This is a genomic window from Paraburkholderia sp. EG304, assembly GCF_046543485.1.
GTDB classification, from domain to species: domain Bacteria; phylum Pseudomonadota; class Gammaproteobacteria; order Burkholderiales; family Burkholderiaceae; genus Paraburkholderia; species Paraburkholderia youngii.
The window spans coordinates 55594-169139 of the sequence record NZ_JBKGUA010000016.1; the positions used below are offsets into that span (position 1 = coordinate 55594).

Here is a 113546-nt window from a genome sequence, read left to right on the forward strand (position 1 = left end):
TCGATCGGCGGAATTTACGAGACCGATGACCGCGACGACGTCGAACGGGTGCCCATTCTTGGCAAAATACCGGTTCTGGGCGCGTTGTTCCGCCATCGGACTCATCGCGACGCGCGCAGCGAACTGGCGGTTTTCATCACGCCGCGCGTGGTGCGGGAAAATTAGGGCATATAGGGCACGCTTGCGCCGCCGTCCGTCGGCGGCGCGCAGGCTCGACAAGGCAGCCGCTTTGCCATTAAGCTGCGGCACGAACTACACCGGATTAGCCAGAGGACACCGTTGCAAGCGCGGGACGCACACGCCAATGTTTTTTTCGTAGGGCTCATGGGGGCAGGAAAGACCACTGTGGGTCGGGCGGTTGCGCGCCGTCTCGAGCGCCCGTTCTTCGATTCCGACCATGAAATCGAGGCGCGCACGGGCGCGCGCATTCCCGTGATCTTCGAGCTAGAGGGCGAAGCGGGCTTTCGCGATCGCGAAGCGAGCGTGATCTCGGAGCTGACCGCGCGCGACAATATCGTGCTCGCGACCGGGGGCGGCGCGGTGCTGCGGCCGGAAAACCGCGAAGCGCTGAAAAGCCGCGGCCTCGTGATCTATCTGCGCGCCAATCCGCATGACCTGTGGCTGCGCACGCGCCGCGACAAGAATCGTCCGCTGCTGCAAACGGAAGACCCCAAGGCGCGCCTCGAAGCGCTCTATGCAGTGCGCGACCCGCTGTACCGCGAATGCGCGCACTTCGTGATTGAAACCGGCCGGCCCTCGGTCAACGGGCTCGTCAACATGGTTCTGATGCAGCTCGAGATGGCCGGCGTCGCCAAACATCCTGCGTCATAATGGACCGTATGATTACCGTCAACGTCGAACTGGGCGAGCGCGCCTATCCCATTCATATCGGTGCCGACCTGATCGGCCGGACCGATCTGTTCAAGCCGCATATCGCGGGCAACTCAGTCACGATCGTCACCAACAGCACCGTCGATCCGCTCTACGGCGACAAGCTGCGCGCCGCGCTCGCGCCGCTGAACAAGCAGGTGTCCACGGTGGTTCTGCCGGACGGCGAAGCGCACAAGAACCTGCAGACGCTGAACCTGATCTTCGACGCGCTGCTCGGCTCGCGCGCAGACCGCAAGACCACGCTGATCGCGCTCGGCGGCGGTGTGATCGGCGACATGACCGGGTTTGCCGCCGCCTGCTACATGCGCGGCGTGCCGTTCATCCAGGTGCCGACCACGTTGCTGTCGCAGGTGGATTCGTCGGTCGGCGGCAAGACCGGCATCAACCATCCGCTCGGCAAGAACATGATCGGCGCGTTCTACCAGCCGCAGGCGGTGATCGCCGACATCGGCGTATTGCGGTCGCTGCCCACGCGCGAACTCGCGGCGGGCATTGCGGAAGTCATCAAGACCGGCGCGATCGCCGATGCCGGTTTCTTCACCTGGATCGAGGCCAATGTCGAGGCATTGAACCGCTGCGAGCCGGCGGCGTTGACCGAGGCGGTCAAACGTTCGTGCGAGATCAAGGCGTCGGTAGTGGCGCAGGACGAGCGCGAAGGTGGTCTGCGCGCGATCCTGAACTTCGGCCATACGTTCGGCCACGCGATCGAAGCCGGACTCGGCTATGGCGAGTGGCTGCACGGCGAGGCGGTCGGCTGCGGGATGGTGATGGCGGCGGATCTGTCCGTGCGCCTCGGCCATCTGGACGAAGCGTCGCGCAAGCGACTCGTCGACCTGGTGCTTGCCGCGCATCTGCCCGCGCGTGCTCCCGCGCTCGGCACGGATCGCTACGTCGAGCTGATGCAGATCGACAAGAAAGCAGAAGGCGGCACGATCAAGTTCATTCTGCTGAAGCGTTTCGGTGAGACACTGATCACCCGCGCGCCCGACGCCGAAGTGCATGCGACGCTGGCCGCCGCCGTCTAGATTCAACACGGCCCTGCAGCCACGCTTCACGCACCCGCGTCACGAGGCGCCGCCCATGTTTCGGAGAACCCGGTGACTGACAGGCGCAGCGACGATATCCAGCATGACGCGGCAAGCGCGCGCGCGGGCGCCGGGAACGGCGCCATCGGCGCCACGGCCATCGCCGCGGATGCCGCTGCCGCGGTGGCCGCACCCGCCGTCCCCGCGCCGACCCAGCAGGCGCTCGAAGCGCATCTCGCGCCGTACGCGGCGCATTCGAGCCAGTCGCGTGGACGTCGCTATGCGGAAACCGCGCCGAGCGCGCGCACCGAGTTTCAGCGCGACCGCGACCGCATCGTTCACTCCACCGCGTTCCGGCGGCTCGAATACAAGACTCAGGTATTCGTCAATCACGAGGGCGACCTGTTTCGCACGCGTCTTACCCATAGCCTCGAAGTTGCGCAGATCGCGCGCTCGGTCGCGCGTAACCTCCGCGTCAATGAAGATCTCGTCGAAGCGATTTCGCTCGCGCACGATCTCGGCCATACGCCGTTCGGTCACGCCGGCCAGGACGCGTTGAACGAATGCATGCGCGAGCATGGCGGCTTCGAGCACAATCTGCAGAGCCTCGCGGTCGTCGATGAACTTGAAGAGCACTACGGAGCATTCAACGGCCTGAACCTGTGTTTCGAGACGCGCGAGGGCATTCTCAAACATTGCTCGCGCGACAACGCGCGCCGGCTCGGCGAGTTGGGCGAGCGTTTTCTCGAAGGACGTCAACCGTCCCTCGAAGCGCAGATCGCCAACGTCGCTGACGAAATCGCGTACAACAATCACGATGTGGACGACGGTTTGCGCTCCGGTCTGCTGTCGCTCGAGCAACTCGCCGAAGTGGAGCTCTGGCAGACGCATTGTGAGGCGGCGCGCGGCGACTACCCGCAGATCGAAGGGCGTCGGCTGATTCACGAGACGGTGCGGCGCGTGATCAATACGCTGATTGTCGATCTGATCGAGACGACGCGGGCCAATCTCGCGCGCTACGCACCGGCGTCACTCGACGACGTGCGCGCGGCGCCCCCGCTCGTTGCGCACAGTGATGCGATCGCCGCGCAGGCCGCGGCGCTCAAGCGCTTTCTGTTCAGAAACATGTACCGCCACTATCGCGTGATGCGCATGGCCAACAAGGCACGCCGCGTCGTGGTCGGGCTGTTCGACGCGTTCACCGACGATCCGCGGCTGCTGCCGCCGGACTATCAATCGAGCGATGCGGCGCGCCAGCCACGTCTGATCGCGCATTACATCGCGGGGATGACCGATCGCTACGCGTTGAAGGAGTATCGGCGGCTGTTCGTGATCGACGATAACTAGTCGCTAGCGGCTAGCTGCGGCAAGGGGGGCAACGTTCGACCTTGCCGCATCGAAGCGGCCGTCGCGCCTCCTTGCCAGCACCCTCAAACCGCGCAAGCCAGCGTCATCGCGAACGCGACGCGAACAGCGCCCCCGCCACCAGCGCAAGCCCGGCGACGATCGCAATCGTCTGCCACGGATTCTCATGCACATAGTGATCGGCGTCCGAGATCGCGACGCCCGCGCGGTCGCGCATTGCATCGCGCGTGTCGTTCAGCCGCTCGCGCGCGGCGTCCAACTGTTTGCGCAGCCTGCCGCGCAAGGCCACGGCGTCGGCCTGCGTGCCGTCGGCCAAGGTCGATTCGAGTTCCGACAGCAGGGTGCGCAACTCGACCGCGATATCTTCGGCCGCATGGCGGCTATGGCGAGCGATGCGCCGCGCACGGCGACTCGCGCTGGTCCAGGATTCGCCGAGGGCGTCTCGCGTATTTGGAAGTGCTGTCATGGTCGCTCCGTCGATGAGTTGAAAGGCCCCGCGCATCGTCGCGCGGACACGCTATGCGCAGACGCAGTATCACGTCGCAGCGTAGGAAACGCCATCTAACGCAACTTCGATGCCAAGCGTCGCATCGCCCGTAACGTGGCAGCGCGCGCCTCGCGACACGCTTCGCGTGGTCATAACGTTGCCAGATATTGCACGCAGGCGCGCCGCATTCGCGTCAAATTTACAAACGCCGATGCCGGATGACACTGCCATGCCGATGCCACCGCGACGCCAAAACAAGAACGCCGTCATCTGCTCGATGACGGCGTACCCCACGGCGCGAAAATTCGACTACCCTAATTCAAGCCACCTGCTGTCGCGATGCGTTAGAAACGGTAACCGATGTTGACGTAGGTGACGATCGGGTTCAGTTTGATCTTGGTTTGCGATTGCACGTTCAGCGTGCCGACGGGCGTGGTCGCTGCCGAATTGAGCTTCGCGGTCGTGCTGAGCGGCAGGTATGAGATCGACACGCCGGCGAACCAGTGTTGATTGAAGGAGTAATGGAAGCCCGCATTAAACACGGGTTCCCACGAACTATCCGTCGAGACACTGGTCGGACCATGCAGAACGTTGGCTTGGAATGAGCTGTTGGTGATGTGCTCGTCGGTGAACCAGATGCGGCTCACACCCACACCGAGATACGGCCGGAACGCAGCGGTCGGCGCGTTGAAGTAGTACTTGAACAGCAGAGTCGGGCTCCACTGTTTGGCCTGCCCGATCTTACCGAACTGCGCGAGGCTGCCCGTGCCTGACAGGTCGAAAGTAGGCGGCACGCCAATGACGAATTCGGTGGCGATGTGGTCGGTGACGAAGTATCCGGCGGTGAAGCCGATGGTGTCGGCCGAACCCAGCGAAGCGCCGGTGTTGGCTTCGGTGATGTTGGTTGGGCTGCCGCCAATGCTGGTCACGGTCAGCGGGTCGCTGCTCGATTGGGGCGCCAGGTGGAACCAGCCCGTCGTGACGTAAAAGCTGCCGGCCGATTGTGCGTGCGCTGCCGTGCTCATGCAGGCAAGCACTGCCATCCCCGTTACGGCCTGTTTTAATTTCATATGTGCTCCTCCAAAAAAGGCCCGCTCATTATGACTACAACGTTTGAAACAAACCATACGCGGCGGTTAGAGTTTTCTCCCTAAGCGCCGCGTGGTTTCTGGCTTGGCCGCATGGCGCCGAACCTTGCGCGCATGCGGATCTTCGGACCTTCGGGTATATACCAACGCGACTATTGGACACTCCAGCATGGCACGGCTTGCACGTCTTTATGTCCCCGACCAGCCGCAGCACGTCATCCTCCGCGGGCTCGATCAGCAGCCCGCCTTCGTCGACGACCAGGACTACGAGCTTTTCATCGACTGTCTGAAGGCGGCTTCCCGGGACCATCACCTTTCCATCCACGCTTACGCCTTGATGCCGGGCGCCGTGCAACTGCTCGTGACGCCCACCGAGGAGTCGAGCCTGCCCAAGGCGATGCAGGCTGTCGGGCGGCGCTACGTCGCGCACTTCAACCGGCGCTATGCGCGTCGCGGCACCTTGTGGGAGGGCCGTTACCGGGCCACGGTGATCGAAGGTGAGCGCTACTTCCTGCTGGCGAGCCGGGTGGTCGAAATGTGTCCGGTGCGCTTGCAACTGGTCAACGCGGCCGAGGACTATCGTTGGTCGAGCTATCGTCATCACATCGGCCTTACCCTCGACAGCCTGATCACGGATCACCCTCTCTACTGGTCGCTCGGCAATACGCCGTTCGAGCGACAGCGTGCTTATCGCGAACTGTGCGAGCAACCGCTCGACGAGCGCGAAGCCAGTCAGCTCCAGCAAGCCACATTGAAGGGTTGGGTACTCGGCAGCGACACTTACCGCGAGTGGGCGGCGCGCGCCGCGAACCGACGTGTGTCGCCGCTTCCGCGTGGCCGGCCACGCAAGGTGCGCGAGACGCCGCATACGCAGTGACGCGGCGACGCTTGCTACCCAGCGCCGCCGATAGAGCCGCTTTAAATCGGAATAAAGCGTTTTGCATCAAAGGACTGCATGAAGACGGCATTTCGTATGCCGTTTTCTTTTGCTTCAAATCGATGTGGCACCAATAAAAAATAGCCGCAATGCACCAATTTGATAATCGGGGGCGGATCACTACGTTTTATTTGCTATTTCCTTGATTCGTCGCGTATATTCCGATTTCCGACGCTTTTCGTCCCGCGCAGTCTTGCTACCAGAAGAGCGCCGTCGTGGTCGCGAAGCGCACTGCGGCAAAAAAACAATGGTTTAACGGCCTGTCCGGCCTCCTCACAGACGGTGTCCCCATGAACGACCACCAGCAACCGATTCACCCGGTTCCCGCCGCCCAAGGTCTGTACGACCCGCAAAACGAGCATGACGCTTGCGGCGTCGGCTTCGTCGCCCATATCAAGGGCCACAAGAGTCACGAAATCATCCAGCAGGGCTTGAAGATTCTCGAGAACCTCGACCACCGGGGCGCCGTCGGCGCCGATCCGCTGATGGGCGACGGCGCGGGCATCCTGATCCAGATTCCGGACGGCTTCTATCGCGAAGAGATGGCCCGCCAGGGCGTGACGCTGCCGCCCGCTGGCGAATACGGCGTCGGCATGATCTTCCTGCCGAAGGAGCACGCGTCGCGCATCGCCTGCGAACAGGAGCTCGAGCGCACGGTGAAGGCCGAAGGTCAGGTCGTGCTCGGCTGGCGCGACGTGCCGGTCGACCACGCGATGCCGATCTCGCCGACCGTGAAGGCGAGCGAGCCGCTGATCCGCCAGATCTTCATCGGCCGCGGCAAGGACATCATGGTGACCGACGCGCTCGAGCGGAAGCTGTACATCATCCGCAAGACCGCGAGCCACCGCATCCAGGCGCTGAAGCTCAAGCACGGCAAGGAATACTTCGTGCCGTCGTGTTCTGCACGCACGGTCGTCTACAAGGGTCTGCTGCTCGCGGGCCAGGTCGGCGTGTACTACCGCGACCTGCAGGACGAGCGCGTCGTGTCGGCGCTCGCCCTTGTGCACCAGCGCTTCTCGACCAACACGTTCCCGGCGTGGGAACTGGCACACCCGTACCGCATGATCGCCCACAACGGCGAAATCAACACGGTGAAAGGCAACGTCAACTGGCTGAACGCGCGTACCGGCGCGATCGCCTCGCACGTGCTCGGCGACGATCTGCCGAAGCTGTGGCCGCTGATCTATCCGGGCCAATCGGATACGGCATCGTTCGACAACTGTCTCGAACTGCTGGTGATGGCCGGCTATCCGCTCGTTCACGCGATGATGATGATGATCCCGGAAGCCTGGGAACAGCACACGCTGATGGACGAGAACCGCAAAGCGTTCTACGAATACCACGCCGCGATGATGGAACCGTGGGACGGCCCCGCCGCGATCGCGTTCACCGACGGCCGCCAGATCGGCGCGACGCTCGACCGTAACGGTCTGCGTCCGGCGCGCTACATCGTCACCGACGACGACCTCGTCATCATGGCGTCGGAAGCCGGTACGCTGCCTATTCCCGAATCGAAGATCGTCAAGAAGTGGCGTCTGCAGCCGGGCAAGATGTTCCTGATCGACATGGAGCACGGCCGCATCATCGACGACAAGGAACTGAAGGACAACCTCGCCAACGCCAAGCCGTACAAGAGCTGGATCGACGCCGTGCGCATCAAGCTCGACGAGATCGAGCCGAAGGCCGAAGACGTCGTCACGGAGCGCCGCGAAGCTGCTGCGCTGCTGGATCGCCAGCAGGCGTTCGGCTACACCCAGGAAGACCTGAAGTTCCTGATGGCGCCGATGGCGCAAGCGGGTGAGGAAGCCGTCGGCTCGATGGGCAACGACTCGCCGCTCGCGGTCATGTCCAACAAGAACAAGACGCTGTACCACTACTTCAAGCAGCTGTTCGCGCAGGTCACGAACCCGCCGATCGACCCGATCCGTGAAAACATGGTGATGTCGCTCGTGTCGTTCATCGGCCCGAAGCCGAACCTGCTCGACACGAACAACATCAACCCGCCGATGCGTCTCGAAGTGTCGCAGCCGGTGCTCGACTTCAAGGACATCGCGAAGATCCGCGCGATCGATCAGTACACCGGCGGCAAGTTCAGCTCGTACGAACTGAACATCTGCTATCCGGTCGCCTGGGGCAAGGAAGGCATCGAAGCGCGTCTCGCGTCGCTGTGCGCCGAAGCCGTCGATGCGGTCAAGTCCGGCTACAACATGCTGATCGTGTCGGACCGCAAGACCGACCGCGACAACGTCGCGATTCCGGCGTTGCTCGCAACCGCCGCGATCCACACACACCTCGTGCAGCAAGGTCTGCGCACGAGCACGGGTCTGGTCGTCGAAACCGGTTCGGCGCGTGAAACGCACCACTTCGCGTTGCTCGCGGGCTATGGCGCGGAAGCCGTGCACCCGTACCTCGCGATGGAAACGCTGAGCCAGCTCGCGGCCGGCCTGAAGGGCGACCTGTCGGCTGAAAAGGCGGTCTACAACTTCACGAAGGCAGTCGGCAAGGGCCTGCAGAAGGTCATGTCGAAGATGGGCATTTCGACCTACATGTCGTACACCGGCGCGCAAATTTTCGAGGCGGTCGGTCTTGCTTCGGATCTGGTGGCGAAGTACTTCCACGGCACGTCGTCGAAGGTCGGCGGCATTGGTCTGTTCGACGTCGCGGAAGAAGCGATCCGTCTGCATCGCGAGGCGTTCGGCGACAACCCGGTTCTCGCCAACATGCTCGACGCGGGCGGCGAGTACGCATACCGCGTGCGCGGCGAAGAACACATGTGGACGCCGGATGCGATCGCCAAGCTGCAGCACTCGGCGCGCAGCAACTCGTACCAGACGTACAAGGAATACGCGCATCTGATCAACGATCAGACCAAGCGTCACATGACCTTCCGCGGCCTGTTCGAGTTCAAGTTCGATCCGACCAAGGCGATCCCGCTCGACGAAGTCGAGCCGGCGAAGGAAATCGTCAAGCGTTTCGCGACCGGCGCAATGTCGATGGGCTCGATCAGCACCGAAGCGCACGCTACGCTCGCCGTCGCGATGAACCGCATCGGTGGCAAGTCGAACACCGGTGAAGGCGGTGAAGACGCGAACCGTTATCGCAACGAACTGCGCGGCATTCCGATCAGGAACGGCGACACGATGAAGTCCGTGATCGGCGACGAAGTGGTCGTCGACATTCCGCTCAAGGAAGGCGATTCGCTGCGCTCGCGCATCAAGCAGGTCGCGTCGGGCCGCTTTGGCGTGACGGCGGAATACCTCGCATCGGCCGACCAGATCCAGATCAAGATGGCGCAGGGCGCGAAACCGGGCGAAGGCGGTCAGCTGCCGGGCCACAAGGTGTCGGACTACATCGGCAAGCTGCGTTACTCGGTGCCGGGCGTCGGCCTGATCTCGCCGCCGCCGCACCATGACATCTACTCGATCGAAGACCTGGCACAGCTCATTCACGATCTGAAGAACGTGAACGCATCGTCGAGCATCTCGGTGAAGCTTGTGTCTGAGTCGGGCGTCGGTACGGTTGCCGCCGGTGTCGCGAAGGCGAAGGCGGATCACGTCGTGATCGCCGGTCATGACGGCGGTACGGGAGCGTCGCCGCTGTCGTCGATCAAGCATGCGGGCACGCCGTGGGAACTGGGTCTCGCCGAAACGCAGCAGACGCTGGTGCTGAACCAGTTGCGCGGCCGTATCCGCGTGCAGGCCGACGGTCAGATGAAGACCGGCCGCGACGTCGTGATCGGCGCGCTGCTCGGCGCTGACGAATTCGGCTTCGCGACGGCGCCGCTCGTCGTCGAAGGCTGCATCATGATGCGCAAGTGCCATCTGAACACGTGCCCGGTGGGCGTCGCGACGCAAGATCCGGTGCTGCGTGCGAAGTTCCAGGGCCAGCCGGAACACGTCGTGAACTTCTTCTTCTTCGTTGCGGAAGAAGCGCGCGAAATCATGGCGCAACTCGGTATCCGCAAGTTCGACGACCTGATCGGCCGCGCGGAACTGCTCGACACGAAGAAGGGCATCGAGCACTGGAAGGCGAAGGGTCTCGATTTCTCGCGCGTGTTCTATCAGCCGCAAGTGCCGGCCGAAGTCGCACGCAAGCACGTCGACGTGCAGGATCACGGCCTCGACCGCGCACTCGACCACACGCTGATCGAGAAGGCGAAGGCCGCGATCGAGAAGGGCGAGCACGTGTCGTTCATCCAGCCGGTGCGCAACGTGAACCGCACGGTCGGCGCGATGCTGTCGGGCACGATCGCGAAGAAATACGGCCACGAAGGTCTCGCGGACGACGCGATCCACATCCAGCTGAAAGGCACCGCGGGTCAGAGCTTCGGCGCGTTCCTCGCAAAGGGCATCACGCTGGATCTGGTCGGCGACGGCAACGACTACGTCGGCAAGGGTCTGTCGGGTGGCCGCATCATCATCCGTCCGACCAACGATTTCCGCGGCAAGTCGGAAGAGAACATCATCTGCGGTAACACGGTGATGTACGGCGCGATCGAAGGTGAAGCCTTCTTCCGCGGCGTCGCGGGCGAGCGTTTCTGCGTGCGTAACTCGGGCGCGACGGCGGTCGTCGAAGGCACGGGCGATCACGGTTGCGAATACATGACGGGCGGCACGGTGGTCGTGCTCGGCGAGACGGGCCGCAACTTCGCGGCCGGCATGTCGGGCGGTATCGCGTACGTGTTCGATCCGGACGGCACCTTCGCGAGCAAGTGCAACAAGTCGATGGTTTCGCTCGACCCGGTGCTGCAACAGGCCGAACAGGAGCGCACGGTCGACAAGGGCGTGTGGCATCGCGACACGACCGACGAAGCGCTGCTCAAGGGGCTCATCGAGCGTCACTTCCAGTTCACGGGCTCCCCGCGCGCGAAGGCGCTGCTCGAAAACTGGGACGCGGCACGCCGTCAGTTCGTGAAGGTGTTCCCGACCGAATACAAGCGCGCTCTCGGCGAACTCGCCGCGAAGAAGGCGAACAGCGAAGTGCTCGCCGCCTGAACTGCCGTCGCAAGTCACATTTAGACGTACCCGCCGCGTGCCGATCGATCGACGCGCGGCGGGTCCAGATTACCCCTAGATACAGATAGAGAAGAGAACCACATGGGCAAGGCAACCGGTTTTCTCGAGTTCGAACGTCGCCACGAGACGTACGAGGCTCCGCTCACGCGTGTGAAGCACTACAAGGAATTCGTCGCGGCACTGACCGACGACGAAGCGAAGATTCAAGGCGCGCGTTGCATGGACTGCGGCATTCCGTTCTGCAACAACGGCTGTCCGGTCAACAACATCATCCCGGACTTCAACGACCTGGTGTTCCGTCAGGATTGGAAGAACGCGATCGAAGTGCTGCACTCGACCAACAACTTCCCCGAGTTCACGGGCCGCATCTGCCCGGCGCCGTGCGAAGCGGCGTGCACGCTCGGCATCAACGACGACCCGGTCGGCATCAAGTCGATCGAGCACGCGATCATCGACAAGGCCTGGGCCGAAGGCTGGGTCGCGCCGCAAACGCCGAAGCACAAGACCGGCAAGAAGGTCGCCGTGGTCGGCTCGGGCCCCGCGGGTCTCGCGGCTGCCCAGCAGCTCGCGCGCGCCGGTCATGACGTGACCGTGTTCGAGAAGAACGACCGGATCGGCGGTCTGCTGCGTTATGGCATCCCCGACTTCAAGCTCGAGAAGTGGCAGATCGACCGCCGCATGCGCCAGATGGAAGCCGAAGGCGTGACGTTCCGCACCAACGTGTTCATCGGCAAGCCGGACTCGCTGCCGGCGCACATCGGAAACACCGCGAAGGAAACCATCACGCCGGCCGAACTGAACGAACAGTTCGACGCGGTCGTGATCGCCGGTGGTTCGGAAACGCCGCGCGATCTGCCGGTGCCGGGCCGCGAGCTCGAAGGCGTGTACTACGCGATGGAGTTCCTGCCGCAGCAGAACAAGGTCAACGCCGGCGACAAGGTGCCGAACCAGCTGATCGCGAAGGGCAAGCACGTCGTCGTGATCGGCGGTGGCGATACCGGTTCGGACTGCGTGGGTACGTCGAACCGTCATGGCGCAAAGAGCGTCACGCAGTTCGAACTGCTGCCGCAGCCGCCGGAAGAAGAGAACAAGCCGCTCGTGTGGCCGTACTGGCCGATCAAGCTGCGCACGTCGTCGTCGCACGAGGAAGGCTGCGAGCGCGATTGGGCGGTTGCGACCAAGCGCCTCGAAGGCAAGAACGGCAAGGTCGAGAAGCTGATCGCCGCGCGCGTCGAATGGAAGGACGGCAAGATGGTCGAAGTGCCGAACTCCGAATTCGAAATGAAGGCCGACCTCGTGCTGCTCGCGATGGGCTTCACGCAGCCGGTCTCGCCGGTGCTCGAAGCATTCGGCGTCGACAAGGATGCGCGCGGCAACGTGCGCGCTACGACCGAGGGCGACAAGGCGTACTACACGTCGGTGGACAAGGTGTTCACGGCGGGCGACATGCGTCGCGGCCAGTCGCTCGTGGTATGGGCGATCCGCGAAGGCCGTCAGTGCGCACGTTCGGTCGATGCGTTCCTGATGGGTCATTCCGAACTGCCACGTTAAGCGTCTTCAATTTGCAGGAAGACGTGGAGACGACAAGGTGCCCCAAGAAGGGCGCCTGTAGCGGTAAAGCGATGCAGTAAAAAAGAAACCGGGCTCGCCTGAAAGGGGGAGCCCGGTTTTCTTTTTGGCTCGCCGCAGTGCGTTCTGTCCGCCTCATTTGCGATAGCGTGCGAGCGTCACGCGGCATGTGTTGTCGCGCACCCGGCCCTCTTTTTTCTTACTAAACCCTACGATGTAACGCAAAACTTATTGGTCGACGTTAAACTGCGTTTGCAGCCCGGCTGCCCACTCGATCCTCCTATAACCCGTCGCCCCCGATGCCCGTCACCGCGAAAAACCGTTCGCCTTTCCGCGCCCTTACGAGCACGACCGTGCCCGTGGAGCGAGGCGTGCTGGGCGAAACCTCTGCGGCGCGGCGACGCTTTCTGAGGGGCTCGGCCGGTGCGATGCTGGCCGCGGGCTTCGGCAGCACGCTGCTGTCCGCGTGCGGCGGCAGTCTCGAAGCCGAGCAGCCGGCTACGCCGCGACTCGTGTCGGTCAGCAATTTCCGCGATGTCGGCGGCGCGGCGGCCGGCTATCTGACCGTCGACGGCAAGCAGATGCGGCGCGGCGTGTTCTTTCGCGCGAATGCGCTGACGCTGAGCGGCACGGACGCGGCGACACTCGGCAGGCTCGGCATCGTGTCGGTTTTCGACCTGCGCACGCCCGCCGAAATCGCGCGCACCGCCGACGTGCTGCCGGGCGGCGCGACATCCGCCACGCTGAATGTGCTCGGCACGAACGACTTCGTTACGCCCCCGGTCGACTCGCCCGTCGACGCCGTCGCATTCATGCAGGCGCAGGCGCGCGCGTATGTGACGGGCGCGCCGCAGCGGGCCGCCTATGGCGCGTTGCTCAGCGCGCTGGCCAACGGCACGGGCGCGCAGCTATTCCATTCGAGTGCGGGCAAGGACCGCGCGGGCTGGGTCGCCGCGCTGCTGCTCAGCATCGCCAACGTTCCGCTCGACGTGATCATGCAGGACTACCTGCTCAGCAACGTCTATCTCGCGCCATCGATAGCTGCCCAAACCACCACGTTGCGCGCGCAGGAAGGCGCGGCCATCGCCGCGGCGAGAGCGCCGTTGTTCGACGTCGACGAGAATTATCTGCAGGCGGGCTTCGACCAGGTCCAGGCGAGCTACGGCACGATGGCGAGCTACCTGACGCAAGGCCTCGGCCTTTCCACGGCAACGGTCGACGCGCTGCGCAATCGGCTCGTGCATTAACGCGCTTGGGCCGTCCGATGGCGAAAAAAAGTCCGCCCCAGAGGAGCGGGCGGACGGAGAAGGGCGGCATCGAGGTTGCCGGGGGCAGCTATAAGGCCGCAACCCGCGCGACAGCCGATGCGGTAAGGACAGGTAAGTGCCCTTAGCGCGCCCCCTTACCTACGCGCATCCTCACGTCAGCGCCGGGTCCACCGGCAATTCGATCCGTACGTCGAGCCCGCCCCGCGCATGATTGCGCACGAGGCAGCGTCCGCCGCGATGGTGCGCGAGCCGCGCGACGATCGCGAGACCGAGGCCGCAATGGCCTTCGCCGCCGCGCGCGGCGTCGAGCCGCACGAACGGCTTCATCGCCGCGGCGATGCGCTCGTCGGGAATGCCGGGGCCGTGGTCGCGCACGCTGATGATCCAATGACCGTCGTTGCACGCGGTTGAGATTTCCACCGGCGGCATGCCGTGTTCGAGCGCGTTGTCGACGAGATTCGTCACCAGCCGGTCGAGCAGCGTGCGCGGCAGCGTGAACGACGGGCCGGCGCGCAAGTCGAGTGCGAAGAGCGGGGTTTCGGCGGGGTCCGCGGCTTCGGCGGGGTCAGCGGCCTCCGGGTACTCGCTCGAGGAAAACTGCTCGCGCAAGAACTCGTCGACTTCGACCGGCGGGCCGGCGTCCGCCGATTGGCCCGCGAATTCGAGGAACTGCTGGACGATGTTGGTCAGCGCATCGACGTCGCGGATCAGGCCCGCGCGCTCGTTTTCATCGACCAGCACGCTTGCGCGCAGCTTCAGGCGCGTAAGCGGCGCCTTCAGATCGTGCGCGACGCCGGCGAGCATCACCGCCTGGTCGTCGCCGGCTTCGTTCAGGCGCCGCATCATGTCGTTGAACGAGCCGATCAGATCGCGCAGTTCGCGCGGGCCCTGCACCGGCACGGGTTCGGGCCGGCCGCCCGAGCCGAATGCGCGCGACGCATCGGCGACGCGCAGCAACGGCCGTTGCATCTGCCAAACCGCGAACAGCGACAGGATCAGTCCGGCGGCCAGCATCGAGACGGATTCGATCAGAAAGCGCGGCGGCGGCGGAACGTCGACCGGAACGACGACCCAGTTCGACTTGCCCGGAGACAATACCCACAGTTGCGGCGGACGCAGATCGTCGACGGCGATCTGCGTGCCGGCCGGCAGGTTCTCGCGCAGATGCCGGCTCAACTCGATCAGCATATGCTCGTGCGGCTCGCGCAGATGCACGCTGGTCGGCATGTTCCAGGTGGGTACCAGATGCACGCGCATCGCCGGCGCGAGCGCGGCGCCCTTGATCGGCTCGCCGTTGATCGCCTGCAGCACGAGCAGAATGCCGCGCGCGAAGCCGTCGATTTCATGGCGCGGCGGCTGCATCGTCACCAGCACGAACCAACTCGCCTGAATCGCGAACAGCACCGCCGCCGACAGCAACGCCATTCTGCCGAACAGCGTGTTCAGCGGATTTCTCATGCGCTCGGGGTGGCCCCGTCCTCGAAGGGGGTGCCGTTGGCGTCGGGCACGAAGACGTAGCCCTTGCCGCGCACCGTTTGCACGTAGCACGGGTTCGACGGATCGTCCTCGATCACGCGGCGCAGGCGCCAGATCGGCACGTCGAGGCTGCGGTCGCGGAAGGCGAGATCGTCGCGATGCACGAGATCGTGAATCAGCACGCGCGAGAGCACCTTGTACGGATTGTTGACGAAGATCTTCAGCAGCGCGAATTCGCTGTCGCGTAGCGGCAGCTTGGCGTCGTCGCGGCTCAGCGAGCGCGTCGCGAAGTCCAGTTCGAACGGACCGAAGCGATAGCGCTTGCGGGCTTCGGGCGCGCTCGTGGTGGACGGCCCGCGCCGGCGCAGCACGGTCTGGATGCGCACCAGCAGTTCGCGCGGATCGAATGGCTTGGTCAGATAGTCGTCCGCGCCGAGCGACAGACCGACGATGCGATCGGCCACCGTGCCGCGCGCGGTCACGAAGATCACCGGGATGTCGTCGCCGGCGGCGCGCAACGCGGTGAGCGCGCGCAGGCCGTCGGTGTTCGGCATCATGATGTCGAGCACGACGACCGACGGCCGCTCACGCTCGAGACGACGCTGCAAATGAGTGCCGTCATGCAGCACGGACGCATCGAAACCGTTGGACTGCAGAAACTTGCAAAGCAGATCGCGTACGACCGGATCGTCGTCGACGATAAGGACCTGTGGATTCATGGCGAAATTCTAGACTGGCGCGCCCGACGCGCGACCGCGCATTTCCTTACCAACGCTTACTGTGCGCCGCGGGGCGCTGGCGGGCTCGCGCCGTGGCGAATCAGCGAAGGTTCCGCGCCTACTGTAGCACTGCCTGCCCCTGCTCTCCGCAACGACCGCCACGCGATGGCCACGCCTGGCAAGCACTGGAAAGTCCTCGCAAGCCCACGGAACGGATCGTAACAACCGCGCGAAAGCGCGCTTTGCTTGGCCCATCGTCGGCACTTGCGCGGCGCGATGATTCGTTCCGCAGCAAGTCGCGCCGCAAGCCGAACGAGGTCCGCTGCCTCGGACGACGGCGTGCGTCGTTCAACCGACACCAGCGCGCAATGCGCACCTTCGCGAGGTCCATCATGACGATCCACAACACGCTCAGTTCCACGCCTTTCTCCACGCTGGCGAAGACGCCAGCCACGGAAAAGTCCTCAAGTTCGGGTTCCACCAGCGCAGCGGCGAAATCGCAGCAAAGCAGTGCGCTCCAGCAGCCTGCACTGCCTGTGCCGGGGACGGGGCTCATCGGTCATCTGGTCAACACGACGGCGTGAACTGGCGAGGTCCGCGTGCTGTTATCCAGAACTACTGAGCGTCGGAGTCGCGCCCTGGCGTGGCTCCTTGCCGGCTCGCTGCTGTTGCCGCTGGGCGGCTGCGGCGCCGCGGCGCTGCCGTGCCGGGTCACGGCGGCGACCCTGAAAGTGCTGCCGGTCGTCGGCCATGCGGCGGCGACGCCTTTCGACATGTGCGCTTCCGCGATCGATTGAATCATGATGCTCGCCAGGATGGTTGGTGCATTGATGCTGCTCGGCGGTGTGCTGGCGTGCGCCGCGCATGCGCAGCCTGACGCGCGCAGTCAGAAGGCGGCCAGCGCGGCATCGAGTAGCGTCGTCACCGACACGCGGCGGCGCTCGCCGGACGCGCCGTTTTCGTTTCGCGGCGTCGCGCTCGGCATCACGATCGACGAATTCCGCGCGGGCTCGGCCGTGCACGCGACGCCGATCGGCAGCGTGCCGATCTGCGAGACCGACGTGCAGGCAGGTGCGCTCGGCATGCGGCTGAAATCGCACGATAGCCTGAGCGTCGCGTGCCGCTGGGCGCATCGCGATGATGAGCGCTGGGCGGTGTCGCAGGCGGTGGTCGATGGCGCGCCGGCACTCGAACATGTGATGCGCTTTACGCGTATCGACGGGCAAGGCGCATTGCGTCTCTACGAGATGTCGTTCGTGATCGACGAACTGACCGCGGAGGATCTGCGCGACGCGCTCGAAGATCGTTTTGGGCCGCCGCGTCTCGCGACGCGCAACGCGGCGGCACCGGGCGCGATGCCGATGTACGTATGGGAGAACGCGGTCAGTTCGATCACGCTCTGCTTTCTGCCGCGCAGCCGCAACGGCACGCTCACGTATCTGCTGAAGGGCTCGGATGCGTGGATGAAAGCGGTCGTGCGGAAGTGGCAGGCGAGCGGCGCCGACGCGGGCTGATGATTGCCTGGCAAGCCTGACTATCGGCACGAGCCCAACGCCGAAAGCGGGGGGCGACCCACTAGCGCCGCCACGCTTCAACTCCATTTCATCTTTCTCGCCACGGAGCCAGCATGACCGCATTACGTCTCATCCTTGTGTTCGGCGCCGCGAGCTGTCTCGCGGCCTGTTCGAGCGCGCAGACGAGGTCGATCGTCGAAACGCCGATGGCGCCGCCGCTCGCATCCGCGCCTTTGAACGTCAACACGCAAGGCGCGATCTATCAGGCCGGCGCACCGCTGCTGCTGTATGAGACGCCGCGCGCGCAGCATATCGGCGACGTGCTGACGATCCGGCTGTCCGAATCGTATAGCGGCAACAACAGCGCGAGCGCATCGGCGAACCGCGCGAGCAGCATCACCGCGGCCGCGGCGGACCAATCGACGAACGCCGCCGCGCGGCTCGCGAAACTGTTCAACATCGGCTCGGCCAGCACCGACTACAAAGGGCAGGGCCGTCTGAGCGACATCAGCGACATGACGGGCACGCTCGCCGTGACCGTGATCGGCACGGTATCGGGCGGCAATCTCGTCGTGTCGGGCGAGAAGGTGATCGCGATGAGCGGTACCCGTGACCGTCTTCGGTTGTCGGGCATCGTCAATCCCAAGGATATCGAAGCGGGCAATTACGTTGCGTCGAGCAAGGTCGCGAACGCGCGCATCGAGCAGGCGGGCCTCGGCATGGTCAACGATGCGACGACGATGGGCTGGCTGCAGCGGATGTTTCTGAGTGTGCTGACGTTTTGACTGTCGGCCGCGTCAGCGCGGTGCCCGTTACGCGCGGCGCGCAGATCGCGTCAACTGGCTTCGATCAGTTCGACTCGCACCGCTAGCCGAGCGGCGGCGTGAGCCCGCGCTCGGCCGCGCCGATCTCGCCGTCCGGCACGAACACATAGCCGCGTCCCCACACCGTCTGTACGTAGCGCGGTTCCGACGGGTCCACTTCGATCAGGCGACGCAAGCGCCAGATCGACACGTCGAGACTCCGATTGCGGTGCGCGTCGCTATTGCCGTGCAGTTCTTCGAGCAACTGCGCGCGCGTGAGCACGGTCATCGCATGCGTGACGAACACCTTCAGCATCGCGAATTCGCTCGAACGCAGCGTGATGCGTTCGCCGCCGCGGCGCAGTTCGCGCGCGGGGAAGTTCACTTCGAAGCGGCCGAAATGATAGGGCGCGCGTTGCTCGGGCGCGCCCGGCGCGATCGAGCCGCGACGACGCAGCACGGTGCGAATCCGCGCGACGAGCTCGCTCGGTTCGAACGGCTTGCCGAGATAGTCGTCGGCGCCGAGCTCGAGGCCGATCACGCGATCGATCGGATCGGAGCGCGCGGTCAGCAGAATCACGGGAATGTCGTCGCCAGCGACGCGCAATGCGCGCAGCGCGCTGATGCCATCGAGCTCCGGCATCATGATGTCGAGCACGACGAGAGCGGGGCGCTCCTGCTGCAATCTGCGCTGCAACGCCGAGCCATTTTCGAGCGTGGCGACGTTAAAGCCGCGCCCGTGCAGATACTCGCTGACGAGCTCGCGTACGACGGGATCGTCATCGACGATCAGGATGGTCTGGTTCATTCAGGTGATCTTAGTGATGCCCACGGGCCGCGCAAAGCGCATACCGCTTTCCAATCCTTTCCCGTGTAAGACGCTGCAAGCGAACCCCAAGCTGCGGGTATTCAGTGGGTCGGCGCGAAGGCCTGCGAGGTCTGCAAGGTCTGCTGTTGCTGCTCCTGGCGCGCGAAATCGGTTCGATCGACGACCATCCGCTCGATCAAGCCGCCAAGCTTCACCGAGGCCGACGAGAAGCGGTCGGTGTTCAGGCCGCCCGTCTGATAGCGCGCCGTGACCAGAATGCGACCGCTCTGGATCAGCGTCAGATCGATGATCGACAGGTACTGGATCGATTCGTCGCTGAACGAGCGACGCCCATAGTCGATCGCGGCGTTGTAGACGAGCCGCGCTTCGCAGCCGGCGGGTGAAGTGCCCGGATTGTAGACGTCCGAACGAATGCCGCGCCGCTCGAGCGCGAGCTGCAGCGCCGGCACGAAATCGCCGACCGACACCGTCGGGTTCACTTCGATGCACACGTGCTGCACATCCGCGGGCCGGCCATTGACGAAGGTCGGCGACGAATAGTTAGACGCGATCGCGTAGCCGGCCTGGATCACGGAACCGGTGGCGTCGGCGGCCTGGATCAGCGTCCATGCGCAGCCGTCGAGCGTGAGTGTCAGCGTCGCGGCGAAGGCGGCGAGGGCGCAGCGACGCCGCGATATCAGCGAGGCGACCCGACCCAGACGCGAAGGCCTGGTTGCGGCTGGCGCGCGCACGGTTGGCGGCGAGGTCATAATGCGGCGCCCGATCCCGGTCACGAGATTCGCTGGGTCATCGAAAGCAGCGACGGCCGCGCGCTCAGCGCGTCACGCGCAGTCGCAGTTCGTTCTGACCTTGCACGCTTGCGGTGACGTTCACGCGGCGCGCGTCGGTGGTCACGACGAAATGCTGGCGCACAGGTGTGTTGACGTCGTGCACGACGCGCGGAAAACAGGCGGCGATGTCGGCGCCGAGTTCTTCGAGCGGATCGTTGATGACGCCGTCGGCTTGCCAGTGCGCGCGCCAGTGGCAGTCGTACGCGTGCGCGGTGGCGCGGCAATCGTCGGAATGGGAGACGCCCGGCAGTTGCGCTGCGGTCTCGCTCGGCAGTTGCCGGAAATCGCTCGCATCGACGATGTGCGTCAGCGCCGCGCAGATATCGGCGGGCTGATTCGGCTCGGCCGTTTGCGCGGCATCGACGGTGTTCGTGACGAGCAGCGCCGCGCCGCAGGCGAGCGCGAGGCGCGGGAGCAAAGACGGGAGAAAAGGTGAAACACGGCGAGCGAATGACATGGGCGAGAAGTCCGGAGAGCGGTTGCGATCAAAGACGTGACTGATGTCAACGAAGGCCGACGCATGGCGCGGCCCGTACGACTATGGTCGCTGCTCGCAGGCATTTCCAAAGCGCGGAACAGCTTGTGCGCTTCGCAAATGCTTCCGAACTCTTCTCGTGTCTTTCCGGATGTTTCGCACGACGCGCGGAGCGGCGTCGTGCGCTTTTTTGACCTGAGCGCCGCGCGCGTCGCTTACGCCGCTATCGCTTCGGCCGAACGCTCGACGTCGAGCGTTTCGTCATGGAACGCAGCAAGCGATTCGCGATGCGCGACGCTGACGATCGCCGCCTTCGGCAACCGCTCGGTGAACAGTCGATAGAGCCGCGCCTCGTTTTCCGCGTCGAGCGCGCTGGTCGCTTCGTCGAGGAACAGATAGTCAGGCTTGTGCAGCAGCACGCGCGCGGCGGCGAAGCGCTGCTGCTCACCCGGCGACAACACGCGGGTCCAGTGCCCCGTTTCCTGCAGACGGTCCGCGTATTCCGACAGATGGCAGGTGATGAGCGCGTCGCGGCATTCGTCGTCGCCATAGGTGTCCGCCGCCGATGGATACGCGAGCGCCGCCTTCAGCGTGCCGATCGGCATGTAGCTGACCTGCGGGATGAACATCATGCGGGCATTGACCGGCGCGTCGATCGAACCGTCGCCGAACGGCCACAGGCCCGCGAGCGCGCGCATCAGCGTGCTCTTGCCGGCGCCCGACGGACCGCGCACGAGCCAGCGCGAGCCCGGCCGGATCGCGATATCGCGGATGCGCGACAGCGGGTTGCCATTGGGCAGCGCGAGCGTGAGGCTGTCGGTGGTGAGCGTGTTGCTGTCGACGAAATGCAGGTTGATGCCGCCGTGTTCCGTGGCCGGCGACACCGATTCCTTCAGACGCGGCGCATGCACGACGCGCTTGAATTCGCGCAGCCGGTTCACGGTCGCGCGCCATTCGACGAGGCTCGTATAACTGTTGATGAACCACGAGAACGAATCACTGACGGTGCCGAACGCGCTCGAAATCTGCATCAGCACGCCGAACGTGAACGCGCCCGCGAAGTAGCGCGGCGCGGCGACGACGATCGGGAAAATGATCGCGATCTGGCCATAGAAGCTCAGCACGAAGGTCAGGCGCTTCGTGTACTTCATCACCTGCCACCAGTTGTCGCGGATGCGGCCGAACAGCGTGCGCGCGTTCGTCTTCTCGGTTTCCATGCCGTTGTAGAACGCGATCTGCTCGGCGTTCTCACGCAGCCGGATCAGACCGAAACGGAAATCCGCCTCGACCTTCTGCGCCTGATAGTTGATCGACACGAGCGGATGACCGACCTTCTGCATGACCAGCGAACCGACCACCGCATACAGCGCGGCGGCCCAAACCATATAGCCGGGGATATGCAGCGGCATGCCGCCGAGCGAAATACTCAGCGCGCCCGCGAGCGTCCACAGGATCGTGATGAACGACACCAGCGTGACGACGGTCGACAGCAGATCGAGCGTCAGCGACAGCGTGGTGGTCGCGAACGACTGCAGGTCGTCGCTGATCCGCTGGTCCGGGTTGTCGGCGAGGCGGTCACGCTCGATGCGGTAGAACGCGCTGTCGTTGAGCCACTCGTTCAGGTAGCGGGTGGTCAGCCACTGGCGCCAGCGGAATCCGAGCATCTGGCGCAGATAGCGTCCATACACGGCGAGGATGATGAAGCCGAACGCGAGTCCGGTAAAAATCATCAACAGATGCGGGAAGTCGTGGACGTTCTTCTGTTGCAGCGCGTTGTAGAAGTCTGCGCTCCAGCGGTTCAGGCGCACGTTGATCCAGACGACGATCAGGTTCATCACGATGATCGCGACGAGCAGCGCCCATGCGATGCCTCGTTCCTCGGAAACCCAGTAAGGCTTGATCAGGCTCCAGGCGGAGACCTTTTCGTCGGACGGCAGCGCGGGGCTGGCGGAAGTATGTGGTGTCATGAGCGTCCTGATGAAGTGCTGACCCGAAGTGCATTCCGGCGGCGTACGGGTCCGATCTGGTTACCCATGTCGGGCGATCCCGTTAACAGCCGGCCCTTTGCGAGGCCGTGACTGCGGCGGGTCTGCGGTACCTGGCCGGGCATCGCGCCATCGCGATGAACGCGAGTCCGGACGGGCGCCCGATTCTGGCGTGACGCCCTTAAGCGAAAATTAATTTTTCGGGGCCGGCGTCCGCCGTGATTCCGCCGCCACGCATGCGGCCACGAGTGCCGCGCGCCGCGTTTTTTCGGCACCGGTCACGGCATTGTGCCAGACCGCCGGGCCGCTTCGCATCGACATCTCGGTAGACGGTGCCAGATCAAAATCGCGGCAGCGACGGCGGACCGCTGGTTTGCGGGCGCCGCGCCTTTTATGGTCTAATGACCTGCGACGAAACAGGGGTGCTTCGCCCACAGGCGGCATGATTTTCATGCCGGGGCGGCGAGGCTGAGAGAGACCCTTTGCACCCGATCCGGGTAATACCGGCGCGGGAAGTTTCCGGAAGCAACCGTCTTCCATTCCCCGCCGGGCGGCGAGCGCAGCTCACCTGCACACGCCGTGACCGGCCGGCTTCACCCGCCGGTTTCGTCCTGGGTACGTGCGTTTTTGGCCGTACGGAAAGGACTCGATGACCGCCTATTCTTCAGACATGCATCTTTCTCTTGGTCACGCCGCTTCCGGCGTGCCGTGCCGCTTTGGTTTTGCCCGCCGCAATCAAACGGAGAGCGCGCGATGAACCGTTCCGCTCGACCTGATTTCGCGGTGCTCGGCGGCGGTTTGTGCGGCCGGCTGGTCGCGTGGCGCCTCGCGGGCGACGGCCATCGCATAGCGCTCTATGAGCGCGGCAATGCCGCCGGGTCGCAGGCTGCCGCGTGGGTCGCCGCGGCGATGCTCGCGCCGCTGGCAGAAGCCGCCAGCGCCGAGCTGCTGATCACGCGGCTCGGCGTGAGTTCGCTCGAAAGCTGGCCGCGCGTGCTCGCCGAACTGCCGGAGCCGGTGTTTTTCCAGCGCAACGGCACGCTCGTCGTCTGGCATCACGCGGATCGCACGGAGGCGCCGCTGTTCGAGCGCCGCGTGCGCGCGAACGCGCCGGCCGAGTTGCTCGATGGCGGCTTCGTCGCGCTTTCGGGCGCGCAGCTCGGCGCCGCCGAACCCGCGTTGGCCGGCCGCTTCAATCAGGGCTGGCTGCTGCCGCGCGAGGGGCAACTCGACAATCGCCAGGTGCTGTCCGCGCTCGCCGCGGGGCTTGCCGAGCGCGGCGTCGACACGCACTGGAACACGCCGATCGACGACGCGTCGCTGCCTGACGCCGGCATCACGATCGATTGCCGCGGGCTCGGCGCGAAGCCCGTGCTGCCGACGCTGCGCGGCATCCGCGGTGAAGTTGCGCGCGTGCATGCACCGCACCTGCAGCTGACTCGCCCGGTGCGGCTGCTGCATCCGCGCTACCCGCTGTATATCGCGCCGAAGCAGAACGGCCTCTACGTGATCGGCGCGACCGAGGTGGAGGGCGAGGACATGTCGCCCGTCAGCGTGCGTTCGGCGCTCGAATTGCTGAGTGCGGCGTTCTCGGTACATCCGGGCTTCGGCGAGGCGCGCATCCTCGAGCTGAATTCGCAGTGCCGGCCGACCTTGCCCGATCACCGTCCCGCGCTGCTGTGGGACGGCGCGCGCACGCTGCGCGTGAACGGCCTGTATCGGCACGGCTTTATGATCGCGCCGGAAGTCGCCGACGAAGCTGTACGTTTCGCGAGCGCGCTGCTCGACGGCCGCGTAGGGGACGCCGACGCATTCGCCGGCTGGCGGCGCGACGCACGCTGGAGCGAGCTGTTCCAACAGCATTTCGCGCGCGAGCCGGCCTGAGCGTGGCGGCCAACGTGCCGCGCGCGATGCCGCTTGCGCCATCGATTGAACCGTATTCGAACACCATGGACATTCATATCAATCAGAAGCCGTTGTCGTTGCCCGAAGGCTCGACCGTCGCCGATGCGCTCACCGCGTTTGGCGCGCGTCCGCCGTTCGCGGTCGCGCTCAACGGTGATTTCGTCGCGCGTGCGCAGCATGCGGCGCGCGCGTTGCAAACGGGCGACCGGCTCGACGTCGTGCAGCCGGTCGCGGGCGGCTGAGCGCGCTCGCGCCAGCCTGCCGCTTACCGAACGCAACAACCGTCGCCGAAAACCCATTGCCGTCACGCGGTCGGTTCTAGCCGCGACGGCAAACCAGGATGATGCAAATGACTTCTCACCAGAGCGCCGACGCGCTGACGCTATACGGTCAAACTTTCGTAAGCCGCGTGCTGCTCGGCACGTCGCGCTACCCGTCGCTGCAATCGCTGTCCGATTCGATCGACGCCGCGCGCCCCGGCATGGTGACCGTCGCGCTGCGCCGTCAGATGAACGAGGGCAACGCGGAAGCCGGCTTCTTCGAGCTGCTCAAGCGCCACGGCGTGCCGTTGCTGCCCAATACGGCGGGCTGCCTGACCGTCGGTGAAGCGGTGACCACTGCGCATATGGCGCGCGAAATCTTCGAGACCGAGTGGATCAAGCTCGAACTGATCGGCGACGACTACACGCTGCAGCCCGACCCGGTCGGCCTGATCGAAGCCGCCGCGCGGCTCGTCAAGGATGGCTTCAAGGTGCTGCCGTACTGCACCGAAGATCTGGTGATCGGCCGCCGTCTGCTCGATGCTGGCTGCGAGGCGCTGATGCCGTGGGGCGCGCCGATCGGCACCGGCAAGGGCGTGATCAATCCGTACGGGCTGCGCGTGTTGCGCGAGCGGCTGCCAGACGTGCCGCTGATCGTCGATGCCGGGCTCGGCGTGCCGTCGCACGCGGCCCAGGTGATGGAGTGGGGTTTCGACGGCGTGCTGCTGAACACGGCGGTGTCGCAGGCGACGCATCCGGACGCAATGGCGCGCGCGTTCGCGCTGGGTGTCGAGGCGGGCCGGCAGGCGTATCTCGCGGGCCCGATGGCCGAGCGCGAGAGTGCGCACGCGAGCACGCCGGTGGTCGGCATGCCGTTCTGGCATCAGGATGGAGGTGCGGCATGACGCAGTCATTGACGCTGAAAGACCGCGATCTGTTCTGGCCGACGGCCGACGAACTCATCGAAGCCGCCGAGCGCATCCGCGCGCGGCTCGGCGACTGGCCGCCGACCCACGCGCCGTGGCGCATCTGCCTGACCGCGCCGGACGAACCGAACGGTGGCGACCTGATCGTGATCGCCGACGCGCAGCAGCACGGCGAGCAGATCGCGCGCTGGCTGACGCGGGGCGCGGGCGTGATCGTCGCCGCGGAAAACCGCGCGACGCTGCATCTGGGCGGTGAGAAGTACGGCCTCGAAGGTCATCTGGCGGAAGACTGGATTCCCGCGCTGGCCGCGTTCCTCGACTGCGGTTTCGATCCGCACGACGCACTGGTGCTCGCGCTCGCGTGGCGCGACGGCGACGAGACCCGCGCCGACGACGCTTTCCCGTCCGACCCCGGCCGCTTTCCGCGCCTGACCGGCCTGCCGCCGGCACCCGCCAGGGCGTTCCCGCGCTGCCCGGACAAGCTCGGTCTGTATCCGGTGCTGCCGACCGCGGACTGGGTCGAACGGGTAGTCGGCTACGGCGTGAAGACGGTGCAGTTGCGCCGCAAGTCGGCCGAACCCGCCGACGAACTGAAGCGCGAGATCGCCCGCTGTGTGGCCGCCGGCCGCGCGCACAACGCGCAGGTGTTCATCAACGACCACTGGCAGGCCGCGCTCGAGGCGGGCGCGTACGGCGTTCACCTTGGTCAGGAAGACGTGCATACCGCGAATCTGTCCGCGCTGGCCGACGCGGGCATTCGCCTGGGCCTGTCCACGCACGGCTTCTACGAGATGCTGAAGGCGCTGCATTTTCGTCCGAGCTACATTGCATTGGGCGCCGTATTCCCGACCACGACCAAGGTCATGCCGACCGCGCCGCAGGGCTTGCGGCGCCTCGCGCGCTATGTGCGGCTGCTCGACGGCGTGGTGCCGCTCGTCGCGATCGGCGGGATCGATCTGCAGGTGCTGCCGGAGGTGCTCGCGACTGGCGTCGGCTGCGCGGCGGTGGTGCGCGCGGTCACCGAAGCGGCCGACCCGGCCGCCGCTGTTTCGGCGCTGCAACACACGTTTACGCAATAATCGTCAGGCATAGTCAAGGAACGGGGCACCTCAAGGCAGCTTTTGCATGATGGCCCTATAATTCGGCCTTCCGTGTAAAAGGACTGTCAGTTTGGTGCCTTCCTCCCCCGAGACCATACTCGAGCTGCGCGACGTCGACTTCGGTTACGGCGACCGGCTCGTCCTGTCGAATCTGAATCTGCGCTTTCGTCGCGGTCAGGTCGTCGCGGTCATGGGCGGCTCGGGTTGCGGCAAAACCACTGTGCTGCGGCTGATCGGCGGCCTCGTGCGCGCGCAACGCGGCCAGGTGCTGTTCCATGGCCAGGACATCGGCGGGCAGACGCGCGAAGGCCTTTACGCGCTGCGCCGCAAGATGGGCATGCTGTTCCAGTTCGGCGCGCTGTTCACCGACATGTCGGTGTTCGAAAACGTCGCCTTCTCGCTGCGCGAACACACCGATCTCCCCGAAGACCTGCTGCGCGACCTCGTGCTGATGAAGCTCAACGCGGTCGGCCTGCGCGGCGCTCGCGATTTGCTGCCGTCGGAGATTTCGGGCGGCATGGCGCGGCGCGTGGCGCTCGCGCGCGCGATCGCACTCGACCCCGAACTGATGATGTACGACGAGCCGTTCGCCGGCCTCGACCCGATCTCGCTCGGCATCACCGCGAACCTGATCCGCACGCTGAACCAGGCGCTTGGCGCGACGTCGATTCTCGTCACGCACGACGTGCCGGAATCGTTCGCGATCGCCGATTACGTGTATTTCCTGTCCAACGGCGGCGTGCTCGCCGAAGGCACGCCGGACGAGCTGCGCGCGTCGACCGACCCGACCGTGCGCCAGTTCATCGACGGCGCGCCGGACGGCCCGTTCCGATTCCACTATCCGGCGCAGACGCCGCTCGCGGCGGATTTCGGCATCGGCGGAGGCCAGTCATGATCAGTACGATCGGTCGCTCGGTCATCACCGGGCTCGGCACCGCCGGCTACGCGACGCGCTTCTTCCTGCGCCTCGTGCTCGAAATTTTCCCGCTGCTGCGCCGCCCGCGTCTTGTCACGAAGCAGATCCACTTCGTCGGTAATTATTCGCTCGTGATCATTGCGGTGTCCGGGCTGTTCGTCGGCTTCGTGCTCGGGCTGCAGGGCTATTACACGCTGAACCGTTATGGATCCGAGCAGGCGCTCGGGCTGCTGGTCGCGCTGTCGCTCGTGCGCGAGCTCGGGCCGGTCGTGACCGCGCTGCTGTTCGCCGGGCGCGCGGGCACGTCGCTGACCGCCGAAATCGGCCTGATGAAGGCGGGCGAGCAACTCACCGCGATGGAAATGATGGCCGTCGATCCGGTCAAAGTCGTGATCGCGCCGCGCCTGTGGGCGGGCATCATCTCGATGCCGATCCTCGCGGCGATCTTCAGTGCGGTCGGTGTGCTGGGCGGTTACGTGGTCGGCGTGCTGCTGATTGGCGTCGATGCCGGCGCGTTCTGGTCGCAGATGCAAAGTGGCGTCGACGTGTGGCGCGATGTCGGCGCCGGGGTCGTCAAGAGCGTGGTGTTCGGTCTGGCGGTGACCTTCGTCGCGCTGTTTCAGGGCTACGAGGCGAAGCCGACGCCGGAAGGCGTGTCGCGCGCGACGACCCGCACGGTCGTGTACGCGTCGCTCGCGGTGCTCGGGCTCGACTTCCTGTTGACCGCACTGATGTTCAGCTAAGGCCGCGCAGCGTGCCGGCTGCCGGTGGCGCACGATGCGCCGCGCACGGCGGGAAGTGGCGGCGGCGCGGTGGATTCACTTTGGGATGACGATGAAAAAGAATGTTCTCGACTTCTGGGTCGGCCTGTTCGTGGTGCTGGGTTTCGTGGCGTTGCTGTTTCTTGCGCTGAAGGCCGGCAATATGAGCTCGTTGTCGTTCCAGGCAACCTACCCGGTCAAGCTCAAGTTCGACAACATCGGCGGGCTGAAGCCGCGCGCGCCGGTAAAGAGCGCTGGCGTGACGGTCGGCCGGGTCGCGTCGATCGGCTTCGATAGCAACACCTACCAGGCGCTTGTCACGATCGATATCGACAAGCAATTCGAGTTTCCGAGAGACACTTCGGCGAAGATCCTGACCTCGGGTCTGCTCGGCGAGCAGTACATCGGGCTCGAGCCGGGCGGCGACTCGGAAATGCTGAAGGCGGGCGATACCATCACGATGACGCAATCGGCGATCGTGCTGGAAAACCTGATCGGCCAGTTCCTGTATAGCAAGGCCGCGGATTCCGGCGCAGCGAAGCCCGCTGCATCCGCCCCCACACCGGCGCCGGGAGCGCCGGCCTCCGGCGCTGCCGGCCAGTCAGGCCAATAAGGAGAACAACGATGCAGACGAAACTGCAGACCCCGCGCAGCGGCGCGCGCGTCCTACAGTTCGGCAAGGTCGCCATGGCGGCTGCGCTACTCGCCGGTTGCACGACCGTGCAGACGCCGACCAAGGGCGACCCGTTTGAAGGGCTGAACCGCACGATCTTCACCATCAACGACAAGGTCGACCAGTACGCGATCAAGCCGGTCGCGCAGGGCTATGTGTTTGTCACGCCGCAGCCGGTGCGCGACAGCGTGACGAACTTCTTCTCGAACATCGGCGACATCTATATCGCGGCGAACAATCTGCTGCAGTTGCGCATCGCGGACGGCGTGTCGGACATCATGCGGATCGTGATCAACACGTTGTTCGGCGTCGGCGGCCTGTTCGACGTCGCGACGCTCGCGAAGCTGCCCAAGCACGACAACGACCTCGGTCTGACGCTTGGCCACTACGGCGTGCCGGCGGGCCCTTACCTCGTGCTGCCGCTGTTCGGGCCGAGCACGGTGCGCGACGCATTCGGCTCGCTCGGCAACTACTACGTGAATCCGATCAGCTACATCGATCCGCCGGGCCTGAGCTGGGCCTTGTGGGGCTTGAACATCGTCAATACGCGCGCGAACTTGCTCGGCGCGAGCAACCTGCTGGAAGGCGCGGCGCTCGACAAATACTCGTTCGTGCGCAATGCGTATCTGCAGCGCCGCCAGTATCTGCTCTCGGATAACCGCCGGCGTCCGCAGGACCTGCCGAGCTATGAAGAGGAAGCGCCGCTGCCGAAGTACGACGAAGGCGAGACGGGCGCGGCCGCGGGGGCGGCAGGTGCGCCGGCCGGCGCTGCAACCGGTGCGGCGGGCGCTGCCGCGGGCACGCAGGGTGCTCCGGCAAAGGCGGCTCCCGCATCCGGCGCGGCCGTGGCAACACCGCAGGGCGCATCGGCACCGCAGGGCGCGTCGGCGCCGCAGGGCGCGTCGGCGCCGGAGGCTGCGTCGGGCACCGAAACCCCACCGCTAGACCTGAAAGGCGGCCCTGAAACGCAGATTCCGGCCGGTCAGCTGGTGCCGCCCACGCGCTTCAACTTCCCGTCGTTCAGATTGCATTGAACGTGCAGCCGTAACAGATCGATACGACTCTCGCAGTTTGCGCATGGATTGCCGTCGAACTCGCGTGATAAGGTCCGTTCAAACTGTTGCACTATTTTTGAGGCAAAGCTCGATATGAAAAAATTCTTCCTGATTCCGTTGTTTGCCGTGTTGTTTTCATTCATCAGCGCGGGCGCATCGGCGCAAACCGTCGACACCAACTCCCCCGAGGTGCTGATCAAAACCGTCACCCAACAGGTGATGGACGCGATTCGCGGCGACAAGTCGATCCAGCAGGGCGACATCACCCACATCACGGCGCTCGTCAACGAAAAGATCTTGCCGTACACGGACTTCCGCCGCACCACCCAGCTCGCGATGGGCCGCAACTGGCGCACCGCGACGCCCGAGCAGCAAAACCAGGTGGTCGAGCAGTTCAAGATGCTGCTGATCCGCACGTACTCGGGCGCGCTCGCGCAGGTGCGCGACCAGCAGATCCAGTTCAAGCCGTTCCGCATGAACCCGGACGACACCGACACCGTGGTGCGCTCGGTCGTGATGAACAATGGCCAACCGATCGAACTCGACTACCGTCTGTACAAGACGGCGCAAGGCTGGCGCGTGTATGACCTCAACGTGCTCGGCGCGTGGCTGATCCAGGCGTATCAGCAGCAGTTCAACGAGCAGATCCAGCAGAAGGGCGTGGACGGACTGATCCAGTTCCTCACGCAGCGCAATCAGCAACTCGCCGCGGGCAAGCAGTCGTGAGCGACGTGCTGAACCAGGTCGCGAACCGCTTCGACAGCGGCGCGACGCTGACCCACGAGAGCGCGAAGGCCGCGCTCGCGGCGGGTCTGCAACGCATTGCGGCGGGCGCGCGCGGCGTCGATTGCGCGCCGCTCAAGCAATTCGATTCGTCGGCGCTCGCCGTCCTGCTCGCGTGGGTGCGGGCCGCGGCGGCGCGTGGCGGCAAGTTCGAAATCGTCAATCTGCCGGCTGGTCTCGCCAGTCTCGCGCAGGCCTACGGCGTCGATACGCTTCTCTCTCCTGTCGCCTCCAGCATGGTTGCGTCAGCGCGACATTGACGCTCCTCTAGCGTCGTCTCCCCCCTTCCGGCCAGGCCGGGGGTCTCAGTTTTTGCCCTATAATCAAACGTTTTTTTGGGGCGTTGAACTGGCCCCCTAATCGGCCCCGGTTCCGTTTCTTCCAGCATTTGCACGTCCCCAAGCTCCATCGGGGCTACTTCAGGCGCCGCGACGCGCGCGGCCCATAGTCATGTCAGCCATAGAAATTCGTAACGTCAAGAAGCGCTACAAGGACTTGCAGGCGCTCAAGGGCGTCAGCCTCACGGTCGAAGAAGGCGAGTTCTTCGGACTGCTCGGTCCGAACGGCGCGGGCAAGACGACGCTCATCAGCATACTCGCGGGTCTCGCCCGCGCCGACGAAGGCAGCATCGCGGTGCGCGGTCACGACGTCGTCGACGATTTCCGCAATGCGCGCCGCGCGCTCGGCGTGGTGCCGCAGGAACTCGTGTTCGATCCGTTCTTCACGGTGCGCGAAACCTTGCGCATCCAGTCGGGCTACTACGGTCTGCGCAACAACGACGCATGGATCGACGAGATCATGGCCAATCTCGATCTCACCGAAAAAGCCGATGCGAACATGCGCGCGCTGTCGGGCGGCATGAAGCGCCGCGTGCTGGTCGCGCAGGCGCTCGTGCACCGTCCGCCGGTGATCGTGCTCGACGAGCCGACCGCGGGCGTCGACGTCGAGCTGCGCCAGACGCTGTGGAAATTCATCTCGCGCCTGAATCGTGAAGGCCACACGATCGTGCTGACCACGCACTACCTGGAAGAAGCCGAATCGCTGTGCGACCGCATCGCGATGCTGCGCCGTGGTGAGGTCGTTGCGCTCGATCGCACCAGCACGCTGCTGCAGCGCTTCGCCGGCATGCAGCTGTTCGTGCGCTTCGCGCACGGCGTGCTGCCCGCCGATCTGCGTCCACTCGAGGCGGAAAGCGGCGCGGGCAACGGCAATGGCCGCCAGCACCTGCTGCGCCTGACGAGCTACGACGACGTCGAGCGTATCCTCGCGCAATGCCGCGCGGCCGGTTGTACATTCGAAGAAATCGAGGTCCGCAAAGCCGACCTCGAAGACGTATTCGTTCAGGTGATGAACGGTCCAGAAGTGATCGAGGGGCTCGCATGAGCGGCTACAGTGGATTTAGCACGCTGTTTTACAAAGAACTGCTGCGTTTCTGGAAGGTATCGTTCCAGACCGTTCTCGCGCCGGTCATCACCGCGCTCCTTTATCTGACCATCTTCGGCCACGCGCTGCGCGGCCACGTCGAGGTCTATCCGGGCGTCGAATACACGAGCTTCCTGATTCCTGGTCTCGTGATGATGAGCGTGCTGCAGAACGCGTTCGCGAATAGTTCTTCGTCGCTGATTCAATCGAAGATCACCGGCAACCTCGTGTTCGTGCTGCTGCCGCCGCTGTCGCACTATGAGATGTTCGCGGCCTACGTGCTCGCAGCCGTGGCACGCGGGCTGTGCGTCGGCTTCGGCGTGTTCATCGTGACGATCTGGTTCGTGCCGCTCGCTTTCACCTCGCCGCTCTACATCATCGTGTTCGCGATGTTCGGCGCGGCGATCCTCGGCACGCTGGGTCTGATTGCCGGCATTTGGGCCGAGAAGTTCGACCAGCTCGCCGCGTTCCAGAACTTTCTGATTATGCCGCTCACGTTCCTGTCGGGCGTGTTCTACTCGACGCATACGCTGCCGCCCGGGTGGCGCGAAGTATCGCGGCTCAATCCGTTTTTCTACATGATCGACGGCTTTCGCTATGGCTTTTTCGGCGTGTCGGATATCGACCCGCTGGTGAGCCTCGCGATCGTCGCCGGTTTCTTTGTGGTGCTGGCTGTCGTGGCGATGCGCATGCTCGCCACCGGATACAAGCTGCGCCACTGACGAGGAGCTTCTCTCATGTTGCCGACTCCCGAACAGGTCAAACAGTACATTGCAGCTGGACTCGCGTGCGAGCATCTCGAAGTCGAAGGCGACGGTCAGCATTTCTTTGCGACGATCGTCTCGCCGAGCTTCGAAGGCAAGCGCCTGATCCAGCGTCACCAACTCGTGTATGCGGCGCTCGGCGAGCGCATGCGCGAAGAAATCCACGCGCTCAGCATGAAGACGCTGACGCCCGCCGAATGGCAGAACGCGTAATCTGGAAATTTAGTGCGAGTTACTCACGAAGGGCGCGACGCAGCTAGCGGCGCGCCGAACACAGACAAAGCAGGTCCGGGCGCGAACCGGGCCGATCAGGAACCGACAGGCATGGATAAACTCATCATTGAAGGTGGCTACCCGCTCTCCGGTGAAGTTGTCGTCTCGGGTGCGAAGAACGCGGCATTGCCAATCCTGTGCGCGGGTCTGTTGACCGCCGATCCGGTGCATCTGGAGAACGTGCCCGATCTGCAGGACGTGCGCACGATGCTCAAGCTGCTCGGCCAGATGGGCGTGCGTATCGAGGCAGGCGAAGGGCGCGTCGCGCTCGACGCGTCGAAGGTCGACAACCTCGTCGCGCCGTACGAGATGGTGAAGACGATGCGCGCGTCGATCCTCGTGCTCGGTCCGCTCGTCGCGCGCTTCGGTCATGCGCGCGTGTCGCTGCCCGGCGGCTGCGCGATCGGCGCGCGTCCGGTCGACCAGCACATCAAGGGTCTGCAGGCGATGGGCGCCGAGATCACGATCGAGCACGGCTTCATCGAAGCGCGCGCGAAGCGTCTGAAGGGCGCGCGCATCGTCACCGACATGATCACCGTGACCGGTACCGAGAACCTGCTGATGGCGGCGGTGCTCGCGGAAGGCGAAACGATCATCGAGAACGCCGCGCGCGAACCCGAAGTGGTCGACCTCGCGCACCTGCTCGTCGCGATGGGCGCGAAGATCGAAGGCATCGGTACGGATCGCCTCGTGATCCAGGGCGTCGACAAGCTGCACGGTGCGAAGCACACGGTGATTCCGGACCGCATCGAAGCGGGCACCTTCCTGTGCGCGGTCGCGGCGGCAGGCGGCGACGTCACGCTGCGCAAGATGCGTCCGCTGCTGCTCGAAGCCGTCACCGAAAAGCTGCGCGAAGCGGGCGTGACGGTCGAGGAAGGCGACGACTGGATGCGCGTGCGCATGGACAAGCGCCCGAGCGCGGTCACGTTCCGCACCTCCGAATACCCGGCGTTCCCGACCGACATGCAGGCGCAATTCATGGCGCTCAACACGATCGCCGACGGTACCTCGCAGGTCGTCGAGACGATCTTCGAAAATCGCTTCATGCACGTGCAGGAGCTGAACCGCCTCGGCGCGAGCATCACGATCGACGGCAACACCGCGCTCGTCACCGGCGTCGAGAAACTGTCCGGCGCGAAGGTGATGGCCACCGATCTGCGCGCATCCGCGAGTCTCGTGATCGCCGCGCTGCGCGCCGAGGGTGAAACGCTGATCGACCGCATCTATCACCTCGATCGCGGCTACGACCGCATGGAAGCGAAGCTCAACGCGATCGGTGCGAAGGTGCGCCGCGTTTCCGGGAGTCAGGCATGAGTTCGATGCCGCAAACGTCGTCGTCGCCGGCGGTGAGCGCGCCGCTCACGCTCGCGTTGTCGAAAGGGCGTATCTTCGAGGAAACGCTGCCGCTGCTCGCGGCGGCCGGCATCGAAGTCGCCGAAGATCCGGAGAGTTCGCGCAAGCTGATCCTGCCGACCACAGACCCGAACTTGCGCGTGATCATCGTGCGCGCGACCGACGTGCCGACCTATGTCGAGTACGGCGCGGCCGACTTCGGTGTGGCCGGCAAGGACGTGCTGCTCGAGCATGGCGGCAGCGGTCTGTATCAGCCGGTCGACCTGGACATTGCGCGTTGCCGGATGTCGGTCGCGGTCGCGGCGGGTTTCGATTATGCGAACGCAGTGCGCCAGGGCGCGCGTCTGCGGGTTGCGACCAAGTATGTTGAAACCGCGCGTGAGCATTTTGCCGCCAAGGGCGTGCACGTCGATCTGATCAAACTGTACGGTTCGATGGAACTCGCGCCGCTGGTCGGCCTCGCCGACGCGATCGTCGACCTGGTCAGCTCGGGCAATACGCTGCGCGCGAACAATCTGGTCGAGGTGGAGGAGATCATGCAGATTTCGTCGCGCCTCGTGGTGAACCAGGCAGCGCTGAAGCTGAAACGCGCCGCTTTGCGGCCGATTCTCGACGCGTTTGCCAATGCGTCGTCGAAAACCGGCGCCCCGGCGGCCTGACTGAACGATGGCACTCTGATCACGCTGCGACTCAGCGCCTTACCGAAACGGATACCTGTATGTCTATCAAGATTCGCAAGCTCGATTCCACCGCTCCCGACTTTCACAAGTCGCTGCATGCGGTGCTCGCGTTCGAGGCGAGCGAAGACGAAGCCATCGAGCGCGCGGTCGCGCAGATTCTGAACGACGTGAAGGCGCGAGGCGACGAGGCAGTGCTCGAGTACACGAACCGCTTCGACCGCATCGATGTGAAAAGCGTGGCCGAGCTCGAACTGCCGATGGCGGAGCTCGAAGCGGCGCTCGAAAGTCTCGAGCCGAAGCAGCGTGCGTCGCTGGAAGCGGCGGCGGCGCGCGTGCGCGGCTATCACGAGAAGCAGAAGATCGAGTGCGGCAGCCATAGCTGGCAGTACACCGAAGCTGACGGCACCGTGCTCGGTCAGAAGGTCACGCCGCTCGATCGCGCGGGCATCTATGTGCCGGGTGGCAAGGCGGCGTACCCGTCGTCGGTGCTGATGAACGCGATTCCGGCGCGAGTGGCCGGCGTGCGCGAAATCGTGATGGTCGTGCCGACGCCGGACGGTGTGAAGAATCCGCTCGTGCTCGCGGCGGCATTGCTCGGCGGTGTCGATCGCGTGTTCACGATCGGCGGCGCGCAGGCGGTGGGCGCGCTCGCGTACGGCACGCAAACCGTTCCCGCGGTCGACAAGATCTGCGGCCCCGGCAACGCGTATGTCGCGTCGGCGAAGCGTCGTGTGTTCGGCACGGTCGGCATCGACATGATCGCGGGGCCGTCGGAAATCCTCGTGCTGTGCGACGGCACGACCGATCCGCGCTGGGTCGCGATGGACCTGTTCTCGCAGGCCGAGCACGACGAACTCGCGCAGTCGATCCTGCTGTGCCCGGACGACGCGTTCATCGCGCGTGTGCAGGAAGCGATCGACGAACTGCTGCCCACGATGCCGCGCCACGAGGTGATCCGCACGTCGCTCGAAAACCGCGGCGCGCTGATCAAGGTGCGCGACATGGCCGAGGCCTGCGCGATCGCCAACGACATCGCGCCGGAGCACCTCGAAATTTCGGCGCTGGAGCCGCATCAGTGGGCGCAGCAAATCCGCCACGCGGGTGCGATCTTCCTTGGCCGCTACACGAGCGAGAGCCTCGGCGACTACTGCGCGGGCCCGAACCATGTGCTGCCGACGTCGCGTACCGCACGGTTCTCGTCGCCGCTCGGCGTTTATGATTTCTTCAAGCGTTCGAGCCTGATCGAAGTCAGCGCGGAAGGCGCGCAGACGCTCGGCGAGATCGCCGCCGAACTCGCATATGGCGAAGGTCTGCAAGCGCACGCGCGCAGCGCCGAATTCCGGATGCGGCTGAACAACAACGAACGCGGCTGAGGCGGAAGCGGCGAGGGCGGAGACTGCCGCGCGAGCGATGCATCGAGCCCACCCGCCCCGTTCAATAACGACCACAGAGACTAACCCGAACGCCCTGCACCGACGCCGAGCCGGCGGTCTTCGCACGGCCCGGCCCCGAAGCTATGACGACACCTCAAGACATCATCCGCAGCGACGTGCTCGCAATGACGAGCTATCCGGTTCCGGACGCAACCGGCTTCATCAAGCTCGACGCGATGGAGAACCCGTTTACGCTGCCGTCGGAACTTGCCGCGCATCTCGGCGAGCGTCTGGCGGCCGTCGCGTTGAACCGTTATCCGGCGCCGCGTCCCGAGCAGTTGATCGAGCGCATCCGTCAAGTGATGGGCGTGCCGGCGGGTTGCGACGTGCTGCTCGGCAATGGCTCCGATGAAATCATCAGCATCATGTCGGTCGCGTGCGCGAAGCCGGGCGCGAAGGTGCTCGCACCGGTGCCGGGCTTCGTCATGTATCAGATGTCGGCGAAGCTGGCGCATCTCGAATTCGTCGGCGTGCCGCTGAAAGCCGACTTCACGCTCGATACCGACGCGATGCTCGCGGCGATCGCCGAGCACGCACCGGCGCTTATCTATCTCGCGTATCCGAACAACCCGACCGGCACGCTGTTCGATGAGGCCGGAATTGAGCGCATCATCGCCGCGGCGGGCAAGAGTCTCGTCGTGATCGACGAGGCGTATCAGCCGTTCGCGCAGAAGAGCTGGCTGCCGCGCGCCGACCAGTTCGACAACGTCGTCGTGATGCGCACGGTGTCGAAGCTGGGCCTCGCCGGGATCCGGCTCGGTTACCTGGTCGGCAAGCCCGCGTGGCTGACCGAATTCGACAAGGTGCGCCCGCCGTACAACACCAACGTGCTGACGCAGGCCACCGCCGATTTCCTGCTCGACCACATCGGCGTGCTCGACGCGCAGGCCGCGCAATTGCGCGACGAACGCGAGAAGCTCGCGCAGGCGGTGGCCGCGCTGCCGGGCGCCGAAGTATTCGATAGCGCGGGCAACTTCCTGCTCGTGCGGGTGCCCGATGCGTCGGTATTGTTCGAAACCCTGCTAACGGCACGTATTCTGATCAAAAACGTGAGTAAAATGCACCCATTGCTGGACAACTGTGTGCGTTTGACCGTCGGTTCGCCGAACGAGAACGCCCAGTTGCTCGCCGGCCTGAAACTCGTGTTGCGGTAATCCGCTCCATTGAGCGGCGGCACTGAGCCGCCGCATTGAACGGCTGCATTGAGCGGCCCGCCATTCGTCCACCCCACATTACTAGCGCTTTTAAGCCAGATTCGAGGAATTGCCATGCGCCTTGCGGAAGTCGTTCGCAACACCAGCGAAACGCAGATCCGTGTGAAGATCAACCTGGACGGCACCGGCCAGCAGAAGCTGGCCACCGGTGTGCCGTTCCTGGACCACATGCTCGACCAGATCGCCCGCCACGGGCTGTTCGACCTCGAGATCGAAGCGCATGGCGACCTGCATATCGACGACCACCACACGGTCGAAGACACCGGTATCACGCTCGGCCAGGCCGTCGCGAAGGCGATCGGCGATCGCAAGGGCATCCGCCGCTACGGTCATTCCTACGTTCCGCTCGACGAAGCGCTGTCGCGCGTCGTGATCGATTTTTCCGGCCGTCCGGGCCTCGAATTCCACGTGCCGTTCACGCGCGCGCGCATCGGCACGTTCGACGTTGACCTGTCGATCGAATTCTTCCGCGGCTTCGTGAACCATGCCGGCGTGACGCTGCATGTCGACAATCTGCGCGGCATCAACGCTCACCACCAGCTCGAAACGGTGTTCAAGGCGTTCGGGCGCGCGCTGCGCATGGCCGTCGAGCTCGACGAGCGCGCGGCCGGACAGATTCCGTCGACCAAGGGCAGTCTCTGACGCAACGGCCGTAGCAGGCTTTAACACAGGGTTTCACCGCCCCCAACGTCTCCAGGCCACTCACCTTCACGCGACTCATCGGGCAGGATCGCATTTGCCGGCACGTCGTTCGACGCCGCGCGGCGGCATCGATGGATCGAGGGCAGAGCGGCCAAACTTGAAATGAAAACTTCGATAGCGATTGTGGATTACGGAATGGGCAACCTGCGCTCGGTTGCCCAGGCACTGCGCCAAGCGGCGCCGGAAGCGGACGTGGCGATCGTCGATCGTCCGGAAGCGATCCGTGCGGCCGACCGCGTGGTGCTGCCCGGCCAGGGCGCGATGCCCGACTGCATGCGCAGTCTCGGCGCGTCCGGTCTGCAGGAAGCGGTCGTCGAGGCGTCGCGCAGCAAGCCGCTGATGGGCGTGTGCGTCGGCGAGCAGATGCTGTTCGACTGGAGCGCCGAGGGCGACACGCCGGGGCTGGGTCTGTTGCCCGGCAAGGTGGTGCGCTTCGAGCTCGAAGGCCGCCTGCAGGACGACGGCTCGCGCTTCAAGGTCCCGCAGATGGGCTGGAACCGCGTGCGTCAGGCGCACCCGCATCCGCTGTGGGACGGTGTCGCCGACAACGCATTCTTCTACTTCGTGCACAGCTACTACGTGGTGCCGGACAACCCGGCGCACACGTCGGGCGAGACGGTCTACGGCGCGCCCTTTACCTCGGCTGTCGCGCGGGATAACATTTTCGCCACCCAGTTTCACCCCGAAAAGAGCGCCGAAGCGGGTTTGCGCGTGTATCGCAACTTCGTGCACTGGAACCCGTGAACGCCTTTCTTTATCCCGTTGCCGCGCGTGCGTCGCGCGGTGCCGCGGTCCCGCATCCGACCGGCGCCCCACTGGAGCGCCGAAAGAGTTGTACTAAACTAGCGAGACGGTATTGCGGCGGGCTGATCCGCCAGCCGCTGCCGCCGACCTTCAATCCACTCCCAGATAACACCCGATTGCTATGCTGCTGATTCCCGCCATCGACCTGAAAGATGGTCAGTGTGTACGCCTCAAACAGGGCGATATGGACCAGGCGACGATTTTCTCCGAGGAACCGGCGGCAATGGCCCGACATTGGGTCGACCGCGGCGCGCGTCGTCTGCATCTCGTCGATCTGAATGGCGCGTTCGCCGGCAAGCCGAAGAACGGCGATGCAATCCGGGCGATCATCGATGAAGTGGGCGGTGAAATTCCGGTTCAGCTCGGTGGTGGCATCCGCGACCTGAACACGATCGAGCGCTATCTGGACGACGGTTTGTCGTACGTAATCATCGGCACCGCGGCGGTGAAGAACCCCGGCTTCCTGCAGGACGCGTGCACCGCGTTCGGCGGCCACATCATCGTCGGTCTCGACGCGAAAGACGGCAAGGTCGCCACCGACGGCTGGAGCAAGCTGACCGGTCACGAAGTGGCCGACCTCGCGCGCAAGTTCGAGGACTACGGCTGCGAGTCGATCATCTACACCGACATCGGCCGTGACGGCATGCTGCAAGGCATCAACATCGAAGCGACGGTGCGCCTTGCGCGCGCGGTCAAGATTCCGGTGATCGCGAGCGGTGGTCTGTCGAACCTCGCGGACATCGAATCGCTGTGCGAAGTCGAAGGCGAGGGCATCGAAGGCGTGATCTGCGGCCGCGCGATCTATTCGGGCGACCTCGACTTCGCGGCCGCGCAGACGCTCGCGGACAAGCTGCGCGAAGCGGACGACGCTTAAGCGCGGCGTCGGCCGCGTTTGCCGGGAAGCTTGCGCCGTGTGCGGCGTGGCACTCACCTTCGGCTTGCGGCACTCGCTCGACCGACGGTTTGCCGGGTAGCGCGCTTCACTCGATCACGCAACCGGGACCTCGCCGGCCCGCGGCCAGCACTCCACTCGCGGCGCGACGCAACCGCTCGCGCCGGCACCGTGCCGCTCGCCCGCAAGCGAGCGGCCTCATCAGCGGTATTGGCAGAATTGCACGATCATGGCTCTAGCTAAACGCATCATCCCCTGTCTCGACGTCACCGCGGGCCGCGTGGTCAAGGGCGTCAACTTCGTCGAACTGCGCGACGCCGGCGACCCGGTCGAAATCGCGCGCCGTTACGACGACCAGGGCGCCGACGAACTGACGTTCCTCGACATCACCGCGACCTCGGATCAGCGCGACCTGATCCTGCCGATCATCGAGGCGGTCGCCTCGCAGGTGTTCATTCCGCTGACGGTCGGCGGCGGCGTGCGCGCGGTCGAAGACGTGCGGCGCCTTCTGAACGCGGGCGCGGACAAGATCAGCATGAACTCGTCGGCGGTCGCGAATCCGCAGCTCGTGAAGGACGCGACCGACAAATACGGCTCGCAGTGCATCGTCGTCGCGATCGACGCGAAGCGCGTGTCCGCCGACGGCGAAACGCCGCGCTGGGAAGTGTTCACGCACGGCGGGCGCAAGGCCACTGGTCTCGACGCGGTCGAATGGGCGCGGAAGATGGCCGAACTCGGCGCCGGCGAAATCCTGCTGACCAGCATGGATCGCGACGGCACCAAGAGCGGCTTCGACCTTGCGCTGACGCGCGCGGTGTCGGACGCGGTGCCGGTATCGGTGATCGCCTCGGGCGGCGTCGGCAATCTGCAGCATCTCGCCGACGGCATCAAAAGCGGTCACGCGGATGCGGTGCTGGCCGCGAGCATCTTCCACTACGGCGAACACACGGTCGGCGAGGCCAAGCGCTTCATGGCCGACCAGGGCATTTCGGTGAGGTTGTGACGTGACGAATCCTTCGGCAGTGAACTGGCTCGATAAGGTCAAGTGGGACGCGAACGGCCTCGTGCCGGTGATCGCGCAGGAAGCGTCGACCAACGACGTGCTGATGTTCGCGTGGATGAACCGCGAGGCCCTCGCGAAGACCGTCGAGACCGGCCGCGCTGTGTATTTCTCGCGTTCGCGCCAGCGCCTGTGGTTCAAGGGCGAGGAGTCGGGCCACGTGCAGCATGTGCACGAAGTGCGGCTCGATTGCGACGAAGACGTCGTACTGCTGAAAGTCGAGCAGGTGTCGGGCATCGCATGCCACACCGGCCGCCACTCGTGCTTTTTCCAGAAATTCGAAGGCTCGGTGGACGACGGCGACTGGCAGGCCGTCGATCCCGTGCTGAAAGACCCCGAACACATCTACAAATGACGCAATCCATGCAAAACCCGTCGCCCGCCGAGGCTTCCACGCTCGACACGCTGCTGCGCCTCGCGGCGGTGATCGATGGCCGCAAGGGCGGCGATCCAGACACCTCGTACGTCTCGCGCCTGTTCCACAAGGGCGACGACGCGATTCTGAAGAAGATCGGCGAAGAAGCCACCGAAGTTGTGCTGGCCGCAAAGGACACGCGCCACGGCGGCGCGCCGAAGGCGCTGGTCGGCGAGGTCGCGGACCTGTGGTTCCACTGCCTCGTGATGTTGTCGCATTTCAATCTGAGCCCCGCCGACGTGATCGCCGAACTCGAGCGTCGCGAAGGCCTGTCGGGCATCGAGGAAAAGGCGCTGCGCAAGAGCCGCGAGCGTGAGGAAAACGGCGACTGAGCAGCCGGAGCGGAAATCTGGCGTTTCCGCTTGAACTCGCGCGCGCTGGCACCTATATAGCGGTAACCGCACCTTCGTGAGGACGCAAGCATGGAACAGCCGCAAGGAAGCTATCCGCCGCCGGTCTACCGCCACGCGATGGAGCCTGAGCGGGAGCGCAGCCTGCGCACGCTCACGCACGTGCTGTACGCGCTGTATGCGGTCCATTGGCTGACCGGCGGGCTCACCATCCTGATCGCGATCATCATCAACTACGTGAAACGGCCAGACGTGGCCGGCACGCCGTACGAAGCGCACTTCGAATGGCAGATTCGCACGTTCTGGATGGGCCTCGTCGGCTATGCGATCGGCGCGTTGCTATTGGTCGTCGTGATCGGCATTCCGGTGCTGTGGGCGGTCAGCATATGGATGTTGTACCGTATTATCAAAGGCTGGCTGTATCTGTACGATAACAAGCCATTCGCGAATCCGGCCGGCTGGGTCTGAACGCTAGCCGGTCCGAACGCGCGGACCGGCAGTCGGGTCGAACCTCGTCGCGTGCGGCTTCGCTCGCCTAAGTCATACCGGGAATACGATGAGTCACGATCCGAACTGTCTTTTCTGCAAGATTGCCGCTGGCGAAATCCCCTCGACCAGAGTCCACGAAGACGACGAGTTCGTCGCCTTCCGCGACATCCGTCCGGCGGCCGAAACGCATGTGCTGGTGATCCCTCGCAAGCACATTGCAACGCTGTCGAACTGCACGGAAAGCGACGCGCCTCTGCTTGGTAGAATGCTTGTCCTGGCCGCTCGACTGGCCGAGCAATTGGGGGTCGCGTATAGCGGCGGCGAAACGGGCTTTCGCACGGTAATCAATACCGGTCCGGGCGGTGGTCAGGAGGTGTATCACCTGCACGCGCACATTCTCGCGGGACCGCGCCCCTGGCATCGCATGGGCTGAGCGGGGGCGCATGGGTTGCACGCGCCGCGTAGCGAGAGCACACCGCTGCGAGTTTTGGTCGAGGACAATAGCGCCGCCGTTGTTTTTACCGCTGTGTAATACCGTCGACGTGATCGCCTGACCACAATGACGGCGATTCACACTGCGGCGCACTTTGCGAGCGCGGTGGCGCGACCTGCGGTAACGTAGAGATAGAGGCAGACGAAGCGCACGCGCTTCAGGTTAGGCAAATTTGCCGCATCGAGATGCGGCGTCGGGGTTAAGGAGAGTAGTCATGGGTTCGTTGAGTATTTGGCATTGGTTGATCGTTCTGTTGATCGTCGCGCTCGTGTTCGGCACGAAGAAGCTGCGCAACATCGGCAGCGATCTGGGCGGCGCTGTGAAGGGGTTCAAGGAAGGCATGAAGGAAGCCGAATCGCCGTCGGCCGACGCGCAACAGCAGCGCGAGCTGCCGCGCAACGGCGCGGTGGACGTCGAAGCGAAAGAAAAGACGCAGCAATCGGGCGATTACCGCTAAGCCGCGGCGTTTGCGCCGTTCCCGCGTTTCTGACGGACATTCCACTTCATGCTGGACCTCGGTCTAACCAAGATGGCGCTGATCGGCGTCGTCGCGCTGGTCGTCCTCGGGCCTGAGCGCCTGCCGCGTGTCGCCCGCACGGCTGGCGCGCTGTTCGGCCGCGCACAGCGGTACATCAACGACGTGAAGGCCGAAGTCACGCGCGAAATCGAGCTCGACGAATTGCGGCGCATGAAGACCGAGTTCGAGAAGGCCGCGAGCAACGTCGAAACGACAGTTCAGGATAATCTGCGCAAGCATGAAAATGAACTGAACGAGGCGTGGAAGAGTGGTACGTCGGTGTCGCCGAGCATCGCCGGCGGCGCGCTCGAAGACGCCGGCAGCGGCGTCAGCGGCAGCGCCGGTGCCGACTCGTGGCCCGTCAGTACGCCGGCCGCCGCGCCCAAACGCAAGACCTGGCGCGTCCAGCAGAGCGCCACCCCCACCTGGTACAAGCGAGCGAGCCTGCGCCGCACGCGCGTGCAGTCGGGCGCCGCGCGCGTTGCGCGGCACACACCTGCCAACCTGCGTCGTCCGACGCGGTTTTTCTGATGTTCAGATCGACAATCTCTAACCGAGGGCCGGTGTGAGCGACCCCCAGCAATCCCAGAACGAAGGCGCCGAAGAGACCTTCATTTCCCACCTCGTCGAACTGCGTGACCGCATCATCCGTGCGGGGCTCGCCGTCATCGTCGTGTTTATCGGGCTCGTGTACTGGGCACCGGACATCTTCAAATTGCTCGCGCGTCCGCTGATGATGAATCTGCCGAAGGACGGCAAGATGATCGTCACCGACGTCACCGGCTCGTTCTTCGTGCCGATGAAGGTGACGATGCTGGTCGCTTTCGTGATCGCGCTGCCGGTCGTGCTGTACCAGATCTGGGCGTTCGTCGCGCCGGGACTCTATCAGCACGAGAAGAAGCTGGTCGCACCGCTGGTGGCGAGCAGCTATACGCTGTTCCTGTGCGGCATGGCGTTCGCGTACTTCGTCGTGTTTCCGACCATCTTCCGCGTGATGGCGCACTACAACGCGCCGCTCGGCGCGGAAATGACAACCGATATCGACAATTACCTGAGCTTCGTGCTGACGATGTTCATCGCGTTCGGTGTCACCTTCGAGGTGCCGATCGTCGTCGTCCTGTTGGTGCGGATGAACGTGGTAACGCTGAAGAAGCTGAAGGAGATCCGGCCGTATGTGATCGTCGGCGCGTTCGTGGTGTCGGCCGTCGTAACGCCGCCCGACGTGTTTTCGCAGCTGATTCTCGCGGTTCCGCTGATTCTGCTGTACGAAGCCGGCATCGTCGCGGCGCGCTTGATCGTCGGCAAGCAGCCGGTGGTCGTCGAGGATGCGAGTCCGCCGCCGTCTAGTTGAGGTGCCGCGAGCCGGTGCCGGGCGGGCGTCAAATGAAAAGGGCAGTCCATCGGACTGCCCTTTTTCGTTGCGTTGAGTCGCGGCCTAGACCTCAACCGCCCTCGTCATCCGGCTGATCGCCGCCGTTTTCGTCTTCCGGCTGTTTCGGCGGCGGCGGGCGTTTGCCGATCATCACGTCGAGATCGATCTGATGGCCTTTGCGCACCAGATGGACTTTTGCCGCCGTGCCTGGCTTTATCTGCGCGATCACGTTCAACAGGCGCGTGGTATCGGTGATCACCTGGCCGTTCACGCTAGTCAGGATGTCGCCGGGCTTGATGCCCGCGCGGTCGGCCGGGCCGCTCTTCAGCACGCCCGCGACGATCGCGCCCGACTTCTGATCGAGCCCGAACGACTCCGCGATCTCCGGCGTCACGTCCTGCGGTTCGACGCCGATCCAGCCGCGCGTGACCGTACCGGTCGTGATGATGCTCTCGAGCACGCTGCGCGCGGTCGACACCGGAATCGCGAAGCCGATGCCGAGCGAGCCGCCCGAGCGCGAGTAGATCGCGGTGTTGATACCGAGCAGATTGCCGTTCACGTCGACGAGCGCACCGCCCGAGTTGCCGGGGTTGATCGGCGCGTCGGTCTGGATGAAGTTTTCGAACGTATTGATGCCGAGGTGGTTGCGGCCCAGCGCGCTGACGATGCCCATCGTCACGGTCTGCCCGACGCCGAACGGATTACCGATCGCCAGCACGACGTCGCCGACGCGGATCTGGTCCATCCGGCCGAGCGTGATGGTGGGCAGATTGCTCATGTTGACCTTGAGCACCGCCAGATCGGTTTCCGGGTCGATGCCGATGACCTTCGCGCTGGCGGTGCGGCCGTCGGCGAGCGCGACTTCGATCTGATCGGCGCCGTCGACGACGTGCTGGTTCGTTAGAATGTAACCTTCCGAACTCACTATCACGCCTGAGCCGAGGTTCGAGGCAGGCTGCTCCTGCTGCTTGCGATTGTTCCTGTCGCCGAAGAAGTAGCGGAACAGCGGATCTTTGGCGCGCGGGTCGGGCGGCAGCGAGCCATCCTTGCTGGAGAACACGTTGACGACCGCGGGCATCGCCTTTTGCGCCGCTTCGGCATAGGACGTTTCGGCATGCCCTTTGCTGATGCCCGGCGCCACTTCCCGCAGCGCCACGATCGGTTCGGCGAGTTGTCTGCCGAATTGTGCTTGACGCTGCAGCCACTGCGGTTTGAGGGTCGCAATGATGAACATCAGCGCCAACAGCACCGTCACCGCTTGGGCAAATAACAGCCAAAAGCGTCTAAGCATCTGAAGACAAGAGGTCTATATGGATCGGATTGAACTTGAATTGTACTTGAACACTCTCCTTGAAACCGCGCGCTTCAAGGACTATTGCCCGAACGGACTGCAGGTCGAAGGCCGCCGCCGGATCAACAAACTCGCGACTGGCGTGACCGCGTCGGTGGCCTTCCTCGAGGCCGCGCTCGACTGGGGCGCGGACGCCGTGCTGGTCCATCACGGCTACTTCTGGCGCAACGAGGCGCCGCAGATCACCGGCCGCAAGCATGCTCGACTGAAGCTGCTGCTCGCCAACGACCTGAACCTGTTCGCCTATCACCTGCCGCTCGACGATCACCCCGATTTCGGCAACAACGCGCAGATCGGCGAGAAGATGGGCTGGATCAGCGACGCACGTTTCGGCGACAACGATCTCGGCTGGCTCGCCACGTTGCCGATGCCGATTTCGCTGTCGCACCTGAGCGCGGAAATCGAGCAAACGCTGGGCCGCACGCCGCTCGTGTTCGGCGATCCCGATATGCAGCTGCGCCGCGTCGGCTGGTGCACGGGCGCCGCGCAAGGGATGTTCGACGCGGCGATCAACGCGGGCGTCGACGCCTACGTGACTGGCGAAGTATCGGAGTCGGTGATGCATACGGCGGCGGAAAGCGGCGTCGCGTTTCTCGCGGCCGGCCACCACGCGACAGAACGTTTCGGCGTGCAGGCGGTGGGCAAGCATCTGTCCGAATCGTTCGATATCGAACACCTGTTTATCGACATTCCGAATCCCGTTTGAATTGCGAATTGCATTAACGAAGAAAAAGGCGCGAATACCGTAGAAGGCGCTTAAAAGGAGGTGCAAAAAAGTTTGCGATCGGTACGGACAAACCCTGAGTTATCAAGGGCTTCGCACGGTTTTTGGCAATCGGCCCTTGTAAATGGCGACTCCATTCGAGCAAACTAGCGGCGGTAGAAGCGACGTGAAGGAAAAATCCAACTCAGAAGTGGGGCGTGTGATGCGAGACAAAGAAGAGGAACGCGTCGATGGCAGCCGCCGTAACTGGCTGGTAGCGACGACCGTAGCAGGCGGCATAGGAGGTGTTGCCGTTGTCGTACCCTTTGTTAGTTCGTTTGCACCATCCGAAAAGGCCAAGGCCGCAGGGGCCCCGGTCGAAGTCGATATCAGTGGTCTGAAGCCCGGCGACATGATGACGGTCGCCTGGCGTGGCAAGCCGGTGTGGATCATCAACCGCACCGACCGCATGCTCGCCGATGTTCAAAAAGCCGATAGCCAGGTAGCGGACCCCCACACGGAGAATCCCTTCTCGATGCCGCTGCCGGACTACTGCAACAACGAATTCCGTTCACGCGCCGAGAACAAGCATCTGCTGGTTGCCGTCGCCGTTTGCACGCATCTGGGCTGCACGCCGACGCCGCGCTTCCAGGAAGGCCCGCAGGCCAATCTGCCCGACGACTGGCCCGGCGGCTTTCTGTGCCCGTGCCACGGCTCGACCTACGACATGGCCGGCCGCGTCTTCAAGAACAAACCCGCCCCGCAGAACCTCGACATCCCACGCTTCATGTTCACGTCGGCGACGGCCCTTGTGATCGGGAAGGACGAAAAAGGAGAAGCGTAATGGCGAGCGAACACGAAGTAGAGACGACCGGGCTGGCTGGTTGGATCGACCAGCGCTTCCCGATGACTGCCACGTGGAAGAAGCACGTTTCCGAGTACTACGCGCCGAAGAACTTCAACTTCTGGTACTTCTTCGGTTCGCTTGCATTGCTGGTGCTGGTCAACCAGATCGTCACCGGCATCTGGCTGACGATGAACTACAAGCCCGATGCGACGCTTGCGTTCGCGTCGGTCGAGTACATCATGCGCGAGGTGCCGTGGGGTTGGCTGATCCGCTACATGCACTCGACGGGTGCGTCGATGTTCTTCGTCGTCGTGTATCTGCACATGTTTCGCGGGCTTTTGTATGGCTCCTACCGCAAGCCGCGCGAGCTGGTGTGGATTTTCGGCTGCCTGATCTTCCTGTGTCTGATGGCCGAGGCGTTCTTCGGCTACCTGCTGCCGTGGGGCCAGATGTCGTTCTGGGGCGCGCAGGTGATCGTGAATCTGTTCTCGGCGATTCCGTTCATCGGTCCTGATCTGTCGCTGTGGATTCGCGGCGACTACGTCGTCTCCGACGTCACGCTGAACCGCTTCTTCGCGTTCCACGTGATCGCGATTCCGCTGGTGCTGGTCGGCCTCTTGATCGCGCACCTCGTCGCGCTGCACGAAGTCGGCTCGAACAACCCGGATGGCATCGAGATCAAGGCGAAGAAGGGGCCGGATGGCGTGCCGCTCGACGGTATTCCGTTCCACCCGTACTACTCGGTGCACGACTTCATGGGTGTGGCGATCTTCCTGCTGATCTTCGCGGCGATCATCTTCTTCGGGCCGGAAATGGGCGGGTACTTCCTTGAAGCGAACAACTTCGTTCCCGCGAATCCGCTGCAGACGCCGCCGGAAATTGCGCCAGTCTGGTACTTCACCGCTTTTTATGCGATGCTGCGCGCCACCACCGATCCATTCAAGATCGTGCTGATGATCGTCATCGCGCTACTCGGGTTGCTCGCGCTGGTGCGCGCACGCGGCAAGTGGAAGATCGGGTTGCCGGTTCTCGCGGTGCTGGTGATCGTTGCGATGGTGTTCACCGAATCGAAGTTCTGGGGCGTCGTAGTGATGGGCAGCGCGGTGATTTCGCTCTTCTTCCTGCCGTGGCTGGACCGCTCGCCGGTCAGGTCGATTCGCTACCGGCCGTTCTTCCACAAGGTTTTCTTCGGGATCTTCGTGATCGCGTTCCTTACGCTCGGCTTCCTCGGCACGCGGCCGCCATCGCCCGCCGCGACGCTGATCGCGCAGATCTGCGCGCTGGTCTACTTCGCTTTTTTCCTCGGCATGCCCTTCTGGACGCGGCTTGGCAAGTTCAAGCAGCCACCGGAACGGGTGCGGTTCAAGCCTCACTAATCGCGAGCCAGGAGAACACGAAGATGAAAAAACTGCTTTCGATGTGCGCGCTGGTCGGCGCGACTGTGCTTGCGCTGCTGGCCGCTCCGGTCCACGCGGACGAGAATTTCCCGCTCAATCGCGCGCCGGACAACACGAACAATTTCGCTTCTTTGCAGCGCGGCGCGCAATTGTTTGTAAACTACTGCCTGAATTGCCACAGCGCGAACCTGATGCGCTACAACCGCCTGACCGATCTCGGCATTACGCCGAACGAAGTCCAGGCGAATCTGCTGTTCACCACCGACAAGGTCGGCAACACGATGACCGTGGCGATGCGCCCGGACGACGCGAAAGCGTGGTTCGGGGCGACGCCGCCGGATTTGTCGGTGGAGGCGCGGGCGCGGGGCACGGACTGGCTGTACACGTATCTGCGCAGTTTTTACCGCGACGATACGCGGCCGACCGGCTGGAACAATCTGGTGTACGAGAACGTGAGCATGCCTCACGTGCTGTGGCAGCTTCAGGGGCAGCGAGCGGCAAAATTCGGTGATGAAACCGACGAAAAAACCGGCGAAAAGGTACACAAATTCCTCGGTTTCCAGCAACTCACTCCGGGGACGATGTCGCCGGTAGATTATGATTCTGCTGTGGCCGACCTCGTGTCGTACCTGTCATGGATGTCCGAACCGACGCAGCAAACCCGCAAGCAACTTGGCGTGTGGGTGCTGTTGTTCCTCGGTATCCTGAGCTTTTTCGCCTGGCGACTGAACGCCGCGTACTGGAAACATATCAAATAATCACGCCGCTATACGGCGTGGGGCCGGCGCCAGGAAAGACCTGCTGAACGGTTTTTCCGTGCGCTGGCCCTTCAGCTTTTTGAGGAAACGTAAACATGATGGTTCTGTATTCCGGCACTACCTGCCCGTTCTCCCAGCGTTGCCGGCTGGTGTTGTTCGAAAAGGGCATGGACTTCGAGATCCGCGACGTCGACCTGTTCAACAAGCCGGAAGACATCGCCGTGATGAATCCGTATGGTCAGGTGCCGATTCTCGTCGAACGGGACCTGATTCTGTACGAATCGAACATCATCAACGAGTACATCGACGAGCGTTTCCCGCACCCGCAGCTGATGCCGGCCGATCCGGTGCAGCGCGCGCGGGCACGCCTGTTCCTGCTCAACTTCGAGAAAGAGCTGTTCGTCCACGTCGGCACGCTCGAAAACGAGAAGGGCAAGGCAGCGGAGAAGAATCACGAGAAGGCGCGCCTCGCGATCCGCGATCGCCTGACGCAGCTCGCGCCGATCTTCCTGAAAAACAAGTACATGCTCGGCGAAGAGTTCTCGATGCTCGACGTCGCGATCGCACCGCTGCTGTGGCGCCTCGACCACTACGGTATCGAGCTGTCGAAGAACGCCGCACCGCTGATGAAGTACGCCGAGCGCATTTTTAGCCGCCCGGCTTATATCGAAGCGCTGACGCCGTCGGAAAAGGTGATGCGTCGTTGAGTTTGGCTTTGGTGCGCGGGCGCCGCATCGCTTCGATGCGCACCCGCGTCCGCAAGAGGACTGTTGATGCAAGAGATTTCCACGAAGCCTTATCTGCTGCGCGCGCTTTATGAGTGGTGCACGGATAACGGCTACACACCGCACATCGCGGTCCGCGTCGACAATCAGACGCGCGTGCCGCGTCAGTTCGTGCGAGACAACGAGATCGTGTTGAACATCAGCTTCGAGGCGACCAGCCAGCTGCAGATGGGCAACGAGTGGATCGAGTTTAACGCGCGCTTCTCCGGCAAGTCGCACAAGATCGAAGTGCCGGTCGCCAATATTCTCGCGATCTACGCGCGCGAGAACGGCCAGGGTATGGCGTTCCCGGTGGAATCGGCGGGCGGCGAGGCTCAGGATTCCGGCGCGGATGCCGCGGACGAAGCCGACACGCCGGCGGCGCCGCGCGCCGTCGAAACCGCGCCGGCCGACCCGGCCGCGGCCAGCGACGCCGACGACAAACCGCAACCCGACGATGATGGATCGAAAGGTGGCGGAAGGGCTCGCCTTAAGATCGTGAAATGAAGTAGAATCACGGCCTCATGCCGGCTTAGCTCATCAGGTAGAGCGCTTGACTTGTAATCATGAGGTGGCGGGTTCGAGTCCTGCAGCCGGCACCAGATTGCTTTATCAGCAGTAACTGGAAATCCTTGAAAACCCCGTCGAAGCACACGCTTCGGCGGGGTTTTTCTTTTTCGGCGGTCGAGTCGGCAAGCTAGACGACTTGACCTCGCCGCCGTCCATGCACAGCGTCGATCCGGTCATCCAGCGTGCTGCTGGCGATATGACGAAAGCCATCAGCTCCGCAATTTCCTCCGCTGTGCCATAGCGCGAGATGCCAGCAACGGCAGACAGAGATCGAGATCGACACCGAGCGCTTTCACGCCCGCCTGCTCGGGCTAGGACGTCGTTTCGTCGAGATTCGGTCGATTGCGCGCCGCCGGCACGTTCGAATCAAAATCGCCCGACCCGCGTGCGCGACAGTTGTTTTCACCTGCCGAGGGTGGTTTTTTCGTCTTTCGCCCATGCCGGAAAGACGTGAATGCGGCGTGAGGTGAGCCGCCGGATGGCTCAAAAATCCCGATAATCTCTTTCACCTTGTCGATAGTAGACGTTTTAGTCTGCAATCGGCGCGCCAAAATGCAGCGCGGCCTAAGGTGCGACGTCTGATGGCTCAAAAATCACGATATCTCCTTCACCTTGTCGATCGTGGACGTTTTAGTATCCGTTTGCCAAACTTCGCTCCTATCGCAGCGAAAGGTGAGCCACTGAATGGCAGCAAATTCACGATATCTCTTTCACCTTGTCGATTATGGACTATTTAGTCTGAATATGGCCGCGAAATGCCACCCCGTGCGCTAAGGTGCGCCGCCGAACGGCTCAAAAATCACAATAGCTCTTTCACCTTGTCCATTGTGGACTTGGGTGTCCAAATTCGGCGCGTCTAAACTTACCTGATCATCGTCCCCAATCTATGCCGCGCCGCGAAGCCGCACGGCGGCGGTACGGTACTATTCGGGCGTCGCCCCGGGATGGCGGGCAGCCGCCAGACGTTCCGGTCCGCTGCCGCGGTTAACGTCGCCGGCGACGTCACATCGACTCCATTGCACCATGACCAGCCCCGCAACTCTCACTTGGCCCGAAGCCGACGGCCCGCGCACCGCACGCTGGCGCTCCGAAGCGGCCGTGCCGCCGCCGAAGCGCGTCGTCGTCGCCGACGACCGCACCACTGCCGATTCGGCCTACCGCCTCGCCTGCGAAGGCACCGCGCTGTTGTGGCACGGCGACTTCCAGAACGCGCGCCAACTGTTGCAGGCGGTCGCGCGTCGGCTCGAACGCAAGCCGCGCAAGCAAGGCGCGACACCGCTCGACGCGTTCAACCTGCATCGGCAGGCGCAGTCGCAGCGCGCGCGCACGCTCGGCATGATCCTGATTCCGCTCGATGCCGACTACGGCATTTCCCTGCGCCGCGCGCCCGACGTGCGGCAGGCCTGCATCGAAGCGTACGGACCGGCGACCGGCGAGGCGTCGGTCGTGTCGTTGCGCGAGTTGCTCGGTTTGATCGGCGCGCACGAATGGCGCAAGAAGGGTGTCGATGTCGCGGCGCTCGGCGAGCGCATTCATCCGCATTACGGCGTGTTCTCACCGGTGCGCGGCGAGTACGTCGATCTGGTCGCGCGTACGGCGCTACCGTCGCTGGACCTCGCATTCGATATCGGCACCGGCACCGGCGTGCTGGCCGCGCTGCTGGCTAAACGCGGCGTGCGCAAGATCGTCGCGACGGACCAGGATGCGCGCGCGCTGGCGTGTGCGCGTGAAAATCTCGTCCGTCTTGGGTACGCCGGGCAGGTCGAGATCGTACAGGCCGATCTGTTTCCGGACGGCCGGGCACCGCTCGTCGTCTGCAATCCGCCGTGGGTGCCGGCGCGGCCCGCGTCGCCGCTCGAATACGCGGTCTATGACCCGGACAGCCGGATGCTGCTCGGCTTCCTGAACGGGCTCGCCGATCATCTGACGCCGGGCGGCGAGGGCTGGCTGATCATTTCGGATTTCGCCGAGCACCTCGGGTTGCGCACGCGCGAATGGCTGTTGGCGGCGATCGAGCAGGCGGGGCTCAGTGTAGTGGGACGCGAGGACATTCGTCCACGGCATCCGAAGGCCAGCAATCAGAACGATCCGCTGTATGTTGCGCGAGCCGCCGAGATCACGTCGTTGTGGCGGCTCAAGTTGCGGTGACGGCGAGTGCGCGCGTCACGCCGATGCGCGGCGCGCTTCCAGATACGCGCATGCGCCCCGGCCGGCCACCAGCCCGCTAGCAAAACAGGCCGTCAGCAGATAACCGCCGGTCGGTGCTTCCCAGTCGAGCATTTCGCCCGCGCAGAATGCGCCGGGCATCCGGTCGATCATCAGATGCGCGTCCAGCGCCTCGAAGGGGATGCCACCCGCCGTGCTGATCGCTTCGTCGATCGGTCGCGCGCGCAGCAGTCGCACCGGCAGCGCCTTGATCTCGTGGGCGAGGCCGCGCGCGTCGGCGAATGCTTCTTTCGACAGAATCTCGTGCAACAGCGCCAGCTTGACGCCGCCGATGCCGATCCGCCCATGCAGATGACTCGCGATCGAGCGTGAGCCGCGCGGCCGCGTCACTTCCTCGATGACTCGCTCGAGCGGCAGGCCCGGCAGGAGATCCAGCGAGATGGTGACCTCACCGTCGGCCAGAATCCGCTCGCGGATCGGCGCCGACAGCGCGTAAATCAGGCTCCCTTCGAGGCCGGTTTCGGTCAGAAGTATTTCACCTTGTCGATTGTGGACTTTTCCGTCTACATCGGTGAAGGAGATCGCGATCGTCTTGATCGGCTGACCGGCGAAACGCTCGCGCAGATACGGGCTCCAGTCCGCGTCGAAGCCGCAGTTCGCGGGGCGCAGCGGCGTCACCGGCACTTCGCGCGACGTCATCAGCGGCACCCACGCGGCGTCGGAGCCGAGCCGCGGCCAACTCCCGCCGCCGAGCGCGAACACGACCGCGTCGTAGCGCACCGTCTGTTCACCGTCGGGCGTGGCGAAGCGCAGCGCGTGCGCGGCGTTGTCTTCCGACACTGACGCCCAGCCGTTCCACTTGTGACGCATGTGGAACTGCACGCCCGCTTCGCGCAGCCGATGCAGCCACGCGCGCAGCATCGGTGCGGCCTTCATGTCGGACGGAAACACGCGCCCCGAACTGCCGACGAACGTCTCAACGCCCAACTCGCGCAACCAGGCGCGCAGCGCGTCGGGACCGAATGCGTCGAGCAGCGGCGCGATGCGCCCGCGGCGCTCGCCATAGCGGTCGAGAAACGGCTCGAGCGCTTCCGAATGCGTGATGTTCATGCCGCCTTTGCCCGCCATCAGGAATTTGCGGCCGACCGACGGCATCGCGTCATATACGTGGACTTGCACGCCGCGCCGGGCAAGCATCTCGGCGGCCATCAGGCCGGCGGGGCCGCCGCCGATTACGGCGACGCGGGTGGAATCGAGCGAGGAGGGCATGCGGTTCGGCGAATCTGCGGGGGGAAAGGCGGTGCGCCGCCAGCGACCGAACGGACGGGCGGCGCGAAGGGCGTTATTGTCACACCGCGCGCGGCGCGCGGCAAACGCCGTCGAACGCAGTCGAACTTCGTTCACCGCTTGGCTCGCGCCGCACGCGACCTATACTTTTCACACATCTTCCATCGGACGTCGTTCGCGTCGTTCCCCCGCGTCAATCCCCATCACATCACTTGCGACGCAGCCACTGCGGCGCGCTCACTGCCGCGCGCCGGCAGCCGACGCCCATCGCCTGTCGAATCGATGGAAGAGTCGATCGTCTGGTTCAAGGAGATTGTCATGACCCGCAAATACATCGACTGCCGCGAATTTCCGAGCGAAATGAACTGCACCGTCGCGATGTCCGCCGACAGCGACAGCGAGCTGCTCGAAGCCGCGGTCCAGCATGCCGTCAGCGTTCACAAGCACGCGGATTCGCCGGAGCTGCGCGCGCAGCTGAAGACGCTATTTCATGAGGGAACGCCGCCGGCCGAGGCGCCGCGCGCTTGAGATACCCGTGCAAGGGGAGTGTGGAAGCCCGCGTCGCGAGCGGCATCTAGCCGCCGCGCGCGATCGTGTAGCAGCAGTGTTGTGGTGAACGCGATACCAAGCCATCCTAACCGAGATGCCGACGCGCTAGCCCGGATACGCCTCATCGACCTTCAGTCCGGCGAGCTTGAAGATCACCCGCAACGTCTGCGGCTTGATGTCGCGTCGCGACGCGAGCGTCGTCATCACGAAGTCGAGCACCTTGGCGTACTTGAGCATCGTCAGGCAAGTTTCGAGGTCGACGTTGCCGTCGCGCATGACCTCGGCGAGCCGCAGCATTTCCGTGGAGATGTCGCGAGCCATCTCCAGTTCGAGTTGCTGTTTCTCCGACCATGCCGGCGCCGTGGTCAGCTTCGCCAGCATTTCCTGAAACTTCTGTTCGACATTTCCGTTGGGTACCGTATCCATTGCCGCCTCTTCTGTGATCATCCGAGCGCGCGACCGGTTGCGAAGCCGGCCGCTGCTGGTTACGTAACGTTCGGCCCGCGTTGCGGGACCGCTCTCCCCACATGCATCCGCTTCGCGTGTCCGGTCGCACGGCCGGACAGCCTCCTGTTTTCGGCGACACGGCCTGCGCCCGCGGGCTCAGCCGGCGCGCAAGCTGTTTTCAGCCATTATCGAGACACTTCCGCGCGGCGCCTGTCGCGCAGGAAGTGTTCCCAGCAGAGCACCGATGTCGCGTGGTCCGCGCGGCGTGCTCGCTGGGAATGTCGCAGTTTGGGTAAACTGGCAGTAACTTTTCTCTTTTTCCGTCATCTGTCGCACGTTCGCGCTGCGATTGATGGCGACCCACACGATGTCCGGCAAAACCCACGAAATCCGTCCCAACCAGTCCGTCGAGCTGCTCAAAGAGCTCCACATCCTCACGCGCGACGGCAAGATGAATCAGGACAGCCGTCGCAAGCTGAAGCAGGTCTACCACCTGTTCCAGTTCATCGAGCCGCTGCTCAAGGACCTGAAGGACCAGCAGGGCTCGCTGACGCTCGTCGATCACGGCGCGGGCAAGTCATACCTCGGTTTTATCCTCTACGACCTGTTTTTCAAGGAGTTTCAGGACGCCGCTGGTGGGGCTTCGCACATTTATGGCATCGAAACGCGCGAAGAGCTGGTGACGAAGTCCGAAGAGCTGGCGGCGCGGCTCGGCTTCAAGGGGATGTCGTTTCTGAATCTGTCGGTGGCCGAGTCGATCACGTCGACGCGGCTGCCCGCCGAAATCGACATCGTGACCGCGCTGCACGCGTGCAATACCGCCACCGACGACGCGATCCGTTTCGCGCTCGAAAAGCACGCGAAGTACATCGTCGTCGTGCCGTGCTGCCAGGCCGAGGTGGCCGGCGTGCTGCGGCAGAACAAGGGCAAGGCGCTGAAGAACGCGCTCACGGAAATCTGGCGGCATCCGCTGCACACGCGCGAATTCGGCAGTCAGATCACGAACGTGCTGCGCTGTCTGCAACTCGAGGCGCATGGCTATCAGGTCAGCGTGACCGAGCTGGTCGGCAGGGAACACTCGATGAAAAACGAGCTGATCATCGCGCAGTACAAGGATCTGCCACGGCGCCGGCCGGCTGAGCGGCTCGGCGAAGTGCTGGACACGCTCGGGCTCGATGCGCTGAAGGAGCGGTTTTTCGTGCCGGCCTGAGGCGCAGCCTGGCGCTTCACCTAGCGCTTCATCAACGCATCCCAGCCGGCGAGGCCAATGCGCCGCAGCGTTTCCTGATTGCGCTCGTAAATCTCTTCGGCGTCGGGAAAGGCCTGTACCGCCCGCTCGATGCTGTCTTCACGCAGCAGATGCAGGATCGGATAGGGCGCCCGGTTCGTGTAGTTTTCGATGTCGTCGGGCTCGCTGCCTTCGAACTGGTAGCGCGGATGGAAGCTCGCGATCTGGATCACGCCTTCGAGCCGCAGTTGCTGGATCAGGCGGTCGGCGAAGAACAGGCAGTCGTTGAAGTCGAGAAAGCCGCCGAACGCGCGCGGCAGGATCAGCAGCGTCGTGTCGATGGCGGCGGGGTCGGCGGCGACGAGCGTCTGCAGTTCGGCTTCCAGGTCGGAGAGTACCGCTTCGAGCGTGTCCGCTTCGCTCACCGCATAGCGAATCTGCTCCTTCACATGCACGGCCTTCGCGAACGGGCACAGGTTCAAGCCGATCACGGCTTCCGTCAGCCAGTGACGGGTCGTGGCGATAACGGCATCGTGGGATTCGGCGGGCAACGGCATGGCGGACGGATGCGACGAGGAAACGCGCAATTCTAAAGGACCCACTGACGGACTGACTCAGCGAGCCTGCTTGTCCCCGCGAGCGGCCGCAATCAACTGCGCGGCGACTTTCGGCGCGGCGAGGATCGGCCCGCAGCCCGGCCCGTAAGTCTGGCTCGCCGCGTACACGCCCTCGATCAGCAGACCGAGCCCATCGGCGAGCGCTTGCGGATCGTCGGCGCCGGCCGCCGTCGACAGTTCGACGAGGCGCGCCATCAAGCGCTGCTTGTTGCGGAATACGAACTGCCGCGCCGGATGCGCGGTATCCGAAAACTCCACCGACACGTTCACGAACGGGCAGCCGCGGTAATGATCGACCGAGGCGCGCACTGCGAGGTCGTCGAAGTACTGCTGGAGCTGCTTCGCCGGCTCGCCCGGATGCTTCGCGAAACTCTTCTCGACGTAGCCGAAGAACTGCTCGTCCTTCTGTTCCAGATACGCCATTACCAGATCGTCCTTCGACGAAAACTGCCGGTACAGGCTCATTTTGTTCACACCCGCGCGCTCGACCACCGCATCGACGCCTACCGTGCGCACGCCCTCGCGATAGAACAACTCGCTAGCCGCGCGCAGCAGATGCTGTTGCGCCTGCGGCCCGGCGGTCTGTGCGCCGCGCGCGCGCCGTGAGCGAGTAGCGGCGGGCTTGAGAGTTTCGCTGTCGGACATGGCAAGTCACCCGATTGAATTGACGCCTTGACATGTTACCGACCAGTAACTAACATCGCAACACTATTGTGACTGATCTGTCACAAATCATTTACAGAAGCCGTAACAGTAACAATACGAACGATGCCGCCACCCCGGCCGCGTCGATTGGAGAACCGATGAACTGGGCTGCGCGACTGATAGGCGGACGTTTCCACTATGGCTGGTTGACCGTCGCCGTGGTGTTTCTCGTATTGCTCGCGGCGGCGGGTACGCGCGCGACGCCGAGCGTGATGATGGTGCCGCTCGAGCACCAGTTCGGCTGGAGCCGCGCGACGATTTCGCTCGCGATCTCGGTGAACATCGCGCTGTACGGGTTGATGGGGCCGTTCGCGGCCGCCGCGATGCAGCGCTTCGGTGTACGTCCGACGCTGCTGGCGGCGCTCGGTACGATGGCCGCGGGCGTCGCGCTGTCGTCGCTGATGGCGCATCCGTGGCAGATGGTGTTGATCTGGGGTGTGATGGTCGGCGGATCGACCGGGGTCGCGGCGCTGTCGCTGTCGGCGACCGTCGTGACGCGCTGGTTCACGACGCGCCGCGGTCTCGTGATGGGTATCCTGACCGCCAGCTCGGCGACCGGCCAGCTGGTGTTCCTGCCGCTGCTCGCGGCCATCGCCGAGCACTACGGCTGGCGCCAGGTCGTCTGGGTCGTCGCGCTCGCGGCGGGCATCGTGATTCCGCTCGTCGCGTTCCTGCTGCCCGAGCATCCGGCCGACATGCAGTTGCGCCCATACGGCGAACCGCACGACGCGCCGATTACCACGACCGTCACCAGGCAGAACCCGCTCGCGATCGCGTTCGGCACGCTCGCGTCGGCGAGCAAAACGCGCGATTTCTGGCTGCTGTTCTTCAGCTTCTTCATTTGCGGCGCGAGCACCAATGGCTACGTCGGCACCCATCTGATCGCGATGTGCGGCGACTATGGCATGACCGAAGTGCAGGGCGCGTCGCTGCTCGCGGCGATGGGCGTGTTCGACCTGTTCGGCACGACGCTGTCGGGCTGGCTGTCGGATCGCTTCAATAGCCGCGTGTTGCTGTTCTGGTACTACGGGCTGCGCGGCCTGTCGCTGATGTATCTGCCACACGCGTTCGGCATCGACTTTTTCGGGTTGCCGCTGTTCGCGGTGTTCTACGGTCTCGACTGGATCGCCACGGTGCCGCCGACCGTGCGTCTCGCCACCGACGTCTACGGCAAGGAATCGGCGCCGATCGTGTTCGGCTGGGTGGTCGCCGGCCACCAGCTCGGCGCGGCGTTCGCGGCGCTCGGCGCGGGCATGCTGCGCGCGAGCCTCGGCACTTATACGGTCGCGTCGATGATTTCCGGCGGCTTGTGCCTGATCGCCGCGGTGATCGTGCTGCGCATCAACCGCCCGGCCAAAGTGCCGGCACCGCAGGCAATCTGAATCGCCTTCGCGAACCGCGCAGATTCACTGTTAGCAAAGCAACGGCGCACGGCCCATAACGGGCCGTGCGCGCTTTTTCATCCAGCGCGCATAGCCCCCCGCCGCAAGTTGGAGCGCGCACCGAAAGCCCGTTATGCTATGTGGCCTCGGGCAACCGCCCGACCATCATGAATTTCTACCGAGAGAAGCGCATGGCCAAGAAACCCGCCTCAACCGAAGTTGCCATTCACGAGCTGATTGCAGGCCGCTGGAGCCCGCGCGCGTATTCGAGCGAGCCGGTCAGCCGCGATCAATTGCGCGCCGTGCTCGAAGCGGCGCGCTGGGCGCCGTCCTCGTATAACGCGCAGCCCTGGCGTTTTGTCGTATTCGATCGCAGCGTCGATGAAGTCGCGTTCAAGAAGGCTTTCGCCACGCTCGTGCCGTTCAACCAGGGCTGGAATGCGCCCGCGCCGGTGCTGATCGCGGTCACCGCGCACACCCTGACCAACAAGGGCGACGTCAATCGCTGCGCGCTCATGACGCGGGCGCGGCGGCGATGTCGCTGGTGCTGCAGGCGCACGCGCTCGGCCTCGCCGCGCACCAGATGAGCGGCTTCGACGTGAACGCGTTCCGCACCACCTTCGAATTGCCGAAAGACGTCGAGCCGATCGCGATGATCTCGCTTGGCCATTACGGCGACGTCGACAAACTGGACCCCGTCCTGCGCGAACGCGAGAAGGCGCCGCGTCAGCGCGTGGCGCTCGCGGAAATCGCGTACGGCGGCGGCTGGAAGAAGGCGTTTTGAGCAACGGATTCGCGGCGCTTGCCGCGTGACTTCGCCAGACAGTCATGTACGCGCGGCACGGTCCGCGCGTTTTTCATCGGCGCTGTGTGCGCCGAGCTCTTCATCCGTCACGCTCGACAGCGGTGCCGCCACATGCTCGAGCGGCTTGCGCTCAGCGTCGACACCCCAGATCGCTGCGACGAGCGCCGCCGCGAGCATCAAGCCCGAGCCGACCAGATAGCCCGAAAACACTTCGCTGCGCTGATGCGTGTCGATCAGCCGACCGAAAAACGCCGGCCCGATGATGCCGCCCAGCGCGGTGCCGAACGCATAGAAAACCGCGATCGCGAGCGCGCGGATTTCGAGCGGAAACGATTCGCTGACGGTCAGATACGCGGAACTCGCGGCCGCTGACGCGAAGAAGAAAATCACCATCCAGGCGACCGTCTGCGTGACGACGGTAAGCAGTTGCTGCTCGAACAGATAGCCCGACAGCGTCAGCAGGATCGCCGACATCGCGTACGTCGCGGCGATCATCTTGCGTCGGCCGATCACATCGAATAGCCGCCCGAGCACGAGCGGCCCCAGGAAATTACCGAGCGCGAAAGGCAGCAGATACCAGCCGATGTCGCCGCCCGGCACGTGATAGAAGTCGGTGAGGACGAGCGCGTAGGTGAAAAAGATCGCGTTGTAGAAGAATGCCTGTGCGGTCATCAACGTGAGACCGACCAGCGAGCGGCGCCGGTGCACGTTGAACAGCGTATGGAACACCTCGCGTAACGGTGTATGGTCGCGCGCACGCAGACGTAGCCGCGTGAGGGCGTCGTCGGCGAGCGTGTGGCCGTCCTCGCGAAAACGCGTTTCGATGCCCTCGACGATCGTCCGTGCGTCACGCTCGTCACCATGCGTGAGCAGCCAACGTGGGCTTTCGGGTATCCAGATGCGCATCGGCAGAATCCCGAGCGCGAGCACCGCGCCGATGAAAAAACACGCGCGCCAGCCCCAGTCGGAAGGCAGCAGATGCGGGTCGAGCAGTACCAGCGAGCCCGCGGCGCCGAGCCCCGCGCCAACCCAGAACGTGCCGTTGATGCCGAGGTCGGTCCAGCCGCGCACGCGTGCCGGCGTGAATTCCTGGATCGTCGAGTTGATCGCCGTGTATTCGCCGCCGATACCCGCGCCGGTTAGGAAGCGGAACAGCATGAAGCTCATCAGATTCCACGACAGCGCGGTCGCCGCGGTCGCGGCCAGATAAAGCGTCAGCGTGATGAAAAAGAGCTTGCGGCGGCCGAGCCGATCGGTCAGCCAGCCGAAACCGAGTGCGCCGAGCACCGCGCCGGCAATGTACGCGCTGCCCGCTAGGCCGACGTCGGCATTCGAAAAGCGCAGCGCCGGGCTGGTTTTCAGCGCGCTCGCGACCGCGCCCGCCAGCGTCACTTCGAGCCCGTCGAGCAGCCACGTCACGCCGAGCGCGACTACGATCAGGGTGTGAAAGCGGCCCCACGGCAGGCGGTCCAGCCGCGACGGAAGGTCGGTTTCGATCAGCATTGCGTGGTGGGCATCGACGGCGGCGGTGGGCGGCACGCTCATACGCGAAGTCTCCTCGATGGCGAAATGCGGCGGCGTATCCTGTCCGATCCAGCAAGATCTGTTCCGCGCCACGATTCCGGACGATCTCGCCGCGGTTCCGTCAGCTTCAGTTGATGCTGCCGGAGTTTTCGTGATACAAAGCCGCTCCCCTTTCTGTGCGCGCCAGCCGTGAGCGGCCATTCCTGCCATGAACTATTGCGCGATTGACTTCGGTACTTCCAATTCGGCCGTTGCGATTCCGAGCGGCCCGCAGCTGAAGCTGGCGCCGGTCGAAGGCGCGTACACGACGCTGCCCACGGCGGTCTTCTTCAATACCGACGAAAACACCACCGAATTCGGGCGCGCGGCGCTCGCCGCATACATCGACGGTTTCGACGGCCGGCTGATGCGCTCGATGAAAAGCATTCTCGGCTCGCCGCTCGCCGAAAATACGACCGATCTCGGCGATGGCACTGCGATCAAGTACACCGACGTGATCGCGACGTTCCTGACCCATCTGAAGCGCGCGGCCGAGGCGAGCGCCGGCGGCGCGATCGACCGCGCCGTGCTGGGCCGCCCGGTGTTCTTCGTCGACGACGACCCGCGCGCCGACCAGATGGCGCAGCAACAGCTCGAAGCCGCTGCGCGCAGGGTCGGCTTGCGCGACATCCACTTTCAGTATGAACCGATCGCGGCTGCGTTCGACTACGAATCGCATCTGAGCGCCGAAGGACTCGTGCTTGTGGCGGACATCGGCGGTGGTACGTCGGACTTTTCGCTCGTGCGAGTGGGGCCGGAACGGATGAAGCGCGTCGAACGCAAGGACGACGTGCTCGCGCATCACGGTGTGCACGTCGCGGGTACGGACTTCGACCGGCGCGTAGAACTCGTGACGATCCTGCGCGAACTCGGTTATCAATCGCTAGATCCGCAAGGGCGCGAAATCCCGAACCGGATTTATTTCGATCTCGCGACCTGGCACCTGATCAACACCGTCTACACCCCGAAGCGCGTCAGCGAACTCGGACTGATGCGGCACCTTTTCACCGAAACGAAGCACCACGACCGGCTGATGCGCGTGGTCGAGCAGCGTTTTGGGCACGCGCTCGCGGCGCACGCGGAAGAGGCGAAGATTGGCGTGGCGGCGGGCGGCGAGACCGTGATCGATCTCGAGCAAGTGGAAGAGGATCTGCGCCTCGCCTTCGACGAAGCGCAACTCGTCAAAGCCGGCGAGGACGAAACGCGACGCATCGTGCAGGCCGCGCGCGATACGGTGCAGGCGGCGGGTGTCGCACCTCGCGACGTCGACGCGATTTATTTCACTGGCGGTTCGACCGGCCTTGCGTTTCTGTCGGGCGCGCTGGCGGCGGCGTTCCCGGACGCGAAAGCGGTGTTCGGCGATCGTCTCGCGAGCGTGGCGACTGGCCTCGGTATTCATGCCCGGCGCGTGTTCGGATAATCGCGAATAATCGGAAAATAATCCGCCGCGAATTGCGAATACGGCAATTTAATCATTGATTTCGATTTGCCGCCGATAAAGAAAAAACCCCGCCGAGGCGGGGTTTTTTGCGTCCAGAAGGAAGCTAGAAGCTTACACCGGCTTGATGTTAGCTGCTTGCTTGCCCTTCGGGCCCGTCTTCACTTCAAACGTGACCTTTTGGTTTTCTTGCAGCGTCTTGAAGCCGTCGACGCGAATTTCCGAGAAATGCGCGAACAGATCTTCACCGCCGCCGTCCGGAGTGATGAAGCCAAAGCCCTTAGCGTCGTTGAACCACTTGACGGTACCGGTTTCCATATTACTTTTTCCTAAAAATGGTGAATAAGGCCGAAGCCCGGGGTGCATGAAAATCAAGGAAGGGGGTAATGGGACCAACCGGAGTACCGTTGATGGGCGAACTACGAAAGAACCACTTCACTCGCCACTTGAAATCCTGCTGGAACGTTATACGGCGAATTCGGACGAAGGTCAACAGTCTGCACGAAACTTATCGGACTGGCGCGATGGTTTCTTACAAAATTTACATATCTGGACGATCTTTTGCCAGGGAGAACCCTTAGTCGGTTTCCCTGCAGCAACGCGGTGCAACCGTTAAACTACGCGCCGCGCGTCGGTTGCACCTATTCCGCATCTGGACGCGCTTTCATGCGCGTCACCACGTCCTCACCGCCACGAGCGATGTCACGCGGTGCCGACATGGTTCTGATTTAGGAGAAGACGTGAAAAGTTCTATACAACGGAACATCGGGCCATTCGCGCTGATGCTGACCGGTCTGGGCTCGATCATCGGATCGGGCTGGCTGTTCGGCGCGTGGAAGGCTGCAAAGATTGCCGGTCCCGCTGCAATTTGCGCATGGATCATCGGCGCGGTCGTGATTCTCGCGATTGCGCTGACCTACGCGGAACTCGGCGCGATGTTTCCGGAATCTGGCGGGATGGTGCGCTATGCGCGCTACTCGCACGGCGCGCTAGTCGGTTTCATCAGCGCGTGGGCCAACTGGATCGCGATCGTGTCGGTGATTCCAATCGAGGCCGAAGCATCGATTCAATACATGAGCACGTGGCCCTATCCGTGGGCGCATGCGCTGTTCGTCGACGGTTCATTGACCACCAACGGCCTGTTGTTGTCCGCCGGCCTCGTGATCATCTACTTCCTGCTCAACTACTGGGGCGTCAAGCTGTTCGCGCGCGCGAATTCCGCGATCACGATCTTCAAATTCCTGATCCCGGGCGCAACGATCGTCGGTCTGATGATGACCGGCGTCCACACCGAGAACTTCGGCCAGGCGAGCACATTCGCGCCGTACGGCTGGTCGGCGGTGCTGACCGCGGTCGCGACGAGTGGGATCGTGTTCGCGTTCAATGGTTTCCAGAGTCCGGTCAACCTGGCCGGTGAAGCGCGCAATCCGGCGAGGAGCGTGCCGTTCGCGGTGATCGGCTCGATCCTGCTCGCGCTCGTGATCTATGTGTTGCTGCAGATCGCGTACATCGGTGCCGTGAATCCGGCCGACGTGATGAAGGGCTGGAGCCACTTCAACTTCGCTTCGCCGTTCGCGGAGCTGGCGATCGCGCTGAACCTGAACTGGCTGGCGTTCCTGCTGTACGTCGACGCGTTCGTCAGCCCGAGCGGCACCGGTACGACCTATATGGCGACCACGACGCGGATGATCTACGCGATGGAGCGCAACAACACCATGCCAAAAATTTTCGGCCAGGTGCATCCGTTGTACGGCGTGCCGCGTCAGGCGATGTGGTTCAACCTGTTCGTGTCGTTCATCTTCCTGTTCTTCTTCCGCGGCTGGAGCTCGCTCGCGGCGGTGATTTCGGTTGCGACCGTGATCTCGTACTTGACCGGCCCGATTAGCCTGATGGCGCTGCGTCGCGCGGCAACCGATCTCGAGCGCCCGCTGCATATCGCCGGCATGAAGGTGATTGCGCCGTTCGCGTTCGTCTGCGCGTCGCTGATCCTGTACTGGGCGAAGTGGCCGCTGACCGGCGAAATCATTCTCCTGATGGTCGTCGCGTTGCCGGTGTACTTCTACTTCCAGGCCAAGCAGGGCTTCGAGGGCTGGAACCGCGATCTGAAGGCCGCCTGGTGGCTGGTCGCGTACCTGCCGATCATGGCGATCCTGTCGCTGATCGGCAGCAAGCAGTTCGGCGGCTTCGGCGTCCTGCCGTACGGCTGGGACATGCTCGTCGTGATCGCCTTCTCGTTGGTGTTCTACTTCTGGGGCGTGAACAGCGGCTATCGTTCGGAGTATCTGGACGAGCGGCTCGTGCACGACGAAGTGCTCGAAGGTATCGGCGCGCACTGAGCGTTCGTCCAAGCGAAGGGGCCGCTCGAAGCGGGGCCTTCACGTTAGAAAAAAGCCCGCCTGATCGATGATCAGGCGGGCTTTTTCGTTGGTCGTTACGGCTGGCTGGTTCCGCGGCGGATCAGGCGGTGCCGAACACGTAGTTCGTCATCGCGAGTGAGCGCTGGTAGGTGCCGAGCGACTGGATCGCAAGCGAATAGTCGTCGTCGGCGGCGCCGAGGGCGGCGAACACCGGCAACAGATGCTCGTCGGTCGGATGCATCAGCACCGCGTGCGGCGCCTGGCGGCGATAGTCGAGCAGCGCGTCGATATCGCGCGCGACGAGCTTGTCTTCGAACCAGTCGGTGAATTCGGTCACGCGCGGATCGGCGTCTTCCGGGCGAGCGGAGAAATCGGCGGCGCGCAGGTTATGGGTGATCTGACCGGAGCCGACCACCATCACGCCTTCGTCTTTCAGCGCGCGCAGCGCCCGGCCGACGCGGAAATGATGCGCGGCGTCCTTGTGCGGCTGGATCGACAGTTGCGCGATCGGCACGTCCGCTTGCGGGAACATCAGCAGCATCGGCACCCATGCGCCGTGGTCGAGTCCGTGCGGCTGCACGTCCGCGACGATGCCGCTCGCGCCGAGCAGCGCGGCGGCGCTGCGCGCGACGTCGGGTGCGCCCGGTGCCGGGTATTGGATTTCGTAGAGCTGGCGCGGAAAGCCATAAAAATCGTGGATGGTTTCAGGCGCCGTCGCGATGCTGGCGAGTGGCTGCGCGGTGCCCCAGTGCGCCGACAGCATCAGGATTGCCTCGGGACGGGGCAATTGCGTGCCGAGCGCGCCGAACTCGGCGGACGGCATCGACGGATCGATCGGCAACGTGGGCGAGCCGTGGGACAGAAAGAGCGAAGGTAAGCGGTTCATGACAGCAACGCGGCCGTGACAGCACGGCACGGAGAAATTGGGTTACTACCAATATAAGTCCACACGCCAGCTTGATAAATGGGCTCGCGGGGAATTGATTGTGTCGTGATTGTTGTTAATTATTGTTGCCGCAGCTAATCCTGCGCGTCCCGCAGTCCTTGCCATGCCGGCGACAACGCCGGTCCCAGCGCAAACAGATCGAGCACGCGTGCGATCGTGTGGTCGACCATCTCGTCGATCGAAGCAGGCTGGTTATAGAACGCGGGCAGAGGCGGGAAGATCACGCCGCCCATTTCGGTGACGGCCGTCATATTGCGCAGATGCGCGAGGTTGAACGGCGTTTCGCGCACCAGCAGCACGAGGCGGCGACGCTCCTTCAGGGTGACGTCGGCGGCGCGGGTGATCAGGTTGTCGGCGAAACCGTGCGCGATGCTCGCGAGCGTCTTCATCGAGCAGGGCGCGACGACCATGCCGTCGGTCGCGAACGAGCCGGACGCGATGCTTGCGCCGACGTCGCGCACCGAATGGACGACATCCGCGAGCGGATGCACGTCTTCTTTGCCCAACTGGAGTTCATGCTGGATGTTGAGCCAACCCGCGCTCGAAATCAGCAGGTGGCTCTCGACGCCGCCGAGCCGCCGCAACGTCTCGAGCAGCCGGATGCCGTAGATGGCGCCGGTGGCGCCGGTGATCGCGACGATCAGCCGGCGGGGCGCCGCGGTGCGTGCTTGCTGCATGGCTTGCGGCGCCTGATAAAGCGAACGAAGCGTTGAACGCTCAGGCCGCGGCGAACAGCTGCTGCAGTTCGCCCGATTCGTACATCTCCATCATGATGTCCGAGCCGCCGATGAACTCGCCCTTCACATACAGCTGTGGAATGGTCGGCCAGTTCGAGAACACCTTGATCCCCTGACGGATTTCGTCGTCTTCGAGCACATTGACGGTCTTGATTTCACCGACGCCGCACGCTTTCAGGATCTGGATGGCGCGGCCGGAAAAACCGCACATCGGGAACTGGGCCGTGCCCTTCATGAAGAGAACGACGTTGTTGCCGTCGACGATTTGCTTGATGCGTTGTTGCGTATCCATGACTGACCTTGCGGTTCCGATAAAGGATGGGAATAGGCTGAAATGATAGCGGATTTCGCTACGGGCGGCCGCAGCCGCGTCGCGCCTGGGGTTTTAGCCTCGGCGGCCGCGCTTAGGCCGCGGCGGCGCGCAACACGCCCCCGCTGATTCGCTCGATGCCGGCGAGATCGCGCTCCGAGCGGACCTCGGCAAAACCGCCCGTGCTCAGCAACGCGCGCACGGCTTCGGCCTGGTCGTAGCCGTGTTCGATCCACAGCGCGCCGTCGGCGACGAGACGCTCGGGCGCACCGGCGACGATCGCGCGGATCGCGCTGAGGCCGTCGGCCTCGTCGGTGAGCGCGCCGCGCGGCTCGAAGCGCAGATCGCCTTCGGCCAGATGCGGGTCGCCGCTCGCGATATACGGTGGATTGCTGACGATCGCGTCAAAGCGCAGCGCGGCGTCGAGCGAGCCGTACCAGTCGCTGTGCAGGAACGTTACGGCGCCGCCGGGACGCTTCGCGTCGAGCAGGCGCGCGCCGTTGCGCGCAGCGACGGCGAGCGCGTCGGCCGAGCGGTCGAGTGCCCAGAGCTTGGCGTCGGGCCGCATCGACGCGATCGCCACCGCGATTGCGCCGGTTCCGGTACCGAGATCGAGCACACGCGGACGCGGCCGGGCTTCAATCGCCGCGAGCGCGGTCTCTACCAGCAGTTCGGTTTCGGGACGCGGAATCAGCACCTGTGGTGTTACTTCGAATTCGAGCCCGAAGAACTCGCGCGCGCCGACGAGTTGCGCGACCGGCTCGCCGGCTATGCGCCGCGCCTCCAGCGCGCGATAACGATCGGCGCTCGCGCGTTCGAGCGGCTCTTCGCCGCGCGTGATCAGCTGCGTGCGCCGCCAGCCGAGCACATGCGTGAGCAGAATCCGCGCTTCGAGCGGCGGCAATGGCGATGCACGCAATAGCACGTCGGCCGTCGCGGGGGCCGCGGCGGGCTCGAGCGGGACCGGGGAGGCGTCGGTCATTGTCGGGGCGTCAGTCCGCGTCGCCGAGCGAGGCCAGCAGCTCGGCCTGATGCTCGCTGACGAGCGCCGCGATCAGTTCTTCGAGATCGCCGTCCATGATCGCGTCGAGGCGATATAGCGTCAGGTTGATCCGGTGATCGGTGAGGCGTCCCTGCGGGAAGTTGTAGGTGCGGATGCGCTCCGAGCGGTCGCCCGAGCCGATCAGGTTCTTGCGCGTCGCCGCTTCCTTCGTCTGCTGCTCGTGCGTCTGCTTGTCCTTGATGCGCGCTGCGAGCACCTTCAGCGCGCGGTCCTTGTTCTTGTGCTGCGAGCGGTCGTCCTGACATTCGACGACGATCCCCGTCGGCAAGTGCGTGACACGCACCGCGGAATCGGTCTTGTTGATGTGCTGGCCGCCCGCGCCCGACGCGCGGAACGTATCGATGCGCAGATCGGCCGGATTGATCTCGACTTCGCCGATCTCGTCCGCTTCCGGCATCACCGCGACCGTGCAGGCCGACGTGTGAATGCGGCCCTGCGTTTCTGTGGCCGGCACGCGCTGCACGCGATGCCCGCCGGACTCGAACTTCAGCTTCGAATATGCGGCATCGCCGGCAATTCGCACGATGACTTCGCGATAGCCGCCGAGATCCGATTCGCTCGCCGACATCATCTCGACCTGCCAGCGGTTGCGTTCGGCATAGCGCAGATACATGCGCAGCAGATCGCCAGCGAACAGCGCGGATTCGTCGCCGCCGGTGCCCGCGCGGATTTCGAGGAAGATGTTGCGCTCGTCGTTCGGGTCTTTCGGCAGCAGCATTTTCTGCAGTTCGACGCCGAGCGTCTCCATTCGATCGCGCGCCGCGCGGATTTCCTCTTCGGCGAAATCGCGCATCGACGCGTCGGCGAGCAGTTCCTGCGCGGTGGCTGCGTCGTTCTGCGCCTGTCGCCACAGCCCGTAATGCTCGACGACCGGGCCGAGCTCCGCGTGTTCGCGCGTGAGCTTGCGGTATTGGTCGAGGTTGGCGGTGATGTCCTCGCGGCTCAACAGGTCGTTCAGTTCGGCCAGCCGGGTGGTCAGCTGGTCGAGCTTGCGTTGCATGCTCGTTTTCATCGGGCGGGTAGCGGAGCGGACTCCGGAAAGGATGCGGCCAGGGGAAAAGGGCGAATGCCCGGGGCGGAAGCACTTCGCGAGCCACGGCGGTGGCGCGCGGGGTGCGGCGAGCACTGCGCCGCTAACGCTCGGAAGAGCCGGAGTGTTTGTAGAAGCCGCTCATCAGCTCGATCAGCTTGTCACGGTTGTCGCTGCTCGCGCGGTTCAACGCGTGAGTAGGACCATGGATCAGCTTGTTGGTGAGCGACTGCGACAGTGCTTCGAGCACTGCGGCCGGATCGTCGCCGCGCGCGAGCATTTTCTGCGCGCGTTCGACTTCCGCGCGGCGCAGCGTGTCGGCCTGCGTGTGCATGTGGCGGATCACCGGCACGATGCTGCGCGCGTCGAGCCATTGCATGAAGTTCTGCACGCGCGTTTCGATGATCGCTTCGGCCTGCGCGACTGCGGCCTGGCGCGACGCATTGCCTTCGCGGACGATCGCGCCGAGGTCGTCGACGGTGTACAGGAACACGTCTTCGAGCTGGCCGGCTTCGGGTTCGATATCGCGCGGCACCGCGAGGTCGACCATGAAAATCGGCCGGTGACGGCGCGCCTTGACCGCGCGCTCGACCGCGCCGAGACCGATGATCGGCAGCGTGGACGCCGTGCACGACACGATGATGTCGAATTCGTGCATCCGGGAGGGCAGCTCGGAGAGTGGAATGGCGCGGCCGTTGAAGCGCTCGGCGAGCCGCATACCGCGCTCGGCGGTGCGGTTCGCGACGACGAGTTCACGCGGATGTTGCGCGGCGAAATGCGTCGCGCAGAGCTCGATCATTTCGCCAGCACCGATGAACAGCACGCGCTGGTTCGCGATCTTGTCGAAAATGCGTTGGGCGAGGCGTACCGCGGCGGCGGCCATCGACACCGACTGCGCGCCGATTTCGGTGGTGCTGCGCACTTCCTTTGCGACGGCGAAGGTGCGCTGGAACAGCTGGTTAAGGTAGGTTCCGAGAGCGCCGGCTTCGGAGGCGGTGCGAACCGCGTCCTTCATTTGTCCGACGATCTGCGTCTCGCCGAGCACCATTGAATCGAGCCCCGATGCGACGCGGAACGCGTGACGCACGGCTTCGGACTGCGGCAGCGCGTAGACGTGCGGCGCGAGTTCATCGATGGGGAGGTTGTGGTACTTCGACAGCCACTGGACCGAGGCTTCGCGCGCGGCGAGATCGTCGGTCGCGCAGTACAGTTCGGTGCGGTTGCAGGTGGACAGAATTGCCGCTTCCGGCGCATTGGGGGCCATGCGGCCCACCCAGATGCCTTTGAACGTATCCAGAGCGGGCTTGATCTGTTCGAGCGGAAACGCCACGCGTTCGCGCAAGGCGACAGGCGCAGTGTGATGGTTAATTCCGATCGTTAGAAGCTGCATTTGGGGGAGCTATCGTTCAGCCCTATATTATAGCGTTTTCACGATTCTCACATCCTGCGCGCGGTATACCCCGCATGTGTCAGCTCTCGCCTGTCTGGGGCTCCGGCGGAATCGCGTCGAGCTGGTAACCGTAACCATAGACCGGCGTCAGCGCGTAGCCAAGCTCCGGGCGTAGCTGCAGCTTGCCGCGCACGCGCGACGCGTGAGTGTCGATGGTGCGCGACTTTACGTCGCGGCGGCGCGACCACACGGTTTCGAGAATATGCGCGCGCGACACCGGTCGGGCCAGATTGTTGAACAGCAGTAGCGCGAGGCGGAATTCCTTTGGCGTGAGGATGACGGTCATCTCACGGAAGGTCACGGCGCAATTCGCCGCGTCGAAGGTATAGCCGCCGATCACGTCGCGCCGGCGTTTGGGCGGCCGCCGCAGGCCCGCGCGGCGTTGCAGCGCCTCGACGCGCGCGAGCATTTCGGGGCCGCGCACTGGTTTGCTGAGGCAGTCGTCGGCGCCGGCGTGCAGCGCGGCTACGATCTGGCACTCGCGCGGTGCCGAAATCAGCATCATGATGGGCAGACCTGGCAGAATGGAGCGCGCGCGCGGGATAACGTCTTCGGCGCAATGGTCGCCGGCCCAGCTTTCGGTGATCAGCAGGTCGAAAAATTCATCGGTGGCGTGCTGCAGGAAGGTGGCGCTGGTGGTGAAGTGAAGGCACACATGGCCGCCGGCGAAAATGAGCCGGTCGACCAGTTTGGCGTGTTGCAGGTCGGGTTCGATAAGGGCGATGCGCATGGCACGGCGTCAGCCGGGCAACGAGCGGAGCGGGAGGTGTTTTCGTCAGGCTTGCAACTTGCCTAAGCACACCCCGACCCCTAAACTCAACCGCTATGCGGAAAGCGCCGTGCTGAACTTCTATAGTTAAAGAGCCCAAAATGCTAGCCCTGGCGGCTGCGTCGGCCTATGAGACGAATCCGAAATTGAACTTGTCCTGTTTCGGCACCCAATCCGGAGCCCACGCCTGATGGGTTGGCCGGGCATTCTCGTTCTCGGCGTCGTGATCGGCCTCACGGGCTGGTGGTTGCACCCGCTGCCCAGGGTGAGCCGCGCGCGCTGGTGGGTCGCGCTCTTGGCCGGCGTGCTCGGCACGAGCATCGCGCGCATGGCCGGCAACGTGACAGGTCTTTTCCATGACGGCGACATGCACGAGTGGCCGGTATGCACCGCCGTCGCGCTTATCGCCGTCGCCGTAACGGTCGGCCTCTTTTCGCGCCGGTCAATCCGTCGATGAATCCTTGCAGGTAACTCCATGAACGCCCGACTCCCCGAAACCTCCTCCATTCCCGAGCGCCTCGCGAGCCTGCGCGCCGCGATGGCGCGCGAAGGCATCGCCGCTTATCTCGTGCCGTCGGCCGATCCGCATCTGTCCGAGTATCTGCCAGGTCGCTGGCAAGGCCGCCAGTGGCTGTCGGGCTTCACCGGCTCGGCCGGCACGCTGATCGTCACCTCCGATTTCGCCGGCGTCTGGACCGATAGCCGCTACTGGGAGCAAGCGAGCGCGCAACTCGCCGGCACCAGTGTCGCGCTGATGAAGATGACTGGCGGCCAGCTCACGACGCCGCATTTCGAATGGCTCGCACAGAACGTCGCGAGCGGCGGCACGGTCGGGGTGGATGGCGCGGTGCTCGGCGTCGCGGCCGCGCGTGCGCTGAGCGCAGCGCTGAACGCACGCGGCGTGCAACTGCGCACCGACGTCGACCTGTTCGACGCGATCTGGGCGCAGCGCCCGGCGCTGCCCGCCGACGCCGTCTTCGAGCACGCCGCGCCGCAAGCGGGCGTCGCGCGCGCGGACAAGCTCGCGCAGGTGCGTCGCGCGATGGCCGACAAAGGCGCGCAGTGGCACTTCATCTCGACGCTCGACGACCTCGCCTGGCTGCTGAACCTGCGTGGCGCCGACGTCAGCTACAACCCGGTGTTCGTCGCCCACGCGCTGATCGGCGCGGATCGCGTGTCGCTTTTTATCGCTGACGGCAAAGTGTCGCCGGCGCTCGCCGACGTGCTCGCGCGTGACGGTATCAGCGTCGAGCCGTACGCCAAAGCCGCCGACGCGCTCGCCGCGCTCCCAGCCGGCAGCACGCTGCTGGTCGACCCGCGCCGCATCACGTACGGCTCGCTGCAGGCGGTGCCGTCGGGGGTCAAGGTGGTCGAAGCGGTCAATCCGTCCACGTTCCTCAAGTCGTGCAAGACCGCCGCCGATGCCGCGCACGTGCGCGACACGATGGAGCAGGACGGCGCGGCCCTCGCCGAATTCTTCGCCTGGTTCGAAAGCGCGCTGGGCCGCGAACGCATCACCGAGCTGACGATCGACGAGCGTCTGACGGCCGCCCGCGCGCGCCGTCCCGGGTTCGTGTCGCTGAGCTTCGCGACGATCGCGGGCTTCAACGCGAACGGTGCGATGCCGCACTATCGCGCGACCGAAGAGTCGCATGCGGTGATCGAAGGCAACGGCCTGCTGCTGATCGATTCGGGCGGCCAGTACCTGAGCGGCACGACCGACATCACGCGCGTCGTGCCGATCGGCACGCCGAGCAATGAACAGCGCCGCGATTTCACGGTCGTGCTGAAGGGCATGATCGCGCTGTCACGCGCGCAGTTCCCGCGTGGCATCCGCTCGCCGATGCTCGACGCGATCGCGCGCGCGCCGATCTGGCAGGCCGGCGCCGACTATGGTCACGGCACCGGTCACGGGGTCGGCTACTTCCTGAACGTGCACGAAGGCCCGCAGGTGATCTCGCACTACGCGCCGGCCGAACCGTGGACCGCGATGGAAGAGGGCATGATCACCTCGAACGAGCCGGGTCTGTATCGGCCGGGCAAATGGGGCGTGCGCATCGAAAACCTCGTGCTGAACGTGGCCGCCGAAAAAACCGAATTCGGCGACTTCCTGAAGTTCGAAACCCTGACGCTGTGCCCGATCGACACGCGCTGCATCGAGCTGTCGCTGCTGCGCGACGACGAGCGCGCGTGGCTCAACGGGTATCACGAGACGGTGCGCGCGCGCCTCTCGCCGCATGTGTCGGGTGACGCAAAGGTGTGGCTCGAACTGCGCACACAACCGATCTGAGCGTAGCGGCGATCTTCCAAACGGAGCGTGGTGCATGGCGATCAAGGCAGTGGTGTTCGATTTCGGCGGCGTGCTGATCGACTGGAGTCCCGAGTACCTGTACCGCGAGCTGATTCCCGACGAATCGGAGCGCCGCTGGTTCCTCACGCACGTCTGCTCGATGGACTGGGTGATCCGCCAGGACGGGGGGCAGCCGATCGTCGAAGCCACCGACGAGCTGATCGCGCAGTTTCCCGATCACGAATCGTTGATTCGCGCGTTCTATGAGCGCTGGCATCAAATGGTGGCGGGGGTGCTCGACGACGGCATCGCGCTGATGGAAAAGCTCGAAGCGGCCGATGTACCGCTCTTCGGGCTCACCAACTGGTCGGCCGAGACCTTCCCGTATGCGTGGGAGCATTATCCGGTGCTGCGGCGCTTTCGCGACATCGTCGTGTCGGGGCGCGTGAAGCTCGTGAAGCCCGATCCGGCGATCTTCGCCGAGATGCGCCGGCGCATCGAGCTGCAGATGCCCGGCGTCGAGCCGGCCGAGCTCGTCTTCATCGACGACAACGCGAAAAACGCCGAAGCCGCGACGGAGCTCGGCTGGCACGGCGTGCATCACACGAGCGCCGCGCAAACGGAGGCGAAGCTGCGCGAGTTGGGCTTGCCGGTTTGAGCTGAGCGCTGCCGTTACTGTCCCAGCAGATTTTTCAACGCATTGCCGAGGCCTTTGACGGTCTCGCCCGCGCCCTTCGCGACCCCTTCGACGCTGACCCCGAGCGCCTTCGCAAACCCCTCGCCGATGCGCTTGAGGATCCCTTCGCGCACCGAGAACTTCGGATCGCGCAGATCGCCGTCGAGCACGAAATGCAGTGTGATGTTGCCGTCATGCGTCTTCAGCGCGGCGACCGCGGCGCGGGTCGGAATCGACATGAACGTCTCGAGCGGATTGTCGGTTTCGGCGAGCTGCAGATTGTGGACCGTCACCGTGCCGGGCGCGTGCAGGTGATAGTTGCGCACCGTCGATTCGATCGACAGATCGACGGTACCGCCCGTCACCTGCGCGCCCGTGCCGGCCTTCTTCAGCAGATACGGATCGAGCATCGCGACATCGACACCATGCAGCGTGGTCGTGGTCTGCGAATCGCGGCTGGCGATCCTGATCCAGCCGTCGAACGTCACGGTGCCGGTATGCGCCGGACCCCTCAGCGAGCCGCGAACGCTGACATTGGTCGGCTCAGCAAGCGACGGCAGATGCAGATTGTCGACGCTCGCGTTCGCGTTGCTGACCGTGACCTTGAACGGCGGCGGCCCGACGCTCATGTCGTAGAAGTGGAAGTTGCCGTGTTCGAAGCGGATACGGTCGACCTGCTTTTCCCGTGGGATCGACGGCGCTGTGTTAGCGCCGCCCGGACGATCGCCGCGGTTCAGCGATTCGCGCAGATTCGGCAGCAGATTGAGCGAGCCGTCCTTGGTGCGTAGCACGGACATGTCGAAGCCGCGCACGACGACCTCGCGGATATGCATGCGCCGCGCGATCAGATCGCGCACGTCGGGGGTGATCGTGATTTCGTCGGCGCGTAGCGGTTCGCCCGCCGGCCAGCCTGGCGGCGCCTTCAGCACGACGTGGGTCAGGTGTACCGAGGTGAGGCCGACGTCGATACTGTCGGCGCTGCCGAGCGGCCCGAGCGCCGCGCTGACGCGGTTCTTGACTTCCTGTTGCGCGAATTGCATCGCGCCGACCGCGATCAGAATCAACGCCAATAGCGTTCCGCCCGCGACGACGATCCAGCGCCTGCCCTTCGACATCGCCATGCTGTGTCTCCTCGTCACGGCGCCGCGCGTCGCGCAGCGCGGTGTTGACCGTCTGTCGTGTGCGCGGGACTTTCACGCGCGCCTGCATCAAGTGACGAATAGCAACGCGCATGCCCCGTGGCCCGTCCGGCATTGCGCCAGAGGGGCCGGTGTGCCCCGCTTATTAGCGCGAGATCGGCTTGTAGCGCAGACGCTTCGGCCGCGCGCCTTCCTCGCCGAGACGAGCGCGCTTGTCCGCTTCGTATTCCTGGTAGTTGCCGTCGAAGAACGTGACTTGCGAGTCGCCCTCGAACGCGAGGATATGCGTCGCGATACGATCGAGGAACCAGCGATCGTGCGAGATCACCAGCACCGAACCCGCGAATTCGAGCAGCGCGTCTTCGAGCGCGCGCAGCGTTTCGACGTCGAGGTCGTTCGACGGTTCGTCTAGCAGCAGCACGTTGCCGCCCGCGATCAGCGTCTTCGCCAGATGCAGACGACCGCGCTCGCCGCCGGACAGATTGCCGACGATCTTCTGCTGGTCGCCGCCCTTGAAGTTGAAGCGGCCGATATACGCGCGCGACGGCGTTTCGTACTTCCCGACCGTCAGCACGTCCGCGCCGCCCGAGATTTCCTCGAACACCGTCTTGTTGGCTGCGAGCGCTTCGCGGCTCTGGTCCACGTAAGCGAGCTTGACGGTCGGGCCCTGCACGATTTCGCCCGAATCCGGTTGTTCGCGGCCGGTCAGCATACGGAACAGCGTCGACTTGCCGGCGCCGTTCGGACCGATGATGCCGACAATCGCGCCGGCCGGAATCTTGAAGCTGACGTTATCGAGCAGCAGCCGATCGCCGTACGACTTGCTGACGTTCTTGAACTCGATCACTTCATTGCCGAGGCGGTCGCCGACCGGAATGAAGATTTCCTGCGTTTCGTTGCGCTTCTGGTAGTCCTGGCTGTTCAGTTCCTCGAAGCGCGCGATACGCGCCTTCGATTTTGCCTGGCGGCCCTTCGGATTCTGGCGCACCCACTCGAGCTCCTTCTTGATCGCCTTCTGGCGCGCCGACTCCGACGCTTCTTCCTGCTTCAGGCGCTCTTCCTTCTGATCGAGCCAGCTGCTGTAGTTGCCCTTCCACGGAATGCCGTGGCCGCGGTCGAGTTCGAGAATCCACTCGGCGGCGTTGTCGAGGAAGTAGCGATCGTGCGTGACGGCGACCACGGTGCCCGGGAAGCGCGTCAGGAACTGCTCGAGCCATTCGACCGATTCTGCGTCGAGGTGGTTGGTCGGCTCGTCGAGCAGCAGCATGTCGGGCTTTTGCAGCAGCAGCTTGCACAGCGCCACGCGGCGCTTTTCGCCGCCCGACAGATGCTCGATCTTCGCGTCCCACGCCGGCAGGCGCAGTGCGTCGGCGGCGATTTCGATCTGCTGCTCGGCGCTGCCGTCGGTGGTCGCGAGGATCGCTTCGTACTTCGCCTGCTCGGCGGCGAGCGCGTCGAAGTCGGCGTCCGGCTCCGCGTAGGCCGCGTAGATTTCGTCGAGCTTCTTCTGGGCATTGAACACGTCGCCGAGACCTTCTTCGACCGCTTCACGCACGGTCTTCTGCGGATCGAGTTGCGGCTCCTGCGGCAGATAGCCGATGTTCAGGTTCGGCATCGGCGTGGCTTCGCCTTCGATCTCCGTGTCCACACCCGCCATGATGCGGATCAGAGTCGACTTGCCCGAGCCGTTCAGACCGAGCAGGCCGATCTTCGCGCCGGGGAAGAACGATAGCGAAATGTCTTTGAGGATCTGGCGCTTGGGCGGCACGATTTTGCCGACCCGGTTCATGGTGAAAACGTATTGGGCCATTTGCTTGCAGTAAACGTTGACGATGCCGGCCGCGTGCGGGCGGGCAGTCGGGGTTGAATGGGTAATCGGTGTGAGGGCCGGGCGGAACACCCGGCGCCGCCCGGCGCGGCGTCGGATTCGACGACGCTGCCGCGCGCGGCGTGTGGTTCAGGTGGCATTGTACTTCGCGGCGGGGGGCAGGCGGCAGGGGCCGGACCGCTGGCGGGCCGCTTCACGGACCGGGTGGTGCGCTGTTTGCGCGCGCTGTGTCGCCGATCTTCGGAGCCATTGCGCGACGCCGCCGTGCGGTGAGCAGGCGGCGGCGTCCAGCCGCAGTGTCAGTTCGCGCGCTGTCCCGTCACCGGATCGAAGAAGTGCAGATGTCGTGCGGGCAGCGCGAGCTGCAGCGCCTCGCCTGCCGCCGGACGATGAGCGTGCGGCAGTCGCGCGGTCACGTCGTGCTTGCCCCAGCGGCCGTGGGCGAGATTGTCCGCGCCGAGAATCTCGCAGGAGTCGACGGTGAGCGTGGCATCGGCCGTGCCAGGGCTCAGATGCTCGGGGCGAATGCCGAGCGTCCATTCGCGGCCCGTCGCGACCTCGCGGCCGATCGACGGCACACCCGCGAGCGGCAGCTTCGGGCCGTTGCCGGCGACGTCGAAGGTCGAACCGTCGTCCGAAACGCGGCCTTCGAGCAGGTTCATCCCCGGCGAGCCGATGAAGCTCGCGACGAACACCGTGGCCGGCCGCTCGTAGACTTCGGTCGGCGCGCCGATCTGCTCGGCGTGGCCCTTGTTCATCACGATCACGCGTTGCGCCAGCGTCATCGCTTCGATCTGATCGTGCGTGACGTACAGGCTCGTGGTCTTCAGGCGCGCATGCAGGCGCTGGATTTCGAGGCGCATCTGCACGCGCAGACGGGCGTCGAGATTCGACAGCGGTTCGTCGAACAGAAACACCGCCGGCTCGCGCACGATCGCGCGTCCCATCGCGACGCGTTGCCGCTGCCCGCCCGACAGTTCGCGCGGCTTGCGTTGCAGCAGCGTGCCGAGTTCGAGAATCTGCGCGGCGGCTTCGACGCGTTTCGCGATCTGCGCGCGATCGACGCCCGCGATCTTCAGCGCGTAACCCATGTTCTCGGCCACGCTCATATGCGGATATAGCGCGTAGTTCTGGAACACCATCGCGATGTTGCGGTCCTTCGGCTCCAGATCGTTGACGACCTTGCCAGCGATCGAAATGCTGCCGTCGGAGATGCGCTCGAGCCCGGCGACCATCCGCAGCAGCGTCGATTTGCCGCAGCCGGACGGGCCGACCATCACGACGAATTCGCCGTCGGCGACGTCGACGTCGATGCCGTGCAACACGAACTGTTTGCCGTCGTAGGTTTTCTTAACGCTTTGCAGAGTCAGTGCAGCCATGCCGTTCTAGCCTTAATTTTTGAGTGCTTGTCGCGGTCCGCGATACCGCGTCATTTTTCCGAATCCACGAGGCCGCGCACGAACCAACGCTGCATCGTCAGCACGACGACGAGCGGCGGCAGCATCGCGAGCAGCGTGGCCGTCATCACCAGATGCCATTCGGTCGCGGTATCGCCGGAGGCGATCATGCCCCTGATGCCGATCACCGCGGTGATCAGCGACTGCTGGCTGGTGATCAGGATCGGCCACAGATACTGGTTCCAGCCGTAGATGAAGGTGATCACGAAGAGGGCGGCCATCGTGGTCCGCGACAGCGGCAGCACGACGTCCCAGAAGAAGCGCAGCGCGCCTGCGCCGTCGATGCGCGCGGCTTCCATCAGCTCGTCGGGCAGCGTCTTGAAGAACTGGCGGAACAGGAACGTCGCGGTCGCCGACGCGATCAGCGGCAGCGTCAAACCGGTGTACGTATTGCTCAGATGCATCGACGACACCACCTGCACGGTCGGAAAAATGCGCACTTCGACCGGCAGCATCAGCGTGATGAAAATCAGCCAGAACGCGGCGGTGCGAAACGGAAAGCGGAAGTAGACGATCGCATATGCGGAGATCATCGACACGGCGATCTTGCCGATCGCGATTACGAGCGCCATCACGAGGCTGTTGAGCAGCATGCGGTTGAACGGCGCCGCCGCGTTGCCGGTGCCTTGTGTCCAGATGGTGACGATGTTCTCGAACAGGTGCGTGCTGGGCACGAGCGACAGCGGCACCGTGAACACCTCGTGTTCGCTCATCGTCGCGGCGCAGAACGCGACGTACACCGGAAACACCACCAGCGCGACGCCGATGATCAGCACCGCGTGACAGAACAGGTCGAAACCGCGTCGGTTCTCGATCATGAGTATTGAACCCTGCGTTCGATGAAGCGGAATTGCACGACGGTCAGCGCGACGACGATGATCATCAGCACGACCGACTGCGCGCCCGAGCTGCCGATATCGAGCCCCTGGAAGCCTTCGGCGAAGATCTTGTAGATCAATGTGCGGGTCGCCTGGCCTGGTCCGCCGCCGGTCGCCGCGTCGATCACCGGGAAGGTATCGAAGAACGCGTAGGTGATGTTGATCACCAGCAGAAAGAACGTGGTCGGCGACAGCAGCGGCAGCGCGATGCCGAAGAAGCGGCGCACCGGACCGGCGCCGTCGATCGCGGCCGCTTCGATCAGCGAGCGCGGAATCGCCTGCAGTCCCGCGTAGAAGAACAGGAAGTTGTAGCTGATCTGCTGCCAGACCGATGCAAGCACGACGAGGAACATCGCCTGTCCGGGGTTCAGCGCGTGATTCCACACGACGCCGTATTTCGCGAGCGCATACGTGACGAGACCGATGCTCGGGTTGAACAGGAACGACCACAGCACCGCGGCGATCGCGGGCGCGACCGCGTACGGCCAGATAAGCAGCGTTTGATAGGCCTTCGCGCCGCGCGTCACGCGATCCGCGCAGACCGCGAGCAACAGGGAGATCACGAGGCCCGACACGGTGACGAGCGTACAGAACACGATCGTCGTGTTGAACGACGCGAGATATAAAGGATCGGCGAACAGCTGCTTGAAGTTCGCGAGTCCGACGAACTCGCTCGACGTGCCGAACGCGTCCTGAGTTTGCGTCGATTGCCAGAGCGCGACGCCGGCCGGCCACAGGAAGAACACCAGCGTGATGATCAGCTGCGGCGCGACGAGCAGGTAGGGCAGCGCGCTGGTGCCGAAGTAAGAGCGCTTATCCATCGGGATGTCCAGAGTGTGGTGCAACAACGGGTTCCGGCGCGGTGGCGCCGGAACCCTGCCAGCAGGCGATGCTTAGCTACCGGCCTTTTCGAAGCGGCGCAGCAGTTCGTCGCCGCGCGAGACGGACGAATCGAGCGCCTGTTGGGGCGTCTTCTTCTCCGCCCACACCTGCTCGAGTTCTTCGTCGATCACGGTGCGGATCTGCGGCATGTTGCCCAGACGCAGGCCCTTCGTGAACGGCAGAGGCGGCTTGTTCAGCATCTGGCGGATCGCGGTGTCGCTGCCCGGGTTCTTGTCGTAGAAGCCCTGCTGGCGCGTCAGATCGTACGCGGCGGTGGTGATCGGCAGATAGCCGGTGTCCTGGTGCCACTTCGCGGCGACCGGCGCCGTGGCCAGATACGCGAGGAACTTCGCGACACCCTTGTAGACGGCCGGGTCCTTGCCCGACAGCACCCACAGGCTCGCCCCGCCGATGATCGCGTTCTGCGGCGCGCCCTTCACGCTGTCGTCGTACGGCATCATGCCGGTGCCGAAGTTGAATTTCGCGTATTTCTTGATCGTCGCGAGCGAGCCCGACGAGTTCGTGATGATGCCGCAGTCGCCGCTATAGAACTTCGACACCGGTTCGTCCTTGCGGCCGACATAGGTGAACGTGCCGTCCTTCGCCATGCTTTGCAGGAACTGGATGTGCGCGACCTGCAGCGGCTTGTTGAATTCGAGCTGCGCGTCCATGCCGTCGAAGCCGTTGTTACGCGACGCGAACGGCGCCGCGTGCCACGCGCTGTAGTTCTCGAGCTGAATCCAGCTCTGCCAGCCCGACGAGTAGCCGCACGACATGCCCGACGCCTTCAGCTTCTGCGCATCGGCGTGCAACTCGGCCCAGGTCTTTGGCGGCTGGTTCGGATCGAGGCCGGCCTTCTTGAACGCATCCTTGTTGTAGTACAGCACCGGCGTCGAGCTGTTGAACGGCATCGAAATCAGCTCACCGGTCTTCGAGTCGCTGTAATAGCTGGCGATGGTCGGCACGAAGGCCTTCTGATCGAGCGGCACGCCCGCGTCCTTGAAGACTTGTGTGACCGGGACGATGGCTTTCTTCGCCTGCATCATCGTTGCGGTGCCGACTTCGTAGACCTGCAGGATCGCCGGTGCGTTGCCGCTGCGATAGGCGGCGATGCCGGCGGCGAGGGTCTGGTCGTAGGTGCCCTTGAACACGGGCACGATCTTGTAGTCGCTCTGCGATTTGTTGAAGTCGTTCGCAATGTCGTTCAGACGTTCGCCCAGCGCGGCTTCCATCGCATGCCAGAACTGGATTTCGGTCGCGGCGTGAGCTGCCTGGCTGACGCCGATGCTCAATACCGCGGCGACGGAAAGTGAGCGGAACAGCGGCTTGTAATTCATCGATTTATCTCCTGTTCGTAAGGGCGCGGACGCGAATCGCGCGATTCTAGTTGTGTTCGATGACATTCCGGCGTCGGATGCCGTGCGGCGCGGTCCAAGGGTGACGGCGCGCCGGAAGCCGAAATTTAGCATTGGCTGTCACGGAAAGGAAATAAATGGGCGGTGGTTCGGGAAGATCGCGGGCCATGCAGAGCATGGCGAGGTGCCGGATAGTGTGTTGCGCGACCATTACCATGTTTGAGATTTGACGCGTTGCGCAAGTCGTAGCGCGCAAACAAAAAAGCCCGCAACCCCTGAGGGTTCGCGGGCCTTACTCGCGCAGCGCAGTGTGCGCCGCTTCGCGCTTACACGTTAAACGGTAAGATCTCCTAGGAGAGCCTTGTAGCTGCTAGAAGGAGGGGGTAGCGATGCTGCACAATGCCCCCTGATATGCCCCCACTCCGAGCGAATGGTAGCGAACATTGGCGAACATTGCAGGAGAACCGAACTGACGTATTTTAGCCAGGGGGACCATCTTCTGCGGCGATCCTGTGTCGAAAAATCGTCCGTTCGACACGCTCGAAGTCGAGGTAGCGGTGATGGAACGCAGAGGCAGTGTCTCCTTCGCCAATTGCGCGCAATGTTTCGACGCAGTCCTCCAAGGTCACAGGCAGAAACTTGATGGTCTCTGGACCTTGAGATAGTAACTGCCTTTGGTAGGCATTCACCGCGCCTGTGCAATGGACGTTCTGCCTCGGATGCATGAGGACATACCGGCCCGAGCTGTAGGCGCCATTGTCGATCATGCTGTGGCAGAGCAAATGCTCCCTCCACAATTGCTGCAACGGACTTGCCCGGAGTGCTAGCGCTTCCGGATCCCTATAAATCCCTGAGGTTCTGGAAAGCTGGGCGTAGCGTTTGCGCAGCGTCAGCAGAGGCTCCGCCATCGTTTCGCTGTACTTCACCTCGATTGCGACAAACCCATTGCCTCCATGAATGGTTGTGCAAGGGACAAAGACATCGAATGCGGTGTAGTCGTTCGTATAGGCGGGCTTGCCTCGACCCGGTGAGTGCTCGAAGTAGATCCCATCGATGGACTCGACATAGTCTGCGAAAAGGCTACGAAAGAAGCGATTACCCTTTTCGATATCCAGCTTCATCCCTCCGAACAGGTTGAAGCAAAGCGGTTGGCTGGATAACAGATTCTTCCAAAGGCGCTCCTGTTCGATGATTGCGCCGATCTCGCAATATACGGATTCGCGTAAAGCGAGCTGTGCGATGTCGGGAGACAGAAAGTTTCCACCGGCTTCGGCGCTTTTGGTATCGAGGCGACTGCCCAATCTGTAGCGTTTGCCTTTGGCGTTGCGGTGGGTGCCGATGGATAGTCCCTTTTCCTCGCGCCAGAGCGCTTGCAATAGACGGGCCGCAGCCATGAATCGGCTGTCACTCGGTTCATAAACCTTGTGGGCCTTCAGGATGCTGATAGGAACGAGAGGAGGGCGGTTGTGTTGCATGGGATCTCCTTGGGAAAGCGGGGCCACGAACGGGCCTCGCAAGGAGATTTAGGCGGATACCGCCGCGATCACGTTTTGCGTGACAGACTCCGCGCTTTGCTACTTCTGGAGACCTTGCGTTGTTGCTGGCGAAGGTAGTCGCATAGAGTCTTGACCTGAGCGACTACAAAGTCACTGTTTTCCGACGATAGGCTTTCCAGCCACGCCGAAATTCGCATAGCCGGGGCGGACGGGCCAGCAGAGGCATCTGCCAACAGCACGGAAGCGCTCGTGTTCAGAATGCCTGCGAGCTTATCGAGCGTCAGCAGGGCGGGTATGGCTACGCCTCGCTCAAACCGGGAGATGGTCTCAGCGTCAACGCTGAGTTGTTCCGCCAACTGATCTTGTGTCCAGCCGAGCGCTTTTCTTTGGTCTGCAATTCGCTGCCCGAGCCGTTTCCCGAACTCATGTCGAGCATCTGCCTTCTCAACCATATGTGTTGCCTCAATAAACAACGTGTATGGTTGACTTGCCTCCTTGGATCGGGAAGGATGTAATTTGTTGGATTGACGGTCAACAAATTACATCTACTTGCGAGCTGCACTTGAACCCAGCTAACCGTTGGCAACTCTTTGCGAAACTTCTATGCGTTGGCCTGGCTGCCGCTGCTAGCTTGACGGCATGCGGGAAGGGCACCCCTTCGCCGACACTGGACGCCTCTACGTTTGAGCAACGTTACTTCCGCGCGAATCCACCGGATTGGGCGCAAGTGGTCGTAACGGAACGTCACTTCTTGCTGTCGTCGCAGCAGATGTATCGCTCGAATTTGGCATCGGTCTATTTTCACTCGTTCGAGGAGTGTCAGGCGAACCTGCGGAATTACTCGGCATGGCAGGCGCAGGAAGATGTCCGTAGGAGTGGACAAACCTTCATCCACGCGCTGGCGACCGACCAATACACGGACAACTCGCCGGCACTTGGGCCGGAATTGGTTACGTTGCAATGTGTGGACACGCGCATGCAACCCAAGACTCCTGTTCCAACTCCTGACTTTGCCAGTGCCATCAAGCTCGCGGAAACGCCGGTCGGTCAGGGCGATCTCCCTTTGGTCCAAGGTGGCGATACGAGGGCTGCCGCTTCGGGGGATCGAGTGATGTCCAAACCCAAACCTCTCACTTACCTTGATTCGCAGGAGTCAGGGGCTGCGAAGGATTTCGACGCCCAATACAATTCCGCGAACCAGCAAACCGTGTATCCGATTGTTCTTGGCGTGAGCATCTACGACATCGAAACGCGGAAAGTCGTTAGAGCCGGACCTACGCCATATCACTTCAACGAATTCTCGGATTGCTGGGGAAATGTCCTCAACTACCTGTCGTTGATGACGCCGTACTCGAAGAATGTTCCTCACCGTCCGGAACGCCTGGCGGGCTATGGGCAACCTGCGCCCGATTTGCAATATGTTGGCCGTGATCCGCAATCGCAAAGGATGGTACTTGTCATCCCTCAGTGTGTGGAGAAGACCGCTGATCGCAAATATGTCGAGGACCCGAAGCGACCGTGGGCACCCCCAGCGTTTGATCTTGCCCAGAAATTTGTTGCTTCGGGTTTTGTGAAGTGACGCCGCCGATCGGGTAACGAATTGAAGGGTATTTGAAATAAATCGACTGTTCGAGGCTGCCGGAAGATACTTTTTCGGTAGCCTTTTGTACGTTTGGGGCCTCTCAACCTTATATGTGTATGTAGGCGCGCCGGTTTCACCTCGGGCATCTACGCGGCGGACAATCGAGCGGCCTGCAAGCGGGCCTTTAGGTTGACCGCCGCTTTGAAGGTGATAGCTTCGGCCCAGCGGGTTCGCGCGCCTCACGTGCGTGGATTCATTGGGCCGACCAACCAGAGAGGCACCCAATTGAATTCAATTGACAATAGACATGCTCCGGAGTGCGGCGATGAAAAGCTCGCCTCCATTTCGTGGGAGCGGAACGATCGCGCTCGGCATCTACGAGAATCGGGATACCAGGGAGGCTGGAGGGATGTCTTTGCGGCGGGAGCGGGAGGAGGCGGAGACTCCCGAATCTTGCAAAGCATCTTTGGCGCAAACAAAGCGGAAGTAGATCGCATCGCTGAGCGGGAGCACCCGAGGCGGGAGCCGAGTCCCCAATTCTTCAAGAAGCCCCATGATCCTGAATTCGATGGACCGGGGGGGTATCTCTCGGCGTCCCAGGTACGTGAACTCTACAGTGCCGTTGCGTTCGCGAATTCAACTGGGCAGGTGATGAATGTGCACATCAGCATCACGTGGGGGCTGCTTGGGATTAGTGACCATGAGGCAGCGGCAAAGGCTTTGTGTCATCAGTTTATGAAACATCTCCGGGACTGGTATCAGCACAAAGTGCCGAAAGATCGCCCGTTCGTCTGGCTATACGTCCATGAGGTAGGGCAAAGGCACGGATTCCACACACACATTTTGACGGACATCCCCGTTGAGTTGCGCCCGGCATTTCGGGAATGGGTGCGTGCTCGCTTAGCCGGGGCAGCGCGTCTTGGTGTCCCACCGCATAAAGACGCTTCCAAAGTCGTTGCGCCCCCTAGCGATCCTATTGGGCGACAGTGGTGGTATTTGCAATATTTAGCAAAGGGAGTGAGCGCGAAGGCGGAGGTGCGGTCAGTTGTCGGCGTCGATCCGTATGTACGCGTCGCGAAACTGATAAAGCATCCGCTCAAGAGTCCTGGCGATGTCGGATGCCGGAAGACGTGCGGTGTATCCAACAATATCGGAAAGGAAAGCCGTAAGAAGGCCGGATTCCGATCCCTGCTGGAGCGGGGGATAGCCGATGTGCGCCGCCTGTACGCGGGCATGGAATACCTCGAATATTTACGTCAACAGGAGGCGGACATGACCGACACTGTTGCTCGCCGATTGATCGGCGTCGAGCGGCAGGTCGATGAACTCGCTCAGTGGGAGCGGGACAACGCACGTCAGAACGCGAAGGCTCGTAAGGCGCAGAGGACGGCCCGTCGTGCCGAGAAGGCCGAACAGAAACGGATGGATGAATGGATCAAAGACTTCCGGAGCGAGCAGGCGGAGATAAGTCAACGATTGATGAAGCTTTTTACTCTCTAGACTCGAACTCGGATAAAAGGTGCAAAGTACAGATGGCAGACCTTTGGTTGAGTTTTTTCTTATATAGATCAAAGGCTTGGCGAGGGTGTGGTCGATGGGCGTTGCCTAAGCGCGCATTTTTGCCCGCGTACAGGCGGCGCACATCGGCTATCCCCCGCTCCAGCAGGGATCGGAATCCGGCTTTCCTCGGAGCCTCATGGCGATCCTTCATCGATCATGGACCTGTCAAGATGAGGTCGTTTCCTCCGGGGCTGCCGGTAGTAGTCGGCCCGGGCGGAGGGGCAATCGTGCGGACGGTACACGGGGACAACAAGATGGTAGGAGGCGTTGGCGGATGCGGTGGTCGCGGTGAAAGCAATTGTCCCGAGCTTTTATAAAGCGTTTGCCGTTCGATCAAACAGCCATTCGTAGTCCAAAGAACGTGAATGCCTTTTACATCGTGGTGTTTGCTAGTCTTTGGTTCGCAGAAACTCAACAAGAATTAGATTCGATTGCCATCTCAACCTGTAACTGCCTACCGTAGATCGCGTCGTGCAGCGACGTCTGCATCGCAAGCGACGTGCTGGGCGTCGCGGCCTGACAGTTAAGCAGTGCCGCAGGAGCATAGTGCCATTCTCTGTCAACGGATGCGATTTCACTACCACTGCAGACAGCGGTTGATGCTTTTTAAATAGCCCCTAAGTGCCTGCGGGTGCAGGGGCGATCAATCAACGGGGCCCGGTCCTTCGCGCGACGCAATGGAGCTGCCCAGTATCATACGCAGCATTGATACAATCCTGAACGCGCTCGTCGGAATTGGCTTATTCGGTGGCGTAAGACCACCCGAGGGAAACAATGGCAGTCGATCTTCAAGACCTTTCTCGGCGCCTGTTCGCCACGGCGAACCAGCTCTGGACCAATACCGAGCTGAGGCCGGATCAGTATGCGCAGCCGGTATTGGCACTGATTGCTCTGCGGCAGATGGAGGCGCGGTTCGATGTCGTCGATGCCGAGCTTCCGCGCGGCGGGCGGCTCGGCAATCCCACGCCGCCGGATTACCATGCGAAGGGCGCGATCTTCCTGCCGGCGCATGCACGCTTTTCCTACCTGCTTGGCCTGCCGGAGACAGAGAATCTGGCCGAGGCGTTGAACGAGGCGATGAAGGCCATCGCCGAGCACAATCCCGATCTCTCCGGTGTGCTGCCGCAGGGCTACGGCTCTCTGCCCAATTCGGTGTTGCGCGAGCTGCTGCGGCTGCTGCAGCCGCTCGCGATCGCAGGCGACGCCTACGGTCTGATCTTCGAATATTTCATGGGCGAGTTCGCCTCCGCCTTCATGCAGAAGGGTGGCGAGTATTTCACGCCCTCTAGCATAGTGAAGCTGATCGTCGAGGTGATCGAGCCTTTTCATGGCCGCATCCTCGATCCCGCCTGCGGCTCCGGCGGCATGTTCGTCCATTCCGCCGAATTCGTGAAGCGGCACAATGAAAACCCCGCGCGTGCCATTAGCGTCTATGGCGTGGAGAAGATGGCCGATACGCAGAAGCTATGTCGGCTCAATCTCGCGGTCCACGGCCTTTCCGGCGATATCCGCGTTGCCAGTAGCTATTACGAAGATCCGCACCAGATGGTGGGCAAGTTCGATTTCGTGATGGCCAATCCGCCCTTCAACCAGAAAGAGGTCGATACCGCCCGCTTGGTGAACGAGGCAGGGCATGTGGATGCGCGCTTTTCGCTGGGCGTGCCCAGCGTCAACAACGCCAACTACCTGTGGATCGGTCTGTTCAATGCCGCTCTCAACGATCACGGCCGCGCCGGCTTCGTGATGGCCAATTCCGCTTCAGACGCAGGCGGTTCCGAGCGGGAGATGCGGCGCAAGCTGATTGAGAGCGGTGCGGTCGATGTGATCGTCTCGACCTCGCCCAATATGTTCTTCACCGTCACTCTGCCGGTGACGCTGTGGTTCCTCGACAAGGGGAAGAGGGGAGGCGCACGCGAGGATCAGGTGCTGTTTATTGATGCGCGCCATATCTTCCGGCAAGTGACGCGTGCCCATCGCGACCTTACACCTGACCAGATCGAGTTCCTGGGCAATATTGTGCGCCTGTGGCGTGGCGAGGAGGCGGAATTGGCAGCGGGCAGCGGCACGGGGATGGCCACGCATTTCGAGGACGAAGGCTACAAGGACATTCCCGGCCTCTGCAAAGTCGCCACCCGCGCGGAGATCGCCGCGCGCGACTGGAGCCTGAATCCCGGCCGCTACGTGGGCGTCGCCCCGGGTGAGCAGCCCGACGACGAGGATTTTCGGGAACGGCTAGAAGCCTTGCAGGAGGAGTTGGAAGGGTTGAACGCCGAGGCTACGCGCTTGCAGGCGGTGATTGCGGAGAATGTCGCCGAGGTGCTCGCGAGATGAACGCTACTTTGATACCACTAGAAGACGTTTGCATCTCGATCAACAGCGGCGGAACGCCTTCCCGACAGCAGGCATCGTATTGGGACGGCGGGACAATACCTTGGATTAAGACCGGCGAATTGAACGACTGGAAAGTACAGTCGATCGGCGAGAAAATCACCGAGAAAGGCCTGAATAACTCTTCAGCGAAGATCTACGCGCCCGGCACGGTCTTAATCGCGATGTACGGCGATGGGAAAACCATCACCACCATGGGAATTGTGGACAAGCCCAGCGCGACTAACCAGGCATGCTGTGCGCTCGTCGCCGATCCACGGATTTGTGATCCTCTCTACCTGTTTTATGCGCTGAAGGATCGTCGCAGTGGGCTGCTGAATTTAGTCGTCGCTGGCGCTCAGCGAAACCTCAGCGTTGGGACCATCAAGAAGTTTCCGATCCTGCTGCAGCCCCTCGAAACCCAGCGGCGGATCGCGAGGATTTTGGGGGCTTATGACGATTTGATCGAGGTCAACCGGCGGCGGATCGCGGTACTGGAGGAGATGGCGCGCGGGTTGTTTACCGAATGGTTCACCCGCCTGCGTTTTCCCGGCCATGAGAACGTGGCCATCGAAGATACCCCCGATGGTCCCCTGCCGGCGGGTTGGAGCTGGGGAACGCTTGGGGATTTCCTTACGCTCCAACGTGGCTTTGATCTTCCTTCGGCTCAGCGCGTTGACGGGACTTTCCCTATCGTTTCCGCCAGTGGTGTTACTGGCAGTCATGTTGAGAGTCGCGTGTCGGGTCCGGGCGTCGCAACGGGTCGCTCGGGCACTATCGGTCAAGTCCATCTTGTGATGGGTGATTTCTGGCCGCTCAATACTGCCTTGTATGTGAAAGAGTTCAAAAGGGCAGGCCCCGCATATGCGACCCTCCTTTTGCGTCACTTGGACCTGTCCAAGCACAGCGCGGGGGCGGCGGTCCCGACGTTGAACCGTAACCACGTTCACGGTATCAAGCTTGCAATCGCGCCATCACCGCTATTGAATCGCTTCGAGCAGATCGCGATGGCCAATTACAAAGCAGCCGACGTTGTTCGTCGCGAGTCCCATACACTCGCCGCCGCCCGTGACCTGCTCCTCCCCCGCCTGATCTCCGGCCAGCTTTCCGTCACCCAGGCCGAGCGGGAATTGGAGGTCGCCTGAGATGGTGCCGCCTTCACTCTCCAGCGAGTTTTCCGAAGACGCTGCCGTGGAGCAGCCGGCACTGGAGTTGTTGCAGCAACTGGGCTGGAAACACGTCAACCTCAGGGACGAAACGCTGGGGCCGGATAATCCCACCGGGCGCACTAACTTCCGCCAGGCATGGCTCCCCGCCCGCCTGCGCGCGGCGCTCACCAAACTCAACCCCGGTCTGCCGGAGGAAGCGCTGAAGCTGGCCGAGGAGGCACTGGCGCAGGATCGCTCTGCCCTTTCTCCCATCGCTGCCAATCGCGAGTTCAACCACTTGCTACGAGAAGGCGTCCGTGTGGAGGTGAAGCGCGCGGATGACGGCAAAAGCGAAACCGTCACCGTCCGCGTAATCGACTGGCGCGATGTGGCGGACAATGATTTTCTCGTCGCCAGCCAGGTCTGGATCGAGGGGCTGCTGCACAAACGTCGTCCAGACACCATCGGCTTCGTCAACGGCTTGCCGTTGCTCCATGCCGAATGGAAGGCGCTCACCAAGCCGGTGTTCAACGCCTACGATGAAAATCTGCGCGATTATCGTGACACCATCCCACAGCTATTTCCCTTCAACGGCTTCGTGATCCTTTCCAACGGCCATGAATCGCTGATGGGCGGCTCGCATACCGATTTTGATTTCTTCGCGCCGTGGAAACGGCTCGATGAGGATGGACCCGAAGACCCGAGCCTTGAGACGATGCTGCGAGCCACTTGCGAGCCAGCACGCTTCCTCGACCTGATCGAAAATTTCCTTCTGTTCGATGAAGCCAAGGGCGGTCTGCGCAAGGTGGTGGGCAAATATCATCAGGTGCTGGGCGTGAATCGCGCGATGGCGGCGGTGGAGCATGTCAGCCAGAATAATGGTCGCCTCGGCGTCTTCTGGCATACGCAGGGATCGGGCAAGTCCCTCTCCATGGTGATGTTTGCCGAAAAGGTGCTGCGGCGCTTGGGTGGCAACTATACCTTTGTGATCGTGACCGACCGGACCGAGCTGGACGACCAGATCGCCGGGCAATTCGCCAGCGTTGGCGCTCTCACCAAGGATACGCAACAGGTGCAGGCGGATAGCCGGGTGCATCTGCGGGAATTGCTGGCGGGAAACGAACGTTACGTCTTCACTCTGATACAGAAATTCTCGACCGCCGATCGGGAGCCGATGCCGGTGCTCTCCGAGCGTTCCGACATCATTGTGATTACGGACGAGGCGCACCGTAGCCAGTATGACCAGCTTGCCGCTAACATGCGTGCGGCGCTACCCAACGCCGCTTTTATCGGCTTCACCGGCACGCCGCTAATTCAGGGCGAGGAAAGCCGCACTCGTGAGGTGTTCGGCGACTACGTTTCGGTCTACGACTTCGCCCAGTCCGTCCGCGATGGCGCGACGGTGCCGCTCTACTATGAATCGCGCAAACCCGAGCTTCAGCTCAACGCTGACGAGCTGAAGGAGGAACTGGACGAGTTGCTCGATGAGGTGGAGCTGAGCGAGGAGCAGGAGAAAAAGCTCCAACGCGAATTCGGCCGACAATATACGCTCATTACCAATCCCGACCGGCTCGACAAGGTGGCCGATGATGTAGCGCTGCACTTCGCCATGCGTGGCTATCGCGGCAAGGCAATGTTCGTTGCCATCGACAAGGCAACTGCAGTTTCCATGCATGATCGCGTCAAGGCGGCGGTTGCCCGGCTGATCGCGGCTGATGAGAAGGCGCTCAAGACTGCGCATGAGGCGGAAGGAGTGGCTATTGCCGAGCGACTATTGTGGTTGCGTGAGCTCGATATGGCCGTGGTTGTCAGTCAGAGTCAGAACGAGATCGGCGACCTCAAGAAAAAGGGCCTCGATATCCTCCCTCACCGCGAGCGGATGCAGAAGGAAGACCTGGAGGAGAAGTTCAAGGACAAGAACGACCCGCTGCGACTCGTCTTCGTCTGCGCAATGTGGATCACTGGTTTTGACGTACCCAGCATCGGCACTGTCTATCTCGACAAGCCGATGAAGAATCACACTCTGATGCAGACCATCGCGCGCGCCAACCGCAACGCGCCGGGCAAGACCAGCGGCGTGATCGTCGATTACGTGGGTGTGTTCAACAATCTGCAAAAGGCACTGGCGATCTACGCCGGCAGCGCGGGCGGCGCGGACAAGGACGAAACGCCGATCAAGGACAAGGAAGCTTTGGTCAAGGCGTTGGAAGTGGCGCTGGAATGGGGACGGAGCTTCACGCAGCCGCTGGGCGTAGATACCGATGCGATCATGGCGGCAGATGCCCTTTCCCGTCTCAGCCTGATCGCCAAGGCGGTGGAGGTCTTGGTCGCGCCTGACGAACGGCGAAGGGAGTTTGGCTACCTTGCCGGTGCGGTGACAAAGGCCTATAAGGCGTTGCTGCCCGATGAGCGGGCTGCGCCGTATCTCAAGCCGGTTGCTGTGTTCCACATGCTGGCGGACGCTGTGAAGGCTAAGCTCGGCCCGACGGATATTTCCGCCATTCAGGCGAAGATCGCCGAACTGCTGGACGAGAAACTGGAAGGCGTCGCTATCCTGACGCCTATCGTTGAAGGCGCAGGCGCCGAGGGGCGCGTCGATCTCTCCGGCATTGATTTCGGCAAGCTCGCCAAGTTGTTCGAGAAGAGCCCCAAGGTCGCCGCCGAACGCGCGCGGGAGAAGGCCGAGGACAAGGTCAAGAAGATGGTCGAGGTCAACCCAACACGCGTCGATCTGGTCGATAAGCTGGAAAAGCTGGTCGACGAATACAACGCGGGCTCCATTGACGCGGAGAAGTTCTTCGAGGCACTGAAAGAATTTGTCGCTGGCCTCTCCGAGGAAGAGCAGCGTGCCGCCCGCGAAGGGCTGACTGAGGAGGAGCTGGCGATCTTCGACCTACTTACCACCCCGGAGCCGAAGCTGACCGGAGCTGAGGAGACGGAGGTAAAACGCGTGGCGAAGGTCCTGCTAGCCAAGCTCCACGAGCTGGTGGACGGTGTGGACTGGTTGCGCGGCCAGGAAACGCGCGGCGCGGTGTGGTCCGAAATCCGGCATCGACTGAACGAATTGCCGCAGGAACCCTATCCGGATGCCCTGTGGAACGCGAAGGTCAGCAAAGTATGGGATTTCGTGACGCGGCGCTATGCCGGCGAGGGCTGGGGTATTCAGTGACGCTTCTCGCCGACCATCTGTTTGATGGCAATCGGCCGCGCACGCCCCTTCCCTGATGTTCGCCCAGTGACGTGGAGGTCAAGGTTCGTCATGGAGTCTGTGCGGACAATCTTGCCTCATAACGCAAGCGCTCGCCAGAGTTGGAGGGCCGCTCGTCGCCGGTGATGAAGCGGGAAAGCCGGCGCAAGGAATGGATAGATGGCAATCGGCGCGAGCGGCAACGAACTCAGCAACTGACTGTCGAACTGCGATAAATTGGGGCAAAGTACAGATGGTGCGGGTTCGAACGCGATTTTTTGTTTTTAGATCAATAGCTTAATGTTCGAGTGGCGGAGGGCCGTTGCCTACGCGCACTTTTCGCCGCGCACATCGACTACTGGCGCGCTTCAGCAGAGACCGGAATCCTCGTCGGATCGGTAAGGCTGGGCAATTTTGTGAGGCCAAGAGGCCGACGGATACCTCGCCACTCGCTTTTTTCTTGGAACCGTGAACGTCTCGGGGGCATGCTCGGTGGGGCGGGCAACATGGTTGGCGGTAGTCCAGGGGTTCGCTGCGCGGTCGACCCCGAGGTCGGGGGCGCGGGGAACTTGTCGAACGCAGCGGCTGACGGCGCGATGCGCGTGTTGTTCGAAGCAAAGCGGGTACATTTATGTAGCCCCGAGTGTGGCGATTCATACAGCGATCACCATCGATTTTTGTGCCAATTTTTTGCATACCGCGCGTGGGGGCGATTAGCGCCTCGGAAGCCGTGTCTTGCATGTGCCTGCACAGCGCTGTAGCTATACAATCAGGTTGTACTGCGGGAGTCGAGCATTCGGTCTCTTAGGCTTCGAGTTAGCTATTGGGTGCGGCAGATGAAGAACTGGACGGCGTCCTTGATCGCGTTTGCGGCGGTTATCTTCTTGGGCTGGTACAGCGGCGTGGAGTATTTGGTCCGTGGCCATGACCAAGCCTTCTGGGTTGCGGGAGCGCTTAGCGCTTCGATCTGGTTTTACCTTCGTCGCAAGTTGACGACCGGCGAGTTACTTTCTCAGCTCTCGCTTCGACTCAATCGGATACGATGGACGGCGGCGGTTTTTGTTTTCGTATTGGCGGATGGTTGGTATGCGGGCGTTGACCTCGGTGCCCGAGGGGCTGGGGGAGCGGGGGTGTTGATGCTCGCGACCGCGTTTGCTGGGCTAACATGGTTTTGCCCGGTCTGGATTCCGGTTGAGCCAGGGAGGCTCCGCCCGAGCGAAGGTCGACTGCGCAAGATGTAGCGGTGCGTCCGCTACGTCTTGCAGGTAGGGGTGGTGGCTAGTGCGATGGCGGCTATCAGTTGCGCTGCATAGGAAGTGACGCCAGCCAACGCTCGGCCTCGACCTGCGGAATGATGGTGCGCCGGCCGAATTTTCTGGCTGATAACCGACCTGCCTTCATCTCTGCATAAACTGCCGTACGGCCGATGCCGGCCCACTGGCAAAAATCGTTGACCGAAAATACACCGTTAGCTGTTTGCCTTGCTTCCTGCTGCTCCATGTCGCTTCTCTCGCAAGTTGATCGTGCATGGATATAGCGGAATTCGTGGGTGTTCACAATTGCGGATGAGGCGATGGGCGTCGTTAACGCAACCGGGCCTGGGGTGCGTCGCATCTTGACGCGATCTGTAAGACATGCGGGCAACGCAAGCAACGAAAAGGGAAGCCGTCCTTCGCGCAATAGCGAACTAACACTGCAGCTTAGGAGCGGCCCAAGGGTACCAGGCGCCGATAGTGGACCGCCCATTGCGAGGTCAACGCTGAAACGAACGCGATTACCCGAAACGAAAGCCGAAAAGGCCACCGTCTTCGGTTTTGTCGGAAAGGCGTGTACCTAGGACGGCAGTGCGAAGGTCAACCGACTTCTCGATGGGCAGTCGGTCGAAGATGTCCGAATTCATGGTGACGATGTACTGTTGCTGTAGGCTTTCGCTGATTTTCATTCCAAGACGCAGAGCCCCGGCAACTTGCCGTTCATCGACACCATCGAAAAGGTGGCTGTCATGGATCAGGAATCCGGGGCCACCGTAGCGCGTCGTCACGATCTGGAGCAGCGCTAGGTCAAAGCAGAAGATCTCCATGTTGGCAATCCCGCCACCCCGGTCACCTTCGATAGAGATGCGGAACTCGGGCCCATTCTCGGTTGCATCGACCACGAACCGGCCTGCGCGGTCGTCATACAGCTCGGCGATCGCTTCGGCGATGATTAGGATGGCTTCGTCGAGGGCCTTTTCCCGCACATGATGATCCTCCTGCAGCTTCCGCTTCAGGTTCGCGCGATCAATATCGAGCTTCGTGGATTCCCCTTCAAGCGCCTCTGCGGCTTTGAAGCGTTCGCGTAGCGACGCAGCGCTCGCTTCGACGTCAGCCAGTTCACGTTGCATCGCCAGGAAGTCATCAAGCGCCCCCCTCCCCTCCAGCATTCTCAGAATGTCGCTACGCTCCTTGTCGAGGCGCGTAAGATCGCCTTCCACATCTGCAATACGGGAGCGTGCATCGCTGATCTCGCGTTCGAGATGAATTCGACGGTTGGACACCACAGACTCGTAGAAGACGCTTACGTCTTCAAAGCGACGCAAGGCAATGCCAGGGAGCTCGATACCAGCCGCCGCATAGAGCTGCTGTATGTCCGAGCGCTGCGGCGGCCGCTCGGATTTCAGCGCCTCCTCCAGATGTTCCAACGTCTCGTTAAGAGTGATCGTTTCCCTGGTCAGGGCCTGCATCTCTGCCTTGATCTGACCGGCTCGTTTTGAGAGCGACTTGTAGCTATCGAGCACTTCGAACAGCTTCAGGCTCTCTCGCAGCTTATTCGCTTTCGCTTCAGCAATCGTTACCTGCGGACGCAATTCTGCGACGGTGCCGATTACCGAGCCAAGAGCGCCGATCTTTACGGCCTTTTTTAGCTCATCCAGAGTCTTTTCGCGTGCGCGAATTTTGTTAAATTCGAACGGTATTTGCCAGTCAAGGCCGAAGAGGTATGAAAGGTTGACTTGCCAATCCCACCGCTGCTGCTTCTCGGCCTGACGCTCAGGGCTAATGAACCCGCCCGAATTCCTGCGTCGCACAAAGTACGAGAACATTGACCGGAAGGTTGGGGTATAGGCTTCCTCAAACAACGTGCCGCGCTCGTCAGCGGGCAGCGCGAACATCGCGTGCCCGAGGAACACCCGCCAGTTCACATTCGACACGTAGAACCGTTCGCTTGCCTTATCGAGCCTGCGCGGAATGTCCGTGCGTTCTTCGCCTCCGCTGATCAGGAAAATCTTGGAAGGGTCGGCGCCAGTGCGAGCCACCGTCAGCAGTTCGCCCCCGATCCGAAACGTTCCCTTGAAGGTGTGCTCGACAAGCTCATTCAATCGGAAAAGTGAGTCCTTCTCGCAGTCCGCGCCGAGCAAGAAATGGATGATTTCAATGAGACTCGTTTTGCCGGCGCTGTTGCGGGTCTGCTTGTCAGTCGAGTTGGCAGTCCGGTCGGACAGCACAACGTTAAGGCCCGCGTGAAAAGTTACAGGCTTGAATGTTTTCAGCGAGCTTTCGATTGAGATGATCATGTTGTGCGCTCGCCGTAGATGATGCCGTCCCGGTAGTCGATAGCTGAAATGGCGTACAACAAGTTAAGTGCGAGAACAAACCAGTCGAAGGAGATCAAAGTTTCTGTAGCCTTGTAGGCCCGTGCCTCACGCATACAATCCCACAGCGCGGAGACCGAGCGCGGTTCCTCAAGGTGCTTAAGGATCTCGCCGCCGACGGTGACGAGGGCTCGGTCATGCGAGAGGTACTTGGTCGGCAGAATCATTGCGTTACCGGGGCCGCTGGTTCGCGCTCAAATATGTCGCAGTTCTCAAAGAGGAAGGCCAGCAAAGATTGCGCCGCGACCTGCTTCTGAGGCGGTACATTGCCAATCCCTGTCACGAGCTCGTACAGCGATACCATGATGTCACCCGGGCTGAGATGCTGCGCCTTTAGGTAGTCGTATCGATCTTTGAAGCGCTTTGCAATACGTTCGCCAGTCAGTGGGTCAGGGTGGCGGTCAAAGTATTGGCCGACAAGGTGCGCGTTCTTCCACCCTCCCGCGATCAGCTGCTTCCAATGATTTGGCAGGTTGTTATAGTTCAGTTTATTAACCGGCACAGGACGCAGGTCCTGTGGTTCGAAGTCGATAGCATCGGTTTCGATTAGCAGGTGCTGTACAAGGTCCCGCAGCGCCGCGTTGTCGAAGTTCGTCGCATCGGTGTCAGATGCTGCAGGACCGAGGAGGGATTCGATTTGGAACGGTTGCAGATGAAAGACGCGATCCGAAAAGCCCTCGATCCCGATGAACCCAAATGTGAGCGTGGGGTTGGCGCCCTTGAGCGTATTCATCGTTGTCACCGCCTCGACGGGCAGTCCATCGGCGATGTTGTGCACCATATGCCATTCTTTCATAATGGCTGACAGATTCTTCAACGCCTTTGCGAAGTCGTCCGTCATCTTGTTCGTTAACGGGGCTACTTGTTTCAACTCGCCTGCCAGTGCCCCGTAGCACTGAAACAGTTGCCCGTTCGATTGCAGATAGCCATCGCATCCTTTGTCGCCGAGCACGCCATACGGGCGCACGCGCACAAAGTCGTCGCCATGGAGAAGGCCCATGACTGTGGAGAAAAAGTCCTGGAAGGCATCGCTATTGGACTTTCGCAGTCTTAGCTCAAGTGCGATCCGCCAGTAGTAGCGTTGGCTGGGGGTGAACGGATCGACCGCCGTCACTTGCTGTCCGGGCGGCATCGAAGTCATGAGCGCATCCTACGTTCCCAGCACGCCGAAGTCGCTATCCCCTTCATCGTTGCGTTCTCTTTCGTATCTTGTATGCCGCATTTTTGCAGACTCTTGGCTCCCTGACCATACGCGCACGCACCGGCATCAGCACGATCTCATCGAGCAATCGATTCAAGCCGCGCTTTCGTGTTTGATCGGAACGACATTGTCCGCGCCGAGCTTCCACTGATCGAGAAGGTCGGCCCACTGCTGCATCATCTTGGCTCGGTCTTTCATGTAGTCGGCGTGGTTGTACGTGCGACGAACGGAGTTGGGCTCGGCGTGGGCGAGTTGGCGTTCAATCCAGTCCGATGAGAAGCCGAGTTCGTTGAGTCGCGTGCTGCCGGTGGTTCTGGCCGCGTGTGGGCTGAACTTTCCTGACCAGCCGAGGACATGCAACATCTGCCGGAATGCGGCAGTTACCATCGGCTTAGCTTTATCGTCGCGGTGCGGGAAAACGTGTTTCCGGTTGCCGGTCAGCGTCTTCATGCCGTTCAGTAACTCGACGGCCTGCGTCGGCAAGGGGATCGCATGCTCCCGGCGCTTTTTCATCCGTTCCGCAGGGATGCGCCACGTGGCTTCGGTCAGGTCGAATTCCGTCCATTCCGCCTCAATGACTTCGGAAGGGCGTGCCAGTGTCAACCACATGAGCTGGAATGCGCATTGCGTCTGAAAGTTGCCGCCGTGCCCGTCCAAATCTCTCAGCAATTGGCCGATTTCAGTGATGTCCAGCGCTCGTTTGTGCTGGGTCTTGTTCTTGGGCAGCGCTTCACGCCATTGATGCACGGGGTTGGCCTCAACTCGGAAGGTTTCCGCAGCAAGCTCGAAAATCCCGAACATCGTCCGCTTGGCTTCAGCCATGACGGACGGGCCGTTGTTGCTTTGCGCCTTTTTCAGAATGTCGAGGATTATGCTCGGCGTAATCGCCCGGACGGGAAGGTCGCCGATTGAGGGAAACACGACCCGCGTCAGCATGTCGAGTCTGCGCGCTTTGGTCACTTCTTCCCAGTCCTTGAGGGCCAACCATTCGTTAGCCAGGGCTTTGAAGGTGCTGGCGTGCCCATGGATGGTTTTTAGGCGCTCGATCTTTCGCTGTTGAGCCGGATGTTGGCCTTGCTTGACCAGCTTCCGGGCGGCGTCCACCTGTTCCCGTGCCTCTTTCATGGAGGTTTGCGGGTAGCTGCCAATCGCGTAGCGGTTTTCCTTGCCGCCTAGGCGATATTTCCAGCGCCAGAGCTTGGAGCCCTGCGGAGACACTTCCAGATAAAGCCCATCGCCCACCGAGAATTTGTATGGCTTGTCGGCGGGTTTTAGCGCACGCAGCGCGGCATCACTAACTCGCGGCTTCGTAGTGCGACGGAGTGGAGTGGTGCTGAGGGCTTGGGCTTCCCCTGTACTGTCAGGGGAATCTGATCGATGTGGGGGCATGATTCCTTGGTGGCATCGGGCACGGTCCTGCATGCCCCATATGATGCCCCCACAGCGCCAGAATATCAACGAACAGTCACGAACACTGGTGAACTGAAACCCCTTGTGCTTAAAGGGGTTGGCTGAGTCTGCGAATGTCGGCGAACACCCAAGAACAACAGTTCATGCTTAGACGTTGAACAGGAAGTTCATCACGTCGCCATCGTGCACGACGTACTCCTTGCCTTCCGCGCGCATCTTGCCGGCTTCCTTCGCGCCTTGTTCACCCTTGTAGGTGATGTAGTCGGCGAAGCTGATCGTCTGCGCGCGGATGAAGCCGCGCTCGAAGTCGGTGTGGATCGCGCCGGCCGCCTTCGGCGCCGTATCGCCGATGTGGATCGTCCACGCGCGCACTTCCTTCACGCCGGCCGTGAAGTAGGTGTGCAGGCCGAGCAGCTTGTAGCCTGCGCGGATCACGCGGTTCAGGCCCGGCTCTTCCATGCCCATGTCGGCGAGGAAGACTTCCATGTCGGCTTCGTCGAGGTCGGCGATGTCCGCTTCGACCGCCGCGCACACGGCCACGACCGGCGAGCCTTCCGCGGCCGCGAACTTCGTGACCGCGTCGAGGTGCGGATTGTTCTCGAAGCCGTTTTCCTTCACGTTTGCGACGTACATTGTCGGCTTCGCGGTGATCAGGCAGAAAGGCTTGAGCGTGGCCTTTTCTTCATCGCTCAGATCGAGCGCGCGGACTGGCTTCGCTTCGTTGAGTTGCGCGCGGACCTTCTCCAGCACCGCCACGTTCTTCACGGCTTCCTTGTCGTTGCCAGACTTGGCCGCCTTGGAATAGCGCGCGAGCGCCTTTTCGACGGTGCCGAGGTCGGCAAGCGCGAGTTCGGTGTTGATCACCTCGATGTCCGACAGCGGATCGACCTTGTTCGCGACGTGAATCACGTTGTCGTCTTCGAAGCAGCGCACGACGTGCGTGATCGCATCGGTTTCGCGGATGTTCGCGAGGAACTGGTTGCCGAGGCCTTCGCCCTTGCTCGCGCCGGCCACCAGACCCGCGATATCGACGAACTCGACTACCGCCGGCAGGATGCGCTCCGGCTTGACGATTTCGGCAAGCGCCTTCAGACGGGTGTCCGGCACTTCTACGATGCCGACGTTCGGCTCGATCGTGCAGAACGGATAGTTCTCGGCGGAGATGCCCGCCTTCGTGAGTGCGTTAAACAGGGTGGACTTGCCGACGTTAGGCAGGCCGACGATGCCGCATTGGAGGCTCATGGAAATCCTTCAGTGAATCAGTAAGTTGCGTGACGGGCTCGACGCTGCGCGCGAATTCGGAAAGCCTTCGCGTAGGGTGGGGCGCGGCAGGCTCAGCGGAGCGGACAAGTCACCGAATCGGGGCGTTGGCTCGACGATTGGGTGCGAGTTTTCACGGAAAACGCAATTGTAACCCGTTCGCCCGCGCGTACCGGGCGGCGCATTTGCGCATAGCCACTGTAGAATCGTCAGTTCAAAGCCGGTTGAGCTCCATTTCCGGGGGACCAGCGTGCGAATGATGAGATGGGTCGGAATTGGCGTCGCCGCAGCGATCGTAGTTGGCCTGGTCGCGGTATGGGTCGCGCCGGATTTCGACGAAGCCCAGGCCCCCACGGACCGTCAGACGATCGACTGTTTGTCGACCCACCTGTCGCACGAAGATCGCGCTGACATCGCGCGGTTCGCTGACAAGAACGACTACGACTCGCTGTGGAGCGTGTTCGACCGCGTGTTCCCCGACTGCGCGGTGCGCAGCGATCAGCGCGATCGCAAGGCCGAACTCGAGGCGGCCGCATGGCGCAACCTCTCGTCCGATCGCGATTTCATGCGCATGCGCGAGGCGAACGCGGCGCTCGCGGCGAGCGCCTCGACCCGTTAGCACGACCCATCAGGGGCCCGCGCACCGAGCCCGAATGCCGCGCCCGTCGATCCGTCCCCCGCACCCCCCGCGGCTATAATGCGCGCATGAACGCACACCACCAGACCTTTGATGCCGCCGTGATCGGCGGCGGGCTCGTCGGCAAGACCGCGGCGCTCGCGCTCACGCAAGCCGGACTGCGCGTCGCACTGCTCGCGCAGCCTTGCGCGGCGCTGCCCGCCGGTGCTGCCTTCGACTCGCGCGTCTATGCGTTGTCGTCGAGTTCGCAGGCCTTGCTCGAACGGCTGCGGGTCTGGCAGGCGCTCGATCACTCACGGCTCGGTCCCGTCTACGACATGCGCGTCTACGGCGACGCGCATGCCGAACTGCATTTCTCCGCGTTTCAGGCATCGGTGCCGCAGCTTGCGTGGATCGTCGAGTCGTCGGTGATCGAGCGCGCGCTCGATGCCGCGCTGCGCTTCCAGCCGAACCTCACGTGGATCGACACGCGCGCGCAGGCGCTCGATTTCTCCGTCGACAGCGCGAGCGTCGGCCTTGCGAATGGCAACGTACTCGAAGCGGACCTGGTAGTCGGCGCGGACGGCGCGCACTCGTGGGTGCGCGCGCAGATCGGCTCTAAGATGGTGCGCCGCGACTACCGGCAGATCGGCGTGGTCGCCAATTTCAAGGCAGAGAAGCCGCACGGCGAAACCGCGTACCAGTGGTTTCGCGACGGCGAGATCATCGCGTTGCTGCCGATGCCCGACGGCCACGTGTCGCTGGTCTGGTCGGCCCGCACCGAACACGCCGAGCAGTTGCTCGCGCTCGATCCCGAACGGCTCGCCGCCGAAGTCGAGCAGGTGAGCGGTGAACAGTTCGGCGCGCTCGAGTGCGTGACGCCCGCGCAGGGCTTCCCGCTCGCGCTGCAAACCGTCGACCGGCTGGTCGCGCCGCGTGTCGCGCTGGTCGGCGATGCCGCGCATCTGATCCACCCGCTGGCGGGGCAGGGCATGAACCTCGGCTTGCGCGACGTCGCCGCGCTCGCGAGCACGATCGGCGGCAAGGAGTCGTTTCGCGATCTCGGCGACATGGTGCTGCTGCGTCGCTACGAACGCGCGCGCCGCGAAGACATCCGCGCGCTGATGATCGCCACCGACGGCCTGCAGAAACTGTTTTCGGTGTCCGGTCCGCTCGCGCGCGCCGTGCGCAATACTGGCATGGCGTTCGTCGGCGCGCAGCCATTCATCAAGCGCTGGCTCGTGTCGGCCGCGCTGGGGTAAACCGCAACGAGGCGTCGTGCGGATAGCCGATGGCCGGTCACGGGCGCCCGGGACAGGTATCATGACCGGATCGACGCGCTGCGATCCGCCCCCTATCCGGCCCTTATCCGCCCCCGATCGAACCTGATCGAGCCTGATCGGACCTGATCGGACCGATAGGCGGCCAAAGCGCGCGGCCGGAACGTAACGAACGCGCAGATGCGCGAATGACCCCCAGGACTCCAGCATGAAAAAGACTTTCCGCATCGCCGCCGCCGCGCTCGCGATCGCTGCCGTCACGCTCGGCTGCTCGGCGCAGGCCGACCAGACCACCGACAAGCTCAAAGCCACCCTGCAAAACCGTCTGTCCGACGTGACGATCAAGGGCGTGTCGAAGACGCCGATCGCTGGCCTGTACGAAGTGAACCTCGGCACCCAGATCATTTACAGCGATGCGAGCGGCGACTACCTGATGCTCGGCGACATGGTGGACTCGAAGTCGCGCAAGAATCTGACCGAGGCGCGCCTGTCGGAAACCAACCGCATCGACTTCGCTAGCCTGCCGTTCGGCAACGCGGTGAAAGTCGTGCGTGGCAACGGCGCGCGCAAGATCGCGGTGTTCTCCGATCCGAACTGCCCGTACTGCAAGCAGCTCGAAAAAACACTGCAATCGATCGACAACGTGACGGTCTACACCTTCCTGTACCCGGTGCTGTCGCCGGATTCGACGGCCAAGTCGAAGTCGATCTGGTGCTCGGCCGATCGCGCGAAGGCGTGGGAATCGTGGATGCAGGACCGTCAGGCGCCGACCGCCGCCGCCAGCTGCGACACCGCCGCGATCGACAAGAACGTCGCGCTCGGCCGTTCGATGAACGTCGAGGGCACACCGACGGTGTTTCTCGCCGACGGCCGCCGCCTGCCGGGTGCCGTGCCGGCCGACCGGCTCGACAAGGAACTGTCGGCGGTGCACTGAACATCGCGCTGCACGAAGCGCCATGCACGCCTCGGGCGCGCAACAGATGCAACGTTCAAACGAAAGGAGGCGCATGTAGCGCCTCCTTTCGCATCGAGCCCCGAACTTCTTCGCCTCACTCTCCCGACACTCCCAATCGCCGCCGATGAAGCCGACCCGCTACACCATCGTTCCGAGTAACCCCGCCGCCCATCTGTTCGAAGTCACCGTGACCGTCGCCGATCCCGATCCGGCCGGCCAGCGTTTCATGCTGCCGGTGTGGATTCCGGGCAGCTACATGGTGCGCGAGTTCGCGCGCAACATCGTGACGCTGCGTGCGGTCAACGACGCGGGCCGCAAGGTGCGCGTCGAGAAGATCGGCAAGCACACGTGGCAGGCGGCGCCGGTCAAGGGTGCTTTGACGCTGCGCTACGAGGTGTACGCATGGGACATGTCGGTGCGCGCCGCGCATCTGGACGACACCATCGGCTTTTTCAACGGCACGAGCGTGTTCCTGTCGCCGCTCGGCCATGAAGACGCGCAGTGCGTGGTCGATATCCAGAAGCCGCAGGGCGCCGCGTATCGCGACTGGCGCGTCGCGACCGCGCTGCCGGAAGCGCCCGGCACCAGGCGCTACGGCTTCGGCGAGTACCGCGCGCAGAACTACGACGAGCTGGTCGACCATCCGGTGACGCTGGGCGAGTTCGCGCTCGCGACGTTCAAGGCGCACGGCGTGCCGCACGATGTCGTGATTGCCGGCCGCGTGATCGGGCTCGACATGGAGCGGCTGTGCCGCGACCTGAAGCGCATCTGCGAGGCGCAGATCGCGCTGTTCGAACCGAAGTCGAAGAAGGCGCCGGTCGAGCGCTACGTGTTCATGACGCAGGCTGTCACCGACGGTTACGGCGGGCTCGAGCATCGCGCGTCGACCGCGCTGATCTGCAATCGCACCGATCTGCCGGTGCAGGGCCGCGATGCGATGAGCGAGGGCTACCGGACCTATCTCGGTCTGTGCAGCCACGAGTATTTCCACACATGGAACGTGAAGCGGATCAAGCCGGCTGTGTTCGCGCCGTATGACCTCGGCGTCGAAAACTACACGTCGCTACTGTGGCTGTTCGAGGGCTTCACGTCGTATTACGACGACCTGATCCTCGTACGCAGCGGCGTGATCTCGCAGGACGACTATTTCGGCCTGCTCGGCAAGGTGATCGGCGGTGTGCAGCGCGGCAGCGGGCGCCTTAAGCAGAGCGTCGCCGAAAGCTCGTTCGACGCATGGGTCAAGTACTACCGTCAGGACGAGAACGCGCCGAACGCGATCGTCAGCTATTACACGAAGGGCTCGCTGATCGCGCTCGCGTTCGACCTGACGATCCGCGCGCAGACCGGCAACCAGAAATCGCTCGACGACGTGATGCGTCTGCTGTGGAAGCGCTTTGGCCGTGATTTTTATCGCGGCAAGCCAGTGGGCGTCGACGAAAGCGAGATCGAGACGATTTTTGCGGAAGCAACCGGCGCGCAACTCGCCGAACTGTTCGCCGAGGGCGTGCGCGGCACGCGCGATCTCCCGCTCGACGCGTTGCTCGCGCCGTTCGGGGTGACGCTCACGCCGGACGTCGACAAGAACGGCAAGCCGTCGCTCGGCGTGCGGCTGCGCGGCGGCGCTGACTGCGCGCTCGCGACGGTGCACGAAGGCAGCGCCGCGCAGAAGGCGGGCCTTTCCGCTGGCGACGTGCTGATCGCGCTCGACGGCCTGCGCGTGACCGGCGGCAATATCGATGCTCTGCTGGCGCGCTACCAGCCGGGCGCGAAGGTCGAGGTGCACGCGTTCCGCCGCGACGAGCTGCGGGTCACGCAGGTGAAGCTCGACGGTCCCGAAGTGGCGCGCTACAAGCTCGCGGTCAGCGATCACCGTCCTGCCGCGCGCAAAGCCCTCGAGCGCTGGCTGACAAAGTGATCGGCGTGCTGGTGGGCCGCACCCCGCGGTCCACCGACCGTCGCCTGTCCCGTCATCAATCGGCGGAGGAGGGCGGGGGATTGTCCCACCCATGCAACAATCCGTCGCCGCCGGACGGCTTTTTCGCCGGCCGGTAAAAAAACACAATGACTCCACTCGCGCAACACTGCGCGCCCCCTACTGGAGTCAACCATGACCACGATCCTGCAAATCAACTCGGCAGCCCGTTCGCAAGGCGCGAACTCGACGCTCCTCGTCAACGAACTGACCGAAAAGCTGCAACAGTCGAATCCGGGCGCGCAAGTCGTCGTCCGTAACCTGCAAGCCGAACCGCTGCCGCACCTCGACGACGCCGTGCTCGGCGCTTTCTTCACGCCGGCCGAGCAGCGCACGCCGGAACAGGCCGAGATCGCCGCGCGCAGCGAAGCGCTGATCGCCGAACTGCAAGCCGCGGACGTCATCGTGATCGGCGCGCCGATGTACAACTTCGGCATCTCGTCGCAACTGAAGACGTACTTCGACTTCATCGCGCGTGCGGGCATCACGTTCCGCTACACCGCGAACGGTCCGGAAGGCCTCGTGACGGGCAAGAAAGTCTACGTCGTGTCGGCGCGCGGCGGCAAGTATCTGGGCACGCCGAACGATAGCCAGACGCCGTATCTGAAGAGCTTCCTCGGCTTCCTCGGCATGACCGACGTGAACTTCATCTACGCCGAAGGCCTGAACATGGGCCCGGACGCCGCGACCGCCGCGCTGAGCTCGGCACGCGAAGCGATCGCCGCGGTTTAAGCGGGTTCGTCGTGCCGCATTGCGCCGCTTCGATGCGGCTCAAGCGGTGAAATAAAAAACGCCACGGATGGGTTCACCCTCCGTGGCGTTTTCGCTTGGTATCGCCATCTTCCGACGGCGACGCCGTCACGCAAGCATTTGCGCGTCGTCCGGCAGACGCCAGTCGATCGGCTCGCGGCCGTGCTGCTGCAGATATTCGTTCGCCTTCGCGAAATGGCCGCAACCCAGAAAGCCGCGATGCGCGGACAACGGCGACGGATGCGGCGCCTCCAGCACATAGTGCGACTTGCCGCCGAGCAGCGCGCGCTTGGCCTGCGCATGCGCGCCCCACAGCATGAATACGAGGTTCTGATGCCGCGTAGCCAGTTCGTGGATCAGCGTGTCCGTGCATTTCTCCCAGCCGCGTTTCGCGTGGCTCGCGGCGCTGTCGCGCTCGACGGTCAGCACCGTATTCAGCAGCAGCACGCCCTGTCTGGCCCAGCTGTCGAGGCACCCGTGCTGCGGCGTTGCGTGACCGAGACTCGCGCCGATTTCCTTGAAGATGTTGCGCAACGACGGCGGCGGCCGCACGTGCGGCGCGACCGAAAACGCGAGACCGTGCGCCTGCGGCGTGCCGCGGTCTTCGCCGTGGTACGGGTCCTGGCCGAGGATCACGACTTTCACTTCGTCGGGGCTCGTCAGGCGCAGCGCGCGGAACACGTCGGCCGGATAGATGATTTTGCCGGCGGCACGCTCGCCGTCGACGAAGCGGCACAGCGGCGCGTAGGTGTCGCTGTCGATGAAGGTTTTCAAATGCGCGCGCCAGGCCGCCGGCAGCGCGGCGAATTGGGCTTCGAGCGTGGGCGGGGCGGCGGTGGCGATGGCGGTGTCGGCCGAGGCTGCGGCGGGAGCTGGCGCGGCGTCGTCGAACAACGATGCCTGCGGCGAACTGGAGCGGGTACGGGTAGCGGAGGTCATGGCGGGGAAGTGTCGCAGCAAACGCTGGCTAGCTCAAGTTGCGGCGAGCGAGCGCATGAGGTGCCGCGGGTTTCGGCAACCTGCGCCCATTTCGGGCTTATCCCGCGCGCAACCGATAGCCGCGCTGCGCCTTGCTGATGTCATCCGGCGCGAGGCCGGCAATCCGTTTGCCGAGTTCGGCGGCCAGCGTGTGAAGCGCGGCTTCGTCGCCCGACTTCAGTTCGAGCTCGATCTCCGAGATCGGCGCGCGGCGCGCTTGATCGTCGACTTCGGCGAGCACGTCGCCCTGGTCGATCGCCGCCTCGATCTGAGCGCCGTCGGTGTCGAGCAGCCAGAGTGTGCGGATGAAATTCGTGTGGAACAGCTCGATCAGCGCAGGCGCGGCCTGTTTCAGAGCGTCTGCGGCGGCGGGTTCGTCGCAGGCGCTCAGCAACGAATCGATTTCGAGCTTCGGGCCGGCGACCGGCATTTCCCATTCGTGCCGGCTATGCAAGCCGTTCGTCGCCGTACCGACCGTCTTGAAGGTCTGCAGCCAGCCGTCCGGCGTCTGCCGCAGACGCAGCGCGCTCTTCGAGGACGCCAGCGTCAGCTGCGGCGTGTCGAAGTAAATGTTCACGAGCTTGATCGCGCGTCCCTGCTTGCCGGCGCGCGCGGCGAACCACTGCGTCGCCGCCTGCACCTGCGATGCCGGCAGGGCCAGCTTGATTTCGCGTTCCATGCTCATGGTACGTGTCCTTGCTTATGCGAGCGCCGTGCTCAGAAAAACATCCGCGCAAGCTCCACGCCCGGCTCGTCCGCGCGCATGAACGCCTCGCCGACGAGGAACGTATGCACGTTGCGCGCGCGCATGCGCTCGACGTCGTCGCGCGACAGGATGCCCGATTCGGTCACGACGATGCGGTCGTCGGGAATCGCGTCGAGCATGCCGAGCGTCGTGTCGAGCGAGGTCTCGAAGGTGCGCAGATTGCGGTTGTTGATGCCGATCAGCGGCGTCTTCAGCGTCAGCGCTTCCTTGAGTTCAGCGCTGTCGTGCACTTCGACGAGCACCGCGAGACCGAGCGAATGCGCGAGCGCTTCGAGGTCCTGCATCTCGGCGGTTTCGAGCGCGGCGGCGATCAGCAGGATCGCGTCGGCGCCCATCGCGCGTGCTTCGACGACCTGATACGGATCGACGATGAAGTCCTTGCGTATCACCGGCAACTGGCACGCGGCGCGCGCTTGCTGCAGATAGACGACGCTGCCTTGGAAGAACTGCACGTCGGTCAGCACGGACAGACACGCCGCGCCGTGCCTCTCGTATGAACGCGCGATGTCGGCCGGCACGAAGTGCTCGCGCAGCACGCCTTTCGACGGGCTTGCCTTCTTCACTTCGGAGATCACCGCGGCTAGACCCGTCGCGTGCTTCGCGCGAATTGCGCCGACGAAGTCGCGCAGATCGCGCGAGGAGGCTTCGAGCCGCAATTCTTCGAGCGGTACGCTCTGCTCGGCCGCCCGGATTTCTTCGCGTTTGACCGCGATGATGCGGTCGAGAATGTCGCTCATAAATGTCTCGCTACGTGATTACTGCTTGAATTGCTGGGTGAAGCGCACCAGTTCGTCGACCTTCGCGCGCGCGTTGCCGCTCGCGATCGCTTCGCGCGCGAGCACGATGCCGTCCGCGATCGTGGCCGCGACGTTCGCCGAATAGAGCGCCGTGCCGGCGTTCAGCGTGACGATTTCGCGCGCGACGCCGGGCTTGTTGTCGAGCGCATCGAGCAGCATGACCTTCGACTCGTTCGCGTCGGCCACCTTCAGCGTGCGGTTCGACACCATCTGCATGCCGAAGTCTTCCGGATGGATCTCGTACTCGCGGATCTCGCCGTCGCGCAACTCGCCGACCAGCGTGGCGCCGCCGAGCGAGACTTCGTCCATGCCGTCCATCCCGTACACGACGAGCACGTGCCTCGCACCGAGGCGCTGCATCACGCGTACCTGAATGCCGACGAGGTCGGGGTGGAACACGCCCATCAGCTGATTCGGCGCGCCGGCCGGATTGGTGAGCGGCCCGAGGATGTTGAAGATCGTGCGGATGCCGAGCTCGCGGCGTACCGGCGCGACGTTTTTCATCGCCGGATGATGGTTCGGCGCGAACATGAAGCCCATGCCCGTTTCAGCGATCGATGCCGCGACCTGCTCCGGCTGCAGATCGATGTTGACGCCGAGCGCCTCGAGTACGTCCGCGCTGCCCGACTTGCTCGATACGCCGCGATTGCCGTGCTTCGCGACCTTCGCGCCGGCCGCGGCCGATACGAACATCGTCGCGGTGGAAATGTTGAACGTGTGCGCACCGTCGCCGCCGGTGCCGACGATATCGACGAAGTTCGAGTTGTCCTGCACGTCGACGTGCCGGGCAAATTCACGCATCACCGTGGCGGCCGCGGTGATTTCGCCGATGGTCTCTTTTTTGACGCGCAGGCCGGTGATGATCGCCGCCGACATCACCGGCGACAGCTCGCCGCGCATGATCAGGCGCATCAGGTGCAGCATTTCGTCGTGGAAAATCTCGCGGTGCTCGATGGTCCGCTGCAAGGCTTCCTGGGGCGTAATGGACATGATCTCGTCTCTCTTCTGGTCAGGCATTGCGGGAAGCCGGATGAGCCGCAGCCCTGCCGCCGACGGCCAGCTTCGACTGCTTGACGAAGTTTTCGAGCAGCGCGTGCCCGTGTTCGGACAGGATCGATTCCGGGTGGAACTGCACGCCCTCGACGGCCAGTTCCTTGTGACGCACGCCCATGATTTCGCCGTCTTCGGTCCATGCCGATACTTCGAGGCAGTCGGGCAGCGATTCGCGTTCGATCGCGAGCGAGTGGTAGCGCGTCACCGTGAAGTGCTTCGGCAGGTCCGCGAACACGCCCTTGCAGTCGGTTTCGATCGTGCTGACCTTGCCGTGCATGATGGTTTGCGCGCGCACGACGCGGCCGCCGAACGCTTCGCCGATCGCCTGATGGCCGAGGCACACGCCGAGAATCGGCGTCTTGCCGGAGAATTCGCGCAGCACGTCGAGCGTGATGCCCGCGTGTTGCGGATTGCTCGGACCCGGCGACAGGCAGATGCGCTCAGGGTTCAGCCTGGCGATTTCATCGAGTGTGATTTCGTCGTTGCGGTAGGTGCGTACGTCTTCGCCGAGTTCGCCGAAGTACTGCACCAGGTTGTAGGTGAACGAGTCGTAGTTGTCGATCATGAGCAGCATGGTGTGTCTCCGGTCAGAAGTCGCTATCGAGGCCGTCCTGGACCTGCTCGGCGGCGCGCAGCACAGCGCGCGCCTTGTTTTCGGTCTCTTGCCATTCGGATTCCGGCACCGAATCGGCGACCACGCCCGCGGCCGCCTGCACATACAGATTGCCGTTCGCGATCACGCCGGTGCGGATCGTGATGGCCAGATCCATCTCGCCGGTGAACGACAGATAACCGACCGCCCCGCCGTAGAGGCCGCGCTTGATGGGTTCGAGCTCGTCGATCAGCTCCATCGCGCGGACCTTCGGCGCGCCCGACAGCGTGCCGGCCGGGAAGGTGGCGCGCAGCACGTCGAAATTGGTCATGTCGTTCTTGAGCTTGCCTTCGACCGAGCTGACGATGTGCTGCACGTGCGAGTACTTTTCGATCACCATCTTGTCGGTCACGACGACCGAGCCGATCTGCGCGATGCGGCCAACGTCGTTGCGCGCCAGGTCGATCAGCATCACGTGTTCGGCGATTTCCTTCGGGTCGTTCAGCAGTTCGGTCGCGAGCGCGGCGTCGCGCTCGGGCGTGTTGCCGCGCGGACGCGTGCCGGCGAGCGGGCGGATCGTGACGATACGATCCTCGCCGCGCTTTTCCTGGCGCACCAGAATTTCCGGCGACGCGCCGACCACGTGGAAGTCGCCGAAGTTGTAGTAGTACATATATGGCGACGGATTCAGCGAGCGCAGCGCACGATACAGCGACAGCGGATTGTCGCGGTAAGGTTTGGTCAGGCGCTGGCCGACCTGCACCTGCATCAGTTCGCCGGCGGCGATGTATTCCTTGGCCTTGCGCACGGCGGCCAGGTAATCGTCTTTCGCGAACTCGCGGTAGATCTCGGTGCGCACGCTGGCCGACACGACGGGCGGTTCGACCGTGACGCGCAGCCGCTGGCGCAGTTCGCGCAGACGGTGCTTCGCTTTCGTATAGGCCTCAGCCTGGGTCGGGTCCGCGTAGACCACCAGATAGAGCTTGCCCGCGAGGTTGTCGATGACGGCGACTTCCTCGGTCAGCAGCAGCTGGATGTCGGGCAGGTTCAGATCGTCCTTCGGCGCGCTGTGCGCGAGCTTCTTCTCGATGTAGCGCACCGCGTCATAGCCGAAGTAGCCGGCGAGACCGCCCGTGAAGCGCGGCAGCCCCGGGCGTTGCGCGACCTTGAAGCGCGCCTGGAACTGCTGGATGAAGGCGAGCGGATCGCCGTCGTGCGTTTCCACGACCTTGCCGTCGCGCACCACTTCCGACACGCCGTTGCGCGTGCGCACAAGAGTGCGCGCCGGCAGCCCGATGAACGAATAACGCCCGAAGCGCTCACCGCCGACTACCGACTCCAGCAGGAAAGAGTTCGCGCCGTTGCGCTCGGTCTGCGCGAGCTTCAGGTACAGCGACAGCGGCGTTTCGAGGTCGGCGAGCGCTTCGGCGATCAGCGGGATGCGGTTGAAACCCTCGTTGGCGAGGGACTGGAATTCGAGTTCGGTCATGTTCCGATCCTGTACGGTGGTCCGGCGGCAGCAAGCGTCGGGCAAAGCGGGGCTGAGCGCCTCCGGTCAGAGCATGGGTCGACGTTCTCGACACGATAATACCGACCGGCGCGGGTCTTCCATCGGCGCGTGCGAGCGGTGCCGGTGAGCAACGGTACCTTGCGGGTACGCGCAGGCCCAATCAGCCGATGCAGCAGCGCATATATAAGACGATGGAAGAAGCGCGTAAGCGCAGCGAAGTAAAAAACGGTTGCCGAAGACAAGCTTCAGCGTACCTCAGGCGAGGTTAGCGCGACCAGCGACGCCAGGGCCAGGCTCCCCGGTCGATGCTAATCAGACTCCGTTTTTTATTCAGAAACATGAGGATGAAGGACTGTTAAGTCGTGGATTTGTGCGCTGCGATCGCCTTGGCGGCGTCGAGCAGCGAGGCAACTATACCATCGGATTTTATTGTTTGTATAGCTTGGCCGTGGTTGTAGCCGTAGGGCACGGTCAACGTCGCCATGCCGGCCGCGCGGCCCGCCAGCGCGTCGTTTTCCGAGTCGCCGATCGCGACCGTGGCGCTCGGCTCGACGCCGAGTTGCGCGGCGGCGCTCAGCATCGGCAGCGGGTCGGGTTTCTTTTTAGCGAGACTGTCACCGCCGAGCACGACGCTGAAATACTGCGCGAGTCCATATTGCTGCAGCAATTCGAGCGCGAAGCGGTGCGGCTTGTTGGTCACGCAGGCGAGCTTCAGGCCCGCGTCGCGCAGCGCGCGCAGACCGGCTTCGACGTCTGGATAAAGCCGCGTGTGCACGCCATTGATCTTCGCGTACTCGGCTTGATAG

General features: G+C 63.4%; 109 protein-coding genes, 1 tRNA gene, 1 pseudogene and 1 riboswitch (2 of these 112 only partly in view). Of the genes and pseudogenes, 67 read left to right on the plus strand and 44 right to left on the minus strand.

Translation table 11 applies throughout. The features are described 5' to 3' along the window. From ACLFKU_RS20060 to ACLFKU_RS20075, 4 genes are all read left to right on the plus strand, one after another. On the plus strand, positions 1 to 165 hold the final stretch of the coding sequence (locus tag ACLFKU_RS20060) for a type IV pilus secretin PilQ (protein ID WP_410850217.1). The gene continues 1554 nt to the left of window position 1, outside the view; only the last 165 of its 1719 coding nucleotides appear in the window; its start codon lies beyond the left edge, outside the window; the stop codon is at positions 163 to 165. A 114-nt stretch (positions 166 to 279) separates the two neighbouring features. Beyond that, positions 280 to 831 (plus strand): shikimate kinase, encoded by a 552-nt coding sequence (locus tag ACLFKU_RS20065; protein ID WP_368584376.1) that lies wholly within the window; start codon positions 280 to 282, stop codon positions 829 to 831. Then, complete coding sequence (aroB, locus tag ACLFKU_RS20070; RefSeq protein ID WP_410850218.1) at positions 831 to 1916, plus strand: 3-dehydroquinate synthase; 1086 nt, start codon at positions 831 to 833, stop codon at positions 1914 to 1916. Before ACLFKU_RS20065 ends, aroB begins: the two co-directional genes overlap by 1 nt. Before the next feature lie 159 nt (positions 1917 to 2075). Further along, a complete protein-coding gene (locus tag ACLFKU_RS20075) occupies positions 2076 to 3263 on the plus strand; it encodes a deoxyguanosinetriphosphate triphosphohydrolase (protein WP_368584400.1) in 1188 nt (395 codons plus the stop codon). Positions 3264 to 3366: 103 nt separating this feature from the next. Here the strand turns inward: ACLFKU_RS20075 and ACLFKU_RS20080 are convergent, their stop codons facing one another. Next, positions 3367 to 3747 (minus strand): YqjD family protein, encoded by a 381-nt coding sequence (locus ACLFKU_RS20080; protein WP_410850219.1) that lies wholly within the window; start codon positions 3745 to 3747, stop codon positions 3367 to 3369. Positions 3748 to 4112: 365 nt separating this feature from the next. Then, entirely contained in the window at positions 4113 to 4838 is a 726-nt protein-coding gene (locus ACLFKU_RS20085) for an OmpW/AlkL family protein (RefSeq protein ID WP_368584374.1), read from the minus strand. A 187-nt stretch (positions 4839 to 5025) separates the two neighbouring features. On the opposite strand from ACLFKU_RS20085, the gene ACLFKU_RS20090 reads away from it, so the two are divergent. From ACLFKU_RS20090 to ACLFKU_RS20105, 4 genes are all read left to right on the plus strand, one after another. After that, complete coding sequence (locus ACLFKU_RS20090) at positions 5026 to 5733, plus strand: transposase (protein ID WP_013090727.1); 708 nt, start codon at positions 5026 to 5028, stop codon at positions 5731 to 5733. A gap of 350 nt (positions 5734 to 6083) precedes the next feature. Continuing rightward, positions 6084 to 10787, plus strand: a complete 4704-nt coding sequence (locus ACLFKU_RS20095) for a glutamate synthase-related protein (protein WP_410850220.1) — start codon at positions 6084 to 6086, stop codon at positions 10785 to 10787. A gap of 102 nt (positions 10788 to 10889) precedes the next feature. Then, complete coding sequence (locus ACLFKU_RS20100; protein WP_410850221.1) at positions 10890 to 12359, plus strand: glutamate synthase subunit beta; 1470 nt, start codon at positions 10890 to 10892, stop codon at positions 12357 to 12359. A 317-nt stretch (positions 12360 to 12676) separates the two neighbouring features. After that, positions 12677 to 13624, plus strand: coding sequence for a tyrosine-protein phosphatase (locus tag ACLFKU_RS20105; protein WP_410850222.1), 948 nt, complete (start codon positions 12677 to 12679; stop codon positions 13622 to 13624). A 171-nt stretch (positions 13625 to 13795) separates the two neighbouring features. Here ACLFKU_RS20105 and ACLFKU_RS20110 read toward each other — a convergent pair whose 3' ends face one another. Further along, entirely contained in the window at positions 13796 to 15103 is a 1308-nt protein-coding gene (locus ACLFKU_RS20110) for an ATP-binding protein (protein ID WP_410850223.1), read from the minus strand. Beyond that, a complete protein-coding gene (locus ACLFKU_RS20115; protein WP_368584368.1) occupies positions 15100 to 15840 on the minus strand; it encodes a response regulator in 741 nt (246 codons plus the stop codon). Before ACLFKU_RS20115 ends, ACLFKU_RS20110 begins: the two co-directional genes overlap by 4 nt. A 392-nt stretch (positions 15841 to 16232) precedes the next feature. Here ACLFKU_RS20115 and ACLFKU_RS20120 point away from each other — a divergent pair, with 392 nt between their 5' ends. The 4 genes from ACLFKU_RS20120 to ACLFKU_RS20135 all read left to right on the plus strand — a co-directional run bounded on the left by ACLFKU_RS20120 (position 16233) and on the right by ACLFKU_RS20135 (position 18139). Beyond that, on the plus strand, positions 16233 to 16424 hold the full coding sequence (locus ACLFKU_RS20120) for a hypothetical protein (protein ID WP_410850224.1): 192 nt from the start codon (positions 16233 to 16235) through the stop codon (positions 16422 to 16424). A gap of 15 nt (positions 16425 to 16439) precedes the next feature. Beyond that, positions 16440 to 16637 carry a DUF6726 family protein gene (locus tag ACLFKU_RS20125; RefSeq protein WP_410850225.1) on the plus strand — a complete coding sequence of 66 codons (198 nt, stop codon included), beginning with the start codon at positions 16440 to 16442 and terminating at the stop codon, positions 16635 to 16637. Between the two features lie 3 nt (positions 16638 to 16640). Then, positions 16641 to 17354, plus strand: a complete 714-nt coding sequence (locus ACLFKU_RS20130) for a hypothetical protein (protein WP_410850226.1) — start codon at positions 16641 to 16643, stop codon at positions 17352 to 17354. 113 nt (positions 17355 to 17467) lie between these two features. After that, positions 17468 to 18139 (plus strand): flagellar basal body L-ring protein FlgH, encoded by a 672-nt coding sequence (locus tag ACLFKU_RS20135; protein ID WP_410850227.1) that lies wholly within the window; start codon positions 17468 to 17470, stop codon positions 18137 to 18139. An 82-nt stretch (positions 18140 to 18221) separates the two neighbouring features. Here the strand turns inward: ACLFKU_RS20135 and ACLFKU_RS20140 are convergent, their stop codons facing one another. The 4 genes from ACLFKU_RS20140 to ACLFKU_RS20155 form a co-directional block, all read right to left on the minus strand. Beyond that, on the minus strand, positions 18222 to 18965 hold the full coding sequence (locus tag ACLFKU_RS20140; RefSeq protein WP_410850228.1) for a response regulator: 744 nt from the start codon (positions 18963 to 18965) through the stop codon (positions 18222 to 18224). Between the two features lie 101 nt (positions 18966 to 19066). After that, positions 19067 to 19735 (minus strand): hypothetical protein, encoded by a 669-nt coding sequence (locus ACLFKU_RS20145; RefSeq protein ID WP_410850229.1) that lies wholly within the window; start codon positions 19733 to 19735, stop codon positions 19067 to 19069. A gap of 64 nt (positions 19736 to 19799) precedes the next feature. Beyond that, on the minus strand, positions 19800 to 20273 hold the full coding sequence (locus ACLFKU_RS20150; protein ID WP_410850230.1) for a hypothetical protein: 474 nt from the start codon (positions 20271 to 20273) through the stop codon (positions 19800 to 19802). A gap of 233 nt (positions 20274 to 20506) precedes the next feature. After that, positions 20507 to 22258 carry an ABC transporter ATP-binding protein/permease gene (locus ACLFKU_RS20155; protein WP_368584360.1) on the minus strand — a complete coding sequence of 584 codons (1752 nt, stop codon included), beginning with the start codon at positions 22256 to 22258 and terminating at the stop codon, positions 20507 to 20509. A gap of 426 nt (positions 22259 to 22684) precedes the next feature. Next, positions 22685 to 22808, plus strand: a riboswitch (TPP riboswitch). A gap of 221 nt (positions 22809 to 23029) precedes the next feature. Here ACLFKU_RS20155 and ACLFKU_RS20160 point away from each other — a divergent pair. From ACLFKU_RS20160 to tatC, 28 genes are all read left to right on the plus strand, one after another. Continuing rightward, positions 23030 to 24160 carry an FAD-dependent oxidoreductase gene (locus ACLFKU_RS20160; RefSeq protein WP_410850231.1) on the plus strand — a complete coding sequence of 377 codons (1131 nt, stop codon included), beginning with the start codon at positions 23030 to 23032 and terminating at the stop codon, positions 24158 to 24160. Positions 24161 to 24225: 65 nt separating this feature from the next. Continuing rightward, positions 24226 to 24423 carry a sulfur carrier protein ThiS gene (gene thiS / locus ACLFKU_RS20165; RefSeq protein WP_368584358.1) on the plus strand — a complete coding sequence of 66 codons (198 nt, stop codon included), beginning with the start codon at positions 24226 to 24228 and terminating at the stop codon, positions 24421 to 24423. 107 nt (positions 24424 to 24530) lie between these two features. Beyond that, complete coding sequence (locus ACLFKU_RS20170; RefSeq protein ID WP_410850232.1) at positions 24531 to 25346, plus strand: thiazole synthase; 816 nt, start codon at positions 24531 to 24533, stop codon at positions 25344 to 25346. Beyond that, complete coding sequence (gene thiE, locus ACLFKU_RS20175; protein ID WP_410850233.1) at positions 25343 to 26446, plus strand: thiamine phosphate synthase; 1104 nt, start codon at positions 25343 to 25345, stop codon at positions 26444 to 26446. The genes ACLFKU_RS20170 and thiE overlap by 4 nt, the downstream gene beginning before the upstream one ends. Positions 26447 to 26540: 94 nt before the next feature. Next, positions 26541 to 27362 (plus strand): ABC transporter ATP-binding protein, encoded by an 822-nt coding sequence (locus ACLFKU_RS20180; protein WP_368584355.1) that lies wholly within the window; start codon positions 26541 to 26543, stop codon positions 27360 to 27362. Continuing rightward, positions 27359 to 28126 carry a lipid asymmetry maintenance ABC transporter permease subunit MlaE gene (mlaE, locus tag ACLFKU_RS20185; protein WP_013090708.1) on the plus strand — a complete coding sequence of 256 codons (768 nt, stop codon included), beginning with the start codon at positions 27359 to 27361 and terminating at the stop codon, positions 28124 to 28126. Before ACLFKU_RS20180 ends, mlaE begins: the two co-directional genes overlap by 4 nt. 91 nt (positions 28127 to 28217) lie before the next feature. Then, positions 28218 to 28757 (plus strand): outer membrane lipid asymmetry maintenance protein MlaD, encoded by a 540-nt coding sequence (gene mlaD, locus ACLFKU_RS20190; RefSeq protein WP_368584354.1) that lies wholly within the window; start codon positions 28218 to 28220, stop codon positions 28755 to 28757. An 11-nt stretch (positions 28758 to 28768) separates the two neighbouring features. After that, positions 28769 to 29851, plus strand: a complete 1083-nt coding sequence (locus tag ACLFKU_RS20195; RefSeq protein ID WP_410850234.1) for a VacJ family lipoprotein — start codon at positions 28769 to 28771, stop codon at positions 29849 to 29851. A 114-nt stretch (positions 29852 to 29965) separates the two neighbouring features. Continuing rightward, positions 29966 to 30598 carry a phospholipid-binding protein MlaC gene (locus tag ACLFKU_RS20200; RefSeq protein WP_368584352.1) on the plus strand — a complete coding sequence of 211 codons (633 nt, stop codon included), beginning with the start codon at positions 29966 to 29968 and terminating at the stop codon, positions 30596 to 30598. Beyond that, the gene (locus tag ACLFKU_RS20205) at positions 30595 to 30915 is read left to right on the plus strand and encodes a lipid asymmetry maintenance protein MlaB (RefSeq protein ID WP_368584351.1); all 321 of its coding nucleotides are present in this window, start codon (positions 30595 to 30597) and stop codon (positions 30913 to 30915) included. Before ACLFKU_RS20200 ends, ACLFKU_RS20205 begins: the two co-directional genes overlap by 4 nt. A 190-nt stretch (positions 30916 to 31105) precedes the next feature. Then, positions 31106 to 32038: an ABC transporter ATP-binding protein gene (locus tag ACLFKU_RS20210; RefSeq protein ID WP_013090703.1), complete on the plus strand. Its 933-nt coding sequence runs from the start codon at positions 31106 to 31108 to the stop codon at positions 32036 to 32038. Beyond that, a complete protein-coding gene (locus tag ACLFKU_RS20215) occupies positions 32035 to 32799 on the plus strand; it encodes an ABC transporter permease (RefSeq protein ID WP_368584350.1) in 765 nt (254 codons plus the stop codon). The genes ACLFKU_RS20210 and ACLFKU_RS20215 overlap by 4 nt, the downstream gene beginning before the upstream one ends. 15 nt (positions 32800 to 32814) lie before the next feature. After that, a complete protein-coding gene (locus ACLFKU_RS20220; protein WP_013090701.1) occupies positions 32815 to 33054 on the plus strand; it encodes a BolA family protein in 240 nt (79 codons plus the stop codon). A 111-nt stretch (positions 33055 to 33165) separates the two neighbouring features. Further along, positions 33166 to 34428 carry a UDP-N-acetylglucosamine 1-carboxyvinyltransferase gene (murA, locus tag ACLFKU_RS20225; protein ID WP_176124278.1) on the plus strand — a complete coding sequence of 421 codons (1263 nt, stop codon included), beginning with the start codon at positions 33166 to 33168 and terminating at the stop codon, positions 34426 to 34428. Next, a complete protein-coding gene (hisG, locus tag ACLFKU_RS20230; RefSeq protein WP_176124279.1) occupies positions 34425 to 35126 on the plus strand; it encodes an ATP phosphoribosyltransferase in 702 nt (233 codons plus the stop codon). Before murA ends, hisG begins: the two co-directional genes overlap by 4 nt. A gap of 59 nt (positions 35127 to 35185) precedes the next feature. Further along, positions 35186 to 36520, plus strand: a complete 1335-nt coding sequence (gene hisD, locus ACLFKU_RS20235) for a histidinol dehydrogenase (RefSeq protein WP_410850235.1) — start codon at positions 35186 to 35188, stop codon at positions 36518 to 36520. A gap of 143 nt (positions 36521 to 36663) precedes the next feature. Next, on the plus strand, positions 36664 to 37734 hold the full coding sequence (gene hisC / locus ACLFKU_RS20240; protein WP_410850236.1) for a histidinol-phosphate transaminase: 1071 nt from the start codon (positions 36664 to 36666) through the stop codon (positions 37732 to 37734). A 114-nt stretch (positions 37735 to 37848) separates the two neighbouring features. Then, a complete protein-coding gene (gene hisB / locus ACLFKU_RS20245) occupies positions 37849 to 38436 on the plus strand; it encodes an imidazoleglycerol-phosphate dehydratase HisB (RefSeq protein WP_176110143.1) in 588 nt (195 codons plus the stop codon). Between the two features lie 162 nt (positions 38437 to 38598). Beyond that, on the plus strand, positions 38599 to 39240 hold the full coding sequence (gene hisH, locus ACLFKU_RS20250) for an imidazole glycerol phosphate synthase subunit HisH (RefSeq protein ID WP_410850237.1): 642 nt from the start codon (positions 38599 to 38601) through the stop codon (positions 39238 to 39240). A gap of 181 nt (positions 39241 to 39421) precedes the next feature. Next, positions 39422 to 40174: a 1-(5-phosphoribosyl)-5-[(5-phosphoribosylamino)methylideneamino]imidazole-4-carboxamide isomerase gene (gene hisA, locus ACLFKU_RS20255; protein WP_169500003.1), complete on the plus strand. Its 753-nt coding sequence runs from the start codon at positions 39422 to 39424 to the stop codon at positions 40172 to 40174. A 247-nt stretch (positions 40175 to 40421) separates the two neighbouring features. Continuing rightward, positions 40422 to 41195, plus strand: coding sequence for an imidazole glycerol phosphate synthase subunit HisF (gene hisF / locus ACLFKU_RS20260; RefSeq protein WP_062128440.1), 774 nt, complete (start codon positions 40422 to 40424; stop codon positions 41193 to 41195). 1 nt (position 41196) lies between these two features. Further along, positions 41197 to 41607, plus strand: coding sequence for a phosphoribosyl-AMP cyclohydrolase (gene hisI / locus ACLFKU_RS20265; RefSeq protein ID WP_090802086.1), 411 nt, complete (start codon positions 41197 to 41199; stop codon positions 41605 to 41607). Continuing rightward, positions 41604 to 41999: a phosphoribosyl-ATP diphosphatase gene (locus tag ACLFKU_RS20270; protein ID WP_368584346.1), complete on the plus strand. Its 396-nt coding sequence runs from the start codon at positions 41604 to 41606 to the stop codon at positions 41997 to 41999. Before hisI ends, ACLFKU_RS20270 begins: the two co-directional genes overlap by 4 nt. Before the next feature lie 90 nt (positions 42000 to 42089). Next, the gene (locus ACLFKU_RS20275) at positions 42090 to 42485 is read left to right on the plus strand and encodes a DUF4870 family protein (protein ID WP_013090690.1); all 396 of its coding nucleotides are present in this window, start codon (positions 42090 to 42092) and stop codon (positions 42483 to 42485) included. An 88-nt stretch (positions 42486 to 42573) separates the two neighbouring features. Further along, positions 42574 to 42939 carry a histidine triad nucleotide-binding protein gene (locus tag ACLFKU_RS20280; protein WP_013090689.1) on the plus strand — a complete coding sequence of 122 codons (366 nt, stop codon included), beginning with the start codon at positions 42574 to 42576 and terminating at the stop codon, positions 42937 to 42939. Between the two features lie 274 nt (positions 42940 to 43213). After that, positions 43214 to 43456: a Sec-independent protein translocase subunit TatA gene (tatA, locus tag ACLFKU_RS20285; protein ID WP_013090688.1), complete on the plus strand. Its 243-nt coding sequence runs from the start codon at positions 43214 to 43216 to the stop codon at positions 43454 to 43456. A gap of 48 nt (positions 43457 to 43504) precedes the next feature. Further along, positions 43505 to 44047, plus strand: a complete 543-nt coding sequence (gene tatB / locus ACLFKU_RS20290; RefSeq protein WP_368584345.1) for a Sec-independent protein translocase protein TatB — start codon at positions 43505 to 43507, stop codon at positions 44045 to 44047. 34 nt (positions 44048 to 44081) lie between these two features. After that, positions 44082 to 44867, plus strand: coding sequence for a twin-arginine translocase subunit TatC (gene tatC, locus ACLFKU_RS20295; RefSeq protein WP_410850238.1), 786 nt, complete (start codon positions 44082 to 44084; stop codon positions 44865 to 44867). A 91-nt stretch (positions 44868 to 44958) separates the two neighbouring features. Here tatC and ACLFKU_RS20300 read toward each other — a convergent pair whose 3' ends face one another. Continuing rightward, entirely contained in the window at positions 44959 to 46179 is a 1221-nt protein-coding gene (locus ACLFKU_RS20300) for a Do family serine endopeptidase (protein WP_368584343.1), read from the minus strand. Positions 46180 to 46198: 19 nt separating this feature from the next. Here ACLFKU_RS20300 and ACLFKU_RS20305 point away from each other — a divergent pair, with 19 nt between their 5' ends. The 7 genes from ACLFKU_RS20305 to ACLFKU_RS20335 all read left to right on the plus strand — a co-directional run bounded on the left by ACLFKU_RS20305 (position 46199) and on the right by ACLFKU_RS20335 (position 51310). Continuing rightward, positions 46199 to 46945 carry a Nif3-like dinuclear metal center hexameric protein gene (locus ACLFKU_RS20305; RefSeq protein WP_410850239.1) on the plus strand — a complete coding sequence of 249 codons (747 nt, stop codon included), beginning with the start codon at positions 46199 to 46201 and terminating at the stop codon, positions 46943 to 46945. 220 nt (positions 46946 to 47165) lie between these two features. Next, entirely contained in the window at positions 47166 to 47786 is a 621-nt protein-coding gene (gene petA, locus ACLFKU_RS20310) for a ubiquinol-cytochrome c reductase iron-sulfur subunit (protein ID WP_368584399.1), read from the plus strand. Further along, positions 47786 to 49165, plus strand: a complete 1380-nt coding sequence (locus ACLFKU_RS20315; protein ID WP_410850240.1) for a cytochrome b — start codon at positions 47786 to 47788, stop codon at positions 49163 to 49165. The genes petA and ACLFKU_RS20315 overlap by 1 nt, the downstream gene beginning before the upstream one ends. Positions 49166 to 49188: 23 nt before the next feature. Then, complete coding sequence (locus ACLFKU_RS20320) at positions 49189 to 49944, plus strand: cytochrome c1 (RefSeq protein ID WP_368584340.1); 756 nt, start codon at positions 49189 to 49191, stop codon at positions 49942 to 49944. A gap of 95 nt (positions 49945 to 50039) precedes the next feature. Next, entirely contained in the window at positions 50040 to 50651 is a 612-nt protein-coding gene (locus ACLFKU_RS20325) for a glutathione S-transferase N-terminal domain-containing protein (protein WP_006052302.1), read from the plus strand. 66 nt (positions 50652 to 50717) lie between these two features. Continuing rightward, positions 50718 to 51215 carry a ClpXP protease specificity-enhancing factor gene (locus tag ACLFKU_RS20330; RefSeq protein ID WP_410850241.1) on the plus strand — a complete coding sequence of 166 codons (498 nt, stop codon included), beginning with the start codon at positions 50718 to 50720 and terminating at the stop codon, positions 51213 to 51215. Positions 51216 to 51234: 19 nt separating this feature from the next. Continuing rightward, positions 51235 to 51310: transfer RNA gene (locus ACLFKU_RS20335), tRNA-Thr, on the plus strand. Positions 51311 to 51320: 10 nt separating this feature from the next. Here the strand turns inward: ACLFKU_RS20335 and ACLFKU_RS20340 are convergent. Beyond that, positions 51321 to 51545, minus strand: coding sequence for an SDR family oxidoreductase (locus ACLFKU_RS20340; protein WP_410850281.1), 225 nt, complete (start codon positions 51543 to 51545; stop codon positions 51321 to 51323). Positions 51546 to 52301: 756 nt separating this feature from the next. Between ACLFKU_RS20340 and ACLFKU_RS20345 the strand changes: the two genes are divergently transcribed. Further along, a complete protein-coding gene (locus ACLFKU_RS20345) occupies positions 52302 to 53426 on the plus strand; it encodes a methyltransferase (protein ID WP_410850242.1) in 1125 nt (374 codons plus the stop codon). Positions 53427 to 53441: 15 nt separating this feature from the next. Here ACLFKU_RS20345 and ACLFKU_RS20350 read toward each other — a convergent pair whose 3' ends face one another. Then, positions 53442 to 54713, minus strand: a complete 1272-nt coding sequence (locus ACLFKU_RS20350; RefSeq protein ID WP_410850243.1) for a TIGR03862 family flavoprotein — start codon at positions 54711 to 54713, stop codon at positions 53442 to 53444. Between the two features lie 336 nt (positions 54714 to 55049). Between ACLFKU_RS20350 and ACLFKU_RS20355 the strand changes: the two genes are divergently transcribed. After that, a complete protein-coding gene (locus ACLFKU_RS20355) occupies positions 55050 to 55259 on the plus strand; it encodes a DUF1059 domain-containing protein (RefSeq protein WP_176124292.1) in 210 nt (69 codons plus the stop codon). Positions 55260 to 55385: 126 nt separating this feature from the next. On the opposite strand, the gene ACLFKU_RS20360 is transcribed toward ACLFKU_RS20355, so the two are convergent. Then, positions 55386 to 55706 (minus strand): hypothetical protein, encoded by a 321-nt coding sequence (locus ACLFKU_RS20360; protein WP_013090673.1) that lies wholly within the window; start codon positions 55704 to 55706, stop codon positions 55386 to 55388. A 388-nt stretch (positions 55707 to 56094) separates the two neighbouring features. Between ACLFKU_RS20360 and ACLFKU_RS20365 the strand changes: the two genes are divergently transcribed. Further along, a complete protein-coding gene (locus tag ACLFKU_RS20365; RefSeq protein ID WP_410850244.1) occupies positions 56095 to 56937 on the plus strand; it encodes a class I SAM-dependent methyltransferase in 843 nt (280 codons plus the stop codon). A gap of 20 nt (positions 56938 to 56957) precedes the next feature. On the opposite strand, the gene ACLFKU_RS20370 is transcribed toward ACLFKU_RS20365, so the two are convergent. Then, positions 56958 to 57512: a DUF1415 domain-containing protein gene (locus ACLFKU_RS20370; protein ID WP_410850245.1), complete on the minus strand. Its 555-nt coding sequence runs from the start codon at positions 57510 to 57512 to the stop codon at positions 56958 to 56960. A 57-nt stretch (positions 57513 to 57569) separates the two neighbouring features. Continuing rightward, positions 57570 to 58217 carry a TetR/AcrR family transcriptional regulator gene (locus ACLFKU_RS20375; protein WP_368584335.1) on the minus strand — a complete coding sequence of 216 codons (648 nt, stop codon included), beginning with the start codon at positions 58215 to 58217 and terminating at the stop codon, positions 57570 to 57572. Between the two features lie 158 nt (positions 58218 to 58375). Between ACLFKU_RS20375 and ACLFKU_RS20380 the strand changes: the two genes are divergently transcribed. Together ACLFKU_RS20380 and ACLFKU_RS20385 are read left to right on the plus strand one after the other, a co-directional pair. Further along, on the plus strand, positions 58376 to 59659 hold the full coding sequence (locus ACLFKU_RS20380) for an MFS transporter (protein WP_410850246.1): 1284 nt from the start codon (positions 58376 to 58378) through the stop codon (positions 59657 to 59659). 191 nt (positions 59660 to 59850) lie between these two features. Beyond that, positions 59851 to 60443: pseudogene (locus ACLFKU_RS20385) on the plus strand (nitroreductase family protein). Between the two features lie 42 nt (positions 60444 to 60485). Here the strand turns inward: ACLFKU_RS20385 and ACLFKU_RS20390 are convergent. Further along, entirely contained in the window at positions 60486 to 62009 is a 1524-nt protein-coding gene (locus tag ACLFKU_RS20390; RefSeq protein ID WP_368584334.1) for an MFS transporter, read from the minus strand. A gap of 187 nt (positions 62010 to 62196) precedes the next feature. Between ACLFKU_RS20390 and ACLFKU_RS20395 the strand changes: the two genes are divergently transcribed. Further along, positions 62197 to 63447, plus strand: coding sequence for an Hsp70 family protein (locus tag ACLFKU_RS20395; protein ID WP_410850247.1), 1251 nt, complete (start codon positions 62197 to 62199; stop codon positions 63445 to 63447). A 132-nt stretch (positions 63448 to 63579) separates the two neighbouring features. On the opposite strand, the gene ACLFKU_RS20400 is transcribed toward ACLFKU_RS20395, so the two are convergent. Then, positions 63580 to 63783, minus strand: a complete 204-nt coding sequence (locus tag ACLFKU_RS20400) for a cold-shock protein (protein WP_013090665.1) — start codon at positions 63781 to 63783, stop codon at positions 63580 to 63582. 422 nt (positions 63784 to 64205) lie between these two features. On the opposite strand from ACLFKU_RS20400, the gene ACLFKU_RS20405 reads away from it, so the two are divergent. Continuing rightward, positions 64206 to 65801 carry an APC family permease gene (locus ACLFKU_RS20405; RefSeq protein ID WP_368584332.1) on the plus strand — a complete coding sequence of 532 codons (1596 nt, stop codon included), beginning with the start codon at positions 64206 to 64208 and terminating at the stop codon, positions 65799 to 65801. A gap of 121 nt (positions 65802 to 65922) precedes the next feature. Here ACLFKU_RS20405 and ACLFKU_RS20410 read toward each other — a convergent pair whose 3' ends face one another. From ACLFKU_RS20410 to ACLFKU_RS20440, 7 genes are all read right to left on the minus strand, one after another. After that, complete coding sequence (locus ACLFKU_RS20410) at positions 65923 to 66708, minus strand: DODA-type extradiol aromatic ring-opening family dioxygenase (RefSeq protein ID WP_152853639.1); 786 nt, start codon at positions 66706 to 66708, stop codon at positions 65923 to 65925. A 134-nt stretch (positions 66709 to 66842) separates the two neighbouring features. After that, a complete protein-coding gene (locus ACLFKU_RS20415) occupies positions 66843 to 67445 on the minus strand; it encodes a UbiX family flavin prenyltransferase (RefSeq protein ID WP_410850248.1) in 603 nt (200 codons plus the stop codon). 40 nt (positions 67446 to 67485) lie between these two features. After that, positions 67486 to 67797 carry a Grx4 family monothiol glutaredoxin gene (gene grxD, locus ACLFKU_RS20420; protein ID WP_008918687.1) on the minus strand — a complete coding sequence of 104 codons (312 nt, stop codon included), beginning with the start codon at positions 67795 to 67797 and terminating at the stop codon, positions 67486 to 67488. A 112-nt stretch (positions 67798 to 67909) separates the two neighbouring features. Further along, positions 67910 to 68797: a peptide chain release factor N(5)-glutamine methyltransferase gene (gene prmC, locus ACLFKU_RS20425; protein WP_410850249.1), complete on the minus strand. Its 888-nt coding sequence runs from the start codon at positions 68795 to 68797 to the stop codon at positions 67910 to 67912. A 10-nt stretch (positions 68798 to 68807) separates the two neighbouring features. After that, entirely contained in the window at positions 68808 to 69890 is a 1083-nt protein-coding gene (prfA, locus tag ACLFKU_RS20430) for a peptide chain release factor 1 (RefSeq protein WP_013090660.1), read from the minus strand. Positions 69891 to 70011: 121 nt separating this feature from the next. Then, complete coding sequence (gene hemA, locus ACLFKU_RS20435; protein ID WP_368584328.1) at positions 70012 to 71298, minus strand: glutamyl-tRNA reductase; 1287 nt, start codon at positions 71296 to 71298, stop codon at positions 70012 to 70014. A gap of 79 nt (positions 71299 to 71377) precedes the next feature. Next, on the minus strand, positions 71378 to 72088 hold the full coding sequence (locus ACLFKU_RS20440; protein ID WP_368584327.1) for a response regulator transcription factor: 711 nt from the start codon (positions 72086 to 72088) through the stop codon (positions 71378 to 71380). Between the two features lie 229 nt (positions 72089 to 72317). On the opposite strand from ACLFKU_RS20440, the gene ACLFKU_RS20445 reads away from it, so the two are divergent. From ACLFKU_RS20445 to ACLFKU_RS20455, 3 genes are read left to right on the plus strand one after another with little or no spacing between them, the layout of a single operon-like run. Beyond that, positions 72318 to 72584 carry a hypothetical protein gene (locus tag ACLFKU_RS20445; protein WP_410850250.1) on the plus strand — a complete coding sequence of 89 codons (267 nt, stop codon included), beginning with the start codon at positions 72318 to 72320 and terminating at the stop codon, positions 72582 to 72584. A gap of 18 nt (positions 72585 to 72602) precedes the next feature. Next, a complete protein-coding gene (locus tag ACLFKU_RS20450; RefSeq protein WP_410850251.1) occupies positions 72603 to 74417 on the plus strand; it encodes an aminopeptidase P family protein in 1815 nt (604 codons plus the stop codon). A gap of 34 nt (positions 74418 to 74451) precedes the next feature. Beyond that, the gene (locus tag ACLFKU_RS20455) at positions 74452 to 75075 is read left to right on the plus strand and encodes an HAD family hydrolase (RefSeq protein WP_410850252.1); all 624 of its coding nucleotides are present in this window, start codon (positions 74452 to 74454) and stop codon (positions 75073 to 75075) included. A gap of 14 nt (positions 75076 to 75089) precedes the next feature. Here the strand turns inward: ACLFKU_RS20455 and ACLFKU_RS20460 are convergent, their stop codons facing one another. The 8 genes from ACLFKU_RS20460 to ACLFKU_RS20495 form a co-directional block, all read right to left on the minus strand. After that, on the minus strand, positions 75090 to 76214 hold the full coding sequence (locus ACLFKU_RS20460) for a DUF748 domain-containing protein (protein WP_410850253.1): 1125 nt from the start codon (positions 76212 to 76214) through the stop codon (positions 75090 to 75092). Between the two features lie 163 nt (positions 76215 to 76377). Then, a complete protein-coding gene (gene ettA, locus ACLFKU_RS20465) occupies positions 76378 to 78042 on the minus strand; it encodes an energy-dependent translational throttle protein EttA (protein WP_152853645.1) in 1665 nt (554 codons plus the stop codon). A gap of 317 nt (positions 78043 to 78359) precedes the next feature. Next, a complete protein-coding gene (locus ACLFKU_RS20470) occupies positions 78360 to 79439 on the minus strand; it encodes a sn-glycerol-3-phosphate import ATP-binding protein UgpC (RefSeq protein WP_410850254.1) in 1080 nt (359 codons plus the stop codon). Positions 79440 to 79489: 50 nt separating this feature from the next. Next, positions 79490 to 80335, minus strand: a complete 846-nt coding sequence (ugpE, locus tag ACLFKU_RS20475) for a sn-glycerol-3-phosphate ABC transporter permease UgpE (protein WP_410850255.1) — start codon at positions 80333 to 80335, stop codon at positions 79490 to 79492. Next, on the minus strand, positions 80332 to 81216 hold the full coding sequence (gene ugpA / locus ACLFKU_RS20480; protein WP_018433769.1) for a sn-glycerol-3-phosphate ABC transporter permease UgpA: 885 nt from the start codon (positions 81214 to 81216) through the stop codon (positions 80332 to 80334). Before ugpA ends, ugpE begins: the two co-directional genes overlap by 4 nt. Before the next feature lie 72 nt (positions 81217 to 81288). Continuing rightward, on the minus strand, positions 81289 to 82614 hold the full coding sequence (gene ugpB, locus ACLFKU_RS20485) for a sn-glycerol-3-phosphate ABC transporter substrate-binding protein UgpB (protein WP_368584321.1): 1326 nt from the start codon (positions 82612 to 82614) through the stop codon (positions 81289 to 81291). Positions 82615 to 83111: 497 nt separating this feature from the next. Next, positions 83112 to 84107 carry a PGN_0703 family putative restriction endonuclease gene (locus ACLFKU_RS20490; protein ID WP_410850256.1) on the minus strand — a complete coding sequence of 332 codons (996 nt, stop codon included), beginning with the start codon at positions 84105 to 84107 and terminating at the stop codon, positions 83112 to 83114. A 68-nt stretch (positions 84108 to 84175) separates the two neighbouring features. After that, positions 84176 to 84580, minus strand: coding sequence for a helix-turn-helix domain-containing protein (locus ACLFKU_RS20495; protein WP_410850257.1), 405 nt, complete (start codon positions 84578 to 84580; stop codon positions 84176 to 84178). Between the two features lie 299 nt (positions 84581 to 84879). Between ACLFKU_RS20495 and ACLFKU_RS20500 the strand changes: the two genes are divergently transcribed. The 5 genes from ACLFKU_RS20500 to ACLFKU_RS20520 all read left to right on the plus strand — a co-directional run bounded on the left by ACLFKU_RS20500 (position 84880) and on the right by ACLFKU_RS20520 (position 93954). Then, positions 84880 to 85707: a hypothetical protein gene (locus ACLFKU_RS20500; RefSeq protein WP_410850258.1), complete on the plus strand. Its 828-nt coding sequence runs from the start codon at positions 84880 to 84882 to the stop codon at positions 85705 to 85707. Positions 85708 to 86163: 456 nt separating this feature from the next. Beyond that, positions 86164 to 87210, plus strand: coding sequence for a hypothetical protein (locus tag ACLFKU_RS20505; RefSeq protein WP_410850259.1), 1047 nt, complete (start codon positions 86164 to 86166; stop codon positions 87208 to 87210). Positions 87211 to 88044: 834 nt separating this feature from the next. Next, positions 88045 to 89601 carry an N-6 DNA methylase gene (locus tag ACLFKU_RS20510; protein WP_410850260.1) on the plus strand — a complete coding sequence of 519 codons (1557 nt, stop codon included), beginning with the start codon at positions 88045 to 88047 and terminating at the stop codon, positions 89599 to 89601. Further along, positions 89598 to 90782 (plus strand): restriction endonuclease subunit S, encoded by a 1185-nt coding sequence (locus tag ACLFKU_RS20515; protein ID WP_410850261.1) that lies wholly within the window; start codon positions 89598 to 89600, stop codon positions 90780 to 90782. Before ACLFKU_RS20510 ends, ACLFKU_RS20515 begins: the two co-directional genes overlap by 4 nt. Before the next feature lies 1 nt (position 90783). Continuing rightward, the gene (locus ACLFKU_RS20520) at positions 90784 to 93954 is read left to right on the plus strand and encodes a type I restriction endonuclease subunit R (protein WP_410850262.1); all 3171 of its coding nucleotides are present in this window, start codon (positions 90784 to 90786) and stop codon (positions 93952 to 93954) included. A 1314-nt stretch (positions 93955 to 95268) separates the two neighbouring features. On the opposite strand, the gene ACLFKU_RS20525 is transcribed toward ACLFKU_RS20520, so the two are convergent. From ACLFKU_RS20525 to ychF, 6 genes are all read right to left on the minus strand, one after another. Then, positions 95269 to 95472, minus strand: a complete 204-nt coding sequence (locus tag ACLFKU_RS20525) for a helix-turn-helix domain-containing protein (RefSeq protein ID WP_410850263.1) — start codon at positions 95470 to 95472, stop codon at positions 95269 to 95271. Positions 95473 to 95746: 274 nt separating this feature from the next. Then, on the minus strand, positions 95747 to 97522 hold the full coding sequence (locus tag ACLFKU_RS20530) for an ABC-three component system protein (protein ID WP_410850264.1): 1776 nt from the start codon (positions 97520 to 97522) through the stop codon (positions 95747 to 95749). Further along, the gene (locus tag ACLFKU_RS20535; RefSeq protein ID WP_079483494.1) at positions 97519 to 97767 is read right to left on the minus strand and encodes an ABC-three component system middle component 6; all 249 of its coding nucleotides are present in this window, start codon (positions 97765 to 97767) and stop codon (positions 97519 to 97521) included. The genes ACLFKU_RS20530 and ACLFKU_RS20535 overlap by 4 nt, the downstream gene beginning before the upstream one ends. Continuing rightward, complete coding sequence (locus tag ACLFKU_RS20540; protein ID WP_410850265.1) at positions 97764 to 98741, minus strand: ABC-three component system protein; 978 nt, start codon at positions 98739 to 98741, stop codon at positions 97764 to 97766. Before ACLFKU_RS20540 ends, ACLFKU_RS20535 begins: the two co-directional genes overlap by 4 nt. A 153-nt stretch (positions 98742 to 98894) precedes the next feature. Then, a complete protein-coding gene (locus ACLFKU_RS20545) occupies positions 98895 to 100085 on the minus strand; it encodes a tyrosine-type recombinase/integrase (RefSeq protein ID WP_410850282.1) in 1191 nt (396 codons plus the stop codon). A gap of 273 nt (positions 100086 to 100358) precedes the next feature. Next, the gene (gene ychF, locus ACLFKU_RS20550; protein ID WP_368584320.1) at positions 100359 to 101453 is read right to left on the minus strand and encodes a redox-regulated ATPase YchF; all 1095 of its coding nucleotides are present in this window, start codon (positions 101451 to 101453) and stop codon (positions 100359 to 100361) included. A 274-nt stretch (positions 101454 to 101727) separates the two neighbouring features. Here ychF and ACLFKU_RS20555 point away from each other — a divergent pair, with 274 nt between their 5' ends. The 5 genes from ACLFKU_RS20555 to ACLFKU_RS20575 all read left to right on the plus strand — a co-directional run bounded on the left by ACLFKU_RS20555 (position 101728) and on the right by ACLFKU_RS20575 (position 107026). Then, complete coding sequence (locus ACLFKU_RS20555; RefSeq protein ID WP_410850266.1) at positions 101728 to 102090, plus strand: hypothetical protein; 363 nt, start codon at positions 101728 to 101730, stop codon at positions 102088 to 102090. An 86-nt stretch (positions 102091 to 102176) separates the two neighbouring features. Next, positions 102177 to 103349 (plus strand): UbiH/UbiF family hydroxylase, encoded by a 1173-nt coding sequence (locus ACLFKU_RS20560; RefSeq protein ID WP_410850267.1) that lies wholly within the window; start codon positions 102177 to 102179, stop codon positions 103347 to 103349. 226 nt (positions 103350 to 103575) lie between these two features. Next, positions 103576 to 104301, plus strand: coding sequence for a DsbC family protein (locus ACLFKU_RS20565; RefSeq protein WP_410850268.1), 726 nt, complete (start codon positions 103576 to 103578; stop codon positions 104299 to 104301). A gap of 145 nt (positions 104302 to 104446) precedes the next feature. Continuing rightward, positions 104447 to 106237, plus strand: a complete 1791-nt coding sequence (locus ACLFKU_RS20570; RefSeq protein ID WP_410850269.1) for a M61 family metallopeptidase — start codon at positions 104447 to 104449, stop codon at positions 106235 to 106237. Between the two features lie 192 nt (positions 106238 to 106429). After that, on the plus strand, positions 106430 to 107026 hold the full coding sequence (locus ACLFKU_RS20575; RefSeq protein ID WP_410850270.1) for an FMN-dependent NADH-azoreductase: 597 nt from the start codon (positions 106430 to 106432) through the stop codon (positions 107024 to 107026). A gap of 126 nt (positions 107027 to 107152) precedes the next feature. On the opposite strand, the gene ACLFKU_RS20580 is transcribed toward ACLFKU_RS20575, so the two are convergent. The 7 genes from ACLFKU_RS20580 to ACLFKU_RS20610 form a co-directional block, all read right to left on the minus strand. Continuing rightward, a complete protein-coding gene (locus ACLFKU_RS20580; RefSeq protein ID WP_410850271.1) occupies positions 107153 to 107983 on the minus strand; it encodes a uracil-DNA glycosylase in 831 nt (276 codons plus the stop codon). Positions 107984 to 108080: 97 nt separating this feature from the next. Then, complete coding sequence (locus tag ACLFKU_RS20585) at positions 108081 to 108707, minus strand: CYTH domain-containing protein (protein WP_410850272.1); 627 nt, start codon at positions 108705 to 108707, stop codon at positions 108081 to 108083. Positions 108708 to 108739: 32 nt separating this feature from the next. Next, positions 108740 to 109525: an indole-3-glycerol phosphate synthase TrpC gene (trpC, locus tag ACLFKU_RS20590; RefSeq protein ID WP_410850273.1), complete on the minus strand. Its 786-nt coding sequence runs from the start codon at positions 109523 to 109525 to the stop codon at positions 108740 to 108742. Between the two features lie 18 nt (positions 109526 to 109543). Then, complete coding sequence (gene trpD, locus ACLFKU_RS20595; RefSeq protein ID WP_368584311.1) at positions 109544 to 110575, minus strand: anthranilate phosphoribosyltransferase; 1032 nt, start codon at positions 110573 to 110575, stop codon at positions 109544 to 109546. A 19-nt stretch (positions 110576 to 110594) separates the two neighbouring features. Then, on the minus strand, positions 110595 to 111212 hold the full coding sequence (locus ACLFKU_RS20600; RefSeq protein ID WP_410850274.1) for an aminodeoxychorismate/anthranilate synthase component II: 618 nt from the start codon (positions 111210 to 111212) through the stop codon (positions 110595 to 110597). A 13-nt stretch (positions 111213 to 111225) separates the two neighbouring features. Beyond that, the gene (gene trpE / locus ACLFKU_RS20605; RefSeq protein ID WP_176367423.1) at positions 111226 to 112719 is read right to left on the minus strand and encodes an anthranilate synthase component I; all 1494 of its coding nucleotides are present in this window, start codon (positions 112717 to 112719) and stop codon (positions 111226 to 111228) included. A gap of 376 nt (positions 112720 to 113095) precedes the next feature. Next, positions 113096 to 113546 carry the 3' portion of a phosphoglycolate phosphatase gene (locus ACLFKU_RS20610; RefSeq protein ID WP_410850275.1) on the minus strand. The gene runs 266 nt beyond the window's last position, so only the last 451 of its 717 coding nucleotides appear in the window; its start codon lies off the right edge, out of view — the gene reads right to left on this strand; its stop codon occupies positions 113096 to 113098.

Coding starts and splice junctions, on each gene's coding strand:
- ACLFKU_RS20280 (WP_013090689.1), top strand. CDS start 42,574: ATGAGTCACGATCCGAACTGTCTTTTCTGCAAGATTGCCGCTGGCGAA.
- trpD (WP_368584311.1), bottom strand. CDS start 110,575: ATGTCCATTACGCCCCAGGAAGCCTTGCAGCGGACCATCGAGCACCGC.
- ACLFKU_RS20575 (WP_410850270.1), top strand. CDS start 106,430: ATGACCACGATCCTGCAAATCAACTCGGCAGCCCGTTCGCAAGGCGCG.
- ACLFKU_RS20105 (WP_410850222.1), top strand. CDS start 12,677: ATGCCCGTCACCGCGAAAAACCGTTCGCCTTTCCGCGCCCTTACGAGC.
- ACLFKU_RS20275 (WP_013090690.1), top strand. CDS start 42,090: ATGGAACAGCCGCAAGGAAGCTATCCGCCGCCGGTCTACCGCCACGCG.
- ACLFKU_RS20080 (WP_410850219.1), bottom strand. CDS start 3,747: ATGACAGCACTTCCAAATACGCGAGACGCCCTCGGCGAATCCTGGACC.
- ACLFKU_RS20140 (WP_410850228.1), bottom strand. CDS start 18,965: ATGAACCAGACCATCCTGATCGTCGATGACGATCCCGTCGTACGCGAG.
- ACLFKU_RS20585 (WP_410850272.1), bottom strand. CDS start 108,707: ATGAGCATGGAACGCGAAATCAAGCTGGCCCTGCCGGCATCGCAGGTG.
- ACLFKU_RS20360 (WP_013090673.1), bottom strand. CDS start 55,706: ATGGATACGGTACCCAACGGAAATGTCGAACAGAAGTTTCAGGAAATG.
- ACLFKU_RS20460 (WP_410850253.1), bottom strand. CDS start 76,214: ATGGCGATGTCGAAGGGCAGGCGCTGGATCGTCGTCGCGGGCGGAACG.
- ACLFKU_RS20390 (WP_368584334.1), bottom strand. CDS start 62,009: ATGAGCGTGCCGCCCACCGCCGCCGTCGATGCCCACCACGCAATGCTG.
- ACLFKU_RS20305 (WP_410850239.1), top strand. CDS start 46,199: ATGGATCGGATTGAACTTGAATTGTACTTGAACACTCTCCTTGAAACC.
- ACLFKU_RS20520 (WP_410850262.1), top strand. CDS start 90,784: ATGGTGCCGCCTTCACTCTCCAGCGAGTTTTCCGAAGACGCTGCCGTG.
- ACLFKU_RS20445 (WP_410850250.1), top strand. CDS start 72,318: ATGGGTTGGCCGGGCATTCTCGTTCTCGGCGTCGTGATCGGCCTCACG.
- ACLFKU_RS20095 (WP_410850220.1), top strand. CDS start 6,084: ATGAACGACCACCAGCAACCGATTCACCCGGTTCCCGCCGCCCAAGGT.
- ACLFKU_RS20220 (WP_013090701.1), top strand. CDS start 32,815: ATGTTGCCGACTCCCGAACAGGTCAAACAGTACATTGCAGCTGGACTC.
- ACLFKU_RS20145 (WP_410850229.1), bottom strand. CDS start 19,735: ATGACCTCGCCGCCAACCGTGCGCGCGCCAGCCGCAACCAGGCCTTCG.
- ACLFKU_RS20195 (WP_410850234.1), top strand. CDS start 28,769: ATGCAGACGAAACTGCAGACCCCGCGCAGCGGCGCGCGCGTCCTACAG.
- tatB (WP_368584345.1), top strand. CDS start 43,505: ATGCTGGACCTCGGTCTAACCAAGATGGCGCTGATCGGCGTCGTCGCG.
- ACLFKU_RS20130 (WP_410850226.1), top strand. CDS start 16,641: ATGATGCTCGCCAGGATGGTTGGTGCATTGATGCTGCTCGGCGGTGTG.
- ACLFKU_RS20395 (WP_410850247.1), top strand. CDS start 62,197: ATGAACTATTGCGCGATTGACTTCGGTACTTCCAATTCGGCCGTTGCG.
- mlaD (WP_368584354.1), top strand. CDS start 28,218: ATGAAAAAGAATGTTCTCGACTTCTGGGTCGGCCTGTTCGTGGTGCTG.
- ACLFKU_RS20600 (WP_410850274.1), bottom strand. CDS start 111,212: ATGCTGCTCATGATCGACAACTACGACTCGTTCACCTACAACCTGGTG.
- murA (WP_176124278.1), top strand. CDS start 33,166: ATGGATAAACTCATCATTGAAGGTGGCTACCCGCTCTCCGGTGAAGTT.
- ACLFKU_RS20365 (WP_410850244.1), top strand. CDS start 56,095: ATGTCCGGCAAAACCCACGAAATCCGTCCCAACCAGTCCGTCGAGCTG.
- ACLFKU_RS20110 (WP_410850223.1), bottom strand. CDS start 15,103: ATGAGAAATCCGCTGAACACGCTGTTCGGCAGAATGGCGTTGCTGTCG.
- ACLFKU_RS20530 (WP_410850264.1), bottom strand. CDS start 97,522: ATGATCATCTCAATCGAAAGCTCGCTGAAAACATTCAAGCCTGTAACT.
- ugpB (WP_368584321.1), bottom strand. CDS start 82,614: ATGAATTACAAGCCGCTGTTCCGCTCACTTTCCGTCGCCGCGGTATTG.
- hemA (WP_368584328.1), bottom strand. CDS start 71,298: ATGCAGCTTCTAACGATCGGAATTAACCATCACACTGCGCCTGTCGCC.
- ACLFKU_RS20325 (WP_006052302.1), top strand. CDS start 50,040: ATGATGGTTCTGTATTCCGGCACTACCTGCCCGTTCTCCCAGCGTTGC.
- mlaE (WP_013090708.1), top strand. CDS start 27,359: ATGATCAGTACGATCGGTCGCTCGGTCATCACCGGGCTCGGCACCGCC.
- hisG (WP_176124279.1), top strand. CDS start 34,425: ATGAGTTCGATGCCGCAAACGTCGTCGTCGCCGGCGGTGAGCGCGCCG.
- ACLFKU_RS20440 (WP_368584327.1), bottom strand. CDS start 72,088: ATGCGCATCGCCCTTATCGAACCCGACCTGCAACACGCCAAACTGGTC.
- prfA (WP_013090660.1), bottom strand. CDS start 69,890: ATGAAAACGAGCATGCAACGCAAGCTCGACCAGCTGACCACCCGGCTG.
- trpE (WP_176367423.1), bottom strand. CDS start 112,719: ATGACCGAACTCGAATTCCAGTCCCTCGCCAACGAGGGTTTCAACCGC.
- grxD (WP_008918687.1), bottom strand. CDS start 67,797: ATGGATACGCAACAACGCATCAAGCAAATCGTCGACGGCAACAACGTC.
- ychF (WP_368584320.1), bottom strand. CDS start 101,453: ATGAGCCTCCAATGCGGCATCGTCGGCCTGCCTAACGTCGGCAAGTCC.
- ACLFKU_RS20150 (WP_410850230.1), bottom strand. CDS start 20,273: ATGTCATTCGCTCGCCGTGTTTCACCTTTTCTCCCGTCTTTGCTCCCG.
- ugpE (WP_410850255.1), bottom strand. CDS start 80,335: ATGATCGAGAACCGACGCGGTTTCGACCTGTTCTGTCACGCGGTGCTG.
- ACLFKU_RS20580 (WP_410850271.1), bottom strand. CDS start 107,983: ATGACCTCCGCTACCCGTACCCGCTCCAGTTCGCCGCAGGCATCGTTG.
- ACLFKU_RS20115 (WP_368584368.1), bottom strand. CDS start 15,840: ATGAATCCACAGGTCCTTATCGTCGACGACGATCCGGTCGTACGCGAT.
- ACLFKU_RS20410 (WP_152853639.1), bottom strand. CDS start 66,708: ATGAACCGCTTACCTTCGCTCTTTCTGTCCCACGGCTCGCCCACGTTG.
- ACLFKU_RS20555 (WP_410850266.1), top strand. CDS start 101,728: ATGATGAGATGGGTCGGAATTGGCGTCGCCGCAGCGATCGTAGTTGGC.
- ACLFKU_RS20375 (WP_368584335.1), bottom strand. CDS start 58,217: ATGTCCGACAGCGAAACTCTCAAGCCCGCCGCTACTCGCTCACGGCGC.
- ACLFKU_RS20315 (WP_410850240.1), top strand. CDS start 47,786: ATGGCGAGCGAACACGAAGTAGAGACGACCGGGCTGGCTGGTTGGATC.
- aroB (WP_410850218.1), top strand. CDS start 831: ATGGACCGTATGATTACCGTCAACGTCGAACTGGGCGAGCGCGCCTAT.
- ACLFKU_RS20200 (WP_368584352.1), top strand. CDS start 29,966: ATGAAAAAATTCTTCCTGATTCCGTTGTTTGCCGTGTTGTTTTCATTC.
- ACLFKU_RS20380 (WP_410850246.1), top strand. CDS start 58,376: ATGAACTGGGCTGCGCGACTGATAGGCGGACGTTTCCACTATGGCTGG.
- ACLFKU_RS20570 (WP_410850269.1), top strand. CDS start 104,447: ATGAAGCCGACCCGCTACACCATCGTTCCGAGTAACCCCGCCGCCCAT.
- ACLFKU_RS20370 (WP_410850245.1), bottom strand. CDS start 57,512: ATGCCGTTGCCCGCCGAATCCCACGATGCCGTTATCGCCACGACCCGT.
- ACLFKU_RS20215 (WP_368584350.1), top strand. CDS start 32,035: ATGAGCGGCTACAGTGGATTTAGCACGCTGTTTTACAAAGAACTGCTG.
- prmC (WP_410850249.1), bottom strand. CDS start 68,797: ATGACCGACGCCTCCCCGGTCCCGCTCGAGCCCGCCGCGGCCCCCGCG.
- ACLFKU_RS20470 (WP_410850254.1), bottom strand. CDS start 79,439: ATGGCTGCACTGACTCTGCAAAGCGTTAAGAAAACCTACGACGGCAAA.
- ACLFKU_RS20535 (WP_079483494.1), bottom strand. CDS start 97,767: ATGATTCTGCCGACCAAGTACCTCTCGCATGACCGAGCCCTCGTCACC.
- ACLFKU_RS20540 (WP_410850265.1), bottom strand. CDS start 98,741: ATGACTTCGATGCCGCCCGGACAGCAAGTGACGGCGGTCGATCCGTTC.
- ACLFKU_RS20170 (WP_410850232.1), top strand. CDS start 24,531: ATGACTTCTCACCAGAGCGCCGACGCGCTGACGCTATACGGTCAAACT.
- hisC (WP_410850236.1), top strand. CDS start 36,664: ATGACGACACCTCAAGACATCATCCGCAGCGACGTGCTCGCAATGACG.
- ACLFKU_RS20565 (WP_410850268.1), top strand. CDS start 103,576: ATGAAAAAGACTTTCCGCATCGCCGCCGCCGCGCTCGCGATCGCTGCC.
- hisF (WP_062128440.1), top strand. CDS start 40,422: ATGGCTCTAGCTAAACGCATCATCCCCTGTCTCGACGTCACCGCGGGC.
- ACLFKU_RS20155 (WP_368584360.1), bottom strand. CDS start 22,258: ATGACACCACATACTTCCGCCAGCCCCGCGCTGCCGTCCGACGAAAAG.
- ACLFKU_RS20450 (WP_410850251.1), top strand. CDS start 72,603: ATGAACGCCCGACTCCCCGAAACCTCCTCCATTCCCGAGCGCCTCGCG.
- ACLFKU_RS20300 (WP_368584343.1), bottom strand. CDS start 46,179: ATGCTTAGACGCTTTTGGCTGTTATTTGCCCAAGCGGTGACGGTGCTG.
- ACLFKU_RS20330 (WP_410850241.1), top strand. CDS start 50,718: ATGCAAGAGATTTCCACGAAGCCTTATCTGCTGCGCGCGCTTTATGAG.
- hisA (WP_169500003.1), top strand. CDS start 39,422: ATGCTGCTGATTCCCGCCATCGACCTGAAAGATGGTCAGTGTGTACGC.
- ACLFKU_RS20495 (WP_410850257.1), bottom strand. CDS start 84,580: ATGGTTGAGAAGGCAGATGCTCGACATGAGTTCGGGAAACGGCTCGGG.
- ACLFKU_RS20085 (WP_368584374.1), bottom strand. CDS start 4,838: ATGAAATTAAAACAGGCCGTAACGGGGATGGCAGTGCTTGCCTGCATG.
- ACLFKU_RS20100 (WP_410850221.1), top strand. CDS start 10,890: ATGGGCAAGGCAACCGGTTTTCTCGAGTTCGAACGTCGCCACGAGACG.
- ACLFKU_RS20160 (WP_410850231.1), top strand. CDS start 23,030: ATGAACCGTTCCGCTCGACCTGATTTCGCGGTGCTCGGCGGCGGTTTG.
- ACLFKU_RS20515 (WP_410850261.1), top strand. CDS start 89,598: ATGAACGCTACTTTGATACCACTAGAAGACGTTTGCATCTCGATCAAC.
- ACLFKU_RS20350 (WP_410850243.1), bottom strand. CDS start 54,713: ATGCCCTCCTCGCTCGATTCCACCCGCGTCGCCGTAATCGGCGGCGGC.
- trpC (WP_410850273.1), bottom strand. CDS start 109,525: ATGAGCGACATTCTCGACCGCATCATCGCGGTCAAACGCGAAGAAATC.
- ACLFKU_RS20510 (WP_410850260.1), top strand. CDS start 88,045: ATGGCAGTCGATCTTCAAGACCTTTCTCGGCGCCTGTTCGCCACGGCG.
- ACLFKU_RS20490 (WP_410850256.1), bottom strand. CDS start 84,107: ATGCAACACAACCGCCCTCCTCTCGTTCCTATCAGCATCCTGAAGGCC.
- ACLFKU_RS20415 (WP_410850248.1), bottom strand. CDS start 67,445: ATGCAGCAAGCACGCACCGCGGCGCCCCGCCGGCTGATCGTCGCGATC.
- petA (WP_368584399.1), top strand. CDS start 47,166: ATGCGAGACAAAGAAGAGGAACGCGTCGATGGCAGCCGCCGTAACTGG.
- ACLFKU_RS20320 (WP_368584340.1), top strand. CDS start 49,189: ATGAAAAAACTGCTTTCGATGTGCGCGCTGGTCGGCGCGACTGTGCTT.
- hisB (WP_176110143.1), top strand. CDS start 37,849: ATGCGCCTTGCGGAAGTCGTTCGCAACACCAGCGAAACGCAGATCCGT.
- ACLFKU_RS20270 (WP_368584346.1), top strand. CDS start 41,604: ATGACGCAATCCATGCAAAACCCGTCGCCCGCCGAGGCTTCCACGCTC.
- ACLFKU_RS20455 (WP_410850252.1), top strand. CDS start 74,452: ATGGCGATCAAGGCAGTGGTGTTCGATTTCGGCGGCGTGCTGATCGAC.
- ACLFKU_RS20400 (WP_013090665.1), bottom strand. CDS start 63,783: ATGGAAACCGGTACCGTCAAGTGGTTCAACGACGCTAAGGGCTTTGGC.
- ACLFKU_RS20120 (WP_410850224.1), top strand. CDS start 16,233: ATGACGATCCACAACACGCTCAGTTCCACGCCTTTCTCCACGCTGGCG.
- ACLFKU_RS20135 (WP_410850227.1), top strand. CDS start 17,468: ATGACCGCATTACGTCTCATCCTTGTGTTCGGCGCCGCGAGCTGTCTC.
- ACLFKU_RS20345 (WP_410850242.1), top strand. CDS start 52,302: ATGACCAGCCCCGCAACTCTCACTTGGCCCGAAGCCGACGGCCCGCGC.
- tatA (WP_013090688.1), top strand. CDS start 43,214: ATGGGTTCGTTGAGTATTTGGCATTGGTTGATCGTTCTGTTGATCGTC.
- ACLFKU_RS20090 (WP_013090727.1), top strand. CDS start 5,026: ATGGCACGGCTTGCACGTCTTTATGTCCCCGACCAGCCGCAGCACGTC.
- ACLFKU_RS20210 (WP_013090703.1), top strand. CDS start 31,106: ATGTCAGCCATAGAAATTCGTAACGTCAAGAAGCGCTACAAGGACTTG.
- ACLFKU_RS20525 (WP_410850263.1), bottom strand. CDS start 95,472: ATGGAGCAGCAGGAAGCAAGGCAAACAGCTAACGGTGTATTTTCGGTC.
- thiE (WP_410850233.1), top strand. CDS start 25,343: ATGACGCAGTCATTGACGCTGAAAGACCGCGATCTGTTCTGGCCGACG.
- thiS (WP_368584358.1), top strand. CDS start 24,226: ATGGACATTCATATCAATCAGAAGCCGTTGTCGTTGCCCGAAGGCTCG.
- hisH (WP_410850237.1), top strand. CDS start 38,599: ATGAAAACTTCGATAGCGATTGTGGATTACGGAATGGGCAACCTGCGC.
- ugpA (WP_018433769.1), bottom strand. CDS start 81,216: ATGGATAAGCGCTCTTACTTCGGCACCAGCGCGCTGCCCTACCTGCTC.
- hisD (WP_410850235.1), top strand. CDS start 35,186: ATGTCTATCAAGATTCGCAAGCTCGATTCCACCGCTCCCGACTTTCAC.
- ettA (WP_152853645.1), bottom strand. CDS start 78,042: ATGGCCCAATACGTTTTCACCATGAACCGGGTCGGCAAAATCGTGCCG.
- ACLFKU_RS20560 (WP_410850267.1), top strand. CDS start 102,177: ATGAACGCACACCACCAGACCTTTGATGCCGCCGTGATCGGCGGCGGG.
- ACLFKU_RS20355 (WP_176124292.1), top strand. CDS start 55,050: ATGACCCGCAAATACATCGACTGCCGCGAATTTCCGAGCGAAATGAAC.